Raw genomic sequence first — 115,343 nt, 5'->3', positions numbered from 1 at the left:
TTAATTTTAACTCGTTGATTTAACCATGCACAATCAATTTATGCTCGCCGCTCTCGAACAAGCGTGGATCGGGCGCGGAAATTGCGCACCCAATCCCAGTGTTGGTGCGATTGTTGTGCTGGATGGTAAAATTTTGGCTTCCGCTCATCATCGAGGCGTGGGTTGCTTTCACGCTGAGCGCTCGGTACTGGAGCAAGTGGCTGAACAAGCTCGTGGTGCGAGTCTCTATGTCAGCCTGGAACCTTGCAATCATTGGGGGCGTACACCTCCCTGTGTCGATATCATTATTTCTGCCGGTATCAGCAAAGTGATCTATGGTTATAAGGATCCAAATCCGCTGGTTGCCGCCAATAACAGCACACAAATATTGCAGGAAAAGGGAATCGAAGTCATCTACTGGCCAATGCCTGAAATCGAGCAATTTTACCAGAGTTATACCTTTTGGACTCGAACAGGGCGGCCCTGGGTTACTGCTAAAATCGCTCATACACTAGATGGTAAAATAGCCGGCGAGGAGGGCGCCAGGGTCCAGTTATCCAATGAGGAGTGTTCTCGTTTTACTCATTTTAATCGCTTGCATACTGACGTGATATTAACTTCCGCAATGACTATCATAAAGGATGATCCTTTATTTAACGCTCGCATGCCTGATTTTGAGAAAAAAAAGAAAATTGCCATTCTTGATACGAGATTAAGCATTCCTGATGATGCGAAGATTTTTTCCTCAGCCGAGCATTGCTATATTTTTCATGATGAGATCCATTCCCCGCTCCATTTGAACCCGAATTGCAGCTATTATCCTGCTCCCATGATTAATGGGCACATTGATCTTGATTATGTACTCGAACAATTAGGGCTTTGGGGGTTTCATGATGTTTGGCTTGAGGCTGGCGGTAAATTATTTTCAACATTTCACGAGCAAAAATTACCACAGCGCAGCTATCTTTATATTGTACCCGGTTTTCTCGGCCAGCAGGCAACTTCTGCATATCATGGCGATAATTTCTTTCAATCGCGTAAATATTCAATTGACTGGCAAATCGCGGGAGACAATGTGATAGCGTGCATAGACTGGCAGGAGGAATAATGTTTACCGGATTAATTCAATGCTTGGGTGAAGTAAGATCCAATACAGATTATAATCAGGCAAAACGCCTGGTGCTAACTTTACCCGAGTTGGACGAGGGTAATTTCCAAACGGGAGAAAGTATTGCCGTCAATGGCGTATGCCTGACCTTACTGCCTGATCATGGACAACAGTATTCGTTTGATATATCTGCGGAGACGCTGGCTTCAAGTACTTTAGGCGCGCTTTCAGAAGGAGATAAAGTCAATATCGAGCGGGCAATGTTGCCAAGCACAAGATTTGGCGGTCATTATGTCAGCGGTCATATTGACGCGATGGCCACACTTACTTCAATTAAACCGATTGGTGAGTGCCTGGAACTTACAGTTGAGGAATTTAATATTCCTGCCAGAGCCTTCCTGTTGCCCAAAGGCAGTATCGCCTTAAACGGAGTAAGCCTGACAATAAACAAGGTAGAAAACGAGCGCATTAGTTTAATGCTGGTTCCTCATACGGTTGCCCATACTACATTCCCTTATATGTCAGCAGGGCAACGTTTAAATATTGAGTTTGATTATTTAACACGTGTTATGGCTCATCAGCTTTCATCATTGCTGCAATTGAAAAGAGAGGTAAACGAATGACGACATTTGCCACTATTGAAAAGGCAATAGAAACATTAAAAGCCGGGCGAATGATTATTCTTATGGATGATGAAGATCGGGAAAATGAAGGCGATTTGGTTTTAGCCGCGGAACATGTAACTCCGGATGCAATCAATTTCATGGCCAAACTGGGCCGTGGACTCATTTGTTTGCCAATGGCTGCTTCCCTGATAGAACGATTGGGTTTGCCAATGATGGCAAGTAAAAACCGCTCGCCCTATGGAACCGCATTCACTGTTTCTATCGAGGCAGCGCAGGGTGTATCTACGGGTATTTCTGCGAAAGACCGTGCCCATACTATTCGAGAAGCGGTGAAGCCAGATGCCAGACCTGAGGATATTATTTCACCTGGCCACATTTTCCCTTTGCGCGCCAGAGAAGGCGGGGTTTTGGAAAGGCCGGGCCAGACGGAAGGTAGTGTTGATTTAGCTAAATTGGCAGGTCTTGTTCCTGCTGCGGTGATTTGCGAAATAATCAATGATGATGGTTCAATGAGCCGTCTTGCTGCATTGGAAGAGTTTTCGCTAAGCCATGATATACCGCTGGTGACGATACGTGATTTAATTGATTATCGAATACAGCATGAAACACTGGCAGTTCCTGCGGCATCCTCAATAATCCCAACGCAGGATTACGGGGATTTTGAAATGACCGTATTTGATAATCAGATCGATGGTCTTGAACATTTTACCCTGTTAAAAAAGCCGGTAACAGGAAACAAACTGCCTTTAGTGCGTATCCATTCAGAATGCCTTACAGGGGATGTGTTTGGTTCATGCCGTTGTGACTGCGGAGGACAATTGAATCAGTCACTGGCTCAGCTGTCGCAGGAAGGTGGTTTGCTGATTTATTTAAGACAAGAGGGAAGAGGGATTGGTCTTAAAAATAAACTGAGGGCCTATGCCTTACAGGATAATGGACTTGATACGGTTGAAGCCAATTTAAATCTGGGGTTTGCTGCTGATAGCCGTGACTATGCGATGGCCTATCAGATTCTCAGGCATTTTGGTATAGATTCTTTAAGACTGCTTACCAATAATCCAGAGAAAGTAACTGCTTTGGAAAAATATGGTATTACTGTCTCGGAACGGGTTCCCTTGCTGATTCCCCCTGTTGCCGCCAACAGAAATTATCTGAAGGTCAAGAAGCAGAAACTGGGTCATTTGTTGTCCATTGAGTAAAATGAAATTGAACGCCCTGTCTGACAGAGCGTTCTAAACGCTTAACTTTCCTGAATGCTTCAATAAAATGTGTTATTTATGGACGTTTTTTGTTAAAATTAAATCCCGTTCATATGCAAAATATTTTAATTCGCTCTATCAAGAGTAAGAGCATCGTAACGGGGTCATTATGACAAAATATATTTTTATTACCGGTGGGGTTGTTTCCTCCCTGGGTAAAGGCATTGCTGCAGCTTCTCTTGCGGCTATTCTCGAAGCACGCGGACTCAAAGTCACGCTTATCAAACTTGATCCCTACATTAACGTTGATCCCGGCACAATGAGCCCTTTTCAGCATGGAGAGGTTTTCGTCACTGAAGATGGTGCTGAAACCGATCTGGATTTGGGACATTATGAGCGTTTTGTTCGCACCACAATGACCAAGCGCAATAATTTCACCTCTGGAAAAATTTATGAAACGGTCATAAAAAAAGAGAGACGAGGCGATTATTTAGGGGGAACGGTTCAGGTAATCCCGCACATCACCAATGAAATCAAGCATTGTATCAAAGCTGGTGCCGATCAGTTTGATGTTGCATTAATTGAGATTGGCGGTACAGTGGGTGATATCGAATCATTGCCGTTTCTTGAAGCAATTCGGCAAATGCGTATTGAAGTCGGTGCCCAACATTCGTTATATATCCACCTGACACTGGTGCCTTATATTCCTACTTCCGGTGAGACTAAAACCAAACCGACTCAGCATTCAGTTAAAGAGCTGCGCTCCATTGGTATACAGCCAGATATTTTGATTTGCCGCTCAGAAAAAGCCCTGTCGCAGGCTGATCGATCCAAAATCGCCTTATTTACCAATGTTGAAACTGAAGGCGTTATTTCTTTAGAAGACGCCAAGAGCATTTATCAGATTCCAATGATTCTTCATGCCCAGGGACTGGATGAAATTGTGGTTAAAAAGCTGGGCTTAAATCCTCCAGCGGCTGATTTGCATGAGTGGCAAGCTGTCGTCGATAAGCAGTCCGCCCCTACCAGTAAAGTTAAAATTGCGATGGTCGGAAAATATACTGAACTGAATGATGCCTATAAGTCTATCAATGAGGCACTTTGTCATGCCGGAATTCATAGCCATACCAAGGTTGAAATTGTTTATATCGATGCAGAATCAATTGAAAATCAAGGTGTTCAAGCATTAGGTGATATAGACGCTGTTCTTGTTCCTGGCGGCTTTGGATTACGAGGCATTGAAGGAAAAATTGAAACTATTCGCCATGTTCGCGAAAATAATATTCCTTATTTAGGAATTTGCCTGGGCATGCAAACTGCGGTTATTGAGTATGCCCGTCATGTGGCTCATTTAGATAATGCCAATTCAACCGAGTTTAATCCGTCTACTCCTTATCCGGTTATCGGACTGATTAGTGAATGGATGGATGAAGACGGCAGCCTTAATCTTCGCAACGAACATACCGATCTGGGGGGCACAATGCGCCTTGGAGCCCAATCCTGTATATTACAACCCGATTCGCTTGCCAGCAAAATATATGGGAAAAATGAAATCGTGGAGCGCCACAGACATCGTTATGAGGTCAATAACCATTTTATTGATCGCCTGACTGATGCGGGCCTGCTTATATCAGGCCGCTCAGCTGATGGAATGCTGGTTGAAATGATTGAATTACCTGACCATCCCTGGTTTGTAGCCTGCCAGTTTCATCCGGAATTCACTTCAACTCCTCGTGATGGACATCCGCTATTCAAAGATTTTGTTCTGGCAGCCAGAAGCTATTCTCAAAAAAAGGATAAGTTATGAAACTTTGTGGTTTTGAGGCAGGATTAAATGCCCCCTTATTTCTAATTGCAGGCCCTTGCGTTATTGAAAGTGAATCGCTTGCTCTGGAAACTGCGGGTTATTTAAAAGAGATTTGCAACCAGCTCCGCTTGCCATTTATTTATAAATCTTCTTTTGATAAAGCCAATCGATCTTCTTTGAGCAGCTACAGAGGGCCAGGATTTGAAAAGGGCCTTATGATTCTTGAGAAGGTAAAAAAAGAGGTCGGAGTTCCCATACTCACAGATGTCCATGAAGATACCCCCTTACTTGAGGTGGCCAGTGTTGTTGATGTGCTGCAAACGCCTGCATTTCTTTGCCGTCAGACCAACTTCATTCAAAAAGTAGCCGCAATGAATAAGCCGGTTAATATCAAAAAAGGACAATTTCTCGCCCCTTGGGAAATGAAGCATGTGGTGACCAAGGCTCAGGCTTGTGGTAATGAGCAAATTATGGTTTGTGAGCGAGGTGCTACTTTTGGTTATAATAATCTGGTATCTGATATGCGTTCGCTGCAAATAATGCGTGAAACCAATTGTCCTGTCGTTTTTGATGCAACGCATTCAGTCCAGCTTCCAGGCGGTAATAATGGCAGCTCAGGAGGACAAAGAGAGTTCGTTCCAGTCCTGGCACGGGCTGCAGTAGCTGCCGGGATCGCGGGGATTTTTATGGAAACTCATCCTCATCCCGATCAGGCGTTAAGCGATGGCCCCAATAGCTGGCCACTGGATCAAATGAAACCTTTACTTGAGTGCCTGATTGAGCTAGACAATGTGGTAAAGAGCAGGCCTTTGATTTAATGTAACTCCCCAGGTTGCGGATAAGTTTGATTTTAATTAAATCAAGTCGTCTAAACATCATCCTGAACGCAGTGAAGGATCTCCTGAGTCTGGCTCAGTTGTAAGCAGTTTCAGATCCTTCGCTACGCTCAGGATGACATACCTGGAGAGTTACGACAACGTAATGGCAGTCTCATCATGTCCCTCGATTACTGATAACGATTAGATTACAATTAATAATAATTCTTAAATTTCATGGATGAGAAAGCATGCACATTCTAACCGTTCATTTCGCCCTGTATAACAATGAGTAATCTGGATACCAGAAATTTTGCTATCATTGTTAACCAACAGGCACGAAATGCAGAGAAAATCGATAGCTATTTATCGCGATTGTCGGAAGCAGGATTCCAGTACCAGTTTTTTTCCGTAGCGCCGGAATCTCTTGAGGACACCATTAGACTTTGCCAGAAGAAATTCGACTTAATTCTAATTGGCGGAGGCGATGGAACGCTTCGCAGTGCCGCTCAGTTGCTAGTTAATTCGACAACCACAATGGGCGTATTGGCCTTAGGTACTTTGAATCATTTTGCCAGAGAATTAAAGTTGGCAACAACGATTGATGAGCTCATTGATGTTCTTCACTCTCCTGTTGTTAAAAAAATTGATATTGCCAAGGTCAATGACCATGTATTTATAAATAATTCTTCCATCGGATTTTATCCGCGCTTTGCAAAAAAAAGAGACTCCTATGCCAAACGGATTAATAAATGGCTGGGCTATATACCCAGTTTTATACACGCGCTGCGTACACATAAAACATACAGCATCAGGCTTAGCGGTGAAGAAATGGATCTTCGCCTTCGGTCATCATTTATTATGATTAGTAATAATTGCTATAGCTGGGAATTTCCTGCTAAATTCGCTCGTGAAAGCTTCAATGAACATAAGCTGGGACTTTATTATTTAAAGCATGGAAGAATAGAGATTACTAAAATTTTCGATGTCTTGTTGGGAAACAATAATCATTTTGAAGCGACCTGCAGCAGTTATCCTTTAGAAATTAATATTGAAAAATATAAAGAGATCAGTGTATCTCTGGATGGTGATGCTCATAAAATGAGTTTGCCATTAAAATATCAATTATTACCCGATTCACTAAACTTGCTGGTTAGCTCATGAAAATTATTCACATATCCGATTTACATTTTGGATTACATCGACAGGAAATAATACATCGTTTTTTGATAGAAGCGGCTGCAATTCAGCCGGAAGTTATTATTATTTCGGGGGATCTGACTCATCGCGCCCGCTCTGAACAATTCCGTGATCTGAAAGCCTTCCTTTCCCGTCTGCCCGGCAAGGTTCTGATTGTTCCTGGAAATCATGATGTTCCTGCATTTGATTTAATTCAGCGCTTTCTTACCCCGTTTGATAAATATCGGCACTTTATTTCAAATGCAATGGAAGTGAGCTATGAAAATGAAAGCGTACGCATTTTAGGACTCAATAGCGTTAATCCTTACAGTATAAAAGACGGTAAGCTTTCTTCGGATAGTTTAAAGAAAATTGAAACTTATTTTAGTGAGGCTGAAAATAAGTTAAATATTCTCTTTTTCCATCACAACTTTCAGCATTTTGAGGGCTTGCACAGGCCATTAAGCAACACACGCGAATTTATTGTATCGCTTAAAAAGTCTGCTGTTCATCTGATTTGCACCGGACATCTGCATTATGCAAATGTCAGCTTTCTCGAAAAAAACGGCCAGGAGTCGTTCGCTTTGCTGCATGCGGGGTCTCTGTCATGCCAGCGAACTCGCGATGATCGAAACAGTTTTTATCTGATTGAGGTAGAGGCAGGGGAATGCACTATCGAGCTTAGAACTTATGAGCTAAATCAATTCAGTCAAAAGGAAAGCCATGCCTATCGTTTCTGAGTAAAAGGCAATGGCTTTCCTGAAGTTTAGGATTTTCGCCTAAACTCCATTAAAGTAAAAACACTTGAAGTCGGGTAACTATTCATAAATTCAAAACCTGCGGGTTCAATGCATTGTTGCCACTCAGCCAGTGAGCGTTGCCTGCCATCCAATAATACCATCATCACGATATCCATCGTTTTGTTAGGATGCGGCAGATCATTAACGGGCATGACCTGTTCCGCAATCAGTAAAGTGGAAGACTGCGGCATGCGCTGATAGCAATTAGTGAGAATGGTCTTCATCATTTCGTCATTAAAATCATGAAGAACCCCTTTATATAAATAGGCATCGACCATGGGGATTTCAGCAAAAAAATCTCCGGCCTGCAATTGTATCTCGGAGGGAAAGTCAGAGTTTGACAGCTGATCAATAACAGACGGAGTATCAAATACGGTGATAGATAGTTCCGGATAATGCTTATGAATTGCCTTTGCCATTCCACCGCGGCCGCCTCCCATATCAGCCAGCGACTGAAACCGGCCAAAGTTGTAGCATTTCGCAATAGGCTCATCATCATAGGTCGAGAGTTTAGCCATGCCTCTATCGAAATTTGCCTGCTTTTCGGCATGATTGCTAAGAAAGGTAAAAAATTCTTCGCCATGTTTATGTTCAAATGCTGACTTACCATTTTTTATACTTTGATCAAGCATTGAAAAAGCATCCCACCAGTTATCATCAACCATTCGTAAGACATCCCGCACAGAATGAGGATCATCATCGCGAAGCGGTTTTGACAGCTCTGTCAATGCATAGGCGTCAGGTGTCTGGTATTCAAATAGGCCATAGGAGCTTAAAAACTGCATAAGTCTCCCTAGAAGTTCGGGATCTGTGCCGCTTTTTGCTGCTATTTCTTTAACACTGACGGGTGTTTCTGTCATGCAATTTGCGATTCCAAGAGAAGCAATGGCATGAATAGCTCTTGAGACGACATACCAGCGAGACATTGTAGCTAATCGAACGTGAGGTGCTTCATTTTGTGTTTGCATTGCAAGTCCTTGGCAAAATATCCTGTTATTTGTTCAATATAGCCTAGATACCTACATCTTCTCAATCGGCGGAATAGAAATCATCAGAATGAGGGCTAAATTTCGTTTTTGCAGTTTAAACCCGATGCTGTTTAATTTAAACTAGGGTAATTATTTCAATCTATCAGAGTGTTGTGAGGCTGACCAAACTAAATTCCGAACTGCTCGGCGAGCCGGTGAAATTAATCGCAATACTCATGTTTACGATTTTCCTGGCCTTATTCCTTACTGAAATGTACTCTCTTGCTATAAAGTCTCAGGAGCAGAGTTCTGCTGAATTAAATATTGAGAGGGTCAAGCCTGGACCGAGCCAGGAAGAGCTGAATAAAAAGTCCGCTATTTTTAAGGCAGCATTGTTTGGCGTTTATGTTCCTGTTAATTTATCAGGCCAGGATATTAAAGAATCAATGCTTGATCTTGAGATAGTAGGAATCATGTATTCGTCGGAAAAAAACGCCTCTCAGGTATTGATACGCTCTGCTGGAGGCCAGGAGCGACTTTATGTGATTGGAGATAGCTTACCGGGTGGCGCAACGATTAAATCAATCAATGAGCAGGATATCGTTGTTTTGCATAATGGTGCTTTAGAGAGCATCAAGTTACCTAAAAACCAGCTCCATTTTGATGGGCCGGTCAAGCCGCTTTTTAAGGATTAGCCAGTATGCGATTAGTTTCAAAATTAATCATTCTCTTAATTTGTTGTTTTTTACAGACGGCCTGTTTCAGAGCTGTAAATTTCGATGAAGGGATTGCCTGTTTCCGTGCACAGGATTATAGAAAAGCCTTCATTCACCTCTTGCCTGCAGCGGAAGGCGGCCAGCCAGATGCACAATATGCAGTGGGTTATATGTATTACTATGGACGAGGGGTTGTTGAAGATCGTGAAAAGGCCTGGCTATGGATCAACAGGGCTGCAGCGGCTGGACAAGCGGACGCACAACAAGCGCTTGTAATTTTGAATACTCATCACAAGATGGTTCGGTGATAGAAGCTTCACAGCTTCGTAGTTCGGGCGCTTTCGCCCGACATTCGATTGTTTCATTCAAAATAAACAAATGAGATAATATTGAAATGTCGGGCGAAAGCGCCCGACCTACGTTTGTTAGCTAAATCATTCCGGTTTTTGCAATGACTCAATCACAGCACCCAGGAAACGGGTGGCTTCTCCACCGGTTACAGCTCGGTGATCAAAGCTTAGGGAAAGCGGAAGCAAGCGGTGGGATTTTATCTGTCCATTTGCGGTAACTGCCCCACTGTACAAACGACCTACGGCTAAAATAGCAACCATTGGTGGAACAATAATCGGGCTTGCGAATTTGCCCGCAAATTTTCCAAAGTTTGACAGGGTGATTGTTGCACCTTTTAGCTTATCTGCGGGAACTGCTCGCTCACGGACAGATTTTTTAAATTCATCGATGATGGCTCTTAGTTCCTGCGCTGATTTTTTATCTGCGTCATGAATAACCGGCACAAACAATCCATCTTCTGTATCCATCGCCAGACCCAAATGAACACTTTCAAAACATTTACGAGCGGAATGCTCTGTGTTAAACCAGGCATTGAGGGCAGGCTCTTTTTTTGCACCATCCGCTATTGCACGAATAAGGCGGGCAGTAATATCCTGATTGGGTTGCCAGGCTTCAATATCGGCTTCATCGAAGATGCTGACGGGTACAATAACCTGATGAGATTGGACCATGCTGTTTAGCATCGCACGTCGTACACCACGTAAAGGTTCAAATCCTTCGGGTATGCTTGTTTTAGGGCTTGCGGCACGTTCCACATCGTCACGTGTTATCATCCCATGCTGACCTGTGCCAGCCAGGGTGCACAAATCCACGCCCAATTTTTTAGCTAAAACGCGTACTGCAGGCGTCGCTTTAGGGCGTTTATTATTTTCAGATGCCGAGGGGCTTATTGAGCCGATTGTAAAATTATCTTCGCTGACATCATGGCTCTCTTCGAGATTGCCGACCACAGTGCCTTTGTCAGTTCTTGCCGCGGTTGTTTCAGCAAAAGCCACTAAAGGGGTACCTGTTTTCAGTACATCGCCAGGCTTTCCAAATAATTTAACGATGGTGCCGTCCTGAGGGCAGGGAACGTCTACTACCGCTTTTGCAGTTTCCATAGACACAAGCGGTTGATCCAGTTTAACCTGGTCGCCTTCCTTTACAAACCACTCATGAATTTCAGCATCAGGCAGACCTTCACCCAAATCAGGCAGATTAAAAATATTCATAATTACTCCATTATACTGAGTACGCTGTCCTTAATACGCTGGACACTCGGAATGTAAAATTTTTCAAGTTGAAAATAGGGCATTACCGTATCATAGCCCGTTACCCGTTGAACGGGGGCCTGTAAATCACCAAGACAGTTTTCCATCAATTGAGCCGATATTTCTGCACCAACTCCACAGGTTCTTGCTGCTTCATGGACAATCACGCAGCGGCCGGTTTTTTCAACTGAGTTAATAATTGTTTCAATGTCCAAAGGCTTAATAGTTGCCACATCAATCACTTCGCAGGAAATGCCTTCGTCCTGTAATTGTTTGGCAGCCTGCATGGTTTCATGAATACTGGCGCCCCAACTGACCAGAGTGACATCGCTCCCCTGTTGCAGAGTAAAGCATTTTCCAAGAGGCAGGGCTTCACCGTTATCTTCAACAGGTTGCTTCACCAGACGATAGATACGTTTAGGTTCAAGGAATATTACCGGATCAGGATTTCTGATTGCCGCTAATAATAATCCATAGGCTCTTCTGGGCGAAGAGGGAATCACCACTTGCAAACCAGGTATGTGAGTAAAAAGGGCTTCAGTGCTTTCTGAGTGATGCTCAGGTGCACGGATACCGCCGCCGAAGGGAGCTCTGAAAACAATCGGACAGTGCAGACGGCCGCGAGTTCGATTTCTCATACGTGCCGCATGAGAAAGAATCTGGTTAAATGCAGGATAAATGAAACCCATAAACTGGAATTCAGCAACGGGTTTTATCCCCTGAACTGACATTCCCACTGACAATCCGGCAATCATCGATTCCGCCAGAGGAGTATCAAAAACCCGTTCTTCGCCAAAACGTTCCTGGAGGCCGACAGTGGCTCTGAATACTCCGCCATTTTTGCCGACATCTTCACCAAACACAACGACGTTCTCATCATGTGCCAATTCATAAGCCAGTGCCTGGGTGACTGCTTCTATGAGGGTAATTTCAGGCATTGTCGGCTTCCTCCATTGCAATGGCCCGCTGCTCAATCAGATAATCGGGTAAGGTTTCATAGTGATAATCAAAAATGCTGGTAATTGACTGCCTTTTCTGACCAAGATATTCATCAACCGCTGCCTGAACTTCAGTGCTGGCTTCAATAGTTAGCTGTTCTTCACGAGCCGCATCCCATAAATTGTTTGCTTCAAGGAAATGACGAAATCGGCTGATTGGCTCTTTAGGTTTTGCTGCATCGACTTCATTCTGAGGTTGATAGCGGGTTGCATCATCTGCTGTGGTATGGTCACAAAGCCGGTAAGTCAATGCTTCGATGAGCGTTGGTCCTTCACCGCGTCTGGCCTTTTCAATGGCCTCGCCAATGACTTTACGGCAGGCTACTACATCATTTCCATCGACTTGTACGCCTGTAAAACCGGCGGCGATTGCTTTCTGTGCGACAGTTTCTGTTGCTGTCTGTTTGGAAAGAGGTACTGAAATAGCCCACTGGTTATTATTAACAATAAAAACCACGGGAAGATTCCAGGTGCCGGCGACGTTCATTGCTTCATAGAAATCACCTTCCGATGTACCGCCTTCGCCGATACAGGTTACGGCCACACGAGATTGATGACGGTATTTAAAGGCAAAGGCTACGCCTGCTGCATGCAGGCATTGTGACGCGATTGGCACGCAAATTGGTAGATCTTCCTTGTTATTGGCAAAATGGCTTCCACGTTCATCTCCACCCCAATAGGCAAGGATTTCCGACATTTTTACACCACGCTGGAATTGCGCGGCGTAATCCCGGTAATAGGGAACAAGCACGTCTTCCGGGCGCATGGCATGACCAATAGCCGTTGATATTGCTTCCTGGCCATTGATAGGTGCATAAGTTCCCATCTTTCCTGTACGCTGTAATGCGATGGCTTTCCGATCAAAGATGCGTGTCCTTACCATAATACGGTAAAGATCCTGCAGAACCTGATCCTGTTTCGCAAAATCAGGCAAGACAGCACAGGCCTCACCATTTTCATTAATACACTGGTTGAATTGAATTTCAAACTGGGCGACTGTTGTCACGGATTTTCTCCTTGTTCACAACATATCGCCATAGAATACTCATTATTTCTCTTAAAAACCATCCTTGTTTGAAACAGTTTTTTCTAAAGGGCTAATGAAGAGCTTTCCTGTTCTGCTGGTTCGTATACACCAGTCGCTTCAGTTTTCTCACCAGCGTTGCTGCTAGCAGGAACTATATTATCCGCGGCGTTTTTGATGAGCGTATTGATGCTCTCGATAAGGTGATTTAGCAAAAGCGTTTTAAAAGGAACCAGTTTTTCCTCGGTAGAATCATTTACCGAATTAAACCGTTTTTCTTCCGAGGGAAAGGCATATTTACCACTTGAATAAAGGAGGGGAGTAACCAGCGCTTTTAAAGAGCTCCTTAATTGCACTGCAAAGTCCTCATAAATATAGAAATCTCTGGGATCTTTATGCTCGTCTTTCCAGGTGCCCTTTAAGCTGATATTGCCAACAAAAGGGGAAATACAATAGTATTGTACTTTTATATAATTAATCAAATCACCCATTAATGAAAAAATAAAGCGATCCAGTTCGTTACTGGATTTTTTATGTAATTCCGAAGGTGAGATAACCCCTTTGATTAAGGCATAAACAGAGTACATGCATTGCGCCTGTCCATCTTTTTCGGATTCAAGAATGGCAATTTCAATTTGTTGAGGATGTTTAGAACATTCATTGGAAATACGTTCCATTTCTTTTTTGAACATCCACTCATATTCAAGAGATTCAAGAATAAGCTGTGTCATTCCCGCTAGTAATAAATCAAGTTTCTGCCGTTTGGGTTTAAGTTTGATTTTGACTTGTGCCAGAAAAGATTGCAGCGATTCATTATCGTCTTGAATCTGGGTTAACTCAGAGCTGGTAAAATAATGAAAAGCTAATAAGCGAGCCATTACCAGTTCTGATTTTTCAGCCTGGCGTTTTATAAATCGCGCCGCCTCTGATTTGGATTTGCTGGTTCTGGCATTGATCTCTGCATAGATTTTGAGATTTTCCTGGGTATTAACCATAGCTCCAACAATTGCCATGCGAAAATAAGAAAAGATTGCTGCGGGAAAAGGATATTTAGAATCGACCTGCTGTAAAGCGCTCTCAATAATATCGAGAAATTTTTTAAGTTTTCGGATGAGTGCCCCTTTGATTTCATATAATTTGGTCATCTCGATTAGATGTAATTCCTTGATGATATCCTGCTCATCTCTTAAAAGCTGCATAGCACTTTTTTGTTTGTCGTTAGTTGTTTTTTCACTAAGCGCATCAAGAAATACGAGGGTTTGGCGCCAGGCTTCAGGTGATTTGTCTATTGGAATGATTGTATCGATATTAAAACTTCCCGGGATGTAGGAAGCTTTACTGGATAGCGCGGCAGCATCAAGCGGTTTCAAGGGGGAGCTTTGGCGCATAATTGGCAACTGTACAGAATGACGGGAGTCTTCAGCTGAGGCATCAGCGATTTGACTCTTTGTTCGCTCTCTATTTTCTGAATAGTTTTCCAGTGATAAAGATGCCCTTTGGGTTTTGGTGGTTTTGCTTCCCTGGATACGGGTTGATGTGTTGCGTTTGAACATGGAAAAACCGGGCAGGTTTGTTTTTTCAATGTCTGAGGCTTTACCTGTTTTTTCTGGAGTTGATTGTGGGATAGGTACTTCCAGCATCGGATAAGTTTTTATAAACTCCTTTACGTCATCAATGACTGCTCGGCTGTCCTCTAGTCGGATCCCATTAATTTGTCTCATGGCGTCCACAATGGCGGCTCGGGGTGTCACCACTTTAAGCAGATCACTCTCTGTCTTAAAAATATATTCGGCTGTGTTGGATTCAGGATTGTACTCCCAGAGGAGGGCAGAATTAGGTATAACCTTTAGAAAACTTACTTTCATATGCAGTTGATAGTTGAGAAATTTAATGGAATCCTTTTTCAATTTAAATTATCATTATTAGGTTAAATTGTACAAAAAGGATGTAACTTGTTCGAGTATAATATATTAGAATTATCTTATCCGTCAAATTTATGTCATAACTATAGCAAATTTAGTCAATTAACTGGCTTTGTGCTTATTGAAAGTGCAGATCAACTTCGAGGTCGTTTTGATATTCTGACAGCATTCCCATATGAGCTTGTTAATGAAAAGCATCTATCGGATCTAAATAATCTCTTCACTTATCTCGATTCATTGTTGCCCCCTGTCCCTTCAAGCTGCGATTTGCCGTTTCAGGGAGGCGCAATAGGCTATTTTTCCTATGATCTGGCTTGTCAGCTCGCTGGAATAGAGATGGAAATCCACCCTGACATGGAGGGTATGCCATTATTTCACCTGGGGCTATATGACTGGGCAATCATAATTGATCATCATTTAAAAAAAGTGAGTTTATTTGCTGCCAATACCAGGAAGGAAACTCCGGAAATTGCCGCTGCTATGGCTGAGTTATGGCTGGAGGCAGACGAGGAAGCCGTTACGGATGGTGAGTTCAAAATTCAGCTCCCTCTGTGCACATTTATTTCCTGTGACGATTATCAAGAGTCGTTTCGTTTTATTCAGGAAGCGCTATTTCAAGGCCGCTGTTATCAGGCTAACTTAACTCAAGGCTTTTCTATGGGTTATGAAGGGAACAGTTATGCCATTTATCAAACAATTAGAGCAGTGAATCCTGTTCCCTATGGAGCATTCATTAGGCTGGAAAACGCAGATATTTTATCATTTTCTCCCGAATGCTTTCTGACTTATACGCAAGGTAAATTAACGACTTCTCCAATAAAGGGTACTGCCAGGAATGATGAAAATGAAGCACGCGATAATGCAGCAAGACTGGAATTGATAAATTCTGAAAAAAATCGTGCTGAAAACATAATGATTGTGGACTTACTTAGAAATGATCTGGGGAAAATTGCGAAAACAGGCAGCGTCAGGGTTACTGGGTTATGCGAACTTCAAAGTTATAAAGGCGTTCATCATTTAGTCAGTCATATTGAAGCGGAATGCCGGGAAGATATTGGCATGTTTGCAGCGTTTGGGGCCTGTTTTCCTGGTGGTTCGATCACGGGGGCTCCCAAATTAGAGTCAATGAAAGTGATTGCTGAAAGTGAAGCCTTTGCCCGTGGGGTTTATTGTGGAAGTATTGGGTATTTCTCCAATCACGGGCGATTTGATACGAATATTGCTATTCGGACAATTACTGCAAAAGGGAATAAACTCTTGTTTGCCGCAGGTGGAGGTATCGTAATAGATTCAGAGTGTGATAAGGAATATGATGAGTGTTTTATTAAAATTAATCCCATCCTGAAAGGATTGTTAGAGAATGGAAAATAAGATAGCCGCGGTCATCGTTCTTTTTGAAGAAAAGAGCAAATCATTGCTGCTGACTATACGCAATCCTTTTCTGCGCAGCCACCCCGGGGAAATCTGTTTTCCTGGCGGTGGTTGGCAAGAAGACGATCGAAGTCTCCAGGACACCGGTTTACGTGAGTTGCATGAGGAACTGGGTATTACAGCTGATCGGGTTCGATTAATTTGCCCAATGGAAAAAGAGCATACTCTGACTGGTTATATTATCCACCCATGGTTTGCCTCAGTTAATTCAATAGAGCCGTTCACGCTCAATGCTGCAGAGGTTTCTGAACTATTTATGCTGCCGATTGATCAGATCTGTATACAAGCTAATTATCAGGAGATTGAGTTTAAAAGAGGCGGCTTAACATTCAAAACTATTCGATTTCTTCATGAAAGCAAATTTGTATGGGGCGCTACGGCCAGGATCATGCATCAGTTCTGTGAAAATAATTATTTTAGTCTTTTGGAAAGGCTAAATAAAGCTCCGGCTTCGAAATGATGTATATCCCCATGAATCACACTCCACTTATATGCTTGCTGTGTCATTCCTGCGAAGGCAGGAATCTATTTTCATCGCGGGTACTGTGCCGGATCGTGGATGGCTTTCCGCCTACGCGGAAAAGACAGACCTTTATCAGTTGTTGATAGTACGGTCATCAAGCTATTTTTTTATTCTTTGGAAATTGATGCAAGGCATCAGTAATTTGTTTATATAACTCAGGCAGCCATCTGGGTTGAGCAAAATTTGAAGTCGCTGGTTTGGCAACTCGTAAGTCATTGGGCGCAATAATCATCTTGATATTGTTAAGACCTACTCTGCGGCTTAAAAGAAATAATTGATCAATGGCCTTGTCTCCTACAGCAAGGCAGCCAACAGAAAGTGATTTCCCATGCAGAAATATATCACCCCCCAATTTTGTTCGCCCATCTTTACTTGCTTGCAGCCGATCAAAATTATTTGGGTAATTAATCATCATTGACAAGTGCATACTGCTAAAAGGGTTAAATGTAACCAGTTTATAGACACCTTCCGGGATTTGTCCGTCTCTTTCTTTTAGTTTAGGGCCAAGACGGCCGCTAAATGCAGTTAATGGATAGGTATGGATGTGTTTCCAGTCATGATTATCGTTTTTAGCCCATAACTCAATCTGCCTTTCCTGTTTAAAGGCGAGCAGGGCTATTTCTTTGGGAGGATAAGCCACATTCGCTTTGGAGAAAAAACGAATTAATTCAGGCTCGGTACGTAAACCATATCTGATAATGGCATTATCAACGGCTTGGTTCCAATTCAATTTGGGAGCCATTGCCAGAGATGACTGGCTAAATATAATTAATAAGCTGATTAGCAGTCGTTGCATGGTCTTTTTATGAGATAAATTTTTCACGATAGTACCAAAAAATAATCAATAGAACAAATTATCAACAGCAATCGAAATGAGTATTTACGGCATTTTTGAATTAACCCCTGAATGAGTGAATTTAGCCTGTAACTGAGGCGGGAGCTGCTTTAAAACATGGGCTGGCGGAATGCGTAAACCGCCAACTGATGGAAGCAGACCATAATAATTGGGGCACATATATTGAACGTTACCTTCAGGGCTTATTTTATAAAAAACATAACTATAGTTGCAGTATTCAACTTGTTGGAAGCTTGCCACCTGTAGAAGTGGTGTGTTTTGAAGCCGGTGTTCGATGAAAAACGCATTGATCCATAAATTGCTTATTAAAATTGCTGCACCAGTTACTGCGATTGCTGCTGTTAAACCGGATATATAACGATAAAGTATGCTTTTAGACTGTCTGAACGAATAACACAGCAGATAAACAATACAAATGATCAGAACCATTAGATTGAGAGAGTAGACAGCAGCATGTTTGTAATTGAAATAACTGCCAAGAATTTCACCACCCGCTGTTTTGTATTCCAGCAATACCGCAATAAGACTAAGCCAAAGTGCCAGAGAAATATAGTTTTTATGACTGGATTTGAAACCATAGGCGAGTAATACCAGACTAATGAGTGGAAAAATAAAATAGATAGAATTCATCAATGAAATCATATTATATTCCTTAAATAGACATCTTGGCGCTGAATTAATCTACACCTATGGGATTATTGCCTAGCCTGCGCGATAAGCTGATGTTAGTTATATTGCTCTACAGCTTGTGAAAGATCAAGTAATAGATTTGTAACTGATCAGGATTTTGCGCATCAATCAGATTGGTATCAGCAAACGTTTATAACTTTTGTTCAGATCCTTCTGGAATACGTTGCGGCAGATCTTTGATGATCAGTATTACCGTCTCTTTTGGAACTTCGACTCCCTGATGACGTGCAAGGTTAAATTTAATCTGTTTCTGCGGAAAGATATGAAGAGATTTGCTCATATAATACAAAGGGAAGTGTAGAATATTGATAGTGTAGGTTTTTTCCTTACTGGACAGCTTGGGGGGTTGATGTGATTCCAGTGTGCCAAGCCATAGAGGTTGCTTCATTGATTTTAAATGAAAATTTGAACGCCACATTCTCAGAATAAGCATGGGTTTTCGCCGGCCTGGCTTAAAAGTCATTACCAGGACAGGTTTTCGGTTTAAATAGAGCGGGGCCATCAGAGGGATTTCTGCAGAATAATTTTTACTAAACCGTTTAAGTAAGGCATAGAACAATGAGTCATTCTGCTTGTGCCAGCCTTGACGGGCTAACTCCTCTTCCAGATGATTGATGGAGCCGGCATACTGCACATTAAATAAAGCAATTGGTTTGCCGATTCGGTTTGTACGAAATGCAGGCAAAAGAGGGGCTGTCTGATTCCACCAGCGGGCATCGGTAAAAACATACTGCGCATAATAAGGCTGATGGTTTTTAATTTCCTGATCATGATGCAGCAAGGTTCTCAGCAAGGTGCCGCCAAGAATAAGGCCCAGTAAGAAGTATCTTAGCCAGAGAGGACTGACAATAAGAGAAATTTTGCGACGATAAAACAGCCAGTGAATTGTGCTTAATCCTAATCCGGCCATATAGGCTGACAAGATATCTGTTAACCAGTGATCTCCTAAATAAATAGTGCCAAAGCCTGCCAGAATTAATACTGAAATAGCCAGACTGTTAAATGTTCTGGTAACTCTGTTTTTATGCAAATCATTGCTGAAGTACATGAGCATAGTATATTGGGCAGTTGCAAAGCTCAGACCAATGGAAGGATAGGAGTTACCGCTCTGAATATTTAACAGGCCCTCTGGTCTGGCGCTTGGTATCAGCCAGTGAATGAATAACATGAGCAATGCACAGCTTAAATGGAGATTGATCCAATAAGCTGCCTGCCGCCAATTGTGTTGCCAGGAATAGATTATGAAAACCCCGGCGCACACTGCCAGTAAATTAATGGGGCTAATTACCGATACCAGAATGATAAAAAAGCTGTCGAAGGAAATTCCGCGCAAGCTCTGTAGAAATAAATGAACGGGTTGATTTAATACAAAAAGACCTTTCTGATCGTAAACCATAAAGGAAATAATCAGCAAACATAACAAACAGACAAGAAATACCAGGCATAATCCCGCTGTTTGATAATGATTGCTTTCATTGGCAGGCGTTAATCTGGAGATAATCGAAGCCAGATGCGGGTGCCGGCTTGACCAGGACCAAAAGTCATGAAGGCTTGTACGTAATAGTCTATTGACTCTGACGATTATCCACTTTAAAACTACACTGAATAACCAGATTAAGCCGAGTAATAGTAAGACAACTACCAGGAGACGTGCTGCACTTTCTGGCGAAAGCTCAGAGCTAGCTGCACCAATCAATACTCCAGGCAGAACATAGAGCAGGGACCAGCCGATAGCTGAAATAAAATTGGCGATGAAGAAACGCCATTGGCTCATTCCCATCATGCCGGCAATAACCGGAATGATCGAGCGGAGCGGGCCCACAAAGCGACCAATCAATACACTTTTACCACCGTGGCGTTTAAAATAATCTTTACCATAAGTTAAAAGGTTGGGATAACGTTTAAACGGCCAGATAGAAATAATACTGTCTCTGAAGGTGTATCCAATGAGATAGCTGATGCTGTCGCCTGCAATGGCTCCTAAAATTGCTGCTATCAGTGTCAAATCCACACGCATCACGCCGGTACCTGCCAGTATACCTATCGCGGTCATAGTGATTGACCCAGGAATGATGCTGCCAATAATGGCTAAGGATTCAGAGAAGGAAACCAAAAAAGTAAAGAATAATGCCCAGTGCGGATTATACTGCAGCCACGAAATCAGAGGCTCAATGTAATGGGAGAATAATTGCATACTTGTCAGGTTTTAAAATGCTTTAAAAAAAGTGCTGCAAGGTTTTGTTTCACCTCAGCCAAGTCAATGCCTGGTACATAGTCACTAATCTGAGTCATCTCTAACTGACTAAAGCCGCAGGGATTTATCCCTTTAAAGGGTTGCAGGTCCATATTCACATTCAGTGCAATTCCATGATAGGTGCAGCCATTTTTCACCCGTAATCCTATAGATGCAATCTTTTTTTCATTAAAATAGACGCCGGGAGCACCGCAGCGAGTTGTGGCATCAAGTTGATAATGGGCTAACAAGCTAATCAACAGGGCTTCCAATTGACAAACAAGGGTGCGAATACCGATATGCCTTCGCTTTAAATCCACTAAAACATAGGCGACTAATTGGCCGGGACCATGATAAGTAATCTGACCGCCACGATCGGACTGGATAACAGGAATGTTCGCTGGATTGAGTAAATGTTCCGGCTTGCCTGCCTGACCTTGGGTATATACTGGAAAATGCTCCAATAGCCAGCATTCATCGCTGGTTTCTATCTGCCTGTTGCTGGTGAATACCTTCATTTCATCCCAAACGGACTGATAGGTTTGTAGTCCAAGATTGCGTATTATCATCATAAAACCATTTTGATATCAGGATGACTGGTAAGCTCCCGGTACAGATTATCCAGTGAAATCTGATCATAAATAAACACAGTCACAGTAACTGAGACATAATTTCCTCGCTCGGTATTTTTAGACTGGATTTTATGATCCGGTGTCTGAGGATAGTGTTTCAGAACGATCTCGGTTATTTCTGCCACGAAACGCTCTGTATTACTCCCAATAATTTTTAAAGGGAAATCACAGGGAAATTCAATCAGACTGGGTTTATCATTCATAGTTTTCTAACCAACTCTTTGTATCGGATATTAATTTTCTGCCAGTAAATTCCCGCCTGACCATCGCCAATCGGTAAATTATTGACTTGGGTAACTGGATAAATTTCTTTAGTAGTGCTGGTAATCCACAGTTCAGATGCAGTAAAAATATCTTGTACCGGAATAGGCTCCTCAATAAATTTCCAGTTAAGCTCTTTTATTAAGTCTAATGCAATTTCGCGGGTAATGCCTGGAAGGCAATAGTGGTTCAGAGGAGGGGTTCTGATAATATTATTTTTGTCTACCAGAAAAATGTTACTCACACTCCCCTCGGTAACAAAGCCTTTTCTGGTCAGGATGGTCGTATTTGCCCCTTGGCGAATTGCTTCATCATTGAGCAGGACATTAGCCAGCAAGGCGGTTGATTTAATATCGCACCGCTCCCAGCGGTAATCTTCAAGAATTATCGCATGAAGCCCCTCCGCTGCAGCGGATGTGGGAAAGCTGCTATGAACAGTGAAGGCCACCACTGTAGGTTCTAATTTGTCAGGAATATCATGTTTACGCACTCCCTGATTACCTCGGGTAATCTGAATGTATAACTGCATGTCACCATTGCCATTGAGTCTGATTAATTCATCCAGCACAGGCAGCCAATCTATTTGCGGATCAGGGAATCTCGATTTGTCGAGACTGGACTGTAAGCGTCTGAGGTGCTTTTCAACAAAGAAGGGGCGTCCATCGTAGACTGGAATAACTTCATACACTGAGTCTGCAAACAGAAAACCACGATCGAAGATTGAGATCTTCGCCTCGTGGCTGGGTGTGATTTGTCCATTCAGATAAACGAATTGATTCATTTGTCTTTTATCCAAACCAACGCTTGAACATCAAACGCACGGAATCTTTCATGCGGGTAAAAATGCCGCCTTTTTCAATGGGTTCGAGCGCATAAACCGGGTGTGTATCAATTGTTTTTTCATCAAATTGAACAACCAGCTCGCCAATCTTGTCACCTTTCTCAATTGGTGCCTGGAGACTTTCTGCTACAGTTGTTGTGATATTCAGGCGTTGATATTGGCCATTAGGTATAGTGATATACTGATCCTGCAGTAAGCCAACATTCAGCTCGCTGGAAGCGCCTTTGTATACGGGAACTTTGGTAATACTTTGTCCTGCTTTGTAGAGAGGATGTGTTTCAAAAAAACGAAAACCATAATTCAGAAGACGTTCACTGTCATCTGCCCTGACTGAATCGCTTGGAGAGCCTAGTACGACTGCCAGGAGGCGCATGTTATCTCGTTTGGCAGAGGATACCAGACAAAAACCCGCATCATTGGTATGACCTGTTTTAACCCCATCGACCTGACTATCTCTCCAAAGCAGACGATTACGGTTAGGCTGGCGAATTCCATTGTAAGTAAACCATTTTTGACCATACCAGTGATAGTATTGAGGGAAGTTCGTAATCAGCGCACGTCCCAAAATAGCGAGATCTTTGGCAGTAGTATGTAAATTGGGATCAGGCAGGCCGGTACTGTCCGTGAAGTGACTATTCACCATCCCCAGTTGCTGGGCCTGTTGATTCATAATTTCAGCAAAGCCGGGCTCACTGCCGCCGAGATGTTCTGCCATAGCAACACAGGCATCATTACCTGAATCAACAATAATCCCTTTCAGAAGATCTTCAATACTTACCATCTGACCTTCTTTAACAAACATTCTTGAGCCGCCTGTTTTCCAGGCTTCGCGGCTGATTCTGACATTATCCGTCAAATGGATCTGGTCGTTGTGCAGCGCATTGGAGATGACGTAAAGAGTCATCATTTTTGTGAGGCTTGCAGGTGGTAATTGTTCCTCACTATTTTTCTCGGCAATAATTTTGCCGCTATTGACATCGATAAGAATATAGGCTTTGGCATTCAGGGTTGGAGGAGAAGGGGTGATAAGGGGTTTATTGGTTATAGTCGGGCTTGGAATCGGCGTATTAGGCAAAGCTGTATCAGCATAAAATACAGCGCTTTGGAAAAAAAGAGAGGCGGCCAATGCCACTTTGGAATAAATTTGCAAACACTTCATTTTATTATTTTACTCGCTGTTACAAAAATCCTGTTAGTCTAACACAGCATCAGCCTCCCTCCAATTATCTTCTTAGAAGATTAGCTATCGCTTATTTTTAAGTCGATTCGATGCGCTGTGCAAACTGCTTGTATCGTCTGACAAAAAATTTTCGTAGAATGTACATTATTTTCATAGTCATTAAACCACTAAAGTGAGAATTTATGCGTTGGATTGGGTTATTGCCATTGATGTTGCTTACTGCCTGCCAGGGACCTGTAAATACAATCGAGCCTCCCGTGCAGGAAGAGGGTAAAAATATTTCTTCTCCACGCAATAAATCATCAATCCGCCAAAAACAGTCTACTGTTCAGCAAAAAGACGGGGCACCTCCAGGCGCTCCACCAACGCGCTTTCATAAAGTAAACCCGGTCTATGAACCCTTCAGCCGCTATGGAAATCCCGGATCTTACGCTGTCAATGGCCATAATTATGAGGTCATGCGTAGTGCCAGCGGCTATAAGACTAAAGGTATCGCGTCCTGGTATGGAACCAAGTTTCACAGCAGGAGAACATCAAGCGGGGATGACTATAATATGTATGCGATGACCGCTGCGCATAAAACCCTGCCTTTGCCCACCTATGTCCGGGTGAAAAATCTTGAAAATGGGCGAGAGGCAGTGGTCAAGGTGAATGATAGAGGCCCATTCCACGATGACAGGGTTATCGACCTCTCTTATGCAGCAGCAAGCAAGCTGGGTTTGCTGCCTAAGGGAACCGCCGCGGTAGAAATTGAAGCCTTAACTGTCAGGGAGCCTGGTAAACCGCATATTGCTTATTATTATGTGCAGGCTGGTGCCTTCAATTCTCAGCAATTGGCTGCATTGTTAAGGGAAAAGCTGGCTCGTATCACTCCTTCACCGGTATTTGTTGAAAAATATAATGAGCGGTTTCTGGTGAAAGTAGGTCCCTTTGCTGAGCGCAACATGACGGATAACCTGAAGCGACAGCTAGCTCAGCAAGGAGTCGTTGGCGCATTTTCACTGTTACAGTAGTTTAATCAGCTATTCGGATCATCGATGACTACCCGAGTTCCTCGTTCGCCATCCTCAGGAACACTGACAAACTCTTCGTTTAACCAGCGGGCATCCTCTGTAAACATCCTGATACAGCCGTGGCTGTCAGGATACCCAGGAACTGTATTACTGCCATGTAAAGCATAGCCGCGGAAGAAATGCATGCAATAAGGCATTTCTGCACCGCCATTATTGCCATCCGCACGCCGTGGGAACGCAGTAGATATACAGTCTATATCCTGTTTTCTAATGACGCGAAACGAACCTGTCGGGGTTGAGCAGCCTCCATAAACGCCGTGACAGTGAGGATTTCCAGAAGAGATGGGCCCCCACCAAAGTAACTCACCGTCTTCATCATAGGCGCCCCATGCCAGTTTTTTCTGGCTGATATAAATAGTTTTCTCACCGTCTGATTCAATATAGCGCGGGAAAGGGGATACATCATAGATGGTTATTCTGTCCAGGTTTTTGGGTATCGCGATAACCATTCCTGTTCTAAGCCTGATGTTCATACGATTAATGCGCCGCACCAAATCCCTGGATTCCTCATTAGGAAAAAGGCTGGCCCATGTGTCGCCGGATTTGATTTTCATACAAAAATAATCCGGATCATTACAAAGCGTTTCTCCAAATCGGCTTTCTGACCATGCGGCGGGAAGGAGAGAAATCATTAATATTATTATTTTGCACCATTGTCTCATGATTTTACCCCCAATTTATCAACTGGTTGATCTTGATAACGGCACAATTAGAAAAAACTTTATATTTTTTTTTGATTAAATGTAATTTTCCAAGTCATCCCGAGCCCCCCACATCATCCGAACACAGCACGTCATCCCGATCACCGCGAGGGATCTCCCTGCAGTTGCACAGACTTGAATACTATAAAAGCGCTTGTTAATTGTGATTATAATGAGACGGTTGCATGAAAAACTATGAACGATCTTTACAACGCTTTTGGCTAAAGACCGTGCCACTGAGGGGAGATCCCTCGCGGTGCTCAGGATGACGTAAAAGTTGTGCGCGGGATGACGTGGAAGCTGTGCTCGGTATGACGTCCCGCAGTCACTTGGTTTTTATTCCTTAGGCCCAATTCCTGGCATTTCCATCCATGCCTGGTGGATTGTTGTCAACAGTGAATTTGCCTCGGCCAACAGCTCTGAATCGCTGTGAAGATTAGCTTTCAACAGAATCTGCTGAATATAGTCATATAGTTGATCCAGATTAACCGCAATATCTCCACCTTGTTCGTGATCAAGACTTGTTCTTAAACCATCGAGAATGCTGATAGCTCTTGAAATGTGCTCACCTTTCTCACTGATTTGCTGCCGCTGGATATGGCCCTGAGCTGTCGCGATATGAGAGCGGGCACCTTGCAATAGGAGATTGATTAATTCATGAGGGTTTGCCGATTCTATTCGGGTCTGTAAGTCGATTGATTTGTATTGATTAATTGCTTGCTCATACCTGTTTTTCATAATCATCTCTTGTTCAAGGTCAATTGGGGCAGGTTAGCCAACTGCTGGCTTAAGAAATTGCTGGTGCTTTGCATCTGAGATAATAAACCATCAAGGGCTGTAAATTGTTTCAGATAGCGTTTGCCAAGCTCCTGCGTGCGGTAATCGAGTTGAACGCGATCCTCGGCGATTCGTTCAATTTGATTATTCAGACTGCTGGTGCGATCAACTAAACTGCCCTTGTCATCGAGCAATTGTTCAATCAGATCATTAAATTTTACCGCCAGGCCATTGGTTACGGTAATATTTCCTCTTGCGCCAATCCCGCCGCCGGTGATATCAACTGAAAGATTTTTATAAGCGCCGCTGCCTTTTAGTGTTAACCCATTTGAGGATGTCGCAATCAAACCGCCGATGGTGCCGCTTAAACTAACCCCTGGATTGAAGGAGTCAATCGTTAACGCATAGGTTCCGGCCTTGACATCAGCACCAACCAGGTTGATTTTCACATTGCTATCGGAAGCCTTTGCCGACTTGGCGAAAAAAGCTCCAATGGATTCGTAGTGCGCGTCCAGTGCTTTGGTTAACTGGTCTTCATTAATCTCAAGCAAGCCGCTTTTTGTTGTTTTAATGCCCAGATCAGCCAGGGTTTTAAGCGGGGAGGAAGTATCCTGATTGACATCGCTGACCAATGCTGACAATGAAAATTTTAGATTTCTTATTCCCGTATCACCCTGCAGGCTGCCTGCTTTTTTTGTATTCGGATCGTAGCTGGTTAAATTATTAAGACTGTTCATGCTGTCATTGAACTGTTTAACAAACTCCCTGATTAATGAGGTAGTTTGTGCCCGGTTCGCCTCAACACCGAGTGAAATAAGTGTACCAGGCTGAGCTTTTTTCAAATCCAGAGTGACGCCTGCAATCGCGTTTTCAATTCGGTTGCTGCTTTCAGTGAGCAGTAAGCCATTGATTTTGAATTGGCTGTCTTTTGCCTCGGCAGTTTGAAGCATTGAGTTAACACTGTTTGTCGGATCATAGGCAAGTGCTGACAAGCCCACGCCATTGGTGTTATTTCCATCAGCATCATTTACAGTAATTCGCATTTCATAAGACTTTCCGGTCGAAGGGCTGCTTAAAGTCAGCCGAGCGCCCTGACTGTCCTGAACAATGGCTGCCTGCACGCCGCTGTCACTGTTATTAATCGCATCGCGAATCGCAACAAGACTGCTTTGACCTGCGCCAATAGTAATAACTAGCGGGTCTTTATCAGCATTCAGGGTAAAACTGCTGAGATCATTGCTGTAACTTCCAAACTCAATCGTTAATGATCCCTGACCGACAGGAGAGGATGCGTTGGCAAAGGCTTGGGAGGCGAGGTTTTGCTTCGCCGCTAACTGGATAATCTCAATATCATAATGACCATCAATAGCATTATCGCCAATAGTGGCCTGTAAAGCATTCGGATCACTTAAGGTAGTTTTTAATGAATGAAATTGTTTTAAATCGCCAAGTTTAATCAGGCTGCTTTGCAATTTGCTGAGCGCGCTTTTCACTTGCCCAAGAGCCGAAAGCTCAGCCACAAGATCCGCTTCATGTCGATCAATTCTGTTTTTAGCAGGAGTAATTTCCGCTTTTACCAGCGCCTCAACAATTGATTTAATGTCCAAACCTGAGCCAACTCCTGGCGAACTTATTCCTGACACGTTATTGTCCTTAATATCTAATCAGATTTATATTGCAACTCAGTTACACTTTTTTATCAATAGAGCCGCTAATCATTTCATCAACCAGGCTTAGAAGTTTCAAATATTCATCAGGCGGCATTTTCCGTATGACTTTATCTGATAATTTCTCTGTTACGATGGTTTGAAGAACGCCGGTTGCTTTATCAATGGCCTGTTTACTTTGCGCCGTGCTCAATGGACTGGATGAAAAGGGTTGAGAGCCGACTTTAATATTCTCATGGATACCATTTGAGTCCTGTTCCAATGAATTGGACTTAATATTATTTGATTCAATCTTCATTTCGACCTCCCACTTAATCGAATACAGGAAGGATATAGCTAAAATGGCCTGCTCTCATCAGAGAGCAGGCTGGTAGTACTATTATCTGCCAAGTAAGGACAGTACAGATTGTGGCAGGCTGTTAGCCTGTGCCAGCATCGCAGTTCCAGCTTGTTGCAGAATCTGGGCTCGGGTTAAGTTAGCCGTTTCAGCGGCAAAGTCCGCATCCTGGATTCGGCTTCTTGCGCCAGAGAGGTTTTCTGCAACGTTTGCCAGATTGGCAATAGTGGATTCAAACCGGTTTTGCAAGGCACCCATTGCAGCGCGATTAGAATTCACGGAGCTTAAGGCTGAATCCAGTCGCAATATAGCGGATTGCGCACCGGCTGCAGTACCCACATCAATGCTGTCTACCCCCAGAGAGTCTTTGGCGATAGCGGCATTTAAGCCCAATGTAGCCACGGTTCCGCCAATAGAGATGCTATTAGTTGCACTTATAGTCAGACTGCCGCGCAACGTACCATCAAAATCGCCGCCGGTAACACTGATACCGTCTGTACCAGCTGTGAAACCGGTACCGCTTTCAGTGATATCAATATTACGACCATCGGCTGCAGTTAGGGTGAGATCACCACCGTTTAAACTGGCAATAACACCTGTCTGATTGCTCACGCCATTGATCGCATCACGAAGTGCAGTATTGGATAAGGCTGTTGCAACGTCCTGGTTTGTAAATACTGCTACTCCATTGACAGACAGGTTATAGGTATCTCCTGCTGTACCCCCAATCGCACCCACTGTCTGAGTTCCTGAGGTATTGGCACTTATAGACAAACCGGCGATTCCAGCATCATTGATAGCTGCTGCTTTGGCATAGGCTGAAGTAGCATCCTGCTGGGCATTGCCTGTAAATCCGGCACTGGAGTTGATGGTTGTAGCCGCACCGCCGCCAATGGCTATGGTTATATCAGTTGAAGCGGCGTTGGACACCTCAGTTCCACTCTGAGTAGCGATACCGCCAATAGATGAGGCTTTAATACTTCCGATGGCAAAGTTAATCGTCTGATTAGCGTTGGCACCTACCTGAAAACTGGCGCTGGAAAAAGAGCCATCCAGGATTCTCTGACCATTGAACTCAGTGTTTAAAGCAATTCGATCGAGCTCGCTTTGTAACTGAACGACTTCCTCCTGAATAGCCTGACGGTCGCCAGAGTTATTCGATGAGTTAGCTGATTGCAGTGATAGTTCACGCATACGTTGTAAGATATTGGTCGTTTCCTGCATTGCACCTTCTGCAGTCTGAGCCAATGATATACCATCATTCGCATTTCGTATTGCCTGGTTCATACCCCTGATTTGTGATGTCATTCTTTCAGAAATGGCCAGTCCGGCAGCATCGTCTTTAGCGCTGTTAATTCGTAGACCGGATGAAAGACGTTGAATGGCTGTCTGCATGCCTTTTTGTGATACATTTAAACTCCTTTGGGAATTTAATGACATCACGTTAGTATTAATCACTTGAGTCATGACCAAAATCTCCTCGTGCCTGAATCCCTGGATTGGGGATTATATTATTACCGGGAATTCGACCCTTGAATTCACCGTACCCACTTTAGTTATCGGACAGAAACAAAAAAACTTTAGGGGGCGTAGCACTTTATTTTAAAAAATGCGAGAAAAAAGGGAAAATTTTATTTAAAATTCATGGTGTGTAGAAAAAATAAACAATTTGATGATAATCAGCAGAGCCAGAGTATTGTTCATTAATTAAATGCGAACAATAGAGTGAATAAAACAAGCCTCAGATAAAAAATCAGGTTATACTGTTGCGCGTCAAATTCAATCCACGGATTCTTATCTATGAGTTGGCTAAAAAAATTATTACCTTCTAAAGTCAGAACAGAAGCATCACAGAAAAAAGGCGTGCCCGAAGGCTTATGGGTAAAATGCCTTGGATGTAACTCTGTTCTTTATAGTACCGAGCTAATCAAGAACCTCTCTGTATGCCCCAATTGCAATCATCATCATCGCCTGACTGCGCGTCAGCGTCTGCAACAGTTTTTAGATGAGGGCAGTATTGAGGAAGTAGCTGCTCATCTGGAGCCAATCGATCGACTGAAGTTTAAGGACTCAAAGAAATATAAAGATCGTATTGTCCAGGCGCAAAAAGCAACAGGTGAGAAAGAAGCTTTATTACTTGCCAAAGGCAGCGTTATGGGACAGCCTGTCATCGCAAGCGCCTTTGAGTTTAACTTCATTGGCGGATCTATGGGTGCTACGGTGGGGGAGAAGTTTGTACGTGGCGTCTTATTGGCAACTAAAGAAAGAAAGCCTTATCTCTGCTTTACCGCAAGCGGTGGCGCCAGAATGCAGGAAGGCTTGTTTTCCCTAATGCAAATGGCTAAAACCTCAGCAGCTCTGGCCAAATTTTCCGAAACCAATCTGCCATTTATAGTGGTACTGACAGATCCCACACTAGGCGGAGTTTCAGCAAGTTTTGCCAGTCTTGGTGATATCATTATTGCTGAACCCAATGCGCTTATCGGCTTTGCTGGTCCGCGAGTCATTGAGCAGACAGTTCGGCAAACCTTGCCTGAAGGCTTCCAGCGCAGTGAGTTTTTGCTTGAGCATGGTCATATTGATATGGTAGTTGACAGAAAGGCCCTTCGACCCACAATCGCTGAGTTAATTGCCAAGCTGTCGCACCGTAACTTGTAAGATCATGAAAAAGAGTGGGAAAACCTTAAAGCAATGGCTGAGTGAGCTGGAAAACCGGCATGTGCAGGAAATCCAGCTAGGCTTGAGCCGTATTAAACGTGTTGCTGAGGAATTGGCTTTATTAAGGCCTGCGCCAACCGTTATAACAGTCGCGGGCACCAATGGCAAGGGCAGCGTTGTAGCTACTCTTGAAGAAATATATTCCAACACAGGATATCGCGTCGGTGTCTATACTTCACCGCATTTGGTTACTTTTAACGAAAGGATCCGGATTAATAGAAAGGCGATTGAAGACGAACAACTTGAAAATTACTTTGAACTTATTGATTTTGCAAGAAAAGATACCGCGCTAACCTTCTTTGAAACGGCGACACTCGCTGCCTTATTGCATTTTGAACAGCATGATCTTGATCTGGTAATTTTAGAGGTGGGATTAGGTGGAAGACTGGATGCTACCAATATTATCGATAATGATTTGGCTATTATTACCACAGTCGATTTTGATCATCAGGAATATCTTGGAACAAGCCTTGAGGCTATTGGAACAGAGAAAGCAGGGATTCTTCGTACCAACAGAGCGTTTATAGGAGCTGCTTCCGATTTGCCTGCCTCAGTTTTAAAAAGAGCAATGGATGTCGCAAAACCAGTATTGATTAATGGCCAGGATTATTCGTATAAAATTGCAGATGATATTCTCGAGATTAATTTTCGAAAACAGTTACTTCAGTTACCCAAACCCCATTTACATCCAGATTCTGTGGTAGCCGCAGTCATCGCGTCGAAAATTCTAAGCGAAAAATTACCGGTAGAAGATAAGAACATTGCAATTTCCATTAAAAGTGTTCATTTACCCGCTCGTTTACAAATGATAGAAAAAAACGAGAGGAGGCTCCTTTTAGACGTGGCGCACAATCCGCAATCTGCAAGATTTTTGGCAGAATTTGTGACGCAGCAAAAAATACATGGTAATATTCATGCGGTTTTTTCTGCTTTAAATGATAAAGACATAAAAGGAATAGTCGAGCCACTTTTACCTTTGGTTAATTATTGGTATCCTGCAAGGCTTGAGAGTAAGCGCGCCTGTGTTGCAGAACAATTATTAAAAGAGCTGCCTGAGAATATCGAGCAAACAAAAGGCTATTTTAGTAGCCCTGAAGAAGCTTATAAAGCGGCATTCCGGCAGGCAAAAGCAGGCGATTTAATTATTGCCTTCGGATCTTTTATTCTGGTAGGTGCTGTTTTAAATGCAGTATCTGATTCTTACCTGGAGGAGTTACTATGACATTAGTAATGGACGAGCGTATTAAGCACAGACTTATTGGACTTGCTGTAATTATCTCTTTAGGAGCCATTTTTGCTCCCGCGATTATGAAAAAATCAAGCCAACGCCTGGAAGGGCCCTCAAGTATTTCCATCAAGCTGCCTCCAAAGCCGGTGCTGCCTCAGGTCACTGCATCTGATGAGGAAACCATGTTTAAATCTGTTAAAGTGGCTCATGTAGACATTCCAACGGCTAATGAAGATTATCAACCTGCTACGACTATTGCCAAAGCGGAGCCCTTAAGTCCGGTTAATGGCGCAAAAACAATAGACTATGCCAGTGCTCAGATTGATAATCCTGATGCTCTGAAAGAAGCTCGAGCGCAGGAAGATAAAGCAGATGTGATGAGCAATCCACCCGTAGAGCTGGCTCAACATAATAGCGTATCCTACTCTTCACATGCGGCATCAAATGAAGATGTAAAACGAGTCGCTCTTGAACAGAAAAAGCCTTTAGCCAGCATACCCGCTGCGATTCCTGCAAAAGAACTGCCAAAAACTATTGTAGCAAGCAAGTCGCTTCCAGCAGCTAAAGCCCAGGCTAAGCCGGTGGCAAAGGCTCAGCAACTGGCCAAAGCGCCTGTGACCAAAGCTCTTCCTGGCAAAACAGCTTACTCAGTTCAGGTTGCATTATTTGTACAGCAAAAGAATGCGATTGCATTGGTTAACAAGTTAAAAAGCAAAGGATTTCAGGCTTCCTATAATAAAGTCCAAAGCAAAAACGGTATTGCTTATAAAGTGCTGGTAGGGCAAATGAATCAGAAAGATCAGGCTCTGAAGCTAAGAACACAGCTGGCTAGCGCGATGCAGATTAATGGATTTGTTGTACCTACCACAGGAATCAGCTAAAGATGCAATGGTACTGGATTGATATCGCCATCATACTCATAATAGGTCTTTCAGTTATCACCGGTTTATTCCGTGGATTTCTGAAAGAATTAATAGCCCTTTCCGTATGGATAGTGGCTATTTGGCTTGCATACAATTACGCTTCTGTCTTATACCCCTGGCTAGGAAATTATATTCAGGATCAAACAGTTATTAAAATTGCCTCCTTCGTTATTGTCTTAACTGCAACAGTAATTGTAGGTGGTATTATTAATGCGCTTCTTGGTTTTATATTAAAACGCTCCGGGTTGAGTGGCACTGATCGATTATTGGGAATGGGATTCGGTTTCATACGCGGTGTTTTTATTGTCTCATTAATTATCGTGGTTATTCGTATGACCTCTCTCCCGCAGGAAGAATATGTCAGCCAATCACGCCTTTACTCCAAGTTTACTCCCGTAGTCGACTGGATTTCCAGCAAGGTACCCGATTTAATTAATCAGGCTAAATCGCTGGATCAAACAAACAGCCTCGCTGATTTTCCATCCGACTTCGAGTTGTCTCAATCTTAAGATTCCAGATATAAGCTTTGGTAGTTTACAAAGCTTATATCTTTCTCCGGTTCACTTATTTTGCATCTGGTATACTAAATTCGATGGCATTTCTAAAGCGCCGTCTATACTTTTATTAAAGGATGTCAGGAGCCTGGAATGACTGCGAACAATGAGAATGTCTTACATCATGTCAATAAGATGCAGCAAGCATTTAAAGATCAGGTGGACCATCTTCGAAAAGACATTAAACTAATTAATGAGCCACAGTGCAAAGCCATGTTTGAAACAAGTGCTGAAGTGTTATCAGGTTTGATTAAAGCGTTTGAGGATTATAAAGAGAAAATAGAAGAAGCCTGGAAGCACTAAAGAAACTTCTAACAGCGCAACATCAGAGATAAAGCTTATTATGAGTAATGAACTCAAGCACTGATTCAGGCATATTTTCAGAGTTCAATAAAGAGTTTCTCCGAATTTCGGTTGACGAAATGGGATAGGCGCCGGCATCAAAAAAATAAATAAGCCCTTGTGCGGTATTTTTCAGATCAACCTCTCTTTTAGTCAGGTGTCTGGAAAGCGATTCCGTCAGATTGCTACTGTCGCTCGGGCTAATATCAGGCCGTTTTATCACCAGGATATTTGCTAACTCCAAAATCCGGGTCCATTGATGCCATTGCGGTAACTGATGGAAACTGTCCATCCCCATCAGCAGAGTCAAAGCGACATTTTCTCCCAGCTCCTCGCGATAACTCTCGAGTGTTGTAACCGTATATGATGGCGATGGGCGATTAATCTCACGCTCGTCAATTTCAAAATGGCAGGAAACCGGATAATCAGCCAGAGCGAGCTCTAACATCTTTAATCGTTGAGTAGGGGAAGCTGTCGCGCTCTGCTTTAACAGGGGTAATTTACAGGGTAAAAAAATAAAGCGCTGAAAATGGAAATGCTGCTGAACATTTTCTGCTATGCCCAAATGCCCCTTGTGTACAGGATCAAAGGTCCCCCCAAATATTAATACATTATCCAAGATAGCCTGCCTTTCTCCCTGTACATAATGCCATTGCTATTATCTCAAGACTACGCCAGATTTGACCGGGCTGGTTAGCGCTTTTAATTTTTTTGTCTAAAAGCTCGCATTGGTTTAATAACTGAACCAGAAAAGCAACTTCAAAACGCTTGATTGCCGTTTGATAGTTGCCTAGCTTTGTGGACCAAATCTTTAACTGTGAAGCTGCATCGCGAAATGAGCAGTGTGCTGTTTTATGCTTCAATTGAATAAGCAGTCGAATTTCCTGGCTTAATATCCATAAGATTAAGCTGGGTTCGGTCTTATTTTGGCTGGATTGCCTGAGAAGGAGGAGGGCCTTGGCCTGATTGGCTAATAAACAAGCGTCTGCCAGCTCAAAACTTAAAAACTCGCATTGATTGTGCAAGTGCTCCTCTACATCCTTCAATGTCAATCGCGTATTGGATTCTGCAATTAATTTGATTTTTTCTAATACCTGAGCACAGGCTGGAAGATTATTTTCATTATATTGATAAATAAGCGCAGGAATTGCTTCATCAAAGTCAATCGAGTGTTGCTTAAGCTGCGAGGCTATCCATTCCTTACAGCTATTGGCACTCATTGGGCTTGCAGCAATAATCATAATAGCCGGATGACTACTGATAAATTGAAGGGCTTTTAGCGTCAGATCGGGTGCCCGAAGGATAAGCAAACATTGGGGGTTTGGAGAGGATAAATAGGTTTCAAGAAACTGTTTGCCAGCAGAATCCAGTGTTTTTTTATCATAGCGTACATCGAGAATCATCATACTGCTAAACAGTGAGAAATTGTTTGCCTCTTCCCGTAGCATAGTCCAGTCGGCTGCTGCATTGATTTGCAGTATTTTTGTGTCGCAATCCTCTTTATTACGTGTTTGCCAGGCGGATATTAACACTCTCGCATAGTGGTTTACTTGAAATGGCTCCTGTCCGGTTATTAAATATACGGGAAGAAATTTGTCTGGCGCTGGTAAATTCAGGTGGTTTAATTTATTTAACATGAAATTAGTTTAGCTTGCGATTAATTCGATTCATGATTTGCATGGCTGCATCACGGCGCATTTCACTGTAAATAAGCGTTTCCTCCGCATTGGACCCTAAAATTCTGTTGTTATTGACTGTGAGTTGTCGGGTTACAGTAACCTGATTTGAAGAAAGCAAGGGTTCGCCATTTGTTTTGATCAGAGAATAGACTGCGGTATAAATGAGCTGATATTGACGGGGCGTTGTACTGGCTCCGACACTGGTGATTTGTTCCTGAATGGTATCTTTTTCGAGAATCAACATAAATGAAGACCCTTTGGCAGATGGAAGAACGCGTATGCCATAGGATTGTAGCTGATCCTTTAATTGCAAATGCAGGTCAGGTTGTGCACCCTGGTTTATTAATGCCACATTATTAAACCAGGACGGTATTTCATAAGTTCCGCGCAGCTTGAAACCACATCCTGCTAACAGGATGATGAGTACTGCGAGGAAGTAGCGTTTAAACATTAACTAAACCACCAGATTGATCAGTTGACGGTGAGCAACAACTATCGCTTTTTTAATGCTTTTGCCTTCAACAAAGGCATGAGCCTCCCTGGTTGCTGTTTCAATCAATTCCTGTTCGGAGGCATCGCTCGGAGCGGTAAATTGCGCTCTTAATTTGCCATTCACCTGAACAATAAAATCAACCTGATCGGTTTTTAATGCACTTTTGTCGACTTTGGGCCAAGAAGCGTCAATGATTGCTTTTTCATAACCCAGTTGCTGCCATAAATGATGGCAGATGTGAGGCGTAATAGGCGCGAGTAAACGCAATAAAATACTCATGCTGGCATGAATGAAATATTTGTCATGCTCGGTTTCTATTGAATAATCAGAAATCTCATTAAACAATTTCATGCAACCAGAAACTACGGTATTAAATTGTTGCTTCTCATAGTCATTAGAAGCCTGAGCCAGAACTTGATTTACAGTCAGGCGTGATTTTTTTAATCTGTTATCAGCCTGCTGCCAATCGACATGCCCATTACCATTGCAAATCGCGTTATTAACTTCAGTAAACAGTTGCTGATTTTTGTGAGCGAAAGCCCAGACCCGCTTCAAAAAGCGATGAGCTCCTTCCACTGCGGTATCAGACCATTCCAATGATTGCTCGGGAGGCGCTGCGAACATGACAAAAAGACGTGCGGTATCCGCGCCATAAGTATTAATCAAGTGATTGGGGTCGACCACGTTACCCAATGACTTTGACATTTTATGGCCATCTTTTAATACCATTCCCTGAGTCAGCAGAGCTTTAAAAGGCTCATCAGAATTAACCAGGCCTTCATCGCGCATCAGTTTATGGAAAAATCGGGCGTATAAAAGATGCATAACGGCGTGTTCAATGCCGCCAATGTACTGATCTACGGGAGTCCAGTATTTAGCGCGATCATCCAGCATGGCATTGTCCTGTCCTTTGCAGGCAAAGCGCGCGTAATACCATGAAGACTCAATAAAGGTATCGAAAGTATCGGTCTCTCGTGTTGCATCCTGACCGCATTTAGGGCAGCGTGTTTGTAAGAATTTTGCTGACTGCGCCAGGGGTGAGCCACTTCCTGTAAATTCAATATCATCCGGCAGTGTTACCGGGAGATCTTGTTCGGCGACGGGAACAATGCCGCATTCTTCACAGAAAATCATGGGAATAGGAGTTCCCCAATAACGCTGACGAGAAACGCCCCAATCGCGCAAACGGTAATTAACCGTAACTTTACCTAAATCTCTGCTTTCCAGATAATTAGCAATAGTGCTTACAGCCTGGGAAGAAGTCAGACCAGTGAATTCGCCGGAATTAATTAATTCACCTTCTTCTGTAAAGGCTGATTTATCATAATTATGAGTTACCTCGCCAAGCGGCTTTATCACTTCCTTAATCGGTAAGCTATATTTATTGGCAAACTCCCAGTCACGCTGATCATGAGCAGGAACAGCCATGACGGCACCTGAGCCGTATTGCATCAATACGAAATTGGCAATCCAGACGGGAATACTTTCTCCAGTCACAGGATGAGCTGCTGAGAAGCGAGTTGCAATCCCTTTCTTCTCCATAGTTGCCAAATCAGCCTCCGCCATGCGGATCCCCTGACAGCTGTCGATAAACTCGCGAACTGCGGGATCCTGATTGGCTGCCTCTTTAGCCAGGGGATGATCAGGGGCTACGGCGAGATAAGTGACGCCCATCAGGGTGTCAGGCCGAGTAGTGTAAATTTTGAGTCGTTTGGGATACTCATTAACCTGAAAGCCAATCTCGCAGCCCTCGGAACGGCCAATCCAGTTACGCTGCATTTGCTTGACCTGTGCTGGCCATTCTTCAAGCGTATCCAAATCTTTAAGAAGTTCATCGGCATAGGCAGTGATTTTAATGAACCATTGAGAAATTTCACGCCGTTCGACAAGCGCTCCGGAACGCCAGCCGCGCCCATCGACTACTTGCTCATTAGCCAGAACAGTCTGATCAACAGGATCCCAGTTGACCACAGCATTCTTTTTGTAAACTAAACCTTTTTCATAAAGCTTAATAAAAAACCATTGCTCCCAGCGATAGTAATCCGGATCACAGGTTGCTATTTCACGTTTCCAGTCATAGGCATTCCCCAGGCGCAGGAATTGCTCTTTCATTGCTGCAATATTTTTCTTAGTCCATTCAGCAGGGTGAATTCCGTGTTTTATTGCCGCGTTTTCTGCTGGTAGGCCAAAAGCATCCCAGCCAATGGGCTGCAGAACATTCTTGCCTAAAGCACGCTGATATCTTGCAATTACATCGCCAAGAGTGTAATTCCTCACATGGCCCATATGGAGCGTTCCGCTTGGATAAGGGAACATGGACAAGCAATAAAACTTTTCTTTGTTCAAGTCTTCAGTGACATTGAAGCATTGCTTCTTATGCCAGTATTGCTGGGCCTGTTCTTCTACTTCTTGTGGTTTATAACTAGTATCCATAGTCACTACATTAGATTACTTAAGCTGCCTAGGATAACCCCTCTTGTGCTTAGCAGCAATAGTTTACTGATGCTGTTTCTTAGGAAATCCAGATATCATGGCCCCTAGAAAAATACCAAAAGAGAGGATTAGTATCGGCCAATCACCCAAGAGCACCCAGGGTGTGCTTCCAGTCGCAGGATAGATGGACGCGCGGAGCAGACCGGCATTAAAAGCAGGAAGTGAGGTCACAATATCTCCTCGCGTATTAATGACGGACGATAATCCATCATTGTTCGAGACAACCTGGTATCTCCCGGTTTGCAGGGAACGTACCTGGGCAATCTGTTGTTGCTGATACATGGCGAGCGAGTGTCCAAACCAGCCATCATCACTGATAGAAACAATCCACTCCGCATGGGGAAACTGCTTGCGAAGCAATTCTCCATAGGCCAGTTCATAGCAAATAAGCGTCGCGACAGGATGCTTATGAACTCTGATTAGCGATTGCAAGTTTTTCCCTGGCTTTAAATTGGCATCAGGGATCTGTAACCAATTCATCAATGGCTGAAAAATACCGGGTATATATTCGCCAAATGGAACTAAATGCTGCTTTAGATAAAACCCCTGGGCTTCCCCCAGACTGATTAATGCATTGAAATAGTCGTCGGCGTCGATTTTAGTGGGTTCTGGTATCCCCAAAAGAATTCCACTGCCTGCATTCTTTGCTTTTTCCCGTAAGTCATCGAGAAAATCGCTTATATAGGAAGAGGGGAGTGGGATAGCCGATTCCGGCATCACAATAAGCTGAGTACCAAGTAAACTGATAACGTCTTTCTGATAACGATCAAGAAGTTTCCAGAACAGCGTCTCATCCCACTTGTCGCGCATGGACAAATTGGCCTGAATAACGCCAATGGATACCGGCGTGTTCGATATATGGACCCACTCTATGGGTTTTAAGGCAAGCGGAGCGAGGATAGCTGAAACAAACAACACAAGATAAGTCAGTTGTTTTCTTTTCTCAACGCTGAATGCACAAACCAGTAGCGTGGCGGCAAACACAGTCAGAAAGCTCGCTCCATAAACCCCTAAAACAGGTAAAAGGTATTTAACCGGTGCATCAAATTGACCGAATCCAAGCAGAAGCCAGGGAAAGCCGCTTAAAATGGAAGCACGCAGAAATTCGCTGATGACCCAGAGTGCACTGAAAAATAACCCTGAAGTCATTGTTGGGCGTTTAGTTGAAAAAACATTAAAGACAAGGGCAAGCAACGCAGGAAAAAATGATAAATACAGGATGAAAAGCAGGGTGATTAATCCTGAGAGCACTGGATTTAAATGGCCATATTCGTAAATGCTGACATAAATCCATGACACCCCAAACCCGAAGAAGCCCAGGCCAAAAAATAATCCACGCAGAAAACCAGAACCTTTAGAATGCGCACAGAGCCCATAATAGAAGAGAGCCAGACCTAGAATCGCCATGCCGGGTATATGAAAGGGGGCAAATCCCAGCGGTAATAACAAGCCGTATATGAAAAATTTGAAGTAATGCATCCAGGTTAATTTTTTTGTGGTTTCAATCTGCAGTGGCTCAAAGGAGACGGCGCTGGTCATGACATAGTTTCATTAAATGAAAGAACGATAGGATACTACAGCTCAAAGGTCAACTAAGATCACCAGAAAGAAGGTGATATATTTTTTGTAACTCCTCAGGTACGTCATCCAAAGCGTAGCGAAGGATCTCAAACTGCTTGGAACTGAGTCAGCTTCAGGAGATCCTTCACTGCGTTCAGGATGACGTTGAGACCATGAGAGTTACATTTAAATTTACGCATTGGCTGTCTATACTTGATTTGTTTTCAATCATTTTTTCCGAGTTGTAATCGCTACATAAAAATCGTTTTTTTTCAAGGTATGCAAACCGGTTTTATTTGTGTAGGATGACAACTGTTTTCTAACGGAAGGGAATAACTATGTATAATGTTATGATTACAGGTGCAGGTAAAATCGGAAGTCTTATCGCTTGTTTACTTGCAAGCAGCAAGGATTATCAGATTCACCTGGCAGATTTGGAATTTTCTGGTACCGATGTAACGCGCTTGCTGCAAACGATGCCGCAGGTCAAGACGGTAGCGTTGGACGTTACCGATGAAGAGTCAACCCAATCCTACATCGAAAAAAATAAAATCATTGCGGTCATTTCAAGCCTCCCTTATTTTCTCAATACCCATGTCGCCAGAGCGGCAAAACTGGCAAAAGCCCATTATTTTGATCTGACTGAAGATACCTCAGTTACCGATGCGGTCAAGCGCATTGCCGAGGGAGCAGAAACAGCGTTTGTGCCTCAGTGTGGATTGGCTCCTGGTTTTATCAGTATTGCTGCAAACAGCCTGATGCAGGAGTTCGATGAATGCTTTCATGCCAAGCTTCGAGTAGGTGCATTACCACAACGCGCTAATAATGCCTTTCATTATTCCTTAACCTGGTCTACTGATGGTGTAATCAATGAGTATGGAAATCCATGCTTTGGTATTGAAGCGGGTAAACCGGTTGTTGTGCAACCTTTGGAAGGACTTGAGTCAATACAAATCGATGGCTGTGAATACGAGGCTTTTAACACATCCGGAGGACTGGGAAGTCTGGCTGATTTGTATAAAAATAAAATTCAGACTTTGAATTACAAAACGATGCGGTATCCAGGACATTGTGAAAAAATGCGCCTGCTGATGAATGATCTGAAACTCAACGAAGATCGAGGCACATTAAAACGAATTCTCGAAAAAGCCATTCCCAAGACCTATCAGGACATTGTGATTGTGTATGTAACTGTTGAGGGGATAAAGCATGGTGAGTTAACTGAAAAGAGCTATGTTAAAAAGGTATATCCGGAAACTATTTTAGATTTGGAATGGTCTGCTATTCAAGTCAGCACTGCCGCCGGAGTATGCGCCGTAGTTGACCTGGTTTTAGGACAGGCAAATGAATATCACGGACTGGTGCTCCAGGAAAAATTCCGCCTCGCAGATGTGCTGTCCAATCGTTTTGGTAAATATTACGCTTAGGAGTAAATAATCGATGGATTTTTTGAAGCATTTAGGTATTCAGGATACGAATGCCGGCGCTTATAGCGGCCAGGGTTGGCAGAGTGAATGCAGAGCAGATAAGCTGATTTCCTATTCTCCAGCCACTGGAGAAAAAATTGCAGAGGTTGCTACCTGTTCCAGTGATGACTATCAGAAGATTATGAGTCGAGCTGAGGCTGCTGCCCTGGCATGGCGTCAGTATCCTGCACCGAAGCGAGGAGAAATTATTCGTCAGATGGGGCAGGCTTTAAGAGAGCATAAAGACTGGCTTGGAAGTCTCGTTTCTCTGGAGATGGGTAAATCCAAACAGGAAGGTGACGGTGAAGTTCAGGAAATGATTGATATCGCCGATTTTGCGGTCGGTCAATCCCGCATGCTCTATGGTAATACCATGCACTCAGAACGCCCCAATCATCGGATGTATGAGCAATGGCATCCTTACGGTATTATCGGTGTTATTTCAGCCTTCAATTTTCCTGTGGCGGTGTGGTCCTGGAATGCCTTTCTTGCAGCTATCTGCGGTAATGTGACTCTGTGGAAGCCTTCTGCAAAAACGCCTCTTTGCGCGATTGCGGTGCAGAATATTTGTAATAAGGTATTAAAGGAAAATAATTGCCCGGAAATTTTTTCGCTGATTATTCCGTCCAGTCACGATGTAGTGGACATGATGGTTGAGGATAAACGAATCCCCCTGGTTTCATTTACTGGTTCTACCGCTGTAGGTAAAACAGTGGCTGCGAAAGTCGCTGCTCGCCTTGGGAAAACCATTCTTGAACTTGGCGGCAATAATGCAATTATTCTGGATGAGTCAGCAGATCTTAGTCTTGCGATTCCCGGAATAGTATTTGGTGCTGTCGGAACGGCAGGCCAGCGATGTACAACAACCAGACGCTTATTTGTACATCAGTCTATGTACAAGGAAGTAGTTCGCAGATTGCAGCATGCGTATGAGCAAATAACAATTGGCGATCCACTTAATCCTGACAATCTGATGGGTCCTTTAATCGACGAGCAAGCGGTTTCTCAATTCGGTCAGGCTATTGCGCGTGTTAAAAAAGCCGGCGGGCAAATAGTCGCGGGTGGAGAAAGCCTGAATCGAAAAGGATATTTCGTACAGCCTACACTGGTAACAGACGTGCAGAACAGCTGGGATGTAGTTCAGGAAGAAACCTTCGCGCCTATCTTATATGTCATGCCGTTTAGCAGCATAGAAGAAGCCATTGAACTGCAAAACAGTGTTCCTCAGGGCCTTTCCTCGTCTATGTTTACACAAAATCTCAAGCATGCCGAGCGTTTCCTGAGCGCAATGGGAAGCGACTGTGGGATAGCCAATATCAATATTGGCACTTCAGGTGCTGAAATTGGCGGAGCTTTTGGCGGTGAAAAAGAAACAGGTGGCGGCAGAGAATCTGGTTCTGATTCCTGGAAAGCTTATATGCGTCGTCAGACCAATACGATTAACTGGGGAAATGAGTTACCGCTTGCCCAGGGGATAAAATTTAATTTATCCTGAAATTCTTCAATAGCCGTATCATGCTTCAGAGCCTGTCGATTTTCACCCGACAGGCTCTGATATGGCTGGCAGTTTATAGCTTTCAATCGGCCGTTAGGTCATAACTAAACCCAGATAAAAGGATATAATTATGCAGGAACCATTTTATATAAAAAAAATTGCAGTTTTGGGTGCCGGGGTCATGGGGGCGCAAATTGCTGCTCATTGCGTTAATGCCGGCATATCCTGTCTATTATATGATTTGGCAGCCAAAGACACTAACAAGAACAGTATTGTCGATAAAGCGATTGCCAATCTGGTTAAGTTAAAACCTGCTCCGTTGGGAACTGCCAAAACTGCTGCGCTTTTACAGGCGAGAAATTATGATGAGCATCTTGAAGACCTCAAATCCTGCGATTTAATTATTGAAGCGATTGCTGAAAGAATGGATTGGAAAGAGTCGCTTTATCAAAAAATCGCCCCGTTTGTGGGTGACAAAACTGTTTTGGTGAGTAATACCTCTGGTTTGAGCATTAATGCGTTGGCTGAGGTACTGCCCGCCTCATTACGAGAGCGTTTTTGCGGTGTTCATTTTTTTAACCCGCCGCGCTATATGCATCTCGCAGAATTAATTCCGGCGACTACTACTTCCAATACCTTATTGACTCATCTGGAAACCTGGTTAACCAGTTACCTGGGCAAAGGGGTTGTTCACGCGAAAGATACTCCCAATTTTATCGCAAACCGCATTGGAGTTTTCTCGTTATTGGCTACACTGCACCATGCTGAAGCAATGCAGATTGGGTTAGACGAAGTAGATGCCATTACCGGCTCATTATTGGGCCGTCCCAAATCAGCGACATTTCGGACAATGGATGTGGTGGGTTTAGACACAATGAAACATGTGGTTCATACCATGTATGAGCAATTGAAAGATGATCCCTGGCATGACAGCTTTGTGTTGCCTGCCTGGTTAGAAAAAATGATCGAGCAAGGCCATCTGGGTCAGAAAAGCGGACAAGGCATTTATCGTAAACCCGGAAAAGTGATCGAAGTGTTTGACAGACAAACAGAGGAATATCGTCCGGCCGGCGGCGAAATTAGTTCTGAGTTAAAGTCAATTATGTCTGAACGCGACCCACAAAAACGAATGAGTGGCTTACTTTCTTCAAAAGACCGACAGGCTCAGTTTTTGGCTGCCTGCTTTCTCGATTTATTCCATTATTGCGCCTATCATCTTGAATCGATTGCCAATAATGTACGCGATGTGGACCTTGCCATTCGCTGGGGATTTGGTTGGGCTCAGGGGCCTTTTGAAACCTGGCAGCAGTCTGGCCTTGAATCTATGATTACAGCGATTAAGGATGCGATATCCAAAGGATCGTCAATGAGTAAGGCTGAGTTGCCTGCATGGCTTTCCAGAGTCCATCAGTTTTATCATGAAGGGGGCGCCTTCTCACCTCAAAGCATGAGCTTTATCCCTCGCAGCTCGCTTTCTGTCTACCACAAGCAATATTTCCCGGAACTCGTATTAACTGAGCATCCAGCACAACTGGACAAATTATATGAAAATGAAGGCCTGACCTTATCCCGCTTCAAAAATGATATCGGTTTAATTTCCTTCAAAAGCAAGGCGAATACGATAGGTCAGGCAGTCCTGGATGGCATGGCTGCTGCTATGGATATTGCCGAAAGGCATTGCAGAGGCGTTATCGTATACCAGCAGGATGCATCCAATTTTAGTTCAGGAGCCGACTTAAAAGGGGTTGGTGGATTGATTCAGAAAAATGATTTTGCTGCATTGGAAACGATGCTTAAGCAATTTCAACAGACCGTGCTACGTTTAAAATACAGTCCAATTCCCGTGGTTGCCGCATTAAGAGGGCGTGCTTTGGGCGGTGGATGTGAATTGATTATGCATTGCGATGCAGTGGTCGCCGCATTTGAATCCTACCCTGGACTTGTTGAAGCAGGAGTTGGCTTGATTCCGGCAGGTGGTGGAACAAAGGAAATGGCAATGCGAGCTGCCGACAAAGCGCAGGATGCCGATCTGCTCCTTTTCCTTAGCCCTTATTTTCAGCAAATCGCAACAGCCACTGTTGGCGCAAGTGCCGCTGATGCTCAACAACTGGGCTATCTGAAAAATACGGATACCTGGGTTATGAATAGCCATGAAGTATTATATGCGGCATTGTCGCGCGTTGAATCAATATTAGCAGCCAACTATCAACCACCTATTCGGAGTGTTGTCTTTAAAGTTGCTGGAAGAGAAGGTTATGCCCGATTACAAGCCGGATTGATTAACTGGCTGGAAGGCGGCTTTATTTCCAAATATGATTATTATCTCGCAAGTCAGCTCGCATCTGCTATCTGCGGTGGGGATGTGAATAATGGTACGATGGTTAATGAAGACTGGATGCTCAAGCTGGAGCGCGAAGCATTCATGAATCTGGCCCGCAATCCGTTGACGCATGCGAGAATCAGTTCTTTGCTGGAAACAGGGAAGCCATTGCGCAATTAATAGGAGACTTGATAATGACTAATGTTTATGTTGTGGATGTATTGCGTACACCGGTTGGCAAGGCTCCTCGAGGCGTATTCAGGCATACTTTGCCTGACGATTTGCTGGCTCACACAATACGATCTTTAAGGGAACGAAATAGTACCGTGGATTGGGAAGCAGTTTGTGATGTGGTCATTGGCTGCGCCATGCCTGAAGCCGAGCAGGGGATGAATGTGGCTCGTATTGCGTCTTTACTGGCTGGAATGCCTCAGTCTGTTCCGGCGATGACTATTAATCGATTCTGTTCCTCAGGTGTACAGAGCATTGCTACGGCGGCTGCTTCACTTATTCAGGGGAACCATTTGCTGGCTCTTGCTGGCGGTGTTGAAAGTATGTCAATGGTTCCTTTAGGAGGAAACAAATATACTGCAAATCCTGCCATTTTTGAAAACGAGCAGGTAGCTATTGCTTATGGAATGGGAATAACGGCGGAGAATGTTGCTAAGCAGTGGAGTGTATCCAGAGAGGAACAGGATCAATTTGCTGCTCAAAGCCACGCCAAAGCAACTGCTGCTCAACAAAAAGGCTATTTCAATGCCGAGATTGTGCCTGTGGAGATTATCGATCGCAAAGCAGACCTCAATCACCTGGAAGTCAATTCACAAAAGAAATTGATAAGTAAGGATGAAGGCCCACGAGCGGATACTTCTTATGAAATGATCTCTCGGCTGAAACCTGTATTTGCTGCCAGAGGTTCGGTGACAGCAGGTAACAGTTCTCAAACCAGTGATGGGGCTGGAATTGCCTTGCTGGCCAGCGAGCAGGCCCTGAAGCAATTTGATTTGCAGCCTATGGGAAGATTACTTGGCTATGCTGTAGCAGGTGTTCCTCCTGAGGTGATGGGGATTGGGCCAATCAATGCAATCCCACTGGCATTAAAGCAGGCTGGTCTTTCTATTGATCAGTTGGACTGGATTGAGTTGAATGAAGCGTTTGCGGCGCAAGCTTTGGCTGTGATAAAAACCTTAGGCTTACCGCCGGAAAAAGTAAACCCGCTTGGGGGAGCTATTGCCTTAGGCCATCCTTTGGGAGCAACAGGAGCAATCAGAACGGCAACCCTTCTTCATGGCCTTCGTCGTATCAAAGGAAAATATGGCATGGTCACCATGTGTATAGGTACAGGAATGGGTGCCGCAGCAATTTTTGAAGCAATGTAAACATTATCTTATTGTTCGCAAATTATATCCAAACGTTTCACCTGCGCCGTAAGATCCTGGATAAATACAATCAGGATCTGCGGCGAAATAAATACAGACGTAAATATTTCATAATTTTCCTTCATAAAGCCTTCTCTTGGTTGAATTATAAGCTGCATGGCCTACTCTTGTAATAAGAGGCTGTATTTTCCTGGAGTATCCATGCGTTCTTTAATTTTCGCAGCGTGCCTTGCAAGCAACCTGGCATTCGCTGATGAGATCATTGGTTTTTCAGCGTTTGAAAATGGTGATTACACTACCGCCTATCCCCATTTAGTTCAATCTGCGGAACAAGGAAATGATGATTCCATGTATTTGCTTGGCCGAATGTATCAATATGGCTATGGAGTAAACAAAGACGCTGTCAAAGCAGCCGATTGGTATCGTAAAGCTGCTGCTAAAAATAATTCACTGGCTCAATTAAGTCTCGGCTTTTTATATGACACGGGGCAGGGAATGAAACAGGATTATAAAGAAGCCTTTAACTGGTATATGAAATCTGCAGAACAAGGCAATGCGATCGCCCAGCGAAATGTAGCATTAATGTATGCCACCGGTGACGGGGTAAGAAATCCCGATGACAGCAAGGCATTTGAATGGTTTAAAAAATCAGCAGAACAAGGCTATGCGAAAGCTCAGGTCAATCTCGGCTATCAGTATATGATGGGAATGGGAACAGACAAAGATGTAGAGAAAGCCTTTTACTGGTATGATAAAGCCGCATCTCAAGGCGATGCTAAAGGGGAATACAGTATTGCCCTTTTATATACTGGTAAATATGGTATCACCGAAGATCAGACAGCCGCCACCTATTGGTTTTCAAAAGCTGCCGTTCAGGGGCATCGAAATGCTCAAGCCTATCTGGCTTACCAATATTTGAATGGTTTGGGAATCGAAGCTGATCCCAGAAAAGCCGCTTACTGGTATCAGCTTGCTGCTGAAAAAGGCCATTCTCAGGCGCAATCGGAATTAGGACAGCTGTTAATGAGTGGTACTGGTATCGATAAAGATTACCAGCAAGCTGCTTATTGGTTCACAAAGGCCGCTGCCCAGGGTAATGTCACTGCACAAGGTAAATTAGGTTATTTGTATCTGGCAGGTTTGGGTGTAGGTCAGGACAACACCAAAGCCTATGCCTGGTTGAAGCTGGCATCGCTAAATAATAACGAACAGGCTAAGAAAGAATTAGCTCGATTAGAGCCTCGTTTAACCTCAGAAGAAAAGCAATCTGGCGATCAGTTATATTATGTTCTGAAGAACACAAAGCCAGTTCCGGAAGGGCAAGAGGACGAGTAAATGGAGTGTTTCACAGACTATTAATGCTTTCGCTAATCAGGTTAATCGTCAATTTTCCATCTTTAGTTTTTTGTCGTTTGAAAATGGTATAACTGACCATATTCAAATCCTCACTGCTTACATTGGCAATACTTAAGAAAAACTCGCTTTCAAGCGTGATTAGTTCAGCGCGTATATTAAATTTTCGTAATAGTTTGGTGATTTTTTTCAAATCACTAAATCCTTTTTGACCACGCGCCTCAATAATCTGATCAACCTGGCCGGGGTCTAAACTGTTTCCAAGAGCTGCAAGTACTGGCCGCGAAGCGGTATTCAGATTGATTGTCGTGATTTCAGGCAAACTTATTGTATAAGGCTCCAGAGCTTGATAAGTGTTTGCATCCACACCTTTTATCAGACGCAGCTCAGTGACACTGGTCATGAACTGCTGGCTTGGATAGTATGGCGGTTTTTGTTTTATATAATAGGATACAAACTGATCCTGACCCCGCCCCGGCTGATAAGGGCTAATCCATTGAAAAATGGCATCGGCAATAGCCAGACGCTGCGGCCTCTTAAGCTTGGGTAAGACTTGTTTGAGAAGATGAAAAAAAAGCAGGTTGTAGCGCTTATCGGCCACATTATTCAGATTGAACCGACCTTGCAGATCATAAAGGCCGCCCTGAATACGGATGTTCGGATAGAGACCCTGCATTTTCGCCGGAAAATCCATTAATTTACCATTCGGATCAGAGGACAAAAACAAACGGGATTTATTACTTAGCTCTCCCATTGCCCAAAATGATACGGCCTGAGATGCTAAATAGAGATCATCACTTTGAATGGCGATGCGGGTATGGTAGATATCCAGTTGCAGCCGGCTGCTCATGGCGGTAGCGGCAATTGCCACCAGCGTCATAATAAACAAGGCCGAAATAAGTGCACTTCCCCGATTCAGGAGAGAGGACTTCTCATGCGTCACTTGCATTGAGGAATCAGACAATTTTTGCATAGAGTCCTTCCGGCAGAATAAATAAAAAGGTGGCAGTTCCCCAATCGCCAAGTTCAATTTTAAGTTGGACTGCTTTCGGTAAGGTTGGTGTATTTCCAGGGCTGGAGACACTGGACTCCCGCCACTCTGGTAAAACCTGCAGGTTTTGATCGAGATAGGCAAATTTGCAGTTTTTTATATTTTCCAGCAAGGTTTTATCATGATAATTATTGCGATTGACAGCATCCAGAGCATCCCAGCTTCGTCTGATTAACTTATCCCCTTTACAAAGCCAGGCAATCCGTCTCAAACTGCTTTTCTTCTCAACACTGTAAGGATTGGTTAATCCTCCACGAGTAAACTCAAGATATAACGGTTGGCCAGTAAACGCGGGGAACAAACGCATTTCGTTTCCCCGGACAGGACGACTGGTTATTTGCTCAGTATCCCGTTCAATCATAATAATAGCCATTTGCAAATCAACCAGACGTTCAGCCTGTTCAGTGACGCGGCTACGAGTATTAAATGCGTAATACATTGCGGAAGAGGTCAGGGTGGCCATAATGGCAAACACAGCTAAAGCAATCAAAATTTCAATCAGCGTGAATCCCTTATTAACTCGCATGACGGTACCTGAATGCGATTACCGGATCTGTAAACGGTCCTGCCTGATTTTTACTGGTAGTAATAATTAATTGCTGCAAGGATTTAATGGGCGTCTGGACGAGTTTTACACGCCAATACCAGCGCTGGCCAAACATCGTGGTTATCTGCGTAACTTCCTGGGTCGTTGTTACTGATAATAGCCCCAGCTGTACCATTGCTGCTCCCTGAGTACTAATCCATTGTGTAATCATTTTCTCCTTAAGGCGCTGAGTATGAGCAACATCCTGAGCGGTGGCCTTCACCAGTGCAGTTAGTGCTATGGCAATAACTGCAAGAGCAAGCAGAACTTCTATTAAGGTAAAAGCCTGAACTGTTTTTCTGACCTTTAATTTCATTTTTTTCCGGATTTAATGAAAACTTCCCCATCATGCTGGCCAATAACATTCAGTTGTTCAGGATTAGTTTCTGTGCCAAAACTGAGCGTGAAAGCAGACATATTCCCCGTGGGATTAATAATAATATCAGGGAGTTTAGTATTATTTTTAATAGTGGTTTTGAGTGTGACCAGAATATTCTTAGGGAAGGTTTGCCAATGAAAAAGACCTTTCCCCGGCATAGGCTCCCAGGTTTTTGCCTCAACAAAACGATAGGTGCCATATCCTTCCTTGTTAACATTAATTCCCAGGGTATTCATTTCCAGAATGGCACGCTGCTGAACGAGTTTAATATAGTTTACAAATTGCTCTGCACTGAGTTGAACTCGTCGACTGGCTCCGAAATCACCAAAAGCAAGAAGGGTAACACTGGCGGCGATTCCAACAATTAAAATGACCACCAGTATTTCAATTAATGTAAATCCTCGTTCATTTGGCATCCCAGTTTCCAATTTCGGCATTGATTCCTGTGCCGCCGGGCTGACCTTCAGCACCCAGGGTAAAGACATCCACATCGCTGTGCTCGCCCGGATTCAGATAAAGATAGTCACGTCCCCAGGGATCTTTGGGCAGCGATTTGAGGTATTGCTTCCAGTCACGAGGTGTTGGACTGGTTGTTGGTTTTTCAACTAATGCTAAAAGTCCCTGATCCGTACTGGGATAAAACCCATTATCGAGCTTGTATAGATCGAGCGCGTTTTGTATGGCGAGAACATCCTGCTTTGCTTTAACGACACGGGCTTCATCCGGTCTGCTGATGATTTTGGGAACCACAATAGAGGCGAGAATACCCAAAATGACCACTACAACCATAATTTCAATCAAAGAAAACCCTTTTTGAAATTTCATACCTGCTCCTGGTAATGTCTGAATTTGATTATAACGTAATGAAAACGGTTCTGGCTACAGCAAGACGACTTAGCCTAACTCACTAGTTGCTCCATTGAAAATATAGGAAGTAAAGTGGCAAGAACGATGAATAAAACGACAGCTCCCATCATTAAAATTACCAGGGGTTCAAGCAAGGTGAGAGCTGTGTCAATGAGTCGACGAACCTCGGCATCCATATGGGAGGCGGCGCGCTCCATCATGGTAGCAATCTGTCCACTTTTTTCACCACTCGCAATCAGATGAATTGCCATTGGATTTAAAAAGCCGGTTTCTTTCAAGGCATGGCTGATAGATGTACCTTCACGTACGCGAGTAGCTGCCACATCAAAGGCCTGGCGCATGACCAGATTGGTAATAAGGCTTGCTGAAACACGCATGGTTTCAAGTACGCTCACTCCTGCAGCGAAAAGGATTCCAAATGTGTGGATATAGCGTGCTACGTTGACCGAGCGGCTTAGATAGGATATGACTGGTAATCGTAGCAGTAGTTTGTGCCATCCGGTTTTAATTTTGATATTTCTCAGGCTGCGCCTGAATCCAACAATTAAAAGGACGATGGAGCCAACCACATAAAGACCATAATGCTTGATGAAATCACTTAAGATGATTAGAAGTTTCGTCATTTCGGGCAGCGTTTGGCCGCTGCTGGTGAATACTTCAATAATTTTGGGAACAACGAAGGCTAAAAGGAAGCTGATGATTGCAGTAGAAACGATAATCATAAGCGAAGGGTAGATTAAAGCCTGCAGGATCTTTTGCCGGGTTTCCTGCTGGTTTTCAGTATAGTCTGCCAGTTTCTCAAGCACCATATCCAGGCGGCCGGTTTGTTCTCCAGCGCCTACGGTTGCTCTGTATAATTCAGGGAAGGCGTTAGGGAATTCGCCCAAAGCCTGCGCCAGTGAATAGCCTTCGAGGACTTTCGCCCGTACACCAATCACCAACTCTCTGGCCTTGTCCTTTTCGGTTTGCTCGCTGACCCCCTGCAAGGATTCTTCAACAGGGATTCCGGCGGCTAGCAGGGTGGCTAACTGGCGAGTTAACAAGGACAAATCCTGCGCTGAAAGTCGCCCCTTAACATGTGTTTGCTGTTTGTGTACCGCTTTGATTTGTGTGGGTATTAAACCTTTTTCGCGTAAAAGCTGTCGGGCTTGACGTTCAGAATCAGCCTCAATAACTCCTTTGGCGTTTGAGCCTGATTTATTTAATGCCAGATATTGATAGGCGGCCATAACTATTTTGCATTCAATTGCTTTTGACGAGTTTAATCTATTAGTTTTAATCTGTCACTTGGGTTACACTTTATAGCGGGTTATCTTGGAGAAAACAATGAGTAAGAAAGCAGTGTTTGATGCAATTAAGGAACATGAAGCAAAATTTGTTGATCTGCGCTTTACAGATACAATCGGGAAAGAGCAGCACATCAGTATCCCTGTTTCTTCAATTGATGATGATTTTCTGGAAAATGGCAAAATGATTGATGGCTCCTCCATTAAAGGATGGCAGAAAATACATCAGTCTGATTTGGCTTTGGTACCTGATTGCAGCAACATTCTACTTGATCCTTTTTATCAGGATAACACATTAATTATTCGCTGTAATGTGGTCGACCCCCTTACGATGATGGGATATGACCGTGATCCCCGTTCTTTGGCGCAAAGAGCCGAGGCTTATCTAAAATCCACAGGAATTGCCGATACTGCCTATTTTGGCCCCGAACCCGAATTCTTCCTTTTTGATGACGTGCGTTGGAAAACCAGTATTAATGGTGCGTTTTATTCCATTGACTCGGATGAGGCCCATTGGAACTCGGACAAAGTATTTGAAGGCGGCAATATTGGCCACAGACCTTCAGTTAAAGGCGGCTATTTCCCCGTTCCTCCTGTGGATTCTTCCCAGGATATCCGCTCGGCCATTTGTCTTACCCTTGAGTCGCTGGGTATTCCTGTTGAGGCGCATCATCATGAGGTGGCCACTGGAAACCAGTGCGAGGTCGCAACGCGTTATGACACTCTGGTCCACAAAGCGGATCAGATGCAAACTCTGAAGTATGTAATCCAGAATGTAGCACATAACTATGGCAAGACCGCAACCTTTATGCCCAAGCCGCTGGTAGGTGATAATGGCAATGGCATGCACTGCCACCAGTCTTTGGCCAAAGACGGTGTAAATCTGTTTACCGGAGATAAGTATGCAGGTTTGTCTGAAACCGCTTTATATTATATCGGCGGTATAATCAAACATGCCCGTGCGCTGAACGCGTTTACCAATCCGGCTACCAACAGTTATAAACGACTGGTTCCCGGTTTCGAAGCCCCTGTGTTATTAGCTTATTCAGCCAGAAATCGCTCGGCAGCTATTCGTATACCTCATGTCAGCAATCCAAAAGGGCGTCGTATTGAAGTACGCTTCCCTGATCCAACGGCTAACCCTTATCTTGCTTTCTCTGCAATGATGATGGCTGGTCTGGATGGTATTCAGAATAAAATACATCCAGGGCAACCAATGGATAAAGATTTGTATGATTTGCCTCCAGAAGAGCTGGTTGATGTGCCAACTGTATGCGCATCTCTTGAAGATGCAATTCGTCATCTGAGATCAGACCAGGAGTTCCTGTTGCAAGGTGATGTATTTAGCAAGGACTTTATTGAAAGCTACATCGCCCTGAGAGAAGCTGAGATAGCTCTGGTCAGAAGCCTGGTACATCCATTTGAGTTTGAGCTTTATTATAGTCTCTAAGCTTAGTTATCAGGCCTGCAGGTAAGCTCAGTTGTATAATCAATGTCTTCCCCGCGAAGGCGGGGACCCATCTCTGAGCGAGCTAAAATGCCAATTGAGGAATGGATTCCCGCCTTCGCGGGAATGACCAAATTACTTAACTTAATGGGCAGTGAGCCGAGGCCTGGTTCAAGCATATTAAAGGGAACCACTATGCGGAAATGCGGCTTGTTATTATGCTCATCTTTAATATTCTTAACGACAAGTGCGGTGCATGCTGATATTTATAAATGGACAGATAGTAATGGTAATGTTCATTTCAGTGATAAACCGCATCCTGGCGCTGAAAAAATAGAGCTTCCAGAAGCTCAGACCTTCGGGCCAGCCAACAACCAACCTGCCGATACAGAAAGTCAGCCCGTGACCGATGAAAAAGAAAACGAAGAAGAGGAAGAAAGCTACAGTTATCTGGCAGTAACTCAACCTCAGAATGAAGCAACAATCCGAAATAATCAGGGCTATATACCTATTATTGTGGATATCAAACCAGAGCTTAAAAAGGGAAATTTATTACAGATTATTTACGATGGCGAGCCATTAGGCGATCCGCAGGCCACAACTATTTTTGCATTAAATGATGTGAAACGAGGCAGTCATACTATTGCTGTTCAGGCTGTAGATGCTGAAGGCAATGTACTTTACACCAGCGAGCCGATCACCATCTTCATGCATCGTCCACGGGTTGGTATGGTTAAGCATCCAATTAAATAACTTATCTTTGAGTCTCGGCTCTTGAAATTTGAATTTCAATCCCTATATTAACCGGCAGCATAGACTATTTACCAAATTGTGTGGGTTCTGATATCAGGGCTCAGTACGGAAATTAGTCAATCTATTAATCACATCATTACTTAGCTGGAGAGTGACTTAAATGGCGAGCAAGCAGCAGACAATGGGGTTTCAAACCGAAGTGAAGCAAATGCTGAATATAGTGATTCATTCATTATATTCCAACAAGGAAATCTTTCTACGGGAATTAATTTCCAATGCCTCGGATGCACTGGATAAATTACGCTTCCTGGCATTATCTGATGCTTCTCTGTATGAAGGGGATTCAGATCTCAAGATTACTATTGATTGTAATGAAAAATTAAAAACCATTACAATTAAAGATAATGGAATTGGCATGAGCTGGGATGAAGCGGTCAGTAATCTGGGTACGATCGCCAAGTCTGGAACCAAGGAGTTCTTAAGTCAATTAACAGGTGAAAAAGCGAAGGATTCTCATCTGATTGGTCAGTTCGGGGTTGGATTTTATTCTGCATTTATTGTAGCGGACAAAGTTACTGTAAAAAGCCGTCGTGCTGGTTTATCTGCTGAAGATGGAATTGTCTGGGAATCCACCGGTGATGGTGAATTTACAATTGCCCAGGAAAACAAAGCGCATCATGGTACTGAAATTACACTTCATCTTAAAGAGGAAGATTTGGAGTTCGCGAGTGATTGGCGTATTCGCAGTATTATTACCAAATATTCAGATCATATTTGCTGGCCTATCGCAATGAAAAAAGCAGATGACGAGAATAAAGAATCATCTGACTTTGAAACGGTAAATAAAGCAACGGCTTTGTGGACCTTGCAAAAATCAGAAATCAGTGAAGACGAGTATAAAACACTCTACAAGCATATTTCTCATGATTTTCAGGAACCATTGATTTGGTCCCACAATCATGTGGAAGGCAAAAATAATTATATCAGCCTGCTCTATATTCCTTCACATGCCCCTTATGATTTGTGGCAACAGGAAACCAAGCATGGTTTGAAGTTATATGTTAAACGGGTATTTATTTTAGATGACGCAGCACAATTTTTACCCCGCTATCTGCGTTTTGTTAAAGGGATTATTGATGCCAGTGATTTACCTTTAAATATTTCCCGGGAAATTCTTCAGGATAATAAGCAGGTTGATTCGATTCGTGCCGCCTGCGCTAAACGAATATTAGGGATGCTTGAAAAACTGGCAGAACAGGAACCGGAAAAATATCAAAAGTTCTGGAATGAGTTTGGGCAGGTGTTAAAAGAAGGGCCTATTGAAGATTTCGTAAATCGGGAAGCAATTGCCAAACTTTTACGCTTTACCAGTACGCATACCAATTCTGAAAAACAAGATGTAACGCTGGCCGATTATGTTTCACGTATGAAAGAAGGACAGGATAAAATTTATTATATCACTGCATCCAGCTATAACGCTGCAAAACACAGTCCTCATCTTGAAATATTCAGAAAGAAAGGTGTTGAAGTATTACTGCTCAGTGATCGAATTGATGAATGGCTGGTTGGTTATCTTAGTGAGTTTGATGGTAAGAAACTGCAATCGATAAGCAAGGGTAAAATCGATCTGGATGTTGAAGATACTAATTCAGAAGAGGCCAAAAAAGAAGAAGAGTCTTTAAACCCCATGCTTAAGCAAATCCAGGATATTCTTGGCGATAAAGTTAAAGAGGTTGTTCTAACGCATCGTTTAACAGACTCACCGGCATGTATTGTTGCTGACGAGCAAGATATGGGATTGGAAATGCAAAGAATTCTGCAAGCTGCTGGACAGCAGGTTCCTGAATCTAAGCCAGTATTTGAAATTAATCCTCAACATGCACTGATTAAGCGTTTACATGGTATTGAGGATGACTCGCAATTTGGTGAATGGGTCACCGTTCTCTTTGAACAGGCAGTACTGGCAGAAGGTGGGCAATTGGATAATCCCGCAGATTTTGTGAGTCGTGTTAACAAATTGCTTCTGTCTGCGTAAATCAGCTAGATAGTGAACAATTCGTGATATATATATACCCCGTGTGGTTAACGGGGTATATCGTGGTTATTGAGCAACAATCAATGAAGGATATTATTCGTCAGTTAAACGAAAATATTTTGTACCGAAATAACGCTGTAATTTTTTTCTGATTGTACCACGACTTATACCCAGCATTTTTGCAGCTTGCAGCTGATTGCCTCGGCGTTTTTCCATTACTGCTTTTAAAAGAGGTGGTTCTACTTCAGAAAGAATCATGTCATAGAGATCAGTTATGGATTTGTTTTTGTTTTCAGCCAGGAAACGAGTTACAAGGCTGTAAACCAAATCCTGTAGACCTTGCTCTTGTCTTGTAGTTTGAGAAGAGTGTTGTGTATCAATGACATTCATCATAACTTCCTTATTTTAGTTAAATCTATCAATCCAATGCTTTTATACATTAAAAGCAAAATTAATTGTACATGAAGGTTAATTGATAATCTACTACCCTTTTTCATAAAAATAAGCAGTAATTTAGATCAAAAATCGGAACAAAATCAGTCAATTAACCTTGTTTTCAACCCTCAAAAGGCGGCTGGCCTGCTCTCGATTAAAATCATTTTCAAGATTGGCTATTGTAATAGTCGCAATTCCATTTCCTATTAAATTAGTAATTGAGCGAGCCTCAGACATGAAGCGATCAATACCAAGGATTAACACTAATCCTTCAACAGGCAGGGTGTGAAGAGAAGACAATGTTGCTGCTAAAACAATAAAGCCTCCGCCCGTGACTGCAGCAGCTCCTTTTGAAGTCAGCATGAGAATCAGCATCAGGAGCAGTTCGTCTTTAAGGCTCAAATCAATGTTAAAGGCTTGCGCAATAAATACGGTAGCTATGCCCAGGTAGATGGTCGTGCCATCCAGATTAAACGAATAGCCAGTGGGTAATACCAGACCCACCACTGATTTATCGCAGCCTAAGGTTTCCAATTTACTAATCATACGAGGTAGCACGGCCTCTGAAGATGAAGTGGCAAGGACAATGAGAATTTCTTCTTTAATAAAAATCAGAAAACGCCAGATACTAATGCCATTTAAACGGGCAATAATGCCCAATATAATGAAAATGAATAGAAAACAAGTCAGGTAAACAGTAAGCAGAAGCTTCCCGAGTGAAACCAGTGTTTCGATGCCATAACTGCCTACCGTAAACGCCATTGCCCCAAATGCGCCGATAGGAGCGAGTTTCATAATTAAATTCACCATGGCGAATAATACTGCCGACAATTCATCAAAAATATTGAGTAGATGCTGCACATCACGGCAGCGTATTATGGCGAATGCGGTTAATAAAGAGATTAAAAGCACTGGCAATATATCCCCTCTGACAAATGCTGAAATGAGAGTGTCGGGTATTATATTGAGAAAAAAATGACTGGAATCGAACTGCTCGGCCTGAGAAACATAGGATGCAATGGCTTGCTTATCAACAGTGTCTGCACTGATGTTCATACCGGAACCGGGCTGCATCCACTTGGCGGTAAAAATCGCAATAATTAAAGCTAAGGTGGTTACCAGCTCGAAATAAATAATCGCCTTGATTCCGATTCGGCCTACTTGCTTTATATCATTGGCCTGGGTTATACCCATGACAATGGTTAGAAAAATGATGGGTGCGATCATCATTCTAATCAGTTTAATAAAACCATCACCCAAAATTTGCATTTTGATGGCAAGAGGGGGGTAGAAATGCCCCAGCAGTGTTCCCAAAAAGATGCCGAGAAGCACCTTAAAATAAAGCTGGTGATAAACAGGTTTGCTCATTTATTTTTTCGTTGACTGGCGTCTTAAATAGTTTGAAAATCAGGTAATTTTCAAACAAGGATATTTCATACTAGCATGTTAAGACCATTCTTAATATGCTTCCCAATGCAAGGAATTCATATGAACGTTTTTGAGTGGCTTGATCGTTTAATCGCCTTCGATACAACCTCGAGAAATTCCAATCTTGAGTTGATTCATGATGTGCAGACTTTTTTGGAGTCTCAGGGAGTTCACTCATCGCTTATTCATGACAGCAAGCAGCCCAAAGCTAATCTATTTGCGAGTCTGCCAGCTTTTGATGGGAGTGTAGAGGGCGGCATAGTTCTGTCTGGCCATACTGATGTTGTACCAGTTGATGGTCAGCAATGGGAAACTGATCCTTTCAAAGCGACAGAAATTGCCGGGAAAATTTATGGGCGAGGTGCTTGCGATATGAAAGGTTTCATTGCGGTGGTTATGGCAATGATTCCCCAGTTTAAAGAAATGAGGCTTGCACATCCTGTCCATTTCGCTTTTTCATATGACGAAGAGGTCGGTTGTCTTGGAGCTCCTTTCATGATTGAGCATATTAAAAAGCAGGGAATTAATCCTGTAGCCTGTATTGTCGGGGAGCCAACCAGTATGCGGCCTGTGATAGCTCATAAAGGCAAGGAGTCATTCCGTTGCAGCGTGCATGGCGTAGCGGCTCATTCCTCCCTGACCCACCAGGGCTGTAATGCAATTGAATATGCAGCTGATTTGATTTGTTATATCAGAGGCATGGCCGATCGCTTCAGGCAGTCAGGTGTTCAGGACAAGCATTATGATATGCCTTGTACAACCTTAACCACCAATCTTATTAACGGGGGAAATTCATACAATACAATTCCGGCACTTTGTGAATTTATCTTTGAATTTCGTAATTTGCCAGAAGACAGCGCCAATGAAATTCGCGGCGAGATCAAGGATTATATTAATACTCGTTTATTGCCGAAGATGAAGCTGGAACATTCTGCCGCTAATATTATTCTCGATAATATCGCGGCCACCGCTGGTTTAAACACACCAGTCGATGCCGAGATTAATCAATGGGCCAGGATGGTGACGGGCGAGCAGGAAAAACTTAAAGTCGCGTATGCAACAGAAGCAGGTTTATTTCAAAAGGCGAGCATTCCCACAATAGTTTGCGGACCAGGGAGTATTGAACAGGCGCATCGTGCTAATGAATATGTGGACATTACCCAATTGCAGGAGTGTTCAAAGTTTGTAAGTCAGATGGTCAAAATGAAGTTTTCCAAAGGAGTTTAGGAATGCTAAAGCGTTTAAGTTGTCTTTCGCTGATATTTTTCTGTGCAAACACCATAAGCTTTGCCTCAGCAAATGGATTTTATATTGGCGTTAGCGGAATAAAAGATAATGCGGAATATGATTTCAAACGGGTTGAAACCGCCCCGTCAGGTCCGTTTCTGGACCAATTTCGCATTGATTGGAGCGGAGAGGGTTTTGCGGGGGAAGTGTTTGCTGGCTATCATTACCGCTTTATTGAGCGTTTTGATCTTGGCCTGGAGGCATTTTACGACAGGAGTTCAAACGATGGGGATATCGGTTTTTTGCAGTCGAATAGTCTTTATACTCGTGAATTAAGTGGTAAATATAAACAGCGATGGCAATACGGGCTTGCCCTTAAACCAGGATATTACATTACAGACGCTGTTCTTCTATATGGACGATTAGGGTGGATTAAAGACAATATTCAACTTAGTGGTCATATTATTCAGACCGGCTCTCTCGGTTTCTTTGCCGGGAGCTTTGCTTCAGACCAGGATAAGGAAGGATTACAATTAGGTATTGGAACGCAAATACAAATTATAAATCAGCTGCATCTGCGCCTGGAATGGGATTACAATTCCTTGAATAATTTTAGCAATAGTTCGCAGGTTAAATCATCGACAGGTCTGCAGTTTGTGACTTATCGAACGGCATTTAAGCCCAAACTTGAGCAATTCAAACTGGGTTTAAGCTGGGAGTTTGTTTAAAAACTCCTTGCATTTTTCCCGCTATCAGCTAAATTAAAAAGGCAGTTAAGTATCAATTTACTCCAAGTTACTCCAATCGAGGGATTGTTCCCTCACTCTGTTTTCATTACAGTGTTTTACTCTGTTTGGCTATTTAAAATTAAGATAATAAGGGAGTATTTATTATGGATAATCATTCTGAAATGGTTGTAAGAACCGACGATGTCATTGGTGTCGATGTTAAATCACCGGCCCTTGAGGATCTCGGTGAAGTAAAAGAAATCGTGCTCGATAAATTTAGTGGACAAGCAAGATATGTCGTTCTTGGCTTTGGTGGATTTATGGGGCTTGGTGAAGAGTATTATGCCTTCCCCTGGAAAAGCATCAGCTACAATAAAGACGAAGAGTGCTTCATTTTAAATGTGGATAAATCCAAATTAAAACGTGAATACGGCTTTGATAAAGACAATTGGCCTGATATGGCAACATGGCCTAATACTGTGGATCAGTATTATATCTAAGCCCGTAACTTGTGTTGTCCCCACAACCAGTGGGGACTGTATTGATATCAAGCTAGTGCGCATTCCTGGGTAGATAGTAAAATCTGTTTTCCAAGCTCGGTATGAATTCCTTCTGCATTCGCGGTAGCGAATGCCTGATGATATTTATCTGATAAATTTTTGATAGCTGCTTCAAGCGACTGATTGTCATGCAAATCTAATCTTTTTAACTTTTTAAAAATTCTGATGACACGGCTTAATACAAAGCTTGTATGATAAATACCCAGCATCGGCCTTAAATCACTGCGAATTGGAGAAGCATAGTGTTCATCCTCCTCGTTTAAAATCAGTGGATCATGAGCAAGAACGCTATTAAGGAATAGATGAGATGTTTCATGAACAAGATGCTCAATTAACAAAAGATTAGAAAATTCCGAGGTATTTCCATCAGGCAGAGACAAATAAATCGCTCCAAAAAACTTTGGGGAAGTCGCGCCGACAATTTGCACATCGCTTTTTACCAGATAAACAGCAGATACAAACGTCTCAATTTCTTCCATAAAGCAATTATCTGCTGATTTAATGAGTTGCAATGCATTTGAGACCTGGTTTTGGAATTCAAATAATTCACTTTGTGGGGGGGGATAAGCATTTAATGGATCTGAACCAAAGGCAATGTTGACTTCCTCGGCAAAGATCTTTTTTTCCCAGTCTTCCTGTAATCCCAAAGAAACCTGAGTTTCAGTAATAATCCACTGTGTGTTAAAAATAATATCGCGAATAATTCGATTTACTTCCAATACAGAATCGCTTCGCATCGCTTCCAAAAGCCAGAAATATTGGGCATAAAGCCAGGGAGAAATATAGTTTTTGCTCTCAGGCTCTAGTTGGTCGAGGCGAGCGATTAGCGCAGAATAATCTTTATCCAGAACCTGTTGGGCATAATTTATCAGTTTGATCAGACTGTGAATAAACCGATGTTTATAGGCTTCATGCAGAATGCTGGACATATTCCTTTGAGGAATGGCGTTAATCTTATCAAAGGGGAGATGATAGGCATTCATCATCTATAGCCCTGGTCTGCCATATCCATTTGAGGAACTGATTTTTTCCTCATCTTCCTTTATTTCTTCAGGGCGATTAAAAATAAGCACACTTCTCATAGTAGGAATTTTATCGTCAAGAATATTTTCAGGAATGCGGGTAAAAAACTGATTGGGATTGGAATTATTTTTTTTATTGATTGTCATAACTTACTCCTTGTTTTGAGCGAAATTCTAGCAACTGTTTTATATCAATTCAAATAATTTTTAGTCTCATCAGTACGTTCAGGCAATTATTTATCCAGATGCAGTGTATATAAATATGCCAAAATGTGATATATTGATTCTCTCAGTATCTATTGGAGCTAATATGAGCATCGAATTGACTCTTGGTGAAATTTGGGATAAAACAAATGGCAGTGAAGTAGAAAAAGCTCATGCTGTTTTGAAAGAATATTTTCAATCAAAACAGCCAAAACAAGGCATTTCGGCTTTGACAACCACCGGAGGTATCAAGGAACGCGCTATCCACTTGTTCAAACAACAAAAAGGCCTTGATGGAAAGCCGCTTAATAGTATCAGTGATTTGGTTATAGCAGCCGCGAGTATTAGTAACGGGCCTGCTTTAAGCATATATATTGGCGTTATATTAGATAGGCAGGAAAATAACAGACGCCCACAATGTGAAAACAGTCAGCCTTATCTCAGTATGTAAAAACAGTTATTTTCCCGCAGAAGACGGGATTTCTTACCATCAAAAAAGCAGGGATAAGAAGGCACCGCCTAGCAGCACTATTACCCCTGCCATCTGAATTAAATTGATTTGCTCTCCCAAAAGAAGCATTCCAAACAGTAAAACAAAAATGGGTTCAAGAACTGAGAGAATAGAGGCTTGAACAGTATTAAGATACTGTAATCCCTTCAACAAACACATTATGGGAAGGGCGGTACAAAGAATACTTAGGCCAAGCAAATTTATCCAGTTGTGAAAACCGTTGGGAACTGAGAACGATTGCTCAAGCCAGGCGGCAAAAAAACAAGTCGGTAAACAGCCTAAACACAGCATCAGACTGGCAGGTAAAGCGGGAACCGGGCTTTTTTTGCCGCAAATGATATACAGAGCATACAAAAATGCCGCAATCAGGCTAAACAAAATACCTGATAAATCCAAGTTTCCATTGATGCTGCCATGAGTTAATAAAATTAATCCGCAGCCAATCATTAACAGTACGGGATAATATAGTTTACTGATGGAAATGCGAAAAACCATTTTATTCGTGATCATTACCATCACTGGATAAGTATAGAAAATAATCATCGCTAAACCTGAACCAATATGCTTGCTGGCCTGAAAATAAAAAATCGCGCAGCTACTGTAAAAAAAACTGCCGCACAAAAAAAGCTTGAATAATTCAATTTTTGCGATACATGTTTTATTCAAAGAAGGTAATAGCATGAGCGAGAGGCAGATTGCCGATAATAAAAATCGCCAGAATTGAGTGTTATACACCGAAAGCTGAGCATTGATAAGGCTCATCCCAAAATAACCTAGTAGCCCAAATAAAAGCCCTGAAAGAAGGGTGTAAAAAATTCCTGCTTGCCTACTGGTGAAATTAAAGCTGGCAAATCGCAATATCGAGCTTCGCATTGCTATCTCTGATCTCGCGCATAGTACTCATTTCACATAAGCTTAAACTCAAACCATGATGTCCCAGCTGCATTTTGGGAACCATTCCTGAGGCTTTTTCCATACGCAGCAAAATGAGATGACAGGAAGAACGGGGCGGTAATTGCTGCTGATAAAATCCATTATTCAGGCTAATCTGAAAATAGTCGGCGCTGTTTCTCAATAAACTCAGGTAGATACTGACGGTATCATGTAAAAGACGCAGGGAGCCAAGCCATTGGCTCAACTGACTCTGTCTGAACTCTGGGTAAGATTCCATCCATAATATTAATTGAGGAGGATGCGCCTCACAGTCAAGATGCTGGCTGGATTGGGCGGTACGGATTGCATTTAGAAAAGGATCCTGATGAATATCATCACCAAAACGTCCGATGGTATTCGATAAAATCTGAATTTGTGTAAATAGGCGGGCATATAGCTCGGGAGAGAGCGCATTGCTTCTGTTAACGCTATGTTCTATGCGCATTAACTCTTTAAGAAATCGGCTTTTTAATTCAGGTTTTTGAATCAGTTGAACGGTTTCGATAAGCTTTTGCAAGGCATAGTGATGAATAACGGGATGATATTCGGCACATGCTTCTTTTATAATCTGATGCAGGCATTCAAGACGCAAGGCAATTTTGGGCAAGGAATGAGTCGCCAGTTGAAATGTAATTGTTTCTTGCTGCATTTAGAATGCTATCCTTAGCCGGCTCAATGGGGCTAAAATCGGATTAAAGATTTATGATCGCTTTAGCATGGCCAATTGTAAATACTTCTCATGCAAATTTTTGATATTATTTGTTAATTCATCCAGATTCCCATCATTTATCAGTAAATCATCTGCAATTGCTTTTCGCTCCTCGATACTGGGTTGAGACGCAATAATTTTTTTTGCCTGGGCGACATCACAGTGATCCCGGGCAATGACCCGGGCAATTTGCACCTCTTCATTGGCTATTAGTGCTAATATTCGATCCAGATAGGGATAGTTATTCCGATCCTTTAATAAGGGGATTTCAATAACGCTGTAAGTAGTTGAATTATGCCCGGCTACGCGCTCTGCGATTGTTTTTTGAATCAGAGGATGGAGTAAGGCTTCCAGCCAAAGCCTCTCTTTTGCATCGTCAAATATTATCCTTCGTAATGCGGCCCGATTTAATTCATTGCCGGCCGTGATTACCGAAGGGCCGAAATGGGCCTTGATAGTTTCTAAAACGGGAGAGCCGCTTTGGGTTAATTCACGAGCGATATCATCGGCAATAATAATATTAGCGCCCAGTGATTTAAACAGATTTATAACGGTTGATTTGCCGCTGGCAATATTCCCGGTCAAGCCAATGGTAAACATAGCGGCCCTCAATCAATATTGCTGATTAATATTTCTGCAAGTTAACAAATTAACATAACAGGTTTCCGGAACTTTACTATGATTTCGACAATACTCTTTTGCAGAAAATACGGCGTCATCACGATGTCGATAATAAATACTTAACCAGGCTTGCGCTTCATCATCGAGTGCTGTGCACTGCCACAAAGGGCTTAGTGAATGCCCATCGGCAAAACCATCGCAGTTAGCGCGTGTCGCTTTACAGGTCAGCGGGAACTGGCTTTCCTTTTTACAGGAATCGAATGCCTTGTTTAATGCGGTCAATTCATAATTGCTAACGGCCAGCCACTCTTTTTTTGTTTGATCATAAACACGGCATTTCCAGTTTTCTTCTGTATTCCCTGGCTGGCTGAAAGCAGAAGGACTCAATATAAAAAGAAGCACAAGAATTGAAGCATTGTATATTTTTATCATCATCTAGCCTTATAACGGATCAAATCAAGAAGCTCATCCCGATTCATGGCTTTGGCGAAATACCAGCCCTGCATCCAGTATACTCCTTTATCTAATAGATAATCGTATTGTTTTTTCGTTTCAACACCTTCGGCAATTATGGATAGTTTTAAGGTATTGGCCAGGTCAATAATCGCTTGGTTTAAACTCTCAGTTACGGCGCCTGTACCAATCGCCTGAATAAATAATTTGTCAATTTTAAGATAATTAAAAGGAAAATGCTGCAGATAATTGATACTCGCATGTCCCGTGCCAAAATCATCAATAGCAATAGAGAATCCCAGTTTTTTTAACTCCTGCATCTGTCTGATAATTTGTGGATTATCTTTATCTAAAAAGTCTCTTTCTGTTAATTCCAGAATAACTTGTTCCGGACGAATAGCTTTTGACTGACATAGTTCATAGAATTCTGAAAAGAAAGAAGGATGTCTGAAATGACGGGCAGAAAGATTAAATGCCAGGTGAAAATCAGGATAAGTTACTAATAGTTCGCCTGTCTCATGAAAAGTATGTTCAATTAGCTGCCAGGTCAGCGGGATAATTAAGCCCGATCGCTCGGCTTCTTCAATGAACAGGTCTGGCATGATAATTTCCTGCTCCGCAGTCTCCCAGCGAATCAGTACTTCTGCTCCTAAAAATTTATTTTCATTAGAGTTCCAGATAGGCTGGTAAACCGGATGAAAATGCTGTGAACGAATTGCATTGTTGATAGCATACTTCAATGAGAGACGATGGCTTATCAGATGAGAGAAGTATAAATAAAAAAGAAGAGATAAAAGGAGTAGACTCAGATTTAGAATGACTTCTTTCATTACAAAGTAATTGCTTATCTGAGCTTGTTTTGCAAAAAAATCAAGATGAATATTACTTGCGTTTTTTAGTTTTCTTTGTATATGAATTATAGAATGATTTTGCGTACCAATTCTGGATAATATTCGCCTGGGCTCCTTATCGAATATATTAATCCCTGAAAAATTGTGATTACGCTCCTCAATGAAATTGTTGACCACAGTTTCGAGCAGGATTAGACCAATGGTATAATCATTAAGCCGCTTCTGTACCAAAAACGATTCGGCCATCCCTTTTCCAAACTTGTAAGGACCCGAGAATGAAGGGTTATATTGACTGAATTCAGGAAGGGTAATGGGTTCCTTAATGGTTGAACACAATAACTGATTTCTATTATCAGAGATTAGCAGTGCTGATATTAAGGGGTTGTTGAAAAGTTCCTGGTGAAGTTTTGGCGATAGTTTCTGGCAAAGATCGCGCGGACTTCCCATATAGCCAAATATTTCCAGATTAATAGAGATAAAATCATCAAATTCCTGGCTTATTTTATTGGCTTCGGCCATTAATTTGTTTTGATGCTGGATATGCAGTTGCTGCCAATGATAATAAAATGTGCCAATTAAAATAATGAGCGTAAATACAAGCCACAAAATAGTGAACCGGGTAAACAGGTGATTATAGCGATGTTGAGCAGCGTTCATTGGACTCTGTTAATTACAGTTCAGCGATAGGTAGCATAGATAGAGTTTAATGTGATTTCCGCCAATTTAACAATGGTTTCGTTGCCGCTGTTTAAAGGGGGAAGCCAATAAATGGTATCACCCATTGGTCTCAATAATGCTCCCTGTTTTAATGCCTGCTGATAAAAATAAAAACCTGTTCGACTGTGTTTGGGATTGGGAACCAGTTCGGCTGCTACCATCGCACCAATTGAGCGAACATTGTGTAATTTATCAGTTTGTTCAGCGATCTCTTTAAAAAGGGAATGCATTATATGCCCCAGTCGGGTAGCCTGTTGCTCTGTATTTTCAAGCTGCATGGTTTTGATGGCAGCCAAGGCCGCGGCAACACCGATTGCATTTGCACTATGGGTATGCGAATGGAGAAAGGAGCGGCCTTTTTCATAGTCATGGTAAAATAATTGATAAATCTCATGATCAATGAGTACGCAGCTTAGGGGAATGGTTCCCCCGGTTAAGCCTTTGGAAAGGCAAATCATATCGGGTTGAATTCCGGCATGCTGAAAAGCGAACCATTCGCCTGTGCGGCACATTCCAGTCATAATTTCATCCACAATCAGGTAGATGTCATTCGCTTTTGCCCATTGCGCCAGTTTGAGCAAAAAATCAGCACTATAGCAGAGCATGCCGCCAGCCCCCTGAATAATCGGCTCTACGATTATCGCACAGGCAGTCGATTTTAATGATTCAAGAGAATCAAGAGTTTTATCCCAATAACCGCTGCAGTCAGTCCACAGGGGATCGTTGGAGCTGTTAACATAAGGTATCGACTGAATAAAGTGACAGCGCGGACCAAGGCTTTCATAGGGCTGTTTGTAAATACCAAGATCGCTAACGCTTAAAGCGCCCAATGTTTCGCCATGATAGGCATTTTTTAAAGCGATAAAATCACGCTTTTCAGGGTTCCCTTTTAATTGAGAGGCATGTAAGGCAAGCTTAAGTGCGATTTCCACAGCGGAACTACCGTCACTGGCAAAAAATGAATGCTGCTTTCCACTTAGAAATGCCAGACGTTCACCCAACTCGGCAAGGGCTGTATGTGTGGTATTGGCAGCAATTACCTGCTCAAACTGTTCTAGTTGATCTTTAATGGCAGATTGTATAGCGGGATGCCCATGCCCCAGGGATTTACACCACCAGCTGGAAATCGCATCAATCAATACGCCCTGATCAGTATAAAGATAACTTCCCCTGGCTTTATTCACCACTACAGGCCTGGATTGTTCAAAGTCTTTCATTTGCATGCATGGATGCCAAATGTGTCGTAAATCTTTATCGATACAGTCTATGTTAACCATTTTAAAATCACAGGTTGACAATAAGGGCAAACACTTTATCATGCTGGGATTGATAATAAAATTTTAATTTAATGGGGCTCACTGCCAGGGCACTGAAAAATAATAAAAGCGAGGTATTGAATGATCAGACCGGAAGCCGGCTGGAGCCTGGAAGAGGTGGCTGCTATCTACTCCCAGCCTTTTAATGATTTGATTTTTACGGCGCATCAGACTCATCGCCAGCATCATCCGGCAAATCAATTACAAGTGGCTACTTTACTGAGTATTAAAACAGGCGCCTGTCCTGAAGATTGTGGTTATTGCTCCCAAAGTGGCCATTATAAAACACATGTTGAGAAAGAAAAACTGATGGATCTGGAGCAGGTGCTTCAGGCAGCCAGAGAAGCCAGGGAAGGCGGTGCCAAACGCTTTTGTATGGGGGCTGCCTGGCGTTGTCCTCCAGAGAAAGCACTTCCTCAATTGAAAACGATGATTGAGGAAGTGAAGGCATTGGGAATGGAAACCTGTATGACGCTGGGAATGTTAACTGAACAGCAGGCGTCCTTTCTGAAAGACGCTGGACTGGATTATTACAATCATAACATTGATACGTCACCCTCTTATTATAATAAAGTGGCAACAACCCGAACCTTCGACGATCGTTTACAGACGCTCAAGCATGTGCGCGATGCCGGGATTAATGTATGTTGCGGCGGTATTCTTGGTCTGGGAGAAACCAGGGAAGACCGTATTGAATTTTTAATGACCCTGGCAAATATGGAAATTCCACCCGAGAGTGTGCCCATCAATCGCTTAATCCCGGTCGAAGGTACTCCTCTTGCCAAAGCCAATCCTGCTGAAGGTATTGAATTGGTTCGTACTATTGCAACAGCAAGACTGCTGATGCCTGCAAGTATGATTCGATTGACGGCTGGGAGAACTGCAATGAGCGACGAGCTTCAGGCTTTATGCTATTTTGCCGGAGCTAACTCGGTTTTTGCTGGCGATAAATTACTTACTGAGGAAAACCCGCAGAGAGCCAGAGATAAACAGTTGTTTGAGAAGCTGGGCCTGGAAACCAGTCTTGCATGAAGCAAAAGATCAGTCTTTATCTGGATGAGATCAAAAAGAAAGGATTATATCGCAGCCGGCATTTGTTTGAGCAAAACGGATTTTGCAATTTCAGTTCAAATGATTATTTAAATTTAACCACCGATAAGCAAGTGAGAGCGGCGTTTCTGAGGGGGTTTGAACGATACCCTGCTGGAAGCGGCGCTTCTCAGGCGGTTTGCGGCTATCATCCAACGCATAAAATGCTTGAGAATGAATTTTGCCAGTTTATGCAAGTGGATTCTGCATTGCTTTTCAGTTCAGGTTATGCGGCCAATCTGGCAGTGGTTTCAATGCTTGCAAAACTGGATACTCACTTGCTCATTGATAAGGGAGTTCATGCGTCATTTTATGATGGCATTAAGTATTCTGGTGTCAGCTATAGTCGATTTTTGCACAATTGCAGGAGAGACTTACTCAACAAGCTAAACGGAATCAGTACCGGCGGAGTCATTATTTCCGAAGGCATCTTCAGCATGAGCGGGCAACAACCTGATTTAAAACAAGTTGCTCAAGATGCTCAGGCATATAATTATGAATGTGTAATTGATGAGGCTCATTCATTTGGCGTTCTGGAAGATACAGGGCGGGGAGCCTCAGCATTTTATGGCTTGAGTCAAAAAGACATTGCCTTACGCATTATTCCCTTTGGAAAAGCGATGGGCGCTCAGGGCGCGATTGTTGTTGGACGCCATGAATGGATTGATGCTTTATTTCATTCAGGCCGCTCCACAATTTATTCTACAGCAATCAGTCCGGCGATGGCATATGGCCTTTTACATTCACTGGAAGCAGTCAGCAAATCCAGTGAAAAGCGTATTTATATTCGATTATTAGTAGATTATTTCCGAAGTCAAATCAGTAAGTCGCCTCTATGCTGGCGAGATTCAGAAACCCCAATTCAGCAATTGCAATTAGGCTGTCCCGAATTGGCAGCTTCTTTTGCTGCGCGCTTGCTTGAGCGTAAAATAATAGCCTTATCAATGCGACAGCCTACCGTATCACGCAAGGAAACTGGTTTGCGCATTGTGTTAAACGCCAGTCATCGTCAGGAAGACATTGATTATTTATTTGCCTGTTTACATGAATTCTATGAAAATCAATATTAATACAATCGGTAATCCAAAAAAACGCGCTCTGGTTTTTTTTCATGGCTGGGGTTTTGATCATCGCGTTTGGTCTTCAACGGCTGCTTTATTACAGGATAAGTACAGGATTTTTCTGGTGGACTTACCCGGTTTTGGCCATACCAGCCTCATGTCATGGGATGAGTTTCAACAAATGTTGCTTGAACATTTACCCGAGGAGTTTGCTATAGCAGGATGGTCTCTGGGAGGATTATACGCGACCCGTCTGGCGCTTGAATCAGGGCGTGTGAGTCATTTAATTAATATCGCCGCATCCCCTTGTTTTGTAAAGAAAGAAGATTGGCCCGGCGTAAATCCACAGGTTTTAGAAAAATTTCTTGCAAACCTCGAAACCCAGCCCAGAGAGACACTGGAGGATTTTGTAGTTCTACAGGCTCGGCGTAAGAGCAGCGTTTTACCAGAGACTTTGCCGGCAACGACTGCTTTGAGAGCAGGGCTTCAGATTCTGGAATCATGGGATTTACGAAAGCCGCTGGCATTGGCCAATTTTTCGATAGCGTATTGCTTTGGGCGACTTGATTCCATTACTCCCTTTGCTGTCCTCGAGGCTATGCAGGCACATTATCCGCAGTTTAATTATCATCTTTTTAAAAAATCAGCCCATATGCCATTTTTGTCGCAGCAGGAAGAATTTATTTATATATTGGAGGATTTCATTCAATGAAGTCTTATTTCATCACCGGAACGGATACTGATTGTGGTAAAACCTATGTGACCTGCCAGCTTTTAGATTATCTGCATGGCCGCGATAAATCGGCGCTGGCTTTGAAACCGGTAGTTTCAGGACGGGTGCTTGAAAATGGCTGTGAGGTATACAGCGATTTAGTAAGGCTTAAGGAGCATAACCTACAGTCTGAAATACCGATTAATGGCTGGCATTTTGCTTCGCCAGTTTCTCCTCATTTGGCGGCCGGCGCTGAAAATGTTATTCTGACCGCCGAAAAGATTGCAAACTTCTGTAAAAAAAAAGAATATACTCTTTTTGACTATCTTTTAATTGAAGGGGCTGGCGGGCTATTCGTTCCACTGAATGAACAGGAGTCCTGGATTGATCTAATCCGATTAATGAACATACCGGTTATTCTTGTGGTCGGCTTGAAATTAGGTTGTCTCAATCATGCACTGTTAACGGATTCCGTCCTGCGTTCCAATCATTGTCCTGTCGCTGGTTGGATTGCGAATATCCTGGATCCAGAGATGCTTGAAATTGAAAAAAACATCACTACCTTAAAAGAGCGTCTGCAAATGCCGTACCTGGGCCGGACTGATTATCACAAAGGTCTTTTATTGGATGGAAATAAAGATATGATCTGATTGTCTGTTCAGGCTCTAGTCCGTTATAATTGTAAAGATACGGGAGCCCATGATTACAGCTATGGGTTAAAATATATGATTAAAGGGGAGTGGTCATTTCCATTTTCCAAGGCACACCGATTTAATGGAGCGTATGATGCCAATTTATGAGTATGAATGTACAAGTTGCCATCATCATTTTGATTTGATGCAAAAAATAAGTGATACCCCAATCAGGCAATGTCCTCAATGTTTTGAGGATACCGCCGTAAGGCTTATATCCGCAGCAGGATTTCAGCTGAAAGGCAGCGGCTGGTATGTTACTGATTTCAAGAATAAAAATAAGCCAGCACAGAAAAAAGAGTCGTCCTCTGAAGGCTCCTCTGGAACCACAACAGAAAGCACTAAGGTAAAGGGTGAATCTGATTGAAATCCAAATCCCTGCGCAGCTTTATTCTTGCGGGCTTAGTTGTATGGTTACCCATTCTGGTAACCCTGGTAATACTTCGATTCCTAATCGAGCTGCTCGATAGCACCATCGCTCTGCTGCCGCAGGCCTATCAACCTGAAACCCTGATTGGGATGAGGATTCCGGGCCTCGGTGTAATTTTGTCTCTGGTGGTTCTGATTATTACCGGGATCATTGCCACGAACTTTTTTGGACAGCGTCTGGTGGGCTGGGGCGAAGCCGTTCTGGCTCGTATCCCTCTGGTTCGTTCGGTTTATACCGCCGCAAAACAAGTCATTCAGGCTATTTTTGCCAGCAACAGCCAGGCGTTCAGGAAAGTCATGTTAGTTGAGTATCCCAGGAAAGGCTTGTGGAGTCTTGCGTTTCTGACCGGCTCGACAACGGATGAGCTAACCGCCCATTGCGGACAGGACATGCTTTCTTTATTTATTCCAACCACACCGAATCCCACATCTGGTTTTCTGGTTCTGGTTCCTAAAAAAGAAGTGATTGAGCTTCAAATGAGTGTCGATGAAGCATTAAAATACATCATTTCTCTTGGCGTTATGCAGTCTTCGACTGCTGACTTTGTTAAACAATAGTTATAGATAGGCGGCTCCTATGCGTTCACATTATTGCACTGAAGTAAATGAAACAATGATTGGGGAAACTGTTGCAATTTGTGGCTGGATTCATAATCGACGCGATCATGGGGGAGTTATCTTTCTTGATGTGCGAGATCGCTCCGGTCTTGTTCAGGTGGTTTATGAGCCAGAGCTTTCTGATGTGTTTCAGGTTGCGGAAAAATTACGGCATGAATTCGTCGTGCAGCTCAAGGGCAAGCTTCGTAATCGTCCATCCGGGATGGTAAATGATAAAATGCTGACTGGCCGAATTGAAATTCTGGGAACTGAATTACAAATTCTGAATCAGTCCGAGACCCCACCTTTTCTGCCTGATGAGTTTCAGGTGGTTAATGAAGATCTGCGCTATCGTTACCGTTATATTGATTTACGCCGTCAGGATATGCAGGACAATCTGATTATCCGACATAAAATGAATCGTGCGATTCGTGATTATTTAAACGAACAGAATTTTATTGATATTGAAACGCCTATGCTGACCAAGGCAACGCCGGAAGGTGCCCGGGATTATCTGGTTCCGTCAAGAGTTCACCCCGGCCAGTTCTATGCCTTGCCTCAGTCTCCGCAATTATTTAAGCAGCTGCTGATGATGTCCGGCTTCGATCGTTATTACCAGATTGTACGCTGCTTCCGGGACGAAGATTTGCGAGCTGATCGTCAACCTGAGTTTACCCAGCTTGATATTGAAATGTCATTCATCGATGAGTCCACTATCCAGTCTCTCATTGAAGGAATGTTGAAAAAAGTATTCAAGGACTTGTTACAGGTTGAGTTACCCGAGACACTGCCCAGAATGAGTTTTGCTGAAGCCATGCGCCGTTTTGGCAGCGATAAACCTGACCTGCGCATTCCTTTAGAGTTAATCGATATCGAAGATTTGGTTAAGGGATGCGAGTTCAAGGTTTTTGCTGAGGCCGCAGAGAATCCAAAATCGCGTGTAGTTGCTATGAAATTACCGCGGGGCTGTGAACTGACCCGAAAAGAGCTGGATGGTTATGCGGATTTTGTAGGCATTTATGGTGCCAAAGGGCTTGCTTACATTAAAGTTAACGATCGTAGTCTCGGCTATGAAGGGCTTCAGTCGCCAATCCTCAAGTTTTTAAATGAGTCTATTGTCAATGCCGTTCTCGACCGTGTTCAGGCACAAACTGGTGATGTGGTCTTTTTCGGTGCCGGCTCAAATAAAGTCGTTAATGAATCAATGGGCGCCTTGAGGGTTCGTCTGGGTCATGACAGACAATTGGTGCAGCCTGGCTGGCAATTGTTATGGGTTACTGACTGGCCCATGTTTGAAATGGATGAAAAAGAAAACCGCCTGCAATCGATGCATCATCCCTTCACCTCACCACAAAAGCTGGATATTGAGATGATGAAGAATAATCCTGAGCAAGTGCTTGCCAAGGCTTATGATATTGTGATCAATGGCTACGAGATAGGCGGCGGATCCATTCGTATTCATCAGTATGATTTCCAACAGGCTGTTTTCAGATTATTGGGCATTGATGAGCAGGAGGCCCAGGAGAAGTTTGGCTTTTTACTCGATGCACTTCAATACGGCTGTCCTCCGCATGGTGGAATTGCCCTGGGGATTGACCGCCTGGCCATGCTATTGACTGATTCGACTTCCATTCGTGATGTGATTGCCTTTCCTAAAACGCAATCAGCCTCCTGTTTGCTGACTAACGCACCAACGCCGGTGAATGAAATGCAATTGAATGAATTAGGAATTCGGCTTGCTCCAACGGCGAAAGCGAAGTGAAAAAGTGAGAGCTGATTTTAGCCCCTCTTCCTAACTCCCATTGCCATTAAGTTAATGTATTTTTTCTTATTTCCTGCGCCGGCGTGGGCGTAAACCTAAGAGAAAATCCCCTCTCCCAAGTTTGGGAGAGGGCTAGGGTGAGGGTTGATTTTAACCCCTCCTTCTAACTCTCTCCCCTGAGGGGAGAGAGGATTTTAAGGGAAGAGAGATTAAAAGCAGTTATCCGAGCTTTAGCAGGTCGCGAAATCAAACTTAATTGGCAACAATAAGAGCAATGTGATACAATTTTGAATTAACTTGTCAATTTGCAGTGAGAAAATTGACTTTATTGATAAGAAGAAAGTGAAAAAAACTCTAATCTTGTTTATTACTGGTATTTTGCTAGCTTGTTCTGCCTTAAGTTTTGCGAATAGCAACGGCAGCAGTCAGCTCATTGAGTATCTAACTCAGGAAAAAAATAGCTTAACCCTTGCTATTGGCGAAGTAAAAACACTGCCGCCGCCAGGTAACCAGGATGAATATCAAAAAAGACTGCAGGAAAATAATGCAACCATCGCATTAAATAAAGCCAAAATTACCAGTCTTGAAAGTTTTCTGATAAACCAGAAAAAGCTTCAGGCTGATTTTAGCCAACGCTTGAAACAATTACAGCAATTCCCATCAAGCCAGCTTCCGCAAATCAGTTCTCAGGAAAAGATTGAAAAAATCAATACATTAAATGATATCAATAAAAAAACTATTGATCTGATTAATGAAAATTTAAAACTCGCCAGACGTTATCAGGAGATTTTGCAGGTTCAGAAAGACCAGTTGGAGCTATGGAAATCAAAAGAACAGATGAATGACCAGCTTACCAATCTCCATGCTCAGGAAGATAAGCTGAATGATTCTTTGCAAAAGCTTTTTCAAAACAGTTTAAAATTACAGCAAGATATTAAAAGCAGCAGTAATTTCAAAGCAACCTATGGCCTTGAAGCGCGATTGCTTCTGAATAATCAGGTCATTAACCTGACTCAGCACAAAATTGCGGAATTAAATCTGCAGGGGAAATTGGCAAGAGCTGATTTCCTGCTGCTGAAAAGCCCTGATATTCGCACCCTGCAAACAGTGACTGAAATATATAAAAATATGATCAGTCAGTTATCTGAAATGGAGCAGTCGCTTAAGAAAATGGTGGTCATGTTAAAAAATGAACTTCCTCATCTTAATGATTCCAACTTAAAGCAGCAGTTTAATTCATTACTGCGAGTAGTTAATGCAAGAATTGCCGGTATCTCTATTCAGGAGGAAACGCTTCAGGAGGATCTCGAAAATCATCAGCAGGAACTTAAAAAGCAATTGGCGGTCAGGCAAAGTTTGTCTGAGTACCGTATTGACAGCTGGCCTGAGATTTTTAAACAACTGGCGCATATTCCTACCCAATTTTACAACTATTGCAAGTCGCTTGCATTTAAGGCCAGGGATAACTATCTATGGCAGGATACTTTTCCTGCCGCACTGTTGTGGATGGGGGTATGTGTTATTCTCGTCAGCGCTCTGGCACTGGGCAGGGTATTGAAACGAAACAATGATAAAGAGCGCTCTCGTTTGTCAGGTCATCTCTATGACGGAGTTCTTAACCTGTTTGAGAAAAACTTACCGCATCTGACGGCGTCTGCCATTCTGTTTGTGCTTCTTTATGGCAATTATGTTCCATTTTCCAACTACCAGATGCTGTTCAATCTGTTACTGGTCTGGCTGACTTTCCGGACTCTTATTTTAATCGCCAGACGATCACTTCTGGAGCGGATCAGTGATTCTTCAGGCAAAGACGTGCGCTTGTACTATCGCTTCAAATGGCTGCTCATGGCTGGAGGATGGACTACTGCTCTGATGGTATTTAGTCATCAACTGCCACTGGCAATCTTGATTCAGGATATATTCAACCGCCTGTTCATGCTATTTTTGTTAGCAGTATCCCTCGTTATCTGGAAGAGCAAGGATTTTATTTCGCATTTACTCCATCCTTTATTAAAGTCGAAGAAGAGATATCTGAGACATGCCATTGTATTGCTTGAGGTATTAATACCATTTACCGTCTTTACCACTGCTTCCCTGGGCCTTATTGGTTATATCAATCTGGCCTGGACAATGAGTATCTACCAGGTGCAGATCCTGATGATCATCACCGGGTATGTACTTCTCCGAGGGCTGATGTTTGATGCGCTGGAGTTGTTGTCGGAATGGATGATCTCCAGTTTAAGAAATGGTTGGCTGTGGATTGAGGTCATCCTTAAGCCAATTGACAGAATATTAAGAATTATGTTGTTAATGACTTCTTTGTATGTGTTATTTCAACTGTTTGACTGGCATTCGGATTCACTAATTATCAGTAAGTTTTATCAATGGGGCGAGTATCCCATCGTTAATCTGTCCGGTATACGAATCACTGCTATCAGTGTGCTTGAGTTTCTTCTTTTGTTTTCAATTTGTGCCTGGATTTCAAAATGGACCCGGGAATTTTGCTACCGCTGGCTCTATCGAGATGCCCGTGACGCGGGGATTAGAAACAGTCTTTCCGTTTTTACTCAATACGCGGTTATTCTGGTAGGCGGTTTTATCTCACTAAGAGTGTTGGGTCTGGATTTTAGCGGCATGTCAATGGTGATCGGGGGGCTGGCTGTCGGAATGGGTTTCGGCCTCAGGGATTTCGCCAGTAATATCGTAGGCGGCCTGATGCTGTTAATTGAGAGGCCGGTCAGGGAAGGAGATTTGATTACTCTGGGCGGCTATGAAGGGAAGGTGGCTCATATCGGTATTCGTTCGATGCGTGTATCTTCCTGGGATAATATGGAAGTATTAATACCTAATGCTGAAACCTTTAATAAGCCGTTCACCAATTGGACCCATCAGGATAGTATTATCCGAACGGTAGTGCCTGTGAAAGTAAGTCGCGCCGATGATCCATGTCTGGTTCAAGCGCTTATTATGGAAGTACTGGCGACAATTCCGGAAATTGTTCCAGATCCACCTTGTCAGGTGTTTCTGAAGCAAATTGATGAAGCTTTGATTGAATTTGAAGTGCGTTATTTTATAAACGTTGAGTTCAACACGCGGGTTGAAATACGATCCAAAGTCCTTTTTGCCATTATGGCGAAATTCAAGGAAGCAGGAATTAAACCACCCATACCACCGATTACAGTCGAACTAAAAGAAAAAGCAACCGATTATGAGCCTTTCGTTATGCAAAAACGCGTTAAGCAGCGAGAGCGAGTTACTGACTCGCTGTAGTAGTATTGCTGGTTTGAGTTTTAGCCAGCTTGCCTGTTTAACAGGGTGCACAATCCCGCAAACAAAAAGCCAGAGAAAAGGCTGGACCGGTCTAGCTATTGAACTGGCTTTGGGGACAACGGCTGGCACTAAAGCGGTTCCTGATTTTGAGAATCTTGGTATTGAATTAAAGACTATTCCTCTGAATGCACTGGGAAAGCCTGCTGAATCCACTTTTGTGACCAGTATATCCTTAACCAGCATTCACCGTGAAACATGGAAAGAATCCCAATGTTTTCAGAAGCTTCAAAGGGTTTTATGGGTGCCGGTTGAGGGTGATACTATGATTCCATTTGAGCAAAGACGAATAGGCAGCGGGTTCCTATGGTCTCCTAATGAAGAGCAAGAGCGCATCCTCTCAGACGATTGGCATGAGCATTCTACAATGATTGGAATGGGGCGCCTTGAAGAAATTGATGCCTCCATGGGTGAATATCTTCAGGTTAGACCCAAGGCTGCTAATGCACGTTCCTTATGCGATGGATTTGATGCTGAAGGCAAAAAAATCCGAACCTTGCCCCGCGGCTTCTACTTAAGGGCAAGTTTTACTCGGCAATTGCTAAAATCTTTGTAGACAAACTCTTCATTTTGGTTGATAGTTCCGCTCGTGACAATTTTTTATCCATCTGTAGCGAGTTAATATGAAAAAAATACTAGCGGGGGTTCTCGGTTTATTGTTCTCTTATTCAGTAATCGCTTCGACATCAAAAACGGCTCAAAGTGATGCTGCAATTCAGCAAACTATTCTTGAATACATTAACAGTTATCGAGCGCAACACCATCGACCTCCTTTAAAGTTAGTGCCGATCATTTCGCTTGAAGCCCAGCGTCATAGTTTGGAAATGGCAAGAAAGCAAATGTCATTCGGACATCAGGGATTTAATAAGCGGATTGATGTAGTGTACAAAAAAATCAAGCTGTGTCGGGGAGGCGCTGAGAATATTGCCTATATGAAAATTCCGGCGAGAGAAGTTGCCAGACGATGGACAGAAAGCCCAGGTCATCGGGCCAATATTCTTGGGAATTACAATCTGACCGGTATTGGTATTGCAAGAATTGAAGGGGGCTGGATATATTATACGCAAATGTTTATCCGCAGCGACGATCCGTCTTACCGTGGTTGATTTAAGTGTTTTGAGGCATTTAAACGAGGCTATGCAGTCTTTTTGATCTTGATGATCAAAGTGAATAATGCACAGTACGTAGCGGGGCAAGCATTGCTCAAATACTTGCCAATTTTACATTCCTACCAAATCACACAACGTTTCTGATTCACCATTGGACTTTGTCCGCTAATACCAAAAGCGGCTTGGAATTGAGGCATGTTAGCTAAAGTGCCGTTGACGCGGTAAATCATTGGCGGATGCGGATCAGTCATAATCAGGGTGCGCATCTGTGCCATACGGATATTGGAAGCCCAGACATGAGCGGTGCCCAGGAAAAATTGCTGATCGGGGGTAAACCCATCAATGGTTTTAGCTGATGCGTACTCTTTCGAATGTTTAAAGGCTTTATAGGCGAGAGTCAACCCTCCCAGATCCGCAGTGGCTTCACCCATTACCAGTTTACCCTGGACTGACAGATCATCCACTTTATATTGTGAAAACTGCTCCATTATGCATTGAGTGGCTGCATTAAATTTTTTCAAATCCTCAGCACTCCACCAGTTCTTCAGATTCCCATAGCCGTCAAATTGAGCACCCTGGTCGTCAAAACCGTGAGTTATTTCATGTCCGATGACAAAACCAATCGCTCCATAATTGACCGCGGTTGGCGCATTGGGGTCGAAAAAGGGCGGCTGTAAAATGCCTGCGGGCAGATTAATGTTATTCATAGAAGGATCATAATAGGCATTTACCGTTTGCGGGGTCATGCTCCATTCGGTTTTATCAATGGGTTTTCCAATCTTGTTCAAATCCCTTTTGACCAGAAACTCGCTGGCTCTGACGACATTCAATACATAAGGGCCTCTGTCGATTTTGAGACTTGAATAATCCCACCACTTCTCAGGATAACCCACACGCTCTTTCATCAACTCAAGCTTCTTCAGCGCGGCTTCTCGCGTTGCAGGCGACATCCATTGAAGTGTTTTCAACTCATCCCGTAAAGCCTGCTTAATATTATTAAGGATCTCCATTACCTGAGCTTTCGACGCAGGCGGGAAATATTTTTCAACATACATTTTACCGATAGCAAAACCTAATGCCTGGCTTTCGGTATTCACTACCCGTTTCCAGCGAGGCAGGAGTTTTTCTGTACCGGTTAAAAGGGAGCTCATGCGAAAGTTTTGATCGACAAAAGGTTTTGACAGATAAGGTGCGTAGGCATCAAGAACATGCCATCGCAGATAGCTTTTCCAGGTGTTTAATGAAACGGTGGCGAGCAACTCATTCATTTTCTTAAAAAAGTTGGGCATCCCCAAATTAATATGCTCGATTTTCTCAAGACCGATCTGATTAAAATAAGCAGGCCATGAAAACTGAGGGGTTATTTTGTCCAGTTCATCTACAGCCATCATGTGATAAATGGCACGGGGATTTCGCTGCTCAATTTGAGTCATTGAAGCATTAGCTAAAGCGGTTTCAAGCTGCATAATCTCATTTGCTTCCTTCAGAGAAGTTCCAGCGTCATCGCCAGCCAGCTCAAGCATTTTGGCGATATGCCGGACATAGGCAGAGCGGATGTCCTGAAACTTTTTATCTGCTTTGGTATAGTAATCGCGATCAGGTAATCCCAGTCCTCCCTGCATCGCAGCGCCTATCATTTCATTACTATTCTTAAAATCCTGCATGCTGCCGAAATTGAATAAGGCACTTACCCCATTCAATTGAAGCTTACTAATAACCTGCTGCAAATCCTTACTATTTTTTATTGAATTAATTGAGTCAAACATATCCTGAAGGGGGGATATGCCCAGTTGATTGATCGTAGCCTCATCCATTCCACTAAAATAAAAATCACCAATCTTTTGCTCAATACTGCCTTCGGGAAGGTTTTTATTATCCGATAATGCGGTCAGCATTTGATGAATTCTATCCTGAACACTTTCCTGAAGAATATAAAAACTGCCCCAGACTGCATATTCTGGCGGGATAGGATTTTGTTTTTGCCAGGTCCCATTAGCGTAGGCAAAGAAATTATCGGCTGGGGATATCGACTTATCCAGCCATTTAAGATTTAAAGGGTCAGGCTGCTCTTGTGAAAGAGCTGTTGCATAAGCAGGGGGGAGAAGGGCAACACTTAATAAGATGCTAAATATCAAGCGCATATATGGATTCTTCTATTAAAATTGGTTTAAACAGAGTTACAAAATATTGATAGGGATGCAAGGGGATTGCTTGTCTAATTTTAGAATTTATTCTAAAATAATAAAAAGTGGTCTTGTGTATGAATAAATTATGGGCAAGACTGGAACGAGTGGAGAATTTCATGAAAGTCTCTGTTAATCCTGCCGCAATCATTTCTGACGGCGTAGCCTGGAAATCATTAAAGAATCTGATGGAGCGATTCCATTTTGATACTGATGAGGCCCGTATTTTAATGGGTGATATGGCCGCTTCAACTTATTATAAAGGGATAAACAAGTTGGAAGGACGTTTGTCCAAAGATGAAAAAGAGCGGATTTCATTACTCCTGGGGATTTATAAAGATTTGAGAATCTTGTTTATTGATAGCGAACAGGCGACGTCATGGATCGAACGGGCTAATAGTTTACCCCCATTTAATGGCAAGACACCAAGAGAATTTATGCTGGACGGCAGTTTGCTGCGTCTTGCAGACGTAAGGCGCTTTCTTGATTATTGGCGAGGATATTAATGGATTATGAGTATATTGATTACAAGGCTAAAACGCATCGACTAATTCCTTCAAGATATCCGCCCGTTAGTTTATTTGACTGGGCAGAGAGTGCAGAAGAGCTGGAGGAGATTGCTCTTCTTGAGGGACTGACTAATGATCGTCTCGCGGAGGAATACGGACGGCTCTCCTTGCTGCCTAAAGATGAGTGGGTATATGGTCCTGGGTCTACACCGTTAATGGCTGCTTTTACTCATTTCGGCGTTTCCCGGTTTAGCGATGGCTCTTCATACGGAGTATATTATGCAGCTGACTCGGTCGAAACAGCTATTGCTGAAACAAGATTTCACCGGGAAATCTTTCTCAAAGCATCCAACGAAAATGCCTGTATTATCCAAATGCGTGAATATCAGGCAAAAGTAACCAGGGCACTGGTCAGCATTTGCGATGATCGTTACGCACCGATTTGTAGCCCCGCGCTGGAGTCTTATGCTAAAAGCCAGGAGTTTGGGCGACGCATCAAACTGAAGAATGAGTGGGGCATTTTGTATCCAAGTGCCAGAAGAGCAGGGGGAAAATGTGTGGCGATTTTTCGACCACCGGCTCTTGGCATTCCGGTACAGGCTGGCCATTATGATTATATCTGGAATGGCCGCTGCATTTCGGAAATCAGGAAGTCTGTCCTGTGTATGGAATCTGCATAACATCAGTTCCCAGATTTAAAGCGCATTAATAATGCGCTTTAAATGGATAGATTATGCAAAAACAACCTTTTTATCTCCGCGACCCTCTATTTTCTGCACCAGTTCTTTAGAATATTCAATTCCTCTATTTTCGACCTTTCTATGAATCAGAGTCGCTAATAATAACACCATGCTGAATGCAAAGATCGCTGAAAACAATATGCTTTGAGTAAACATCAGGCAGATTAAATATAAACTGTAACCGGTAAATCCATGTGTAAGATAAAGAGGATAGGAAAAATTAGCGATGCCATTTAAAGTTTTACTAAAAGGTAAACGGGAATTGCTGGCATATAAAATCAGGAAGAAGGGTATAACATAGAGATGGTTTATGAAGATTTTGCTGCCACTAGCCTCAAACTGAAGACCTGTATGAAGAGCAATATAATTTAAAATTAATAATATAGTCGCGGTCAAAATGCCGGTGACATAAGTCCATTGTTTGCTGAGGGTGTAATATATTGTTGTCCCGATAAACATAAAGCTTAGGTAGGCTGAATTGATTGATACAATTTGTTGTACACGTAATACCCAGACTCGGGTGAGCGGAAATGAGCAGGTCAGTTTATAGATAATAACCAACACCGCTGCCAGGATAATAAAACTCAAAGGATTTTTTTCTTTCTTATAATAGAAAAACAAAAAGAATATTAAATAAAAGTGCATTTCAATTTCCAGCGTCCAGGTTGAATACTCAATAAACTGGACATTGATGAAGTCTCTCATTAAAAGAAAATTACTGATTACAACTTTATATTTTAAAAAATTAAAGGGTGGTGTGCCGATGCAGTAGCCAGCTAATAACATTGCCACAGCAGCCATAATCATACAGACAATTGCAGTAGGATAAATGCGAAATAGTCTCCGAACCAAATAGGAAAGAGGATTGGTTTTTTTTAGCGAAAGCGGAATGACATAGCCGCTTAGAATAAAAAAAAGACCCAGGCCAAAATGAACACTGGAAAAAGAGTTTAGTCCTAAGGCTGCAGTGAATATTCCCAAATATTCAGGAATTGAAGCTGCTGGAAAATGGGGCTGGCTATTGGGAAACAGAAATCGAACTATTGCATTGGGATTTACCAGTAGTCCATACCAATGGGTATAAACTACTAACAAACACGCGACAACGCGCGCCATCTGCAGGAACCATATCTTATTTTTAGTACTTTCCATTCTAGTCTATGCCAATAAAAACGTAACTCCCCAGGTACGCCATCCTGAGCGTGGCGAAGGATCCCAAACTGCATATAGAGCTGAGCCAGATTCAGGAGATCCTTCACTTCGTTCAGGATGACGTTGAGACGATTTGATTGAATTAAATCAAGGTTATCCACAACCTGGGGAGTTACATAAAAAACAGGGATGCTAACAGAAATTTTCTGATATTAATAGAATGGTTTAAATCCAGAAAGATTACTGGATTCTGCGGATAAACCTCAGAACCTGGGGGTCTTATACCCATAAGAACGCAGGGAGTGTTTCTTAGAGCAAGCCTGGTATTGTACTGACCTATTACTTTTTCTTAAGTTTAGCTTAATATAACAAGCGTATAATTGATCAATGACTATCATTAAATTTTGAACGACAGAGCCTGTATGCCCTATCCATTAAGTGCAAAGAAACTGCTTAAACAATATAAAGGTAAAAGAATTAAAGAGTTTTATTTAGACAGTCAGAGTAGCCAACTGTCTCTTCCTCAAGACTCTTCCATACCATCTGTCGCGGCAGCAAAGCGTAAGGACCTTTTCCAAAAGCAAATTTTTACTCGACCTGAAAGCAATGGTCAGGTAATTTTTGTAAAACAAAACGGCCATGAGCATTCCGTTTTATGGAAAAGCTCGGCCGAAAAAATTAAACAGGCAACCCGCTGGGGTATTATTAAAACCCATTCCCTGACCAGTAAAATCATTGGTTCCCTGGGGCAGTATCGCATTGTGGCCCATGAGCAGGCGGCCAAGGGTATGGCAAGCAATTCACTGGGTATGAAGCTTGCTTTACTTGATTTATATCAGGATAGATTTGAAGCGATGCAGGATCTTGAGTCGCTGGTTAATCGAGATAATTCCGCTAAAAAAATCAATAAATATTTCGAGCGATACATTGAAAAACTGCAACAAATAATTGATGAACTGGACGCCTATTTTTCCGATGTGGATTGTCCTGGATTTGATGAGAGGACTACGAGACAGTTGAAGGATGACCTTCAGGCGGATATGCAAAGAGCTCGGGATTTTTCTCTAAAAATTCAAAAAAATGCTGATAATCTTCGTCGTTTTAATCGTGGAAGAGGTCATGAGTCGATTCTTGAATTTATCAAGCAGCAGATACATCAGAATTTATATGAATTGCAGGGAATCAATCAGGATCTTAGTTTTAGTAATAAACGTTTTTTTGCATTGACCCGCGGTAATTTAAACGATTTTATTGAAGATGCACGAAAAGAACTGGATGATCATTTACCCGATCTGCGTAACCCCGTCAATCCTTCTCATCATGGTGATTTCGCGCTCGATAAAGATCAAGCGGTAACCTATGACTTTAATCTTGAGGAATTAACACCTGCTCGCGAACGACAGGTATTACTCGCAATAAGCTTCATTGAAGGTTGGGATAAATTGGAGCTTAAAAAAGGACAGTCTCCAAAAGTCAGCAATTCAAATGATGTCGAAGAACTTGATACTATTACCGCAACCCGCTGGAAAGCCCATCGCGGTATCGTTCCCCAGTTAAAAAGTCTAGGTTATTTTCTTTTAAATTTCATTAAAAGTTTCGTGTTACCCACCAGAAACTGGGAAGAAGAAAGCTGGAAAAATAAAAATTTTCATTTGGCAGCAGCAGAGCTTCGTGCCCATGCAAAACCCAATCAACCTCTTTGGGTAAATCCCTGGAATTTCATAAAGCAAGTGGGTTATGCGATAGGGGATATTTTTAGCGGAATTAAGGATTTCGGAAGCAGCCTGGTATTTCGTTTACCTGCTGCCATGCTTGAAGATTGGAAAGCCACCTCGGAAATACCTGAATTGAGCGACACCCTGGCCGCTGCTCAGGCAGAATGTGAAACAATTAAAACAATAGAGGAAGAACGATTAAACCAGCTTTTGAAACGCTGCAAAGTAGACACTGAACTTAAGTTTAGCGCAGATAGTTTGTTTGCAGAGGCGGATTATCCGCTATCTTCCGGTGAGCAGAATGATATTCTTACAGCGGTTGCCCGAGGACTTAATGGATTTAGCAGCTTCTTCACACACGGTTTTGCAAAAGATCCAGTTTCCGGTGTAATTTTCACATGCGCCTATGGGGTTGGGGCTGCAGTGATTTATTTGCCAGGTGTAAGTACTGCTATTTTTGGTGCAAATTATGTTAACTGGTTCAGTCATTTTTCCTATTCACTAGGCGCTTCAAAGCTCGCTGCCACAATCGGCGGTGGATGTACTCAGGCCCAGGTCCTCGCGGCAGGCTGGAATGCATTGACGGACGGCTATAATAGTCAGGCGGCAAATGCTGTCTATCAGTTTGGTGAAGATCCATTAACGATTGCAGCGTATTGTGCTGCTGCTTATGGTGTGGGTTATGTATTGGCGAATGGTATTGCAGGACATCCCATACCCTGGGTCAGCAAACGGGTGCTGGAAGATCTGGGAAGTAATCCGCATGCCGGATATCCCTTTGTCGGTGCAAAAATTGCTGTTTTATTTTATGAAGCATTAATCGCTGAGTATGGAGAGCGAGTAAGATCAAAGCAACTTGAACTCACTCCGGATGACATTAAAGGCTTTGTTGAACAATATTATGCAACTAACAAACCGACCATTGATCGATTTTTGCTGGCTTACTGGTTGTCGTCCAATGCGGATGATATTCCAAAGATGGGTTCAAAACATCTTTTTGCTTTATCAAGGCAAATTGACAAACACTTTTCCAGGGAAGATAGCCGTGCTTTGAAAAAAATCTTATATCCTGAAACAGCCTATCCATCCATTGCTTTTCAATTGTTTTCAATTCCTCTAAGCTATATTCCGGCCGTTAGTCGTTTTGGCTGGTCTATCATTTTAAGCCTGGCGGCCTGGTTTGTTGAAAAACCCCACCCCTGGGAACCTATGAAGAGAGCTGGGGGAGATTTATTCGATAAAACCAAAAAAGATCTCACTCGATTAATCACGTTCTCGAGCTCAATAGTTTTCCTGTTCTATAGTGGATTTAGTTCTATTATAAAATCATTTGCATACACTGCCGAGATGGGTATTGCCCGTATTGCCGGCCTCTTTGGTGCCAAACCAGGCCATGCAACCCATCGCTTTTTTGCTTCGACCCATAAGTCTATGCGCTACGCAGGAGAGGCCCTCTACCCAGTAAGGGCGGTTAAGGATGTGAGCACCGCTGATCCGCGGGCTGTTATTGAGAAGACCGAGGCTTCTTATGGCAAGCTTTTAAAGCATATTAAAAGGAAGCAGCCCAGTTCATTGGATGAGCAATCTCAGGAATCGTTCAATCCTAAACAAGATAAAGGAAGTTATAGCTTTGATCTAAGAAGAAGATATACTTCTTCACAAGAAGGATCGTCATCTACAGTTCAAAAAAACGATCTTATGAGTTAAAGTAGCAGGGATGAACATTTTTTAGGGATAATTATGACGACTTTAAAAGCTGCTGTACTACTTACTGCCTTGATTTCTGTTAACGCCTGGGCTGACAATACACCTGCCGATGTTCAATCCTTGAATACGCAAATTCAAGGACAGTTGAAACAAATGCAGGATCAGAACAATACGCAGATCACCACTTTAAACAATCAGATGCAGGCACAGCTAAAAGAAATGCAGAATAAACTGGAAGATGAAATTCAAAAAATGAATACCCAATCCCAGGATCAACTGCAGCAAGTGCAAACCGGATTACAGCAGCAAATAGCCCAGCTGCAAAAAGAAGTCGATCAGCTTAAAAAATCATAATTGGCTTCTGTTATTCCCGCCTGGCATCACTGCCAGGTTATTGAAGGTTGGGCCTTTGGCTATAGCCGTCAGGCTAAGAAGTAATGTTATCCCCTCTCCCCCGCTGCGCGCGGTGGAGAGGGGATCAGATATTCTTAGCCTGACGGCTATGGCCAAGGGCGCAACCTACATGCAATTGTAGACAGTCTAACCTTGCAGAGCCTCATTCAGGCTTTTCAAACCTGCTTAATATATGTTTACTCATGCCTTTGGCAAGCTCTTCTTCGCTCAAATAATATTCGGCGTCAATTTCCTTGGCGAGCATGTTTTTATCGTCTTCATTTTCAACTCGAATAGCAAGCTCGATCTTTGAATTCAATTTCGTGGCGATATCAGCCATTTGCCGAATATTAAAAGGATCAGAAGTAGCAACAACCAGCATGGCAGCCCGTGCCACATGAGCCTGAATCAGTGTCGACGGATCAGAGGCATTTCCGTATACCGCAGGTATATTCTGGCTTCTGATATATTCAATTAGTTCACGGTTTTGCTCTACAACCACATAGGGAATATGTCGAGCCGTCAATATTTCACCCAGACGTTTTCCAACACGACCGTATCCTATCAATACCAGATGCTCTGAAAGGTATTTTTCCTGCGTGTTGAGAGGCAGCTCAATTAAGGGATCTGCTGAGCGCTGGAAAAAACGCATTAAAAAGGGCGAAGAGCTAAGCCAGAGCTGGAGATACTCAACCGATTTAAATAAAAGCGGGTTCAGCGCTATTGAGATTAGAGCGCCTGCAAGTATTAGTGCCTGGCCATCTTCCGGAAGCAGTTTCAATTGCACACCCTGACCTGCGAGGATAAATGAAAACTCCCCAATTTGTGCCAGACTGGCTGATACAGTGAGTGCAGTGTTGAGAGGATAACGAAGTGAGAGTACAAGAATAGCAGCGGCTATTGATTTTCCCACTACGATAATCAATACAACAATAAGTACTCGAAAAGGTTGTTCAATAAAAATAGCTGGATTAAACAACATGCCTACAGAAACAAAAAATAAAACGGCAAAAGCATCTCTGAAGGGTAAGGATTCTTCCGCGGCACGGCGGCTAAATCGTGATTCTCTTAGAATCATTCCTGCAAAAAAAGCGCCGAGCGCAAATGAAATGTCAAACAACTTCGCAGCCAAAAATGCAATGCTTACTGCCACAGCAATGATACAGAGGGTAAAGAGTTCACGAGAGCCTGTTTTGGTTATCTGCCACAATAATCTGGGTAATCCCCATCTGCCAATAAGCAGCATGATTGCTACAAAAGATGAAATTTTTAAAATGGTCACTCCGAGAGTAAGCCAAAGATTTTTATCGGATGATCCCAGTTCGGATGTACCTGACCAAAGGGCGATAAAGGGCAGAAAAACAAGAGCGAGCACCATGGCTATATCTTCAACTATCAGCCAGCCAACGGCAATTTGACCATTAATTGTTCCAAGTAGACTTTGAGCTTCCAGGGCTTTGATTAGGACTACGGTGCTTGCAACAGATAAGGCTAGGCCAAATACAATTGAATGACTAAAGTTCCATCCCCAAAAATAGGAAACAGTCGCACCAAGGCAGCTGGCGACCAGAATTTGCAGTAAAGCGCCAGGCAATGCGATTTTTCGAGTTTCGAGTAATTCATCCACTGAAAAATGAAGTCCAACACCAAACATTAAGAGCATCACCCCAATTTCAGCAAACTCGGCGGCTATATGAGGATTGGCGACAATACCGGGCGTAAAAGGGCCAATGATAATTCCTGCAAACAAATAACCAACCAGAGTAGGCAGGCGAAGCTTGATTGCAATAAAACCCATTATCAGTGCCAGCCCGAGGGCTGTTGCCAGTGTTGTGATTAGAGGCAAATTATGAGCCATTTTTTATACTCTCTTTTATGATGGCCTCTATTCTTAAAGCCAGAATCATTGTTTCTTCTGCTTGCCTTTACGGCTAATGTAGTTCGCTGAAGCCTGCACACTAGGCAAGATAGTAATTTCTGCGATATCAACATGGGGCGGCCTGGTCAGGCAAAACAACACGGCTTCAGCCACATCCTCAGCAAGTAGGGGGTCGAAATCGCGATAAAACTCCCTGGCTTTTTGCTCATCATTCCAGCGAACAATACTAAACTCGGTTTCTACCGCGCCGGGGGCTATTTCTGAAACACGAACTGATGTACCCAGTAAATCCAGACGCATTGATTTAGTAATAGCACGAACTGCATGTTTGCTGGCACAATAAACATTGCCATTGGGATAGCACTCCTGCCCTGCGATTGAACCGATATTTACAATATGTCCTGATTCTTTCTCGATCATGTGTGGGATTAAAAAGCGGCTGACATAGAGAAGGCCTTTTACATTGGTATCAATCATACGTTCCCAATTCTCAATCTCACCCGTCTGGATAGCGTCGCTGCCCAGAGCCAGTCCGGCATTATTAATTAGAATGTCAATATCTTTCCATTCAACAGGCAGATTTGACAATTGAGACTCTACGTCCAGTTTGCGGGTTATATCCAGAGTGATAATCAGAGACTCTGCACTAAACTCATTGTTCAAAGACTCAGCCAGTTCAGTCAGACGCTCTTTTCTGCGAGAAACAAGGATCAATCGTGCGCCTTGTCTGGCTAGTGAACGCGCACAGGCTTTACCAATACCACTTGAAGCGCCAGTGATTAGAGCAGTTTTATTTTTCATCCTACCTTCTTGTCTTTGTTATTGTTATTTGGAAATGGCAATGCAATTTCTTCCATTCAGTTTGGCTTCATAAAGCGCTTTGTCAGCCCTCGTGAATAAAGATTCATAATCATCATCAATCGCCGGGATTGTATTGGCCACGCCAATCGAAACAGTTAAACGATTTGAAATCGGTGAGTACTCATTTTTTATATTCAGACTATCAATTGACTCTTTAAGACGCATGGCGAATTGCTCACTGTCATTAAGCGAGGTATTGTATAAAATTACAACCATCTCATCCCCGCCATAGCGAGCGGCCAGATCCGTTTGACGTTTTACCACTTCAGTCAGGGCTTTCGCAATTTCTTTCAGGCATTCATCACCATAAAGATGGCCATAGTTATCATTACACTCTTTAAAATAGTCAATATCAATGATCATCAGAGTCAGGGGAAGTGAAGCGCGCTTTGCCCGAATCCAGTCCGCTATTAAACGCTCCTGAAAATACCGTCGATTGGCCAGTTGAGTTAGCTCATCAGTAATCGAAACGATACTAAGTTTCTGATTAAATTGCTCCAGCTGACTATTGAGCTCGCTCTCATGCGCTAAAAGAATAATGTTTTTGCGAAGCATTTTCTTATTTGCATTGAAAATAACGCCCAGGTAACTTAGAAAAATGATCAGAACGATGGCAACCAGACGCGAATCATCATGAGAATCCATCAAAAATCGAAAAATTATTGGCAGAAAGGTTGGTAGTACAAAGGCGGCATAGGATAGCGGTGAGGCGGCCATTGAAATAGTGCTTCCCGTTGCAAGCCCCGCAAAAAAAAGTAATAGAATCATACGCTGTGAAATAGACATGTCCCAGTAAAATGACCAGAAAAAATGCCCCAGCATGGCTCCTAAAAGAAAGCCGGTAATGACTAAACTCCAGTAGTAGAACTGTCTGCGCCGGGGGCTTTTAATGGCCAGGATAGCGATTATAAGCCGAAGGATTAATACGGCGCAGAGAATTCCAAGCCATAAGCCGGTCTGGGTTAGCGGAATGCCTTGATAACTTAAATAGAAAATGATTAGTAGTGCCAGAATCAATGTAAATGCAATGGCTTTGGCTGTGTTATCAAAAAGATGCTCCATTAATTTTTCTTTTACTTTTTTGGCCATCAAGTCCATGAAAAATGTAACTCCGTTTTAACATAGCATGAAAAGTATTAATTAAGTATAATCCAAAAAATTGTTAAAAAATAACTAAAAATGTCCGAAGACATTGGAACTGGTGAACAGAGTAAAGGATTTACAGCAGGGGCTGCTACCGTAATAATGGCAACTGTAGCCAGTTATGCTGCCTTAAAAAAAGGAAACATAAGTGTTGCTTTTCTTTGTTACAAAAGCGTTGGCGGTTTTGGGCTGAATTTCTATCGCTTACAAGCGAATGGGAATCGCCATCGTTTTTTTGCTATCGACTACCACCGCTTTAAAGATCCAAAAACTAACCAGGAGATCATGGCCTTGCATTATCATCGTGGTTCTTCCTTAAAAGAATTAAAACTGCACCGTCCTTATGAAGGAGGATGGTAGCTCCTTCAAGGAGCACGGGGTCCCTCAGCAGATTTGTTTCCTTCAAGCCGCTCAAGCTTCCTCGAGGCCCAATCAGGAAAGACGAGAGGGGTGGGTTGTTGTGATTTGAACATGCCGCAGGCGCTCATCAATGAACTGACCATACGCAAAGGCAGGGAGAGAATATACAGACAATACAAACCTGCAATAAAGTATTGCCTGATATCTTTTTCTGAAGAAGCGGGTAAAGCGGTTGCTTCTTTATTAGCTTGTTTATCAAAGTCTGTTGAAAAAAGAGCTATACCGCTGATGAGGGTAAAATAAAACATGTCCTTATATAATTGATTGGGTGAATTGTTCAGTTGTCGTTCAGCTATAATCAATCCTCCTTTCAGATGATAAACAGGGGATTGGGGATATTCATAGCAGGTTTTTAGCCAGCGCAGATCATCACGGGATAAAAAGTATTGTACATTTTTCTCCCAGGCGTGGCTTAGTGAATCAAGATCGTATCTTGACAAACTTTTCTTATTATACTCTCGCTTGGCGTGATCTATGTAAATTCGCATCAACTTGTCTTTATTGGGCAGTGTACTTTTTTTAATACCGCTCAACACGCCCTCCAATTCCAAGCTGCAATAGCTTTGAGGCAGAGAATGTTCAAAGAGTTTTTCGATACATTCATTGGTGGTTTTGCTGTTTGGAAGCGATTTATGATGTTCTATGAGGAGTTTCATAGTGAGAGTGCCGGCGGGATTATCTAGTTGCAAAACCCGCTTGAGAAGCTTATCCAGCTTATCGGATAAAGTGGTTCTGTGCACATGGTCATTCCTATGTTCTCAAATGACGATAAAATAAGAGCAAGATTATACATGGCAAGGACAAGGCTATCTTCTTCGTCGAATCGAATGGCCTTCAGGCTGTCGGGGAGCTGGTAGAATGTTTTAACTGGTAATTTCTTTTTCTGTGCTTGGCCTTGAGCAATATTCATTATTTGATTTAGCTGGCTACCATTCATTTGAATTTCTCCACGAATAAAGCATTATTACTGAATGAGTGTGTATTCTATGAAAAGACAGTCAGGTTTTCTATCATTCTTTTTCTTATGGATCTTCTCTGATGTGACTCGCCCCTCAGGGGAGAGAGTTAGAGACGGTAAAAATCGACCCTCACCCTAGCCCTCACTGCCATTAAATCAAGGACTTCTGTCATTCCCGCGAAAGGCGGGAATCTATCCTCAGTCGGCATTGTGGCTAGCTCAGAGATGGATCCCCGCCTTTCGCGGGGATGACAGTTTAATATACAATTGAGCTTAACTTAATGGCAGTGAGAGTTAGAGAGGGGATATCAACAGCAATTAAATCTCGGTGGGATGTAACTATCCTGTTGAGCCGCGGTTGTCTTGTTTTCAATAAACCACTCCCTTGACCCTGTTGTCTGCTCGAGATTTTGCACCACTTCTTCCTCTGCCTCTTCCTTTAATGCATACTCGATAAAATTCTGTACGCTTTTGCTGACTAAAGCGGTTTTCAATAAACTATGGTAGTAAGGCTCATCTTTTGGGATATCCTGAGGAGGATAGTAATTAACCTGAAATTCGGTATCAGGCAATTTTTCTTTATTTTTCTTACTCAGATTTTCACGAACATTTGAAATTATATTATCTAAACCAGGGTTATTAAAGGCGTAGGTCTTGCACTTGCTTAAAAAAGTAATCACTGCAATAAGGGTATCCGGATGGGCTTCGGCAACTGATTTACTCTGGAGTAATTTTACTGACTCCTCATCAATGGCATTGTTTTTCAGTGCAAAAAATGCCGTTGAAAGCAGGAGTTCTTTTTGACATTTTAATGTGTTCTTATCTGAGAAATATTTGGCTGCAAGTGACAGACATTCATTCGAAAATGGTTGTTTGGATTGGAATAATGCAAACATAGCCTTACATCGTACGCCAGGTTCAAAGGCCTTAGAGCGGCAGATATGAGTGATTAGAGAAAGATAATTATTATTTTCTTCAATTTTGCTCAAGGCCAGATGCAGTAAATAATACTGCTCGAATAAAGATTGGGAATGTTTATTGCCCTGTGGCGCTCTTGACAAAAAATCATTGCTAAAAAACACCTGAATTTGTGGCGTCAGAATGTCCATAAAATGGCAGGTTTCATAGATGAACTGCTCATTATATTTTCGGTGGTATTTTTCTTTTTTATCTTTGTTTATTCTCAAATTGACCTGAGGCAGTTGTGTTTCAACAAAATGTTCATTAAATCCTGCCGATGCAAAACTGACAACTATATTTTTTTTAGCCTCTTCATTGAGCGTGAGAACAGTTTCACGGTTTCTGGTGTAAGTTTTGTTGCCAAAATTAAATTGCGCAGCCATTTTTGCATGACTGGAACTTAAATTTTCAGAGGGGCTTTTATTGCATTGCAAGTAAAACAAAGCCTGCAGAATGATTGTTGCATGATAGCGGAGATCAATATCCGGATGTTCTTTCAATTTTTTTAATATAGGATAAAAGGCGGTTTCTTCAATCGATGTTAAGAAAGTAATTTGCGAATTGGAATCTATGGATAATTGCAAATATAAATGGCATTCCTGAAGAATTTTAATGATGCTGTTTGGCGAAAATGAGTTGTCTGCAAAGGAAAACATTTTATTGAAAATATTTTCAAACTGGGCCGACAATACAGCGCCTATTTCCGGATGATGGCCAAACTTTTGCTTAATTGCATTTATCCCCGCCCATAATTCATTATGAATAAGCAGCTGGGAAGTAATTGCCTTTAATAACACTTCAATAAGCCGCTTCCTGAAAAATGAATCAGAAATATCCATTAATTGAATTAAATCTTGGACACGAGCTGAATCCATTGACGTGGTAGAATTAAATTCGTCGAGCATATTTGATGCGACAAAAGACAAAATACGACGCTCAAGTCTGGAAGAAGGGCGGTTTACACGCTCAACCAGCTCTTTAATAGTTTCCGGTAATTTAAAGCGGTTTTTTCCATCTAACATTTTTTATTCCTTTTGAGGTTATTGTTCATCCTGAACGTCATAAATGATAATGGAAATTCGTTTTTTGTACTATCGCGCTATTCCAGCTCGTTCAACTCATTTTTGTTGTTTATGGGTTATCAAAAAACCAGGCAGCATAGGGAGCCAATAAGTAAAACCGCGAAATAGCAGAGTGGCCGCAAAGGAAACATCAAAGGGTAATCCTATTAAATGCAGCATACCCACGAGCCCGCCCTCAAAGACACCCAGACCACCGGGAATTAATGATACTCCGGCAAGTACGGTAGTAAGAACCTGCGCTGCAAAAACTGGAAGAAAATGGGTTTCGACATTGAAGCCATAAAGAATGACCCATAGGGTTAGAGAGTCGAATATTACGATACCAGTAAATAGCAAGACTGCCGGACTTACAATTTGTACTTTTAATAGAACACTCGGTTTAATTGTCCTGATTGAGGAAAATAAGGTTTCAATCGCGGAAAATCGTTTCAGCAGGCCCGGCAATTTCGCATCCGCAGCGAGTTTCCATAGGTACACAAACAAACCAGTGACTACAAACATCAATAAAGCGAAGAGAATTCCCAGAATCTGGTATGTCAGGCCGGGTGAGCGATATATCCATAAAATAATAACAGCGGCCATAAACGTTAGGGTAAAAGCAATCTGGCGGCCAAACACATTGAGCGCAATAGCGAGGCCTATGGCTTTTTTAGAGACTTTTCGAGCCTTTAAAAAATTGGTTACTACAACTGCGCCGCTCAAACCACTTGATGGGACTGTCTGATTCACGAATAGCTGGGAAATACTCAGTAATACCAGCGACAAATAGCTGACACGTTCATTGACCCACCAAAGAGCACACCACCATACCAGAGCCAGAAGCAAATAAGTCCCAAATTGCAGCGCTAATGCCGCTAATAACCAGCCCGGGTGCATCTCCTGCACCAGTTTAATCAGGTGTTTAATTTCGGTGAAGTAAAATAGTACGAGAGCCAGGAGCATGAAGAATAATATGAAAAAGATCCATTTACGCATAGTCATCCTGTTTTTAGATTGCTCTTTTAATTATAGGAACATTTATCAGGATATTGATCTTACTTGAAAATCCTTCAGGCTTTAACCTTTACTCCTACGTCCCTCGAAGAAGCCGAGGACGTAGGCAAGAAATAGATTATTTTACTTTATCTAAAGTGCACTCACTGGTGAACATGGGATCGCTTGGTGTAGTACCATCAAAAATGGTTCCCTCAACTTTAATAATCAACTGTTTGTTATTAAGTGCAATGCTTCCCTTGGATAGCATAGTAACGAGCGATCGAGAACTATTGTAAGGGTAATCAGGATACTCATATACTGTCATAGTCCCTGATAAGTTCAATTGAGTTCTTTCCTGATTCCAATTAATAACAGCTTGTGAAGTAAAGCTTTGCATTTTATCAGATGTAGATTCGGTTTTTATGGCTCCCATGCTATATTGTTCACCATCTATTTCAATGGAAACCTCATCATTGCGGATGATAATCGTTGTCTCATCGGATTCTCCATTATAAGAGCAACTCCCTGACCAGGTACCAGAAAAATCAGTATAATCAGTATCTTGATTCTTTACGACTTTAGTATGAAGGCTATGAGTTCTATGGGTTGATTTCAAATCAGGGAAAATATTAAAAGCGAAAGAACTGCTAGTTACACAAGTTCCTAATAATGCAATAACCAAAGCATTTTTGATCATTTTTAATCCTATAATTGCTAAAGGCCCGAAGTATACAATAATTCATCGGTAATTCAAGAAGGCTAATAGAAGCCAGCTCCATAGTTATGGGCACCAATCTACATGCAATTGCAGAATTCTTAACTTAATGACAGTGAACTTGCCCTCTCTCAACTTGGGTGAGGATTTCTTTAAAGTTATGCCAGAACATTGCACGAGAACGACAGGGTATTTAATACAAAACTGGATAAATTTTAGAGCTATTCTATTATATAAATAGCTACATAAAGGGAGTTAGCAATGAACAAAAGATACAGAGATGCACAAACGGGTCAATACGTTTCTGAGGCTTTTGCCAAAAAACATCCTAAAACCACGGTCAGTGAAAGTACAAGAAGTAATAAATCGGGTAAATCATCGAAAAGAAAGTAAAATTGACAGTATGCCTGACTCAAGGCCAGGCATACCGATCGCTATAAATTATCGGAATAATCTTTTCTGAATCGTTTGACTGCATCTTCGGCCTGTTCTTTAGTGTAGCCGTAATGTTTTTGCAGTTTTCCGAAAATTTCTTGCTGGTTACCTTCGATGACATCAAAGTCATCATCAGTCAATTTACCCCAGGCTTGTTTCATTTTACCTTTAATTTCTTCCCATTTTCCTTCAAAAATATCGCTATTCATTTGAACCTCCCTGGTATGAATAAATAATAAGCAAATGTAACAAATTAAGACTAGACGGAAAATGAGTTAATTGCAAATCGGCTGGGGCTGAAAACGGGGTTACGAAGATAATTCATTAAGTACCAGCTCATCGATAGATTCATCTGCTGCCTCGGTAGAAAGTGAGACTTTCATTTCATGTAATTGTCTGAGCATGCGTTGAGTAAAGGCCTGATCATCAAGCAAGTTCTCAATCATTTTGGCAAGCTCATGCACATTGAAATCATATTGTAATAATTCGGGAGCAACCATCTTGTTTGTGAGTAAATTACATAAACCAAAATACTTCACTCTGATTACTTTCATGGCAACAAGATACGATAAGAGATTTCCCTTATAAACAATGCACATTGGCTTTTTTAATAGTGCGGTTTCTAATGAAGCGGTTCCGGAGGCCACGACTACACAATCGCTGCAGGCCGCAGCCTCGAGGGATTGGCCATTTAAAAAGCTGATATTCCTGATTCCAGCCTGAACAAACTGTTTGACTCGCTCTGAATTTAAGGTTTTGGCAATCGGTATAACAAAATGTAAATCGCTTCTTATCGTATTCAGCTGTTGAATGGTTTGCACAAAAACAGGCATGTGGTGATTAATTTCATTAAGCCGGCTTCCCGGCAGCAAGGCTACCAGCTTGCGATTGGCTGGTAAATTCAAGGTTTGGCGCAAGGATTCGGAATTCTCGAAATGGGGGATTTTCTTTACCAGCGGATGACCTACAAAAGAAACCGGCACACCGGCTTGCTGATAAAGTGTTTTCTCAAAAGGTAAAATAACTGCCATCTTATCAACGCAAGCTTTAATCGTATGAATGCGCTGGGGTTTCCATGCCCAAATCTGGGGGCTGATATAGTAAATGATTTTAAGGTTCAGTTGCTGTTTCGCAAAGCGGGCAAGGCGTAGATTAAAACCAGGATAGTCAACCAGAATTAATAAGTCAGGGGGATTTTTTTCCAGATGTGTTTTGATCTCTTTAAATGCCTTTTTGATTACACGGATGTGTTTTAATACTTCAGTGAGGCCAGTCACGGCATAACGGGCCAGATCATTTACCAGAAAAACACCCGCTTCCTGCATATGCCGTCCACCAATACCACTGAACTGCAGGCCAGGATCCTTATTTAGCAAACGGCGAACTAATTCCGCTGCATGCACATCCCCTGATTCTTCGCCGGCAATGATCACCAGTTTTTTAGATGTGAGCATGACGGCTGGCGAGATTGTTCTGTATCAGGCTCGTAATCGTTGCCGCTGTTGATAGGACATCGCGCCCTTGCTGACCACATACCAGTGGTTTAGTGTCATTGAGGACACAGTAGACGAACGCCTTGATTTCTTCAAGTAAAGCATCGCTTTTTTCAAAAACAGACTCGTGTCGGACAATATTCGGAATACCAGGAAACATCTCGCCATCCCCTTTTTTGAAAACAGCAAATTGCTTGTTGTGGTAATCGATGGATAAATAGGAATCCTGCTGGAATATGCGGGTTTTGCGCTCAGTTTTAAAGCTGATTCGGCTTGCGGTTACATTTGCCACACATTGATTGGCAAAGGTAATACGCGCATTGGCAATATCAATAGAATTGGCTATATCCGCGGAGCGGGAAAGCACGGGAGCGCCCTGAGCATCAATATGAATAATAGGGCTGCTGACTATTGACTGAATAATATCAATATCATGGATCATTACATCAAGAATCACATTCACATCCGTGCCGCGCAGGTTAAATGGGGCCAAACGCTGTGATTCAATGAACAGTGGATTATCAAGATACTCATCAAGAGCCATACGGGCAGAATTAAAGCGCTCCAGATGGCCTACCTGTATCTTGGCTCGATGATGAGCGGCAAGCTGAATTAACTCATCGGCTTGCTCAACAGTTTCGGTAATAGGTTTTTCGATTAAAACATGAATGCCTTGTTTTAGAAATTCTTTAGCAATTTCATAATGCTGATTGGTTGTCGCAGCAATACTGACAGCCTCAACCTTGCCAAATAACTCACGATAATTATGGCAGGCGCTCACTTCGAGCTCGCTGGCTACCGCTTCACAGGTTGCTGGATTGGCATCGCAGACAGCGACTAATTCAGCATCCGGTAACAGTTTATATTTCTGAGCATGAAAGCGGCCCAGATACCCAACTCCAATAACAGCACATTTTAAGACTCGCATACAACATATAAAACCTGAAAAATTTGCACCTATGATCGCATTTCCTGGATGATAAATCAATTTTAAAAGGGTATTATCTGCCTCCTGGTCAATAATAAGAATATGATGATTATGAATATCGCCGGTGTAGACGAGGTTGGGCGCGGCCCTCTTGCGGGGCCCGTGGTGACGGCGGCTGTCATCCTCAGGCATCCCATTGATGGGATCACTGACTCAAAAAAGCTGACTCCCGCTAAACGAGAGGATTTGGCAAAAAAAATTCAGGATCATGCTATTTGCTTTGCCTTCGGGCGCGCGGAGGTTGGTGAAATTGATCGATTTAATATTCATCAGGCAACGCTGTTAGCAATGAAGCGGGCGATTGAAGCATTAAATGTCATCCCTGATAAGGTTTTGATTGATGGTAAACATCGGCCCGTGATTTCCATGCCCTGTGAAACAGTGGTAAAAGGGGATCTACTCATTTACGAAATTGGTGCCGCCTCAATTTTGGCAAAAGTTGCGCGTGATAAGGAAATGATTGAACTGGATAGCCTTTATCCTGGCTATGGATTTGCCATCCATAAAGGTTATGCAACCGAAATGCATCGAAACGCCCTGGAAAAATTGGGCCCATGCCCCATTCATCGACGCTCCTATTCACCGGTCGCCGCGGCCGAGGCCTGATAATTGAGTGGGTAACCCTGGCAGCAGAGCCTGCAGGGTTACTGAGTTGAAAACCTATCGCAAGTTATTAAATAAAATTCTATGAGTGCTAATCGACATTAAAATGCCAAAGCTGGCAAGAAAAGTGACCATCGCAGTACCGCCATAACTAACCAAAGGAAGCGGGATGCCAACAACAGGCAATATCCCCATCACCATACCAATATTCACAAAGGCTGATAAAAAGAAAGTCATCGCAAGACTTGCTGCCAGTAATCGTGTGTAACTTGTTTGAGCCTGTATGGCGATTTGCAAACCGCGAAATGACACCAGTATGAATAAAATGATTAGCGCAAGGCTGCCAAGAAATCCGAATTCTTCACCGCAAACGGCAAAAATAAAATCAGTGGCATGTTCGGGAAGGAAGTTCAGATGTGACTGACTGCCTTCAAGCCAGCCTTTTCCGAATAATCCTCCTGAACCAATAGCAATTTTTGACTGGATAATGTGATAACCCGAACCTAATGGATCATGCTCCGGGTTTAATAACGTCAAGATCCGCTGTTTCTGATAGTCATGCATAACATGCCAGAGCAGCGGGGCTGCTGAACCAATAAGAATGACAGCAAACATAATAATACGAAGCCGAATTCCTGCCAGAAAAATTGCGCTTAGTCCAGCAGAAACTACCATGATTGCTGTACCCAAGTCGGGCTGCTTGGCAATTAGCAACGCTGGAAAGAAAATCATGATGGAGGCAATAATAAGGGTTTTCATATTAATGGGAACTGGCTTTCTATCCAGATACCAGGCGGTCATCATGGGGATGGCCAATTTCATAATTTCAGAAGGTTGAAAGCGAAATACACCCAAATCAAGCCAGCGCTGAGCGCCTTTACCAATTTTTCCCATCACCATTACTGCAAGAAGCAAGGCCAGACCCACACAATAAATCCAGGGCGTCCAGATTTTGTATTTATGGGGCGGAATGGCTGCAAAAATCAGCATAATTCCAAAAGCAAAGAAAAGACGCATTCCCTGGCGCATAATCATACTCATATCCTGATTGGATGCGCTGTACAGAATCAGCATTCCAAACATGACAATGGATAAAATGAGGACTAGCAAGGGCCAGTCAACATGCAATGATTTCGAGGTAAAACGGTAAACCGGGCGCATTGGCTGTGTATTCATGAGGGGTCTTTTCCGTTTTGAAGTTGAAAATAGGCATCAAGCACCTTTCTGGCCACTCCAGATGCGGCTGTATCATTCTCAACAATCACTGCGATGGCAATCTCCGGGTTCTCTACCGGGGCAAAGGCAATAAATAGTGAATGATCGCGTAAATATTCCGGGATTTCTCCAAGCCTTTTTTTCTCATTCTGAGGGAGACTGAATACTTGAGCAGTGCCGGTTTTAGCAGCTACAGAATAGGGCGCATTGCGTCCGAATCGATAGCCGGTCCCCTCATTGTTTGTAATAACGGAATGCATGGCATCAGAAATGATGTTCCAGTAATTATCATCTTTTAGCTTGATAGGATATTCTTCAAGTGGTTTATAAGGGTGGGTTTCTTCCTGATCACTTTGGATTGACTTGGCCATTAAATGGGGGCGATAGCGAATACCTTTCTGGCTCATCGCCGCTGTCGCATTAGCTATCTGCAAAGGAGAGGCTAGCATAAAGCCCTGACCTATTGCTGTGATTAATGTGTCCCCAGGGTACCAGGGCAATCCCTTACTTCGTCTTTTCCAGCGGTTATTAGGAACAAGACCTGGCGCTTCTTCATGCAAGTCGACATGAGTTAGTTGCCCATAACCAAACTGAGTAAGCATATCTTCAATGGAGGCGATACCCATTCGATGCCCGAGCTGATAAAAGTAGGTATCGCAGGAGACGGTAATAGCGCGCTTGATATTAATGATACCATGCCCTGTTTTTTTCCAGTCGCGATAGGAATGGCTGACCCCGGGTAATTTAAACCAGCCTGGATCATAAACGCTGTAATTTGTGTCCACGACCCCTTTTTCCAAACCAGCCAGCGCGATAAAAGGTTTAATTGTCGAAGCTGGCGGATAGAGGCCCCTGACTGCACGGTTATATAAAGGTCTATCCTTGGCAGTTGAAAGCCTTTGGTAGTCTTCAGAACGAATCCCGTTTACAAATAGATTGGGATCATAGCTTGGGGAGCTTACCATAGCCAGAATATCCCCATTATGAGGATTGATAGCTACGACTGCGCCACGCTTATCCTGCAATGCTTCATAAGCCACTCGCTGAAGCCTTGTATCAATAGTGAGGTATAGCTTTTCCCCCGAAATGGGATTTTGTTTACTGACCACTCGAAGTGTTCGCCCGCTCACATCCGTTTCAACCTGCTGATAGCCCACCTGACCATGCAAAAGCGTTTCGTAGTATTTTTCAATACCGGACTTACCAATAAAATTGGTTGCGCGGTAATTAGTTGGATCCACACGCTGCAATTCCTGCACATTGATTCGTCCAACATAACCCAACAGATGAGCGGTCATTTCTCCCAATGGGTAATAACGCATTAATCGTGCTTTAATGCTAACGCCATCAAATTGATGCTGATGTGTTGCAAACAGAGCAACTTCTTCCTGGGTTAGTTTCAATTTAATTGGGACAGGTACAAACGAGCGATTCTGAGCTCGCGCTTTTTTGAAGCTTTCAATATCATCATCTGAAATGGAAGGGAGCAGGGCTTGCAATTGCCTTAGTGTCACCTGCATATTTTTTACCCGCTCGGGAATAATTTCCAGTACATAAACAGGAACATTTTCAGCGAGAACCACGCCGTTTCTATCGAGGATTATGCCGCGCGGTGGAGCAATTGGTATGATACTCATCTGATTTTTCAGTGAGAGAGTTTCATAGCGTTTAAACTGGGATAACTGCAGATAAGCCAGGCGGGAAATCAGAATAATGGTGAAGCAAATAACCAGAGCGATCAAAAGGTTAAGACGAAAAAGATGCATTCGTGATTCGATACGGTCATTTTTTACAGAGTGATTAAATCGCATCTTTGAACATGTCTGGGCCATTAAGAGCGGCTATATTACCTCAATTACTCATTTGTGATAAGGGTGATTCTGAATTATCGACCATGCACGGTAGAGACTTTCGAGTAACATAATTCTTACAAGAGGATGCGGCAGCGTTAAATATGACAGTGACCACTGCTCATTAGCACGTTCGAGAACCTCGGTGCTCAATCCCTCTGGCCCGCCAATAATAAAACAAACATGACTGTTTCCAAGCTGTAACTTTTCGACTTTGGCAGCCAGCGCTTCGCTGCTAAATTGTTTACCATTTATCGCCAGTGCAATCACGTAGGAAGAGGAGGGAATAGCTGACAGGATTAGTTCAGCTTCTTTTTCCATCAGTCTTGACAAGTCACTGGAGCTGCTTCGTTTTCCCAAAGGAATTTCCACAAGATTCAGGCTCGTAGCTTCTTTCAGGCGCTTGGCGTACTCCTTTACACCTTCATTGACCCATGAGGGCATTTTATTACCGCAGGCAATAATTGTGATTTTAAACATAGAGTTCAATAGCCAGACTTATTTTTCCCATAAGGCTTCAAGATTATAGAAGGCACGGCTATCAGGCTGCATTACATGGAGAACATAATCGCCGAAGTCTACTAAAGCCCAGTCACCGTGTTCGATACCATTCTCTGAAAGCGCGGGATAACCATCAGCCTTCATTTTTTCCATGACAAAATCTGCAATTGATTTAACATGGCGTGAAGAGCGCCCGCTTGCGATAATCATATAATCGGTAATTGTAGTCTGCTCCTTGACATCGAGTACTTTAATATCATTCGCATGAATGTCATCAAGATAGGTAAGAAGCTGGTTAAGCTGGGTAGAGTATTCAGACATAGACTATTTCATCTCAATTTTAAAGGGCCTGATTTTAACAGAAGCCGGGAACTACCGCCATTGAGGCAGGAAAATTTTTACAACAGTCCAGTTTTAATTTCGCATTAGTCTGATTTCCCAAGCAACAACTTCCTGATTATCAGATTCAAACCGATACAAAGTAATGTCGCAACCAGAAGGATGATTAACAGCTGCGTAAATGATTGGGCATAGTGCATTTTTAAAAGCGAAACAGACATAGCCGAACCGCCTTCAACAGAAGTTAAATTCGCCAGTTTACCTGAGAGGAAGCCGCCGATGCCAAGAGAAACAAAGAAAATTCCCATCATGGTGCTTACTTTACGCCTGCTGGCCAATACGGTAATAGCAGATAACCCCACAGGTGAAAGCAATAGCTCCGCTATTGAGATAAGCAGATACGCCGGGATAAATAACCAGGGTGATAACAGATGACTATGGCTATCAGCTACACAGACAAAGGTAATAAGTCCATAAGCCAGGGTCATAAAAATCATTGCCAGAACAAATTTGTTGCCGGTACTCAAGCCATTTTGGGTTGAACTCAGGCGCGGAGCGCGGCGTGATAGAAAATAGCCGAATATCAGCATACCGAAGCTTTGAATGCTGACATAATAGGGCGGTGGAAAGTTAATACCTAGCAATGTGGGCTCTACGACGCGTGAAATCAGTAAAGTCAAAGACAGAAACATCTGAAAATAAAATGCCCAGAACATTACAGAGATGATACAGAGAAGCCCAATAACCATTGTTTGTCGGGCCTGGGTACCGCTTTCACGCTGAATGGTGGTCACCAGATAGGCAAGAGAAATCACGACTACTGTTCCGAAAGCCGCATTGGCAATACTTGCAAAATTAAGAATAAGAAAAGAGACTCCCCACAATGCCAGCATAATAGCGGCTGCTTTTAAAAGCTTGGTCGCCTGATACTGGAAAGGATGATAGTCCTCAATTTTGTAAAGCTTAACACCGAACCCAAAGACAAAAAGTGAGATAATCATCCCAAGCGCGGCACTGAAAAAGGAAACGCCCCAACCGAAGTGCTCATTTAGCTGGCTCGGCAAAGTGGTTCCGAGAATAATTCCAGTAGTAATCCCCATATAAAATATCGTAAAACCGCTTTCCCGCCTGGGAGAGTCTGCAGAATATTCATTGCCGAGAAGCGAGGAAATATTGGGTTTCAAAAGACCTGTACCAACTGCTATTCCCGACAAAGCCGCAGTCAGAATGGCGGGGGATGAAAAAAGAGAAAGAAATAAATAACTGGTAAACAGGCAGAGGGCTCCCACAATAACTGTTCTTTTCTGACCCAATAAATTATCGGCTATCCACCCACCGACTAATGGGGATAAATAGGTAACTGCGGTGAAAGAGCCTACTAATGAATAGACCTGATCATCAGGCCACTCAAAGTGAAGAGCAAGATAGAGGGCTAAAAGGGATTGAACCACATAAAAGCCATATCTTTCCCACATCTCTGTGGCAAAAAAAACTTTCAAGGAAGGCGGATGGGTATAGGGTATTGTATTCACGATAGGTATCTTCACATATATTGCTGCAAGTGTAGCATGTGGATTATAAGTTTTCATCAGGATAGTGGTGGGATGATTAGAAGGGGCATCGGATTCGTCAATTCAGTTAATATTTCTTGTCTGATAGCTATATTCCAGCACACCATTCTCTGGTGTATGCTATCCCCCTCGGAATGTCTAAGGGAGCAGTACAATGAGTGTGCAATCTACTAGGGAGCGACTGGTGAAAGCCAGAACAGGCAATGAGCTCGAGGCAGAAAGCTGGTTAACAGAAGCTGCCTTGCGAATGCTGTGCAACAACCTTGATCCGGAGGTCGCAGAAAGACCCGATTCATTAATTGTCTATGGTGGGCTTGGAAAAGCAGCTCGAAACTGGGACTGCTTTGATGCAATAGTCAGAATTTTAAAAAAGCTCGAATCGAATCAGACGCTTTTAATCCAATCAGGCAAACCAGTAGGGGTTTTTACAACCCATGAGGATGCTCCCCGCGTGCTGATTGCCAACTCTAATCTGGTTCCCCATTGGGCAAACTGGGAACATTTCAATGAATTAGATAAAAAAGGTCTGATGATGTATGGCCAGATGACCGCAGGAAGCTGGATCTATATTGGCTCTCAAGGCATCGTTCAAGGTACTTATGAAACCTTTGTTGCTGCAGGGAAAAAACATTATCAGGGAAGTCTGGCAGGAAAATGGATATTAACTGCCGGGCTTGGCGGAATGGGTGGGGCCCAACCCTTAGCCGCCACAATGGCAGGTGCCAGTATGCTGGCAGTTGAATGCGATCAAACCCGTATCAATAAACGGCTGCACACTCGTTATCTGGACAAAAGTACTGATAATCTGGATGAGGCTTTGGATTGGATTAATAAAGCCCTCAGCAGTAATGAGCCGGTTTCAGTTGGTCTTCTCGGTAATGCGGCTGATATTTATCCGGAGCTGGCAAAGCGCGGGATTCGTCCCGATCTGATAACCGATCAAACCAGCGCCCATGATCCGCTCAATGGTTATTTACCAAAAGGATGGACTTTGGAAAAAGCGGCTTCAATGAGAAGAACCCATCCTGAAGAAGTAATTGCGGCAGCGAAGTCATCAATGGCGGACCAGGTCAAAGCCATGCTCTATTTCCAGACACAGGGTATTCCAGTATTTGATTATGGCAATAATATTCGCCAAATGGCATTTGAAACTGGAGTCAAAGACGCCTTTGCCATTCCAGGTTTTGTTCCAAGTTATATCAGGCCGTTGTTTTGTGAAGGCGTGGGGCCTTTCCGTTGGGTTGCATTGTCAGGAGATCCCGAAGACATCTATGCAACTGATGAAAAGGTAAAAGAATTATTGCCGGAAAATCAGCCGCTTCATCGCTGGCTGGATATGGCGAAGGAAAGAATCAGTTTCCAGGGTTTGCCAGCCAGAATTTGCTGGGTTGGACTCAAAGACCGGGCACGCCTGGGATTAGCCTTCAATCAAATGGTTAAAAATGGGGAATTAAAAGCCCCTGTGGTGATTGGCCGCGATCATCTTGATTCCGGTTCAGTGGCAAGCCCAAACCGTGAAACAGAAGGCATGATGGACGGGAGCGATGCCGTCTCCGATTGGCCTTTACTGAATGCTTTGCTCAATTGTGCCAGCGGGGCAACCTGGGTCAGTATTCATCATGGCGGCGGTGTTGGTATGGGATTTTCCCAGCATGCAGGAATGGTCATCGTTGCTGATGGAACTGATGAGGCTGCCAGACGATTGGCAAGAGTATTATATAACGATCCGGCTTCAGGTGTTATGCGTCACGCCGATGCAGGTTACTCTCTAGCCAGGCAATGTGCTCATGAAAATCATTTGTGGTTACCTATGGAAGAGGAAAAAGCCCATGTTTGAATCTGTAAGCATAGTTCCGGGCGAATTAACACTGGCCAGAATCAGAGCGCTTTTGGTTTCAAAGCAGGTTATTACGCTTGATGAAAGTTCTCATGCCGATATTGAGGCCTCTTTCAAAGAAGTGGCGTCAGTAATTCGTGATAAAAAAATTGTCTATGGAATTAATACCGGCTTTGGTTCGCTGGCGTCTCAAACAATAAGTCCTGAAAATCTGAAACAATTGCAGCGAAATATTGTTTTGTCGCATGCCTGTGGAACGGGCGAGCTTCTGGATGATGAGACGGTTGCCTTAATTCTTCTTCTGAAAATAAATAGTCTTGCTCAGGGATACTCTGGGGTAAGTCCGGCGCTGATTGAAGCTTTTCAGTCGATGTATAACCATCAGCTTTGGCCCTGCGTTCCCGCCAAGGGATCCGTTGGTGCTTCAGGGGATCTGGTTCCTCTTGCTCATCTTAGTTTACCATTAATTGGTGCCGGGAATGTACGTTATCAAGGTAAAGTAATGCCTGCTGAAGAAGGATTGGCACTTACCGGCTTAAAATCCCTCGAACTTGGCCCCAAAGAGGGGCTGGCCTTATTGAATGGCTTACAGGTCTCTGCCGCTATCTGTTTACAGGCTTATTATCAATGTGTGACTTTGTTTGAAACCGCTATAATTGTCGGCTGCCTTTCACTGGATGCGGCGCTGGGAAGTGATACGCCTTTTGATGATCGCATTCATCGAATTCGTGGACATCAGTCACAGCGTGTCGTCGCGCAGTTTTATCGCGAGCTATTGGCTAAAAGTGAAATCAGAGAGTCTCATCGTTCCTGCAATAGAGTGCAGGATCCTTATTCACTACGATGTCAGCCACAGATCATGGGTGCAGTTTTGCATCAAATGAATTTTGTCAGAGATACTCTGGCGGTTGAGGTCAATGCAATTACTGATAATCCTCTGGTTTTCACAAGAGAACATGAAATATTATCGGGGGGTAACTTTCATGGTGAAGCACTGGCTATGGCGGCCGATAATCTGGCGCTTGCTATTGCAGAAATAGGGGCTAACTCTGAAAGACGAATAGCTTTGCTTATAGACAAGAATTTCAGCGGATTGCCGGCTTATCTGGTGAAGGAGGGGGGGCTTAATTCTGGATTTATGATTGCTCATGTGACAGCGGCAGCCTGTGCCAGCGACAACAAAGCTTTGGCGCATCCGCATTCAGTCGATAGTTTGCCGACTTCTGCCAATCAGGAAGATCATGTTTCCATGGCCACAAATGCGGCCAGACGATTGCATTTGATGCTGGATAATACAAAAACCATTCTGGCTATTGAGTTGTTGGCTGCCTGCCAGGGCCTTGACTTTCATCAGCCATTGTCAACATCAACCCCTCTGAAGTTGTTCTATGAAAAGCTGAGATCCTGTGTAAGACATTATGAATCAGATCGCTATTTTTCACCGGATATCGAAGTTGCTAAACAGAAAATATCAGAAGGAGAATTCAGAATTCCAAAAATGATGTTACACTCCCCGCTTTATTGAAGATTGAATTCACTATGATTGTTGAAATTTTTACTGATGGAGCATGCAAAGGCAACCCCGGTCCTGGTGGATGGGGGGCTTTATTACGCTACAAAGGCCAGGAAAAAAAAATATATGGTGGGGAAGCGCATACTACAAACAACCGAATGGAACTGATGGCTGCCATTCAGGCACTTACTCTTTTGAATCGTTCTTGCCAGGTAGAGCTATACACCGACTCCCAATATGTCCGTCAAGGTATGACAGGATGGCTTTTTCAATGGAAGAAAAATGGGTGGAAAAATTCTAAAAAAGAAGCTGTAAAAAATGCGGATCTCTGGCAGCAGCTTGATGCTTTGGCTCAGAAACATCAGATTAACTGGCATTGGGTGAAAGGGCATTCCGGTCATGTCGAAAATGAGCTGGCAGACGAGCTGGCAAATCTTGCTATTTCAGAATTATTACAAAACTAAATCAGAGAGATAAGTTTATGCGCCAAATCGTTCTTGATACAGAAACTACGGGTATTAGTCATGATGCGGGACACCGTATTATTGAAATTGGCTGTGTAGAACTTCTGGATAGAAAATTAACCGGTAAGCACTACCATGTTTATATCAATCCTGAACGGGAAGTAGATGAAGGGGCATTTAGAGTACATGGGATTAGTACCGAATTTCTAAAAGATAAGCCACGTTTTTCTGAGATTATGGATGAGTTTCTCAATTTCATCTGCGATAGCGAATTAATCATTCATAATGCCCCCTTCGATGTGGGCTTCATCAATGCTGAACTCGGGCATCTTAAGCATCCGCATCGGCTTGATAAATATTGCATGGTCCTTGATACCCTGGTGATGGCAAAAGAAAAACATCCTGGCCAGCGAAATAGTCTCGACGCGCTTTGCAAACGCTATGAAATTGACAATTCGCATCGCCAGTTTCATGGAGCGCTCCTTGATGCTGAAATCTTGGCATTTGTTTATCTGGCAATGACTGGCGGGCAAACCAGCTTATTTGGCAGCGATCTGGAAGAAGAGCAGCAAATTATTGTTGAAACCGAAGCGGTAGTCAGTAATGTTCAGTATAATATTCCGGTGTATAGCGCCAGTGAAGAAGAGCTAGCGGGCCACAAAAATTTTATAGAATTTTTAGTAAAAAAATCGGGAGTCAATCGCTTTGAGGAGGAGGTGTAAATACACTCTTCTTTAAGCGATTAAATTTATATGATAGAATGGTGCAAAATAGACCATTCAGTGTGTTTTAATGTCAGGATTTGCTTTAAGATCATTCGCTTTATTTTGCATTCTTGCTATTTTAATTCCGGTAAACGGGCATGCGGTTGAAGTTCCAATTTATGATTTCCCGCTTGATCTGTACTCGCAAAATGTCAATGATTATCTCCCTGCTGATAGCATTGATTATGATGCACCGATATTAAGCAGTAATTATCAGGAGCTGCAGGTAGAGCAGTTCTATCAACATTATTACTCAAGTGATGCGAATGGTCTGTCTCCCTGGAGTGAAGGCCTTGTCCGTTCACTTTTTCCTAAAATAAAGCAAACTGAACTGGAAATACTGGATGAATTCAATAATAAAAACAAGGAACCTTCGGCACGTCATTATGGTGAAAACTTTAAAGAACATGATGCCAAATGGTTAAATAGAATAAAGCACAATATGAATCTTGCTGCTTTGGAAACCCTTGAGTTTTCTGAAGCAAACCGAGCTATTGCAATTAATAATAGTTACGCTCGCGCGCTGCCTGAGGCAGCTCCTGATTTTTTACCATTTCAGCCTGCCAGGACAAGGATTTCCCTTCGATAATTTACAGGAGTCGGCAATTTGGAGTGGCACACCGCTTTATGTTTTTGCTTATTCAAACGACAAAGCATGGGCGCTGGTTTTAACTCCTGATGCCTATTTTGCCTGGGTTAAGAGCAATGATATTGCTCTTGCTTCCGGTGAATTTATCAATCAATGGCAAAAGACTTCTAGAAAGAAACTTATTGCAATTACAAAAACACAAACCGAAGTATTTGATAAGACAGGTAGTTCTCAGTTTACAGGGTACATCGGTGAGGTTTTTCCTTTGGTGGAACGTAATAAGCGGACTACCTCGGTGCTCATTCCTGCGAAAGACAATCACAATAAGGCCATTATCAGAGTGGGTTTGATTAATAGTGACTCATCTGAGGTTATGCCTGTTCCCGCAACCAAAAAAACGATTTCTAACTTGCTAAGACAACTACAAAACAGACCCTATGGATGGGGTGGGGCCTATTTTTATAATGATTGCTCACAGGAATTAAAAAGCCTGTTCACTCCTTTGGGAATCTGGCTGCCTCGGAATTCTGCTCAGCAGGGGCAATTGGGTTCGGTGGTGGATTTATCACAAAAAAATGTGGATGAACGCCTGGCATTATTAAAAGAGAAAGGACATCCCTTAATGACTCTGATCTATATCGGCGGCCATGTCATGCTCTATTTGGGCAATAAGAGTACCTCCAATAATGAATCTGAGGCTATCACTTATCAGAACATATGGGGATTATCGCCCCCAACCAAAGATAAGCGCTATGTGATTGGTCAATCCCTATTTTTTCCACTATTAAAATATTATCCGGAAAATACTGACTTGAGCTCTTTAGCAGATAAAGGGTATTTCAAGCTGGTCTTCCTGGATCAATTAAATAATTCCGGATCGCCACAAGCCTTCGCTATTGGCTTTTCAACACCAGGTAGACCAGCGGATCTATGATGAAAAATTTCCTGATTGTTACTGGACTACTGGCCAGTGTATATGCCCTCCCGACGTGCTGGGCTAAAGAAGCTAATCCATGCGATGTACAATACCCGAATATGGCGTTCTGAGAATCAGGGAACACATGGTTGCATTGCAATGGAGGAAAAAAATCTGCAATTGCTGCTTCAATGGCTTGATAAAAGTAAAAATCCTTCTATTTTGATTATCAGCAAAACAGCTCTTAATTCCTGAAGACTGGAACTGCCTAATAAATGAACTATATTTAGGTTAGGATCATCTAAAGGACAGATCATGGAAGCAAGAAACCTCCGCAAATTCATCCTCGCTGCATTGGCTTTTTGTGTATTCGATAATGCGTATGCCGACAATGCAATAATTCCAGACAATGTACCCCACATTAATGTAGCCTCTAATACCTTTGTTTTTAATCCGAGGAAATTAACCTGGGTTGCGATATCCAGTAATGGGAAAGTGGTACGAAGCGGAAAAGCATCCGGTGGAAGTCATTACTGCCGTGATATCAGACGCTCTTGTAAAACCCCTTCGGGAACTTATCGGGTAATGAGTAAAAGCGGGGCAGGATGCCGTTCCAGCCGTTATCCTTTGGGAAAGGGCGGAGCTCCCATGCCTTATTGTATGTTTTTCAGTAAATATTATGCAATACACGGATCTCCTGATGTCCCCAATTACAATGCCAGTCACGGCTGTATTCGCGTAAGACCTGGCGATGCTAAATGGTTGAATCAGAATTTCGTCAAGATTGGAACAAAAGTCATTGTTAGACCTTACTAGAGTTAAGTCTACACCTGGATCCCGCGAACATGTCGCGGGACGTAGCAGGAAAGGATAGAACCAACTGCAAAAAGTTAAGCTCAATTGTATATCAAACTGTCATCCCCGTGAAGGCGGGGACCCATCTCTGAGCTAACTATAATTTCAACTGATGAATGGATTCCCGCCTTCACGGGAATGACAAAGCCCTGACTTTAACTTAATGGCAGATATGGGGAAATAGAAATAAAATACTACTCATCCTCATCCATACTGAAAGAAGAACCACAACCACAAGTTGTTTTTGCATTAGGGTTACGAATTACAAACTGTTCGCCCTGTATGCCTTTGACATAATCGATTTCAGCATCAGAAAGATATTGATAGCTCATAGAATCAATCAATAAATTCACTCGTGAACTGCCATCTGAGCATTGCTGGGAGACGATGGTATCGTCCTCATTAATGACATCGTCAAACGTAAAGCCATACTGATAACCCGAACACCCTCCACCGCTAATGAAAACCCGGAGGTTGAGTTTAGGATTATCTTCTTCAGCCAATAAAGAGGCAACCTTGTCGGCTGCACTGACGGTAAAATGAACGGAAGAGGTTTCTGTCATTGTGGCGTCCATTTGTAACTCCAAAAAAATGTATCAGTTTATCGAATATTTTGCTCAATTATAGCACCACCGAGGCATTGGTTTTTATCATAGAACACAATATATTGCCCGGGAGTAACTGCCCGCTGAGGATCTGCAAACATCACACAATGCTGCTTATTATTCAGTGGTGAAATGATGCAGGCTTGCTCTGTTTGCCTGTATCGGGTTTTAGCAAAGCAGGTGATTGGCAATTGATCTTTATAATCCGCAAGCCAGTGAATTTCACTGCACATCAACCCTTGCGAATAAAGCATTGGATGGCTCTGTCCCTGGGCAATAACTAAAGTATTATTCGCCAGATCCTTATCAACTACATACCAGGGCTCGTCACCTGAGTTAGCAAGCCCCCCAATGCCCAGGCCTTGCCTTTGCCCCAGTGTATAGAACATTAAACCATCATGTTGTCCTATCATATCACCTTTTGTAGTTTTTATTGGACCTGGTTTGGCCAGAATAAACTCATTCAGAAAGTTTTTAAATTTCTTTTCGCCAATAAAACAAATTCCTGTGGAATCCTTTTTATCATGGGTAATCAATCCCAGTTCTTTGGCCATTTCTCTGATTTCCGCCTTGTGGTAGTCACCTATTGGAAATAAAGTTTTAGCAAGAGCAGAAGGTTCTACTGCATGTAAAAAGTAAGTTTGGTCTTTCTCACGATCCTTGGCTTTCAGCAATGCAGGGAATGGGCTTTCATGTTTGATTTTAGCATAATGACCGGTTGCAATAAAATCAGCCCCCATACCTAAGGCATAATCCAGAAAAGCTTTAAATTTGATTTCTTTATTACAAAGTACATCTGGATTCGGTGTTCTTCCGGATTCATATTCATTTAAAAAATGAGTAAAAACTCTATTCCAGTATTCACCTGAAAAATTAACACAGTGCAGAGGGATATTCAGCTTGCTTGCGACTGCTTCTGCGTCTGCCAAATCTACTGCTGCAGGACAATAATTGTCTTGGTCGTCCTGCTCCCAATTCTTCATGAACAAGCCTTCGACCTGATAGCCTTGTTCCTTGAGTAACCAGGCAGCCACTGAGGAATCGACACCTCCGGACATACCCACAATCACCTTTGCTTTCATAATTCTACAAATGTTTAAAATATATCTATTTTAAGCCAAGTGGCTTCATACTAAAACCCTATTATGAAAAAATAGGAGTTAAACTGAGAAAACTCACTGGAATTGACCTTGCCTATAATCATGAAGGTCAATGAGATAGCCCCTGACTGTTAGATGCAGTCAGATTAAGTTCACTCACAACATTGTCAATAATAAATGAACATTTGTTTATTCTATTTAGAAGTTCATCCGCAATTACTCCCTGACTGACAAGTCCTGGGTCTTCCTTAATCTTCTGGATAGCTAATTGAATATCTTCCGGGCTGTTTGCACGGTCTAGTTCTTGAAGCAGCTCTTTTGCGACGTCTACTTTTCTAGCTGTTAATGCTTGATTTCTGAAAAATTTAGTCCTGAAAGATGGGCTAAACTCGCCGTCGAGATTTAAAGTGCCCCGAGAATTGATATATCGTTCAAGCTCAGCTTTACAGCTCTCTTTTAACTGATTCATTGTAACAGGTTTTTCATGCTGAAGAATCTGTGTAGCATTCGAAATTACCTCTTGCTTGGGTTGAGGTAATGATGGGTTTACTGATTCATCATAAGCTGCGGCCAACTTTTTAATCAGGGATTTGTCTGATTTTAAAAAATCAATATTATAGATGTCTGGACGATTCATTTTGATAAATAATAATGCTTTGGTCGTATTCACTGTATTAGAGGCAATGATTGTTGTGATAAAAGGAAAAGTGCTATAAATCTTGTCATAGCCACGCTTCCATTCAGAGTTGCTTATCATGCTCGTAGGTCTGGCCCCTTTTCGATATTGAGCAAAGAAGGCTTCTTCTTGCTGTTGCAACTGGAATGCCATTCCAATATCAACACAGGCAATATTACCCTTTTCGTCTTTCTTAAAATTTCCAGGTACATAGGCATCAAGGACAATGCGACCAGTACGATTGAAAATGTCTAACAGTGCGTCACTTATCTCCCGGTCAGAAGCATTTTTACCCTTGATAAAAGGACAAACCCATCCTGATTTGGGCGGAATACTGTCATTATCAGTATGTAAATAGGCTGGTGGTGGATAATTACTGTTTATCTCATTCCATAGTCTCGCTGATCGTTCAGGCCCGTCGGTAGGCGGTACATATCCATGCTGACCTATAGATTTCTGAACTTTAAAGACTTTAGTTCTGTCTTCATTAACGTAAGCAACATTAAATGTTCCTTCTCCCAGTTTTTCCCACATAGCTAATCCATTTATTTTATATATATATATGTATTAACTTAGCATTAATTGTTAATATTTGTACGAATGATGCAAAAATAAGTCTTTAGGAAATTTTAATAATTTACCTCAGCAATACGGGGCGGCTCTGCACTTTCAATCGTGATCATGGAGAATGGCGTTATTTCACAAGTAAAATATACTTAAAGTATCTTCCCCAATAATATCCGAACAATTATGCCTGAAATCGCCAGACTGACTAAATTTTTCTGTAAAATTG

General features: G+C 42.7%; 114 protein-coding genes (1 of these 114 only partly in view). 55 read left to right on the top strand and 59 right to left on the bottom strand.

The window, feature by feature from the left end; all coding sequences use genetic code 11:
- Window positions 1-25: 25 nt before the first annotated feature.
- The 7 genes from ribD to B1207_RS09145 all read left to right on the top strand — a co-directional run bounded on the left by ribD (window position 26) and on the right by B1207_RS09145 (window position 7,453).
- Window positions 26-1,087, top strand: coding sequence for a bifunctional diaminohydroxyphosphoribosylaminopyrimidine deaminase/5-amino-6-(5-phosphoribosylamino)uracil reductase RibD (gene ribD, locus B1207_RS09175; protein ID WP_112219681.1), 1,062 nt, complete (start codon window positions 26-28; stop codon window positions 1,085-1,087).
- Entirely contained in the window at window positions 1,087-1,710 is a 624-nt protein-coding gene (locus B1207_RS09170; protein ID WP_112219680.1) for a riboflavin synthase, read from the top strand. The genes ribD and B1207_RS09170 overlap by 1 nt, the downstream gene beginning before the upstream one ends.
- Window positions 1,707-2,912, top strand: a complete 1,206-nt coding sequence (ribB, locus tag B1207_RS09165) for a 3,4-dihydroxy-2-butanone-4-phosphate synthase (RefSeq protein WP_112219679.1) — start codon at window positions 1,707-1,709, stop codon at window positions 2,910-2,912. Before B1207_RS09170 ends, ribB begins: the two co-directional genes overlap by 4 nt.
- A 169-nt stretch (window positions 2,913-3,081) precedes the next feature.
- Complete coding sequence (locus B1207_RS09160; protein WP_112219678.1) at window positions 3,082-4,719, top strand: CTP synthase; 1,638 nt, start codon at window positions 3,082-3,084, stop codon at window positions 4,717-4,719.
- Entirely contained in the window at window positions 4,716-5,537 is an 822-nt protein-coding gene (gene kdsA / locus B1207_RS09155; protein WP_112219677.1) for a 3-deoxy-8-phosphooctulonate synthase, read from the top strand. Before B1207_RS09160 ends, kdsA begins: the two co-directional genes overlap by 4 nt.
- A 285-nt stretch (window positions 5,538-5,822) precedes the next feature.
- The gene (locus B1207_RS09150; RefSeq protein ID WP_112219676.1) at window positions 5,823-6,698 is read left to right on the top strand and encodes a diacylglycerol/lipid kinase family protein; all 876 of its coding nucleotides are present in this window, start codon (window positions 5,823-5,825) and stop codon (window positions 6,696-6,698) included.
- Window positions 6,695-7,453, top strand: coding sequence for a metallophosphoesterase family protein (locus tag B1207_RS09145; protein ID WP_112219675.1), 759 nt, complete (start codon window positions 6,695-6,697; stop codon window positions 7,451-7,453). Before B1207_RS09150 ends, B1207_RS09145 begins: the two co-directional genes overlap by 4 nt.
- Window positions 7,454-7,479: 26 nt before the next feature.
- Here B1207_RS09145 and B1207_RS09140 read toward each other — a convergent pair whose 3' ends face one another.
- The gene (locus B1207_RS09140) at window positions 7,480-8,481 is read right to left on the bottom strand and encodes a methyltransferase (RefSeq protein WP_112219674.1); all 1,002 of its coding nucleotides are present in this window, start codon (window positions 8,479-8,481) and stop codon (window positions 7,480-7,482) included.
- 236 nt (window positions 8,482-8,717) lie between these two features.
- Here B1207_RS09140 and B1207_RS09135 point away from each other — a divergent pair, with 236 nt between their 5' ends.
- Window positions 8,718-9,176 carry a type II secretion system protein N gene (locus B1207_RS09135; RefSeq protein ID WP_146740056.1) on the top strand — a complete coding sequence of 153 codons (459 nt, stop codon included), beginning with the start codon at window positions 8,718-8,720 and terminating at the stop codon, window positions 9,174-9,176.
- 5 nt (window positions 9,177-9,181) lie between these two features.
- Window positions 9,182-9,505, top strand: coding sequence for a tetratricopeptide repeat protein (locus B1207_RS09130; protein WP_112219672.1), 324 nt, complete (start codon window positions 9,182-9,184; stop codon window positions 9,503-9,505).
- 126 nt (window positions 9,506-9,631) lie between these two features.
- Here the strand turns inward: B1207_RS09130 and B1207_RS09125 are convergent, their stop codons facing one another.
- From B1207_RS09125 to B1207_RS09110, 4 genes are all read right to left on the bottom strand, one after another.
- On the bottom strand, window positions 9,632-10,759 hold the full coding sequence (locus B1207_RS09125) for a dihydrolipoamide acetyltransferase family protein (protein WP_112219671.1): 1,128 nt from the start codon (window positions 10,757-10,759) through the stop codon (window positions 9,632-9,634).
- A 2-nt stretch (window positions 10,760-10,761) separates the two neighbouring features.
- Window positions 10,762-11,736 carry an alpha-ketoacid dehydrogenase subunit beta gene (locus B1207_RS09120; protein WP_112219670.1) on the bottom strand — a complete coding sequence of 325 codons (975 nt, stop codon included), beginning with the start codon at window positions 11,734-11,736 and terminating at the stop codon, window positions 10,762-10,764.
- On the bottom strand, window positions 11,729-12,802 hold the full coding sequence (pdhA, locus tag B1207_RS09115; protein WP_112219669.1) for a pyruvate dehydrogenase (acetyl-transferring) E1 component subunit alpha: 1,074 nt from the start codon (window positions 12,800-12,802) through the stop codon (window positions 11,729-11,731). The genes B1207_RS09120 and pdhA overlap by 8 nt, the downstream gene beginning before the upstream one ends.
- A gap of 83 nt (window positions 12,803-12,885) precedes the next feature.
- On the bottom strand, window positions 12,886-14,685 hold the full coding sequence (locus B1207_RS09110; RefSeq protein ID WP_112219668.1) for a hypothetical protein: 1,800 nt from the start codon (window positions 14,683-14,685) through the stop codon (window positions 12,886-12,888).
- Between the two features lie 87 nt (window positions 14,686-14,772).
- Between B1207_RS09110 and pabB the strand changes: the two genes are divergently transcribed.
- On the top strand, window positions 14,773-16,113 hold the full coding sequence (gene pabB / locus B1207_RS09105; RefSeq protein WP_172458238.1) for an aminodeoxychorismate synthase component I: 1,341 nt from the start codon (window positions 14,773-14,775) through the stop codon (window positions 16,111-16,113).
- Complete coding sequence (locus B1207_RS09100; RefSeq protein WP_112219667.1) at window positions 16,103-16,633, top strand: NUDIX hydrolase; 531 nt, start codon at window positions 16,103-16,105, stop codon at window positions 16,631-16,633. The genes pabB and B1207_RS09100 overlap by 11 nt, the downstream gene beginning before the upstream one ends.
- Before the next feature lie 157 nt (window positions 16,634-16,790).
- On the opposite strand, the gene B1207_RS09095 is transcribed toward B1207_RS09100, so the two are convergent.
- From B1207_RS09095 to B1207_RS09065, 7 genes are all read right to left on the bottom strand, one after another.
- Complete coding sequence (locus B1207_RS09095) at window positions 16,791-17,492, bottom strand: L,D-transpeptidase family protein (RefSeq protein ID WP_172458260.1); 702 nt, start codon at window positions 17,490-17,492, stop codon at window positions 16,791-16,793.
- Window positions 17,493-17,576: 84 nt separating this feature from the next.
- Window positions 17,577-18,194 (bottom strand): type I secretion system protein LssZ, encoded by a 618-nt coding sequence (locus B1207_RS09090; protein ID WP_112219666.1) that lies wholly within the window; start codon window positions 18,192-18,194, stop codon window positions 17,577-17,579.
- A 178-nt stretch (window positions 18,195-18,372) separates the two neighbouring features.
- Window positions 18,373-20,436 (bottom strand): bifunctional DedA family/phosphatase PAP2 family protein, encoded by a 2,064-nt coding sequence (locus tag B1207_RS09085; RefSeq protein WP_112219665.1) that lies wholly within the window; start codon window positions 20,434-20,436, stop codon window positions 18,373-18,375.
- A gap of 5 nt (window positions 20,437-20,441) precedes the next feature.
- Window positions 20,442-21,044 (bottom strand): lipoyl(octanoyl) transferase LipB, encoded by a 603-nt coding sequence (gene lipB / locus B1207_RS09080; protein WP_112219796.1) that lies wholly within the window; start codon window positions 21,042-21,044, stop codon window positions 20,442-20,444.
- Complete coding sequence (locus B1207_RS09075; RefSeq protein WP_112219664.1) at window positions 21,044-21,310, bottom strand: HP0495 family protein; 267 nt, start codon at window positions 21,308-21,310, stop codon at window positions 21,044-21,046. Before B1207_RS09075 ends, lipB begins: the two co-directional genes overlap by 1 nt.
- Window positions 21,307-22,149 carry a D-amino acid aminotransferase gene (locus B1207_RS09070; protein WP_112219663.1) on the bottom strand — a complete coding sequence of 281 codons (843 nt, stop codon included), beginning with the start codon at window positions 22,147-22,149 and terminating at the stop codon, window positions 21,307-21,309. The genes B1207_RS09075 and B1207_RS09070 overlap by 4 nt, the downstream gene beginning before the upstream one ends.
- A gap of 7 nt (window positions 22,150-22,156) precedes the next feature.
- Window positions 22,157-23,368 (bottom strand): D-alanyl-D-alanine carboxypeptidase family protein, encoded by a 1,212-nt coding sequence (locus B1207_RS09065; protein WP_112219662.1) that lies wholly within the window; start codon window positions 23,366-23,368, stop codon window positions 22,157-22,159.
- Between the two features lie 203 nt (window positions 23,369-23,571).
- Here B1207_RS09065 and B1207_RS09060 point away from each other — a divergent pair, with 203 nt between their 5' ends.
- A complete protein-coding gene (locus B1207_RS09060; protein ID WP_112219661.1) occupies window positions 23,572-24,402 on the top strand; it encodes a septal ring lytic transglycosylase RlpA family protein in 831 nt (276 codons plus the stop codon).
- 5 nt (window positions 24,403-24,407) lie between these two features.
- Here B1207_RS09060 and B1207_RS09055 read toward each other — a convergent pair whose 3' ends face one another.
- From B1207_RS09055 to B1207_RS09035, 5 genes are all read right to left on the bottom strand, one after another.
- Window positions 24,408-25,094 (bottom strand): L,D-transpeptidase, encoded by a 687-nt coding sequence (locus B1207_RS09055; RefSeq protein WP_370637234.1) that lies wholly within the window; start codon window positions 25,092-25,094, stop codon window positions 24,408-24,410.
- A gap of 405 nt (window positions 25,095-25,499) precedes the next feature.
- Complete coding sequence (gene fliS / locus B1207_RS09050; protein ID WP_172458236.1) at window positions 25,500-25,907, bottom strand: flagellar export chaperone FliS; 408 nt, start codon at window positions 25,905-25,907, stop codon at window positions 25,500-25,502.
- Complete coding sequence (gene fliD, locus B1207_RS09045) at window positions 25,904-27,583, bottom strand: flagellar filament capping protein FliD (protein WP_112219660.1); 1,680 nt, start codon at window positions 27,581-27,583, stop codon at window positions 25,904-25,906. Before fliD ends, fliS begins: the two co-directional genes overlap by 4 nt.
- A gap of 43 nt (window positions 27,584-27,626) precedes the next feature.
- Window positions 27,627-27,905, bottom strand: a complete 279-nt coding sequence (locus tag B1207_RS09040) for a hypothetical protein (RefSeq protein ID WP_112219659.1) — start codon at window positions 27,903-27,905, stop codon at window positions 27,627-27,629.
- Window positions 27,906-27,986: 81 nt separating this feature from the next.
- Window positions 27,987-29,411: a flagellin gene (locus tag B1207_RS09035; RefSeq protein WP_112219658.1), complete on the bottom strand. Its 1,425-nt coding sequence runs from the start codon at window positions 29,409-29,411 to the stop codon at window positions 27,987-27,989.
- A gap of 333 nt (window positions 29,412-29,744) precedes the next feature.
- On the opposite strand from B1207_RS09035, the gene accD reads away from it, so the two are divergent.
- From accD to B1207_RS09010, 5 genes are all read left to right on the top strand, one after another.
- Window positions 29,745-30,602: an acetyl-CoA carboxylase, carboxyltransferase subunit beta gene (accD, locus tag B1207_RS09030; protein WP_112219657.1), complete on the top strand. Its 858-nt coding sequence runs from the start codon at window positions 29,745-29,747 to the stop codon at window positions 30,600-30,602.
- 4 nt (window positions 30,603-30,606) lie between these two features.
- A complete protein-coding gene (gene folC / locus B1207_RS09025; protein ID WP_112219656.1) occupies window positions 30,607-31,884 on the top strand; it encodes a bifunctional tetrahydrofolate synthase/dihydrofolate synthase in 1,278 nt (425 codons plus the stop codon).
- A complete protein-coding gene (locus B1207_RS09020; RefSeq protein WP_112219655.1) occupies window positions 31,881-32,771 on the top strand; it encodes an SPOR domain-containing protein in 891 nt (296 codons plus the stop codon). Before folC ends, B1207_RS09020 begins: the two co-directional genes overlap by 4 nt.
- Before the next feature lie 2 nt (window positions 32,772-32,773).
- Entirely contained in the window at window positions 32,774-33,322 is a 549-nt protein-coding gene (locus tag B1207_RS09015) for a CvpA family protein (protein WP_112219654.1), read from the top strand.
- A 138-nt stretch (window positions 33,323-33,460) separates the two neighbouring features.
- A complete protein-coding gene (locus B1207_RS09010) occupies window positions 33,461-33,670 on the top strand; it encodes a hypothetical protein (protein WP_112219653.1) in 210 nt (69 codons plus the stop codon).
- A 22-nt stretch (window positions 33,671-33,692) separates the two neighbouring features.
- On the opposite strand, the gene nadD is transcribed toward B1207_RS09010, so the two are convergent.
- From nadD to lnt, 5 genes are all read right to left on the bottom strand, one after another.
- Window positions 33,693-34,328, bottom strand: coding sequence for a nicotinate-nucleotide adenylyltransferase (nadD, locus tag B1207_RS09005; protein ID WP_172458235.1), 636 nt, complete (start codon window positions 34,326-34,328; stop codon window positions 33,693-33,695).
- Window positions 34,321-35,346, bottom strand: a complete 1,026-nt coding sequence (holA, locus tag B1207_RS09000) for a DNA polymerase III subunit delta (RefSeq protein WP_112219651.1) — start codon at window positions 35,344-35,346, stop codon at window positions 34,321-34,323. The genes nadD and holA overlap by 8 nt, the downstream gene beginning before the upstream one ends.
- Before the next feature lie 4 nt (window positions 35,347-35,350).
- Window positions 35,351-35,839: an LPS-assembly lipoprotein LptE gene (gene lptE / locus B1207_RS08995; protein ID WP_112219650.1), complete on the bottom strand. Its 489-nt coding sequence runs from the start codon at window positions 35,837-35,839 to the stop codon at window positions 35,351-35,353.
- A gap of 3 nt (window positions 35,840-35,842) precedes the next feature.
- Window positions 35,843-38,314: a leucine--tRNA ligase gene (gene leuS / locus B1207_RS08990; protein WP_112219649.1), complete on the bottom strand. Its 2,472-nt coding sequence runs from the start codon at window positions 38,312-38,314 to the stop codon at window positions 35,843-35,845.
- A gap of 63 nt (window positions 38,315-38,377) precedes the next feature.
- Window positions 38,378-39,913, bottom strand: coding sequence for an apolipoprotein N-acyltransferase (gene lnt, locus B1207_RS08985; RefSeq protein WP_112219648.1), 1,536 nt, complete (start codon window positions 39,911-39,913; stop codon window positions 38,378-38,380).
- A gap of 359 nt (window positions 39,914-40,272) precedes the next feature.
- On the opposite strand from lnt, the gene B1207_RS08980 reads away from it, so the two are divergent.
- The 5 genes from B1207_RS08980 (at window position 40,273) to B1207_RS08960 (ending at window position 47,929) form a co-directional block, all read left to right on the top strand.
- Window positions 40,273-41,361, top strand: a complete 1,089-nt coding sequence (locus B1207_RS08980; RefSeq protein WP_112219647.1) for a saccharopine dehydrogenase family protein — start codon at window positions 40,273-40,275, stop codon at window positions 41,359-41,361.
- Between the two features lie 13 nt (window positions 41,362-41,374).
- Entirely contained in the window at window positions 41,375-42,895 is a 1,521-nt protein-coding gene (gene amaB, locus B1207_RS08975; protein ID WP_112219646.1) for an L-piperidine-6-carboxylate dehydrogenase, read from the top strand.
- A 130-nt stretch (window positions 42,896-43,025) separates the two neighbouring features.
- On the top strand, window positions 43,026-45,395 hold the full coding sequence (locus B1207_RS08970; RefSeq protein WP_112219645.1) for a 3-hydroxyacyl-CoA dehydrogenase/enoyl-CoA hydratase family protein: 2,370 nt from the start codon (window positions 43,026-43,028) through the stop codon (window positions 45,393-45,395).
- A gap of 14 nt (window positions 45,396-45,409) precedes the next feature.
- Complete coding sequence (locus tag B1207_RS08965; RefSeq protein WP_112219644.1) at window positions 45,410-46,594, top strand: acetyl-CoA C-acyltransferase; 1,185 nt, start codon at window positions 45,410-45,412, stop codon at window positions 46,592-46,594.
- A 201-nt stretch (window positions 46,595-46,795) separates the two neighbouring features.
- The gene (locus B1207_RS08960) at window positions 46,796-47,929 is read left to right on the top strand and encodes a tetratricopeptide repeat protein (RefSeq protein ID WP_112219643.1); all 1,134 of its coding nucleotides are present in this window, start codon (window positions 46,796-46,798) and stop codon (window positions 47,927-47,929) included.
- A 10-nt stretch (window positions 47,930-47,939) separates the two neighbouring features.
- Here B1207_RS08960 and gspK read toward each other — a convergent pair whose 3' ends face one another.
- From gspK to lspF, 6 genes are all read right to left on the bottom strand, one after another.
- Window positions 47,940-48,920, bottom strand: a complete 981-nt coding sequence (gene gspK, locus B1207_RS08955; RefSeq protein ID WP_112219642.1) for a type II secretion system minor pseudopilin GspK — start codon at window positions 48,918-48,920, stop codon at window positions 47,940-47,942.
- The gene (lspJ, locus tag B1207_RS08950) at window positions 48,904-49,524 is read right to left on the bottom strand and encodes a GspJ family T2SS minor pseudopilin variant LspJ (protein ID WP_112219641.1); all 621 of its coding nucleotides are present in this window, start codon (window positions 49,522-49,524) and stop codon (window positions 48,904-48,906) included. The genes gspK and lspJ overlap by 17 nt, the downstream gene beginning before the upstream one ends.
- Window positions 49,514-49,900 (bottom strand): GspI family T2SS minor pseudopilin variant LspI, encoded by a 387-nt coding sequence (gene lspI, locus B1207_RS08945; protein WP_112219640.1) that lies wholly within the window; start codon window positions 49,898-49,900, stop codon window positions 49,514-49,516. The genes lspJ and lspI overlap by 11 nt, the downstream gene beginning before the upstream one ends.
- Window positions 49,897-50,379, bottom strand: coding sequence for a type II secretion system minor pseudopilin GspH (gene gspH / locus B1207_RS08940; RefSeq protein WP_172458233.1), 483 nt, complete (start codon window positions 50,377-50,379; stop codon window positions 49,897-49,899). Before gspH ends, lspI begins: the two co-directional genes overlap by 4 nt.
- The gene (lspG, locus tag B1207_RS08935; protein ID WP_058506534.1) at window positions 50,369-50,788 is read right to left on the bottom strand and encodes a GspG family T2SS major pseudopilin variant LspG; all 420 of its coding nucleotides are present in this window, start codon (window positions 50,786-50,788) and stop codon (window positions 50,369-50,371) included. Before lspG ends, gspH begins: the two co-directional genes overlap by 11 nt.
- A 74-nt stretch (window positions 50,789-50,862) precedes the next feature.
- On the bottom strand, window positions 50,863-52,059 hold the full coding sequence (lspF, locus tag B1207_RS08930) for a GspF family T2SS innner membrane protein variant LspF (protein ID WP_112219638.1): 1,197 nt from the start codon (window positions 52,057-52,059) through the stop codon (window positions 50,863-50,865).
- Window positions 52,060-52,156: 97 nt separating this feature from the next.
- Between lspF and glnA the strand changes: the two genes are divergently transcribed.
- From glnA to htpG, 3 genes are all read left to right on the top strand, one after another.
- Window positions 52,157-53,566, top strand: coding sequence for a type I glutamate--ammonia ligase (glnA, locus tag B1207_RS08925; RefSeq protein WP_112219637.1), 1,410 nt, complete (start codon window positions 52,157-52,159; stop codon window positions 53,564-53,566).
- Between the two features lie 87 nt (window positions 53,567-53,653).
- Complete coding sequence (locus B1207_RS08915) at window positions 53,654-54,316, top strand: DUF4124 domain-containing protein (protein ID WP_253255825.1); 663 nt, start codon at window positions 53,654-53,656, stop codon at window positions 54,314-54,316.
- A 160-nt stretch (window positions 54,317-54,476) separates the two neighbouring features.
- Window positions 54,477-56,351, top strand: a complete 1,875-nt coding sequence (gene htpG / locus B1207_RS08910) for a molecular chaperone HtpG (RefSeq protein WP_112219634.1) — start codon at window positions 54,477-54,479, stop codon at window positions 56,349-56,351.
- A gap of 93 nt (window positions 56,352-56,444) precedes the next feature.
- Here htpG and B1207_RS08905 read toward each other — a convergent pair whose 3' ends face one another.
- Complete coding sequence (locus tag B1207_RS08905; protein WP_058506529.1) at window positions 56,445-56,741, bottom strand: helix-turn-helix domain-containing protein; 297 nt, start codon at window positions 56,739-56,741, stop codon at window positions 56,445-56,447.
- Between the two features lie 150 nt (window positions 56,742-56,891).
- Complete coding sequence (gene dctA / locus B1207_RS08900) at window positions 56,892-58,154, bottom strand: C4-dicarboxylate transporter DctA (protein ID WP_112219633.1); 1,263 nt, start codon at window positions 58,152-58,154, stop codon at window positions 56,892-56,894.
- Between the two features lie 120 nt (window positions 58,155-58,274).
- On the opposite strand from dctA, the gene argE reads away from it, so the two are divergent.
- The 3 genes from argE (at window position 58,275) to B1207_RS08885 (ending at window position 60,669) form a co-directional block, all read left to right on the top strand.
- Window positions 58,275-59,441, top strand: coding sequence for an acetylornithine deacetylase (gene argE / locus B1207_RS08895; protein ID WP_112219632.1), 1,167 nt, complete (start codon window positions 58,275-58,277; stop codon window positions 59,439-59,441).
- 2 nt (window positions 59,442-59,443) lie between these two features.
- The gene (locus tag B1207_RS08890; protein WP_112219631.1) at window positions 59,444-60,169 is read left to right on the top strand and encodes an outer membrane protein; all 726 of its coding nucleotides are present in this window, start codon (window positions 59,444-59,446) and stop codon (window positions 60,167-60,169) included.
- 164 nt (window positions 60,170-60,333) lie between these two features.
- Entirely contained in the window at window positions 60,334-60,669 is a 336-nt protein-coding gene (locus B1207_RS08885; RefSeq protein WP_112219630.1) for a PRC-barrel domain-containing protein, read from the top strand.
- Window positions 60,670-60,716: 47 nt separating this feature from the next.
- Here B1207_RS08885 and B1207_RS08880 read toward each other — a convergent pair whose 3' ends face one another.
- Together B1207_RS08880 and B1207_RS08875 are read right to left on the bottom strand one after the other, a co-directional pair.
- Window positions 60,717-61,715, bottom strand: coding sequence for an aKG-HExxH-type peptide beta-hydroxylase (locus B1207_RS08880; RefSeq protein WP_112219629.1), 999 nt, complete (start codon window positions 61,713-61,715; stop codon window positions 60,717-60,719).
- Window positions 61,716-61,898, bottom strand: coding sequence for a hypothetical protein (locus tag B1207_RS08875; protein ID WP_112219628.1), 183 nt, complete (start codon window positions 61,896-61,898; stop codon window positions 61,716-61,718).
- A gap of 163 nt (window positions 61,899-62,061) precedes the next feature.
- Between B1207_RS08875 and B1207_RS08870 the strand changes: the two genes are divergently transcribed.
- Window positions 62,062-62,406, top strand: coding sequence for a hypothetical protein (locus B1207_RS08870; RefSeq protein WP_112219627.1), 345 nt, complete (start codon window positions 62,062-62,064; stop codon window positions 62,404-62,406).
- A 39-nt stretch (window positions 62,407-62,445) separates the two neighbouring features.
- Here B1207_RS08870 and B1207_RS08865 read toward each other — a convergent pair whose 3' ends face one another.
- Genes B1207_RS08865 through bioA form a run of 6 tightly spaced genes read right to left on the bottom strand, consistent with a single transcriptional unit; the run spans window position 62,446 to window position 68,027 of the window.
- Complete coding sequence (locus B1207_RS08865) at window positions 62,446-63,339, bottom strand: DMT family transporter (RefSeq protein ID WP_112219626.1); 894 nt, start codon at window positions 63,337-63,339, stop codon at window positions 62,446-62,448.
- On the bottom strand, window positions 63,305-64,048 hold the full coding sequence (gene zapD / locus B1207_RS08860) for a cell division protein ZapD (RefSeq protein WP_058506520.1): 744 nt from the start codon (window positions 64,046-64,048) through the stop codon (window positions 63,305-63,307). The genes B1207_RS08865 and zapD overlap by 35 nt, the downstream gene beginning before the upstream one ends.
- Window positions 64,049-64,099: 51 nt before the next feature.
- Window positions 64,100-64,708 carry a dephospho-CoA kinase gene (coaE, locus tag B1207_RS08855; RefSeq protein WP_112219625.1) on the bottom strand — a complete coding sequence of 203 codons (609 nt, stop codon included), beginning with the start codon at window positions 64,706-64,708 and terminating at the stop codon, window positions 64,100-64,102.
- 12 nt (window positions 64,709-64,720) lie between these two features.
- Window positions 64,721-65,164 (bottom strand): hypothetical protein, encoded by a 444-nt coding sequence (locus B1207_RS08850; protein ID WP_253255823.1) that lies wholly within the window; start codon window positions 65,162-65,164, stop codon window positions 64,721-64,723.
- Complete coding sequence (locus tag B1207_RS08845; protein ID WP_112219623.1) at window positions 65,161-66,690, bottom strand: EAL domain-containing protein; 1,530 nt, start codon at window positions 66,688-66,690, stop codon at window positions 65,161-65,163. Before B1207_RS08845 ends, B1207_RS08850 begins: the two co-directional genes overlap by 4 nt.
- A 20-nt stretch (window positions 66,691-66,710) precedes the next feature.
- Window positions 66,711-68,027 carry an adenosylmethionine--8-amino-7-oxononanoate transaminase gene (bioA, locus tag B1207_RS08840; RefSeq protein WP_112219794.1) on the bottom strand — a complete coding sequence of 439 codons (1,317 nt, stop codon included), beginning with the start codon at window positions 68,025-68,027 and terminating at the stop codon, window positions 66,711-66,713.
- 120 nt (window positions 68,028-68,147) lie between these two features.
- Here bioA and bioB point away from each other — a divergent pair, with 120 nt between their 5' ends.
- The 10 genes from bioB to B1207_RS08790 all read left to right on the top strand — a co-directional run bounded on the left by bioB (window position 68,148) and on the right by B1207_RS08790 (window position 78,841).
- The gene (bioB, locus tag B1207_RS08835; RefSeq protein WP_112219622.1) at window positions 68,148-69,098 is read left to right on the top strand and encodes a biotin synthase BioB; all 951 of its coding nucleotides are present in this window, start codon (window positions 68,148-68,150) and stop codon (window positions 69,096-69,098) included.
- Window positions 69,095-70,225 (top strand): aminotransferase class I/II-fold pyridoxal phosphate-dependent enzyme, encoded by a 1,131-nt coding sequence (locus B1207_RS08830; protein WP_112219621.1) that lies wholly within the window; start codon window positions 69,095-69,097, stop codon window positions 70,223-70,225. Before bioB ends, B1207_RS08830 begins: the two co-directional genes overlap by 4 nt.
- Window positions 70,209-70,928, top strand: coding sequence for an alpha/beta fold hydrolase (locus tag B1207_RS08825; protein ID WP_112219793.1), 720 nt, complete (start codon window positions 70,209-70,211; stop codon window positions 70,926-70,928). The genes B1207_RS08830 and B1207_RS08825 overlap by 17 nt, the downstream gene beginning before the upstream one ends.
- Entirely contained in the window at window positions 70,925-71,578 is a 654-nt protein-coding gene (gene bioD / locus B1207_RS08820) for a dethiobiotin synthase (protein ID WP_112219620.1), read from the top strand. The genes B1207_RS08825 and bioD overlap by 4 nt, the downstream gene beginning before the upstream one ends.
- A gap of 136 nt (window positions 71,579-71,714) precedes the next feature.
- Complete coding sequence (locus B1207_RS08815) at window positions 71,715-71,987, top strand: FmdB family zinc ribbon protein (RefSeq protein WP_112219619.1); 273 nt, start codon at window positions 71,715-71,717, stop codon at window positions 71,985-71,987.
- On the top strand, window positions 71,984-72,607 hold the full coding sequence (locus tag B1207_RS08810) for a DUF502 domain-containing protein (protein WP_112219618.1): 624 nt from the start codon (window positions 71,984-71,986) through the stop codon (window positions 72,605-72,607). The genes B1207_RS08815 and B1207_RS08810 overlap by 4 nt, the downstream gene beginning before the upstream one ends.
- A 19-nt stretch (window positions 72,608-72,626) precedes the next feature.
- Entirely contained in the window at window positions 72,627-74,408 is a 1,782-nt protein-coding gene (gene aspS / locus B1207_RS08805) for an aspartate--tRNA ligase (RefSeq protein ID WP_112219617.1), read from the top strand.
- A gap of 297 nt (window positions 74,409-74,705) precedes the next feature.
- A complete protein-coding gene (locus B1207_RS08800; protein ID WP_253255822.1) occupies window positions 74,706-77,678 on the top strand; it encodes a mechanosensitive ion channel domain-containing protein in 2,973 nt (990 codons plus the stop codon).
- Window positions 77,617-78,291 carry a DNA mismatch repair endonuclease MutH gene (mutH, locus tag B1207_RS08795; protein WP_112219616.1) on the top strand — a complete coding sequence of 225 codons (675 nt, stop codon included), beginning with the start codon at window positions 77,617-77,619 and terminating at the stop codon, window positions 78,289-78,291. Before B1207_RS08800 ends, mutH begins: the two co-directional genes overlap by 62 nt.
- 67 nt (window positions 78,292-78,358) lie before the next feature.
- The gene (locus B1207_RS08790; RefSeq protein ID WP_253255821.1) at window positions 78,359-78,841 is read left to right on the top strand and encodes a CAP domain-containing protein; all 483 of its coding nucleotides are present in this window, start codon (window positions 78,359-78,361) and stop codon (window positions 78,839-78,841) included.
- A gap of 122 nt (window positions 78,842-78,963) precedes the next feature.
- Here the strand turns inward: B1207_RS08790 and B1207_RS08785 are convergent, their stop codons facing one another.
- Window positions 78,964-80,985 carry a M13 family metallopeptidase gene (locus B1207_RS08785; RefSeq protein ID WP_112219615.1) on the bottom strand — a complete coding sequence of 674 codons (2,022 nt, stop codon included), beginning with the start codon at window positions 80,983-80,985 and terminating at the stop codon, window positions 78,964-78,966.
- Between the two features lie 119 nt (window positions 80,986-81,104).
- Here B1207_RS08785 and B1207_RS08775 point away from each other — a divergent pair, with 119 nt between their 5' ends.
- Both B1207_RS08775 and B1207_RS08770 read left to right on the top strand, forming a co-directional pair.
- Window positions 81,105-81,533 carry an antitoxin Xre-like helix-turn-helix domain-containing protein gene (locus tag B1207_RS08775; RefSeq protein WP_253255820.1) on the top strand — a complete coding sequence of 143 codons (429 nt, stop codon included), beginning with the start codon at window positions 81,105-81,107 and terminating at the stop codon, window positions 81,531-81,533.
- On the top strand, window positions 81,533-82,216 hold the full coding sequence (locus B1207_RS08770; RefSeq protein WP_112219612.1) for an RES family NAD+ phosphorylase: 684 nt from the start codon (window positions 81,533-81,535) through the stop codon (window positions 82,214-82,216). Before B1207_RS08775 ends, B1207_RS08770 begins: the two co-directional genes overlap by 1 nt.
- Before the next feature lie 51 nt (window positions 82,217-82,267).
- Here B1207_RS08770 and B1207_RS08765 read toward each other — a convergent pair whose 3' ends face one another.
- The gene (locus B1207_RS08765) at window positions 82,268-83,392 is read right to left on the bottom strand and encodes an acyltransferase family protein (protein ID WP_301182689.1); all 1,125 of its coding nucleotides are present in this window, start codon (window positions 83,390-83,392) and stop codon (window positions 82,268-82,270) included.
- 458 nt (window positions 83,393-83,850) lie between these two features.
- Here B1207_RS08765 and B1207_RS08760 point away from each other — a divergent pair, with 458 nt between their 5' ends.
- On the top strand, window positions 83,851-86,850 hold the full coding sequence (locus B1207_RS08760; RefSeq protein WP_112219610.1) for a hypothetical protein: 3,000 nt from the start codon (window positions 83,851-83,853) through the stop codon (window positions 86,848-86,850).
- Between the two features lie 33 nt (window positions 86,851-86,883).
- Complete coding sequence (locus tag B1207_RS08755) at window positions 86,884-87,204, top strand: hypothetical protein (RefSeq protein ID WP_112219609.1); 321 nt, start codon at window positions 86,884-86,886, stop codon at window positions 87,202-87,204.
- Window positions 87,205-87,406: 202 nt separating this feature from the next.
- Here the strand turns inward: B1207_RS08755 and B1207_RS08750 are convergent, their stop codons facing one another.
- Genes B1207_RS08750 through B1207_RS08740 form a run of 3 tightly spaced genes read right to left on the bottom strand, consistent with a single transcriptional unit; the run spans window position 87,407 to window position 91,072 of the window.
- Complete coding sequence (locus tag B1207_RS08750; RefSeq protein WP_112219608.1) at window positions 87,407-89,101, bottom strand: cation:proton antiporter; 1,695 nt, start codon at window positions 89,099-89,101, stop codon at window positions 87,407-87,409.
- A 45-nt stretch (window positions 89,102-89,146) separates the two neighbouring features.
- A complete protein-coding gene (locus tag B1207_RS08745; protein WP_112219607.1) occupies window positions 89,147-89,923 on the bottom strand; it encodes an SDR family NAD(P)-dependent oxidoreductase in 777 nt (258 codons plus the stop codon).
- A 24-nt stretch (window positions 89,924-89,947) separates the two neighbouring features.
- Window positions 89,948-91,072 (bottom strand): GGDEF domain-containing protein, encoded by a 1,125-nt coding sequence (locus tag B1207_RS08740; protein ID WP_172458229.1) that lies wholly within the window; start codon window positions 91,070-91,072, stop codon window positions 89,948-89,950.
- A 90-nt stretch (window positions 91,073-91,162) separates the two neighbouring features.
- Between B1207_RS08740 and B1207_RS08735 the strand changes: the two genes are divergently transcribed.
- Window positions 91,163-91,486, top strand: a complete 324-nt coding sequence (locus B1207_RS08735) for a hypothetical protein (RefSeq protein WP_146740054.1) — start codon at window positions 91,163-91,165, stop codon at window positions 91,484-91,486.
- 5 nt (window positions 91,487-91,491) lie between these two features.
- Here B1207_RS08735 and B1207_RS08730 read toward each other — a convergent pair whose 3' ends face one another.
- The 5 genes from B1207_RS08730 to B1207_RS08710 form a co-directional block, all read right to left on the bottom strand.
- Window positions 91,492-92,286, bottom strand: coding sequence for a hypothetical protein (locus tag B1207_RS08730; protein WP_172458227.1), 795 nt, complete (start codon window positions 92,284-92,286; stop codon window positions 91,492-91,494).
- Window positions 92,226-92,483 (bottom strand): hypothetical protein, encoded by a 258-nt coding sequence (locus tag B1207_RS08725; RefSeq protein WP_112219603.1) that lies wholly within the window; start codon window positions 92,481-92,483, stop codon window positions 92,226-92,228. Before B1207_RS08725 ends, B1207_RS08730 begins: the two co-directional genes overlap by 61 nt.
- Before the next feature lie 329 nt (window positions 92,484-92,812).
- Window positions 92,813-94,486: a hypothetical protein gene (locus B1207_RS08720; protein WP_112219602.1), complete on the bottom strand. Its 1,674-nt coding sequence runs from the start codon at window positions 94,484-94,486 to the stop codon at window positions 92,813-92,815.
- A 96-nt stretch (window positions 94,487-94,582) separates the two neighbouring features.
- Window positions 94,583-95,521 carry a lysylphosphatidylglycerol synthase transmembrane domain-containing protein gene (locus B1207_RS08715; protein WP_172458225.1) on the bottom strand — a complete coding sequence of 313 codons (939 nt, stop codon included), beginning with the start codon at window positions 95,519-95,521 and terminating at the stop codon, window positions 94,583-94,585.
- Between the two features lie 136 nt (window positions 95,522-95,657).
- Window positions 95,658-96,218, bottom strand: coding sequence for a hypothetical protein (locus B1207_RS08710; RefSeq protein ID WP_112219600.1), 561 nt, complete (start codon window positions 96,216-96,218; stop codon window positions 95,658-95,660).
- Between the two features lie 279 nt (window positions 96,219-96,497).
- On the opposite strand from B1207_RS08710, the gene B1207_RS08705 reads away from it, so the two are divergent.
- Entirely contained in the window at window positions 96,498-96,629 is a 132-nt protein-coding gene (locus B1207_RS08705) for a multidrug transporter (protein WP_112219599.1), read from the top strand.
- Window positions 96,630-96,670: 41 nt separating this feature from the next.
- Here the strand turns inward: B1207_RS08705 and B1207_RS08700 are convergent, their stop codons facing one another.
- From B1207_RS08700 to B1207_RS08690, 3 genes are all read right to left on the bottom strand, one after another.
- Window positions 96,671-96,880 carry a CsbD family protein gene (locus tag B1207_RS08700; RefSeq protein WP_112219598.1) on the bottom strand — a complete coding sequence of 70 codons (210 nt, stop codon included), beginning with the start codon at window positions 96,878-96,880 and terminating at the stop codon, window positions 96,671-96,673.
- 99 nt (window positions 96,881-96,979) lie between these two features.
- Window positions 96,980-98,125: a lipid-A-disaccharide synthase gene (gene lpxB, locus B1207_RS08695; RefSeq protein ID WP_112219597.1), complete on the bottom strand. Its 1,146-nt coding sequence runs from the start codon at window positions 98,123-98,125 to the stop codon at window positions 96,980-96,982.
- Window positions 98,112-99,092: a Gfo/Idh/MocA family protein gene (locus B1207_RS08690; RefSeq protein ID WP_112219790.1), complete on the bottom strand. Its 981-nt coding sequence runs from the start codon at window positions 99,090-99,092 to the stop codon at window positions 98,112-98,114. Before B1207_RS08690 ends, lpxB begins: the two co-directional genes overlap by 14 nt.
- A 111-nt stretch (window positions 99,093-99,203) precedes the next feature.
- Here B1207_RS08690 and rnhB point away from each other — a divergent pair, with 111 nt between their 5' ends.
- The gene (rnhB, locus tag B1207_RS08685; protein WP_112219789.1) at window positions 99,204-99,758 is read left to right on the top strand and encodes a ribonuclease HII; all 555 of its coding nucleotides are present in this window, start codon (window positions 99,204-99,206) and stop codon (window positions 99,756-99,758) included.
- A gap of 54 nt (window positions 99,759-99,812) precedes the next feature.
- Here the strand turns inward: rnhB and rodA are convergent, their stop codons facing one another.
- The 5 genes from rodA to B1207_RS08660 form a co-directional block, all read right to left on the bottom strand.
- On the bottom strand, window positions 99,813-100,931 hold the full coding sequence (gene rodA, locus B1207_RS08680) for a rod shape-determining protein RodA (protein WP_112219596.1): 1,119 nt from the start codon (window positions 100,929-100,931) through the stop codon (window positions 99,813-99,815).
- Window positions 100,928-102,781, bottom strand: coding sequence for a penicillin-binding protein 2 (mrdA, locus tag B1207_RS08675; protein WP_112219788.1), 1,854 nt, complete (start codon window positions 102,779-102,781; stop codon window positions 100,928-100,930). The genes rodA and mrdA overlap by 4 nt, the downstream gene beginning before the upstream one ends.
- 48 nt (window positions 102,782-102,829) lie before the next feature.
- Window positions 102,830-103,300, bottom strand: coding sequence for a 23S rRNA (pseudouridine(1915)-N(3))-methyltransferase RlmH (gene rlmH, locus B1207_RS08670; protein WP_112219595.1), 471 nt, complete (start codon window positions 103,298-103,300; stop codon window positions 102,830-102,832).
- Between the two features lie 18 nt (window positions 103,301-103,318).
- Window positions 103,319-103,642 carry a ribosome silencing factor gene (gene rsfS / locus B1207_RS08665; protein WP_112219594.1) on the bottom strand — a complete coding sequence of 108 codons (324 nt, stop codon included), beginning with the start codon at window positions 103,640-103,642 and terminating at the stop codon, window positions 103,319-103,321.
- A 104-nt stretch (window positions 103,643-103,746) separates the two neighbouring features.
- A complete protein-coding gene (locus tag B1207_RS08660) occupies window positions 103,747-105,192 on the bottom strand; it encodes a peptide MFS transporter (protein ID WP_301182688.1) in 1,446 nt (481 codons plus the stop codon).
- Between the two features lie 193 nt (window positions 105,193-105,385).
- Between B1207_RS08660 and hutU the strand changes: the two genes are divergently transcribed.
- The 8 genes from hutU to B1207_RS08630 all read left to right on the top strand — a co-directional run bounded on the left by hutU (window position 105,386) and on the right by B1207_RS08630 (window position 112,130).
- The gene (gene hutU, locus B1207_RS08655) at window positions 105,386-107,068 is read left to right on the top strand and encodes a urocanate hydratase (protein ID WP_112219592.1); all 1,683 of its coding nucleotides are present in this window, start codon (window positions 105,386-105,388) and stop codon (window positions 107,066-107,068) included.
- Entirely contained in the window at window positions 107,061-108,593 is a 1,533-nt protein-coding gene (gene hutH / locus B1207_RS08650; protein ID WP_112219591.1) for a histidine ammonia-lyase, read from the top strand. The genes hutU and hutH overlap by 8 nt, the downstream gene beginning before the upstream one ends.
- 14 nt (window positions 108,594-108,607) lie before the next feature.
- A complete protein-coding gene (rnhA, locus tag B1207_RS08645; protein WP_112219590.1) occupies window positions 108,608-109,045 on the top strand; it encodes a ribonuclease HI in 438 nt (145 codons plus the stop codon).
- A 17-nt stretch (window positions 109,046-109,062) separates the two neighbouring features.
- Entirely contained in the window at window positions 109,063-109,767 is a 705-nt protein-coding gene (gene dnaQ / locus B1207_RS08640) for a DNA polymerase III subunit epsilon (RefSeq protein WP_112219589.1), read from the top strand.
- Between the two features lie 70 nt (window positions 109,768-109,837).
- Window positions 109,838-110,398 (top strand): NlpC/P60 family N-terminal domain-containing protein, encoded by a 561-nt coding sequence (locus tag B1207_RS16085; protein ID WP_253255818.1) that lies wholly within the window; start codon window positions 109,838-109,840, stop codon window positions 110,396-110,398.
- Window positions 110,304-111,332, top strand: coding sequence for an SH3 domain-containing protein (locus B1207_RS08635; protein ID WP_253255817.1), 1,029 nt, complete (start codon window positions 110,304-110,306; stop codon window positions 111,330-111,332). Before B1207_RS16085 ends, B1207_RS08635 begins: the two co-directional genes overlap by 95 nt.
- Window positions 111,333-111,374: 42 nt before the next feature.
- The gene (locus B1207_RS15860) at window positions 111,375-111,569 is read left to right on the top strand and encodes a hypothetical protein (RefSeq protein WP_146740053.1); all 195 of its coding nucleotides are present in this window, start codon (window positions 111,375-111,377) and stop codon (window positions 111,567-111,569) included.
- Between the two features lie 60 nt (window positions 111,570-111,629).
- Window positions 111,630-112,130: a L,D-transpeptidase gene (locus B1207_RS08630; RefSeq protein ID WP_112219588.1), complete on the top strand. Its 501-nt coding sequence runs from the start codon at window positions 111,630-111,632 to the stop codon at window positions 112,128-112,130.
- Window positions 112,131-112,363: 233 nt separating this feature from the next.
- Here the strand turns inward: B1207_RS08630 and erpA are convergent, their stop codons facing one another.
- The 3 genes from erpA to B1207_RS08615 form a co-directional block, all read right to left on the bottom strand.
- Window positions 112,364-112,744 carry an iron-sulfur cluster insertion protein ErpA gene (gene erpA, locus B1207_RS08625; protein ID WP_058506481.1) on the bottom strand — a complete coding sequence of 127 codons (381 nt, stop codon included), beginning with the start codon at window positions 112,742-112,744 and terminating at the stop codon, window positions 112,364-112,366.
- A gap of 26 nt (window positions 112,745-112,770) precedes the next feature.
- Complete coding sequence (mnmA, locus tag B1207_RS08620) at window positions 112,771-113,856, bottom strand: tRNA 2-thiouridine(34) synthase MnmA (RefSeq protein WP_112219587.1); 1,086 nt, start codon at window positions 113,854-113,856, stop codon at window positions 112,771-112,773.
- 127 nt (window positions 113,857-113,983) lie between these two features.
- On the bottom strand, window positions 113,984-115,084 hold the full coding sequence (locus B1207_RS08615; RefSeq protein WP_112219586.1) for a hypothetical protein: 1,101 nt from the start codon (window positions 115,082-115,084) through the stop codon (window positions 113,984-113,986).
- A gap of 216 nt (window positions 115,085-115,300) precedes the next feature.
- On the opposite strand from B1207_RS08615, the gene B1207_RS08610 reads away from it, so the two are divergent.
- Window positions 115,301-115,343: the 5' end (the start) of a hypothetical protein gene (locus B1207_RS08610; protein WP_112219585.1), read on the top strand. The gene runs 518 nt beyond the window's last position; the window shows 43 of its 561 coding nt (coding positions 1-43); its start codon is at window positions 115,301-115,303; its stop codon lies off the right edge, out of view.

Source organism: Legionella quinlivanii (assembly GCF_003265995.1).
Classification (GTDB): domain Bacteria; phylum Pseudomonadota; class Gammaproteobacteria; order Legionellales; family Legionellaceae; genus Legionella_C; species Legionella_C quinlivanii_A.
Note: the sequence above shows the minus strand (reverse complement) of the source record. Positions and strands in the feature narration are given on the sequence as shown.

Excerpts from the sequence above, each read along its gene's own strand:
- B1207_RS08970 (WP_112219645.1), top strand. The coding sequence starts at position 43,026 with ATGCAGGAACCATTTTATATAAAAAAAATTGCAGTTTTGGGTGCCGGG.
- coaE (WP_112219625.1), bottom strand. The coding sequence starts at position 64,708 with ATGTTTACCATTGGCTTGACCGGGAATATTGCCAGCGGCAAATCAACC.
- ribB (WP_112219679.1), top strand. The coding sequence starts at position 1,707 with ATGACGACATTTGCCACTATTGAAAAGGCAATAGAAACATTAAAAGCC.
- B1207_RS08760 (WP_112219610.1), top strand. The coding sequence starts at position 83,851 with ATGCCCTATCCATTAAGTGCAAAGAAACTGCTTAAACAATATAAAGGT.
- rnhB (WP_112219789.1), top strand. The coding sequence starts at position 99,204 with ATGAATATCGCCGGTGTAGACGAGGTTGGGCGCGGCCCTCTTGCGGGG.
- B1207_RS09135 (WP_146740056.1), top strand. The coding sequence starts at position 8,718 with ATGTTTACGATTTTCCTGGCCTTATTCCTTACTGAAATGTACTCTCTT.
- dctA (WP_112219633.1), bottom strand. The coding sequence starts at position 58,154 with ATGAGCAAACCTGTTTATCACCAGCTTTATTTTAAGGTGCTTCTCGGC.
- B1207_RS09130 (WP_112219672.1), top strand. The coding sequence starts at position 9,182 with ATGCGATTAGTTTCAAAATTAATCATTCTCTTAATTTGTTGTTTTTTA.
- B1207_RS08845 (WP_112219623.1), bottom strand. The coding sequence starts at position 66,690 with ATGAACGCTGCTCAACATCGCTATAATCACCTGTTTACCCGGTTCACT.
- bioD (WP_112219620.1), top strand. The coding sequence starts at position 70,925 with ATGAAGTCTTATTTCATCACCGGAACGGATACTGATTGTGGTAAAACC.
- B1207_RS08915 (WP_253255825.1), top strand. The coding sequence starts at position 53,654 with ATGCCAATTGAGGAATGGATTCCCGCCTTCGCGGGAATGACCAAATTA.
- B1207_RS08755 (WP_112219609.1), top strand. The coding sequence starts at position 86,884 with ATGACGACTTTAAAAGCTGCTGTACTACTTACTGCCTTGATTTCTGTT.
- B1207_RS08725 (WP_112219603.1), bottom strand. The coding sequence starts at position 92,483 with ATGAATGGTAGCCAGCTAAATCAAATAATGAATATTGCTCAAGGCCAA.
- B1207_RS08960 (WP_112219643.1), top strand. The coding sequence starts at position 46,796 with ATGCGTTCTTTAATTTTCGCAGCGTGCCTTGCAAGCAACCTGGCATTC.
- B1207_RS08815 (WP_112219619.1), top strand. The coding sequence starts at position 71,715 with ATGCCAATTTATGAGTATGAATGTACAAGTTGCCATCATCATTTTGAT.
- kdsA (WP_112219677.1), top strand. The coding sequence starts at position 4,716 with ATGAAACTTTGTGGTTTTGAGGCAGGATTAAATGCCCCCTTATTTCTA.
- lspF (WP_112219638.1), bottom strand. The coding sequence starts at position 52,059 with ATGGCCGCCTATCAATATCTGGCATTAAATAAATCAGGCTCAAACGCC.
- ribD (WP_112219681.1), top strand. The coding sequence starts at position 26 with ATGCACAATCAATTTATGCTCGCCGCTCTCGAACAAGCGTGGATCGGG.
- htpG (WP_112219634.1), top strand. The coding sequence starts at position 54,477 with ATGGCGAGCAAGCAGCAGACAATGGGGTTTCAAACCGAAGTGAAGCAA.
- lptE (WP_112219650.1), bottom strand. The coding sequence starts at position 35,839 with ATGTTTAAACGCTACTTCCTCGCAGTACTCATCATCCTGTTAGCAGGA.
- fliS (WP_172458236.1), bottom strand. The coding sequence starts at position 25,907 with ATGATTATGAAAAACAGGTATGAGCAAGCAATTAATCAATACAAATCA.
- argE (WP_112219632.1), top strand. The coding sequence starts at position 58,275 with ATGAACGTTTTTGAGTGGCTTGATCGTTTAATCGCCTTCGATACAACC.
- B1207_RS09060 (WP_112219661.1), top strand. The coding sequence starts at position 23,572 with ATGCGTTGGATTGGGTTATTGCCATTGATGTTGCTTACTGCCTGCCAG.
- B1207_RS16085 (WP_253255818.1), top strand. The coding sequence starts at position 109,838 with ATGTCAGGATTTGCTTTAAGATCATTCGCTTTATTTTGCATTCTTGCT.
- B1207_RS09010 (WP_112219653.1), top strand. The coding sequence starts at position 33,461 with ATGACTGCGAACAATGAGAATGTCTTACATCATGTCAATAAGATGCAG.
- B1207_RS09145 (WP_112219675.1), top strand. The coding sequence starts at position 6,695 with ATGAAAATTATTCACATATCCGATTTACATTTTGGATTACATCGACAG.
- rodA (WP_112219596.1), bottom strand. The coding sequence starts at position 100,931 with ATGAATACACAGCCAATGCGCCCGGTTTACCGTTTTACCTCGAAATCA.
- mutH (WP_112219616.1), top strand. The coding sequence starts at position 77,617 with ATGAGCCTTTCGTTATGCAAAAACGCGTTAAGCAGCGAGAGCGAGTTA.
- B1207_RS08980 (WP_112219647.1), top strand. The coding sequence starts at position 40,273 with ATGTATAATGTTATGATTACAGGTGCAGGTAAAATCGGAAGTCTTATC.
- B1207_RS08690 (WP_112219790.1), bottom strand. The coding sequence starts at position 99,092 with ATGCGAGTCTTAAAATGTGCTGTTATTGGAGTTGGGTATCTGGGCCGC.
- B1207_RS08615 (WP_112219586.1), bottom strand. The coding sequence starts at position 115,084 with ATGTGGGAAAAACTGGGAGAAGGAACATTTAATGTTGCTTACGTTAAT.
- B1207_RS08785 (WP_112219615.1), bottom strand. The coding sequence starts at position 80,985 with ATGCGCTTGATATTTAGCATCTTATTAAGTGTTGCCCTTCTCCCCCCT.
- B1207_RS09160 (WP_112219678.1), top strand. The coding sequence starts at position 3,082 with ATGACAAAATATATTTTTATTACCGGTGGGGTTGTTTCCTCCCTGGGT.
- B1207_RS09070 (WP_112219663.1), bottom strand. The coding sequence starts at position 22,149 with ATGAATCAATTCGTTTATCTGAATGGACAAATCACACCCAGCCACGAG.
- B1207_RS08750 (WP_112219608.1), bottom strand. The coding sequence starts at position 89,101 with ATGGCTCATAATTTGCCTCTAATCACAACACTGGCAACAGCCCTCGGG.
- lspJ (WP_112219641.1), bottom strand. The coding sequence starts at position 49,524 with ATGCGAGTTAATAAGGGATTCACGCTGATTGAAATTTTGATTGCTTTA.
- B1207_RS09015 (WP_112219654.1), top strand. The coding sequence starts at position 32,774 with ATGCAATGGTACTGGATTGATATCGCCATCATACTCATAATAGGTCTT.
- B1207_RS09055 (WP_370637234.1), bottom strand. The coding sequence starts at position 25,094 with ATGATTTCTCTCCTTCCCGCCGCATGGTCAGAAAGCCGATTTGGAGAA.
- B1207_RS08880 (WP_112219629.1), bottom strand. The coding sequence starts at position 61,715 with ATGATGAATGCCTATCATCTCCCCTTTGATAAGATTAACGCCATTCCT.
- B1207_RS09090 (WP_112219666.1), bottom strand. The coding sequence starts at position 18,194 with ATGATTTCATTGATGAATTCTATCTATTTTATTTTTCCACTCATTAGT.
- bioA (WP_112219794.1), bottom strand. The coding sequence starts at position 68,027 with ATGGTTAACATAGACTGTATCGATAAAGATTTACGACACATTTGGCAT.
- gspK (WP_112219642.1), bottom strand. The coding sequence starts at position 48,920 with ATGCAAAAATTGTCTGATTCCTCAATGCAAGTGACGCATGAGAAGTCC.
- B1207_RS08825 (WP_112219793.1), top strand. The coding sequence starts at position 70,209 with ATGAAAATCAATATTAATACAATCGGTAATCCAAAAAAACGCGCTCTG.
- bioB (WP_112219622.1), top strand. The coding sequence starts at position 68,148 with ATGATCAGACCGGAAGCCGGCTGGAGCCTGGAAGAGGTGGCTGCTATC.
- B1207_RS08905 (WP_058506529.1), bottom strand. The coding sequence starts at position 56,741 with ATGAATGTCATTGATACACAACACTCTTCTCAAACTACAAGACAAGAG.
- B1207_RS08965 (WP_112219644.1), top strand. The coding sequence starts at position 45,410 with ATGACTAATGTTTATGTTGTGGATGTATTGCGTACACCGGTTGGCAAG.
- B1207_RS08745 (WP_112219607.1), bottom strand. The coding sequence starts at position 89,923 with ATGAAAAATAAAACTGCTCTAATCACTGGCGCTTCAAGTGGTATTGGT.
- hutH (WP_112219591.1), top strand. The coding sequence starts at position 107,061 with ATGTTTGAATCTGTAAGCATAGTTCCGGGCGAATTAACACTGGCCAGA.
- B1207_RS08735 (WP_146740054.1), top strand. The coding sequence starts at position 91,163 with ATGTCCGAAGACATTGGAACTGGTGAACAGAGTAAAGGATTTACAGCA.
- dnaQ (WP_112219589.1), top strand. The coding sequence starts at position 109,063 with ATGCGCCAAATCGTTCTTGATACAGAAACTACGGGTATTAGTCATGAT.
- lpxB (WP_112219597.1), bottom strand. The coding sequence starts at position 98,125 with ATGCTCACATCTAAAAAACTGGTGATCATTGCCGGCGAAGAATCAGGG.
- B1207_RS09065 (WP_112219662.1), bottom strand. The coding sequence starts at position 23,368 with ATGAAGTGTTTGCAAATTTATTCCAAAGTGGCATTGGCCGCCTCTCTT.
- glnA (WP_112219637.1), top strand. The coding sequence starts at position 52,157 with ATGAGTAAGAAAGCAGTGTTTGATGCAATTAAGGAACATGAAGCAAAA.
- B1207_RS08830 (WP_112219621.1), top strand. The coding sequence starts at position 69,095 with ATGAAGCAAAAGATCAGTCTTTATCTGGATGAGATCAAAAAGAAAGGA.
- rlmH (WP_112219595.1), bottom strand. The coding sequence starts at position 103,300 with ATGTTTAAAATCACAATTATTGCCTGCGGTAATAAAATGCCCTCATGG.
- holA (WP_112219651.1), bottom strand. The coding sequence starts at position 35,346 with ATGTTAAATAAATTAAACCACCTGAATTTACCAGCGCCAGACAAATTT.
- B1207_RS09170 (WP_112219680.1), top strand. The coding sequence starts at position 1,087 with ATGTTTACCGGATTAATTCAATGCTTGGGTGAAGTAAGATCCAATACA.
- B1207_RS15860 (WP_146740053.1), top strand. The coding sequence starts at position 111,375 with ATGCCCTCCCGACGTGCTGGGCTAAAGAAGCTAATCCATGCGATGTAC.
- B1207_RS09085 (WP_112219665.1), bottom strand. The coding sequence starts at position 20,436 with ATGCAATTATTCTCCCATTACATTGAGCCTCTGATTTCGTGGCTGCAG.
- aspS (WP_112219617.1), top strand. The coding sequence starts at position 72,627 with ATGCGTTCACATTATTGCACTGAAGTAAATGAAACAATGATTGGGGAA.
- lipB (WP_112219796.1), bottom strand. The coding sequence starts at position 21,044 with ATGATAATACGCAATCTTGGACTACAAACCTATCAGTCCGTTTGGGAT.
- rnhA (WP_112219590.1), top strand. The coding sequence starts at position 108,608 with ATGATTGTTGAAATTTTTACTGATGGAGCATGCAAAGGCAACCCCGGT.
- lspG (WP_058506534.1), bottom strand. The coding sequence starts at position 50,788 with ATGAAATTTCAAAAAGGGTTTTCTTTGATTGAAATTATGGTTGTAGTG.
- hutU (WP_112219592.1), top strand. The coding sequence starts at position 105,386 with ATGAGTGTGCAATCTACTAGGGAGCGACTGGTGAAAGCCAGAACAGGC.
- folC (WP_112219656.1), top strand. The coding sequence starts at position 30,607 with ATGAAAAAGAGTGGGAAAACCTTAAAGCAATGGCTGAGTGAGCTGGAA.
- rsfS (WP_112219594.1), bottom strand. The coding sequence starts at position 103,642 with ATGTCTGAATACTCTACCCAGCTTAACCAGCTTCTTACCTATCTTGAT.
- leuS (WP_112219649.1), bottom strand. The coding sequence starts at position 38,314 with ATGGATACTAGTTATAAACCACAAGAAGTAGAAGAACAGGCCCAGCAA.
- lspI (WP_112219640.1), bottom strand. The coding sequence starts at position 49,900 with ATGAAATTAAAGGTCAGAAAAACAGTTCAGGCTTTTACCTTAATAGAA.
- B1207_RS08740 (WP_172458229.1), bottom strand. The coding sequence starts at position 91,072 with ATGGCCAAAAAAGTAAAAGAAAAATTAATGGAGCATCTTTTTGATAAC.
- B1207_RS09150 (WP_112219676.1), top strand. The coding sequence starts at position 5,823 with ATGAGTAATCTGGATACCAGAAATTTTGCTATCATTGTTAACCAACAG.
- B1207_RS09075 (WP_112219664.1), bottom strand. The coding sequence starts at position 21,310 with ATGAATGATAAACCCAGTCTGATTGAATTTCCCTGTGATTTCCCTTTA.
- B1207_RS09095 (WP_172458260.1), bottom strand. The coding sequence starts at position 17,492 with ATGCAACGACTGCTAATCAGCTTATTAATTATATTTAGCCAGTCATCT.
- B1207_RS08870 (WP_112219627.1), top strand. The coding sequence starts at position 62,062 with ATGAGCATCGAATTGACTCTTGGTGAAATTTGGGATAAAACAAATGGC.
- B1207_RS09120 (WP_112219670.1), bottom strand. The coding sequence starts at position 11,736 with ATGCCTGAAATTACCCTCATAGAAGCAGTCACCCAGGCACTGGCTTAT.
- B1207_RS08850 (WP_253255823.1), bottom strand. The coding sequence starts at position 65,164 with ATGATGATAAAAATATACAATGCTTCAATTCTTGTGCTTCTTTTTATA.
- lnt (WP_112219648.1), bottom strand. The coding sequence starts at position 39,913 with ATGACCAGCGCCGTCTCCTTTGAGCCACTGCAGATTGAAACCACAAAA.
- B1207_RS09020 (WP_112219655.1), top strand. The coding sequence starts at position 31,881 with ATGACATTAGTAATGGACGAGCGTATTAAGCACAGACTTATTGGACTT.
- B1207_RS09040 (WP_112219659.1), bottom strand. The coding sequence starts at position 27,905 with ATGAAGATTGAATCAAATAATATTAAGTCCAATTCATTGGAACAGGAC.
- B1207_RS08710 (WP_112219600.1), bottom strand. The coding sequence starts at position 96,218 with ATGATCAAAAATGCTTTGGTTATTGCATTATTAGGAACTTGTGTAACT.
- B1207_RS08865 (WP_112219626.1), bottom strand. The coding sequence starts at position 63,339 with ATGCGAAGCTCGATATTGCGATTTGCCAGCTTTAATTTCACCAGTAGG.
- B1207_RS08885 (WP_112219630.1), top strand. The coding sequence starts at position 60,334 with ATGGATAATCATTCTGAAATGGTTGTAAGAACCGACGATGTCATTGGT.
- B1207_RS08630 (WP_112219588.1), top strand. The coding sequence starts at position 111,630 with ATGGAAGCAAGAAACCTCCGCAAATTCATCCTCGCTGCATTGGCTTTT.
- amaB (WP_112219646.1), top strand. The coding sequence starts at position 41,375 with ATGGATTTTTTGAAGCATTTAGGTATTCAGGATACGAATGCCGGCGCT.
- B1207_RS08775 (WP_253255820.1), top strand. The coding sequence starts at position 81,105 with ATGAATAAATTATGGGCAAGACTGGAACGAGTGGAGAATTTCATGAAA.
- B1207_RS08890 (WP_112219631.1), top strand. The coding sequence starts at position 59,444 with ATGCTAAAGCGTTTAAGTTGTCTTTCGCTGATATTTTTCTGTGCAAAC.
- B1207_RS08790 (WP_253255821.1), top strand. The coding sequence starts at position 78,359 with ATGAAAAAAATACTAGCGGGGGTTCTCGGTTTATTGTTCTCTTATTCA.
- B1207_RS09035 (WP_112219658.1), bottom strand. The coding sequence starts at position 29,411 with ATGACTCAAGTGATTAATACTAACGTGATGTCATTAAATTCCCAAAGG.
- B1207_RS08765 (WP_301182689.1), bottom strand. The coding sequence starts at position 83,392 with ATGGCGCGCGTTGTCGCGTGTTTGTTAGTAGTTTATACCCATTGGTAT.
- B1207_RS08705 (WP_112219599.1), top strand. The coding sequence starts at position 96,498 with ATGAACAAAAGATACAGAGATGCACAAACGGGTCAATACGTTTCTGAG.
- B1207_RS08875 (WP_112219628.1), bottom strand. The coding sequence starts at position 61,898 with ATGACAATCAATAAAAAAAATAATTCCAATCCCAATCAGTTTTTTACC.
- zapD (WP_058506520.1), bottom strand. The coding sequence starts at position 64,048 with ATGCAGCAAGAAACAATTACATTTCAACTGGCGACTCATTCCTTGCCC.
- mnmA (WP_112219587.1), bottom strand. The coding sequence starts at position 113,856 with ATGAAAGCAAAGGTGATTGTGGGTATGTCCGGAGGTGTCGATTCCTCA.
- B1207_RS08770 (WP_112219612.1), top strand. The coding sequence starts at position 81,533 with ATGGATTATGAGTATATTGATTACAAGGCTAAAACGCATCGACTAATT.
- erpA (WP_058506481.1), bottom strand. The coding sequence starts at position 112,744 with ATGGACGCCACAATGACAGAAACCTCTTCCGTTCATTTTACCGTCAGT.
- mrdA (WP_112219788.1), bottom strand. The coding sequence starts at position 102,781 with ATGCGATTTAATCACTCTGTAAAAAATGACCGTATCGAATCACGAATG.
- B1207_RS08700 (WP_112219598.1), bottom strand. The coding sequence starts at position 96,880 with ATGAATAGCGATATTTTTGAAGGAAAATGGGAAGAAATTAAAGGTAAA.
- B1207_RS09100 (WP_112219667.1), top strand. The coding sequence starts at position 16,103 with ATGGAAAATAAGATAGCCGCGGTCATCGTTCTTTTTGAAGAAAAGAGC.
- gspH (WP_172458233.1), bottom strand. The coding sequence starts at position 50,379 with ATGCCAAATGAACGAGGATTTACATTAATTGAAATACTGGTGGTCATT.
- B1207_RS09125 (WP_112219671.1), bottom strand. The coding sequence starts at position 10,759 with ATGAATATTTTTAATCTGCCTGATTTGGGTGAAGGTCTGCCTGATGCT.
- accD (WP_112219657.1), top strand. The coding sequence starts at position 29,745 with ATGAGTTGGCTAAAAAAATTATTACCTTCTAAAGTCAGAACAGAAGCA.
- B1207_RS08715 (WP_172458225.1), bottom strand. The coding sequence starts at position 95,521 with ATGCGTAAATGGATCTTTTTCATATTATTCTTCATGCTCCTGGCTCTC.
- B1207_RS09140 (WP_112219674.1), bottom strand. The coding sequence starts at position 8,481 with ATGCAAACACAAAATGAAGCACCTCACGTTCGATTAGCTACAATGTCT.
- B1207_RS08720 (WP_112219602.1), bottom strand. The coding sequence starts at position 94,486 with ATGTTAGATGGAAAAAACCGCTTTAAATTACCGGAAACTATTAAAGAG.
- B1207_RS09110 (WP_112219668.1), bottom strand. The coding sequence starts at position 14,685 with ATGAAAGTAAGTTTTCTAAAGGTTATACCTAATTCTGCCCTCCTCTGG.